This is a genomic window from Bradyrhizobium sp. SZCCHNR1093 (assembly GCF_032381175.1).
Taxonomy (GTDB): Bacteria; Pseudomonadota; Alphaproteobacteria; order Rhizobiales; family Xanthobacteraceae; genus Bradyrhizobium.
In genome coordinates this window covers 224,954-336,143 of sequence record NZ_JAUHJJ010000001.1, presented here as the reverse complement: position 1 = coordinate 336,143, position 111,190 = coordinate 224,954, and the positions used below count along the sequence as shown (strand labels likewise).

Sequence of the window (111,190 nt, the reverse complement as noted above, 5' to 3'; positions counted from 1 at the left end):
AGCGAAGCGTGCCCACCGCGTTTCGCGCCAATCGAAAGATGGTGGGCACAGCATTCGCGCGATGCGCGACCGCCTTTGCCTACCCTACGGGACCGTTCGTGTCGGACCCGATTCGTCTTCAATACAACTTAAGCCGCAATCCTGACCGGCAATGCCTCATATCCCTTCACGAAGCTCGAATAGACCCGCTTTGGCTCCTCCATCACGTCGATATGATCGAATCGCTTCAGGATTTCCTCCCAGATGATCTTGAGTTGCAGTTCGGCCAATCGCAAGCCGACGCAGCGGTGGATGCCGAAGCCGAACGACAGATGCTGACGCGGTCTGATACGGTCGATGATGAAGTCGTAGGGGCGTTCGATGGCGGCCTCGTCGCGGTTGCCCGAGACATACCACATCACGACCTTGTCGCCTTTCTTGATCTGCTTGCCACGGAACTCGATGTCGAAAAGCGCGGTGCGGCGCATGTGGGCGAGCGGGGTCTGCCAGCGGATGACCTCGGGGACGAAGCTGTCGATCAGCGCGGGGTTATCCTTGAGCTTGCGGTACTGATCCGGGTTCTGGCTGAGCGCATAGATGCTGCCGGACATGGTGTTGCGCGTGGTGTCGTTGCCGCCGACAATCAGGAGCACGAGATTGCCGAGGAAGTTCTTCGGATCCATGTTCCGCGTCGCCTCGCTGTGGGCCATCATCGACAGCAGGTCGCTCTTCGGCGGCTGGTTGACGCGCTCCTGCCAGAGCCGCGCGAAATAGCGCGCGCAGTCCATCAGCTCGGCCTGCCTTTCATCCTCGGTCGCGACCAGCCCGTCCGGACCCGGGATGGTGGTCGCGATATCCGACCAGCGCGTCAGCTTGCGGCGGTCCTCCCAGGGGAAGTCGAACAGCACCGCCAGCATCTGCGTGGTCAGCTCGATCGAGACACGATCGACCCAGTCGAACACCTCGCCAACAGGCAGATTGTCCAGGCATTCGGCGGAGCGCTTGCGGATGTTGATCGCGAGCTCGTCGAGATGTGTCGGCGTGAACATCGGCGCCACGGTCTTGCGCTGCGCGGCATGGCGCGGCGGATCCATCGCGATGAAGCTCTCGCGGCGCAGGTCGGGGTCGACGTCGCGAATGGTGATGCCGCCGAGCGCGGACGCCGAGGAGAACACCGCGTGGTTGGTCTCGATCTCCATGATGTCGTCGTAGCGGGTGATCGACCAGTAGGGGCCGAACATCGACTCCTTGCAGTAGTGCACCGGATCCTCGCGACGCAGCCGGTCGAAATAGGGCCAGTGCGTGTCGGTACGGAACAACTCCGGATGACCGGGGTCGAATTCGGCGAGCGGCAACGATGCGGCGCGACTGGCGGCCGCGTCGTTGACGCGGTCGCCTGCTGCGGCGTGTCGCTGTGCCTCGGCCGTCGTGGTGGTCCCGTGCATGGACGTCTCCCTGATGGCCGGATTCTAGCTGTCCGGCGATGTCGGGCGCGATTACATCCTGCCCGGGAGCGCGGGGCAAGCGCGGAGTTTGGGCCGCCGGGCCGGTCTTGCGTCGCAACGCTGGTATTTGTCCGGACGTCGGGCGTGACAAGCGCCACGTCACGGAATATGGCTTTGAGCGATTGTTGCAAAGCAGAAGACTAGCAGGAGGCCGCCCCATGATCGCCAACGCGCAGCGCATGTTCAATTTCGATCTCGGCGAGACTGCGGACGCAATCCGCGAGACGGTGGCGAGCTTTTCGCAGGAGCAGATCGCGCCGCGCGCCGCCGAGATCGACCGCTCCAACCAGTTTCCGCGCGACCTCTGGCCCCGGATCGGCGAGCTCGGCCTGCACGGCATCACCGTCGAGGAGGAGTATGGCGGGGCGGGTCTCGGCTATCTCGAGCACTGCATCGCCATGGAGGAGATCTCGCGCGCCTCGGCCTCGGTCGGCCTGTCCTACGGCGCCCACTCCAATCTCTGCGTCAACCAGATCCGCCGCAACGGCAACGAGGCGCAGAAGCGCAAATATCTGCCGAAGCTGATCTCGGGCGAGCATGTCGGGTCGCTGGCGATGTCCGAGCCGCAGGCCGGCTCCGACGTGGTGTCGATGAAGACGCGCGCCGACAAAAAGGGTGATCGCTTCGTCCTCAACGGCAACAAGATGTGGATCACCAACGGTCCGATCGCGGAAACGCTGGTGGTCTACGCCAAGACCGATCCGCAGGGCGGCCCGCGCGGCATCACTGCCTTCATCATCGAGAAGGGGATGAAGGGCTTCTCGACCGCGCAGAAGCTCGACAAGCTCGGCATGCGCGGCTCGGACACCTGCGAGCTGGTGTTCGAGGATTGCGAGGTGCCGGAGGAGAACGTGTTGGGGCAGGTCGGCCGCGGCGTCAACGTGCTGATGAGTGGCCTCGACTACGAGCGCGCGGTGCTCGCCGCAGGTCCGCTCGGCATCATGCAGGCCTGCATGGACGCTGTGCTGCCTTACGTGCATGAGCGCAAGCAGTTCGGCCAGCCGATCGGCACCTTCCAGCTCGTGCAGGGCAAGGTCGCCGACATGTACACGACGATGAACGCCGCGCGCGCCTATGTCTATGCGGTGGCCAAGGCCTGCGATCGCGGCGAGACCACGCGCGAGGACGCGGCGGGCGCGATTCTGTTCGCCGCCGAAAAGGCGACGCAATGTGCGCTCGATGCGATCCAGCTGCTCGGCGGCAACGGCTACATCAACGACTATGCGACCGGGCGGCTGCTGCGCGACGCCAAGCTCTACGAGATCGGCGCCGGCACCAGCGAGATCCGGCGCATGCTGATCGGGCGGGAATTGTTCGACAAGACGTCTTGAGGTGCCGACCAAGCGGTTGGCGCATGCGGGACATGCGTTCGCCAACCGGCCGGATGCAGATATTTTAGTCATCCTCGTCGAGGCCGGTGTTTTTTTCCGGCCGACTTGCGTAGAAAATACGTCGAACCTCGGAGTCGTCCCGGCGACGAACAATCGAGGTATATTGTAGATCTTTTGCGTGTGTCGGAGGCCCTGAGCCGTGAACCAGATGAGTTACGTTCCGGAGCAGCTGCCGCCGCTTCCGCCTCTCACCGCCACCTTCTCAGGTGCGCGTGGCGAGTTCTTCCGGCTGGTCAGCCGCGGGGCGGCCATCGAACTGATCACACTGGGCTTCTACCGGTTCTGGCTCGCGACCGACATCCGCCGGCATCTCTGGGTCAACACGGCTGTCGACGGTGATGCCGCAGAATATACCGGGCGCGGCAAGGAGCTCCTGATCGGCTTCCTGTTCGCGATGGCGATCCTGGTCCCGATCTATCTCGCCTATTTCCTCATCGGCGTCGAGGCCGAGCGCTACCAGGGCTTCGCCAGCGTGCCGCTGGTGATCGCCTTCTACGCCTTCGGCCAGTTCGCCATCTTCCGCGCGCGCCGCTACCGGCTGACGCGCACGGTCTGGCGCGGCATCCGGTTCTGGATGACGGGTTCGGGCTGGGCCTATGCCGGGCGCGCCATGTTGTGGACCTTGTTGACGGTGGTCACGCTGGGGCTGGCCTGGCCGTGGCGCGCCGCCGCGCTCGAGCGCTACAAGATGCGACATTCGCACTATGGCGATCTCAGCGGCGACTTCGAGGGACGCGGCTGGGAGTTCTTCAAGCGCGCCTGGTATCTGTGGGTCATCGCGCCGTTTGCGCTGCTGCTGTTTCCGTTGTTTCCGTTCGTCTATGCGCAGTTCAAAGCGATCGAGTGGCGCTGGTGGCTGTCGGGCATTCGCTTCGGCGGCGTGCGTCTGGAATCGGACCTGCCCGGCAATGCGTTCTATGGTCTCTATTGGAAGGTGATCGGCTGGTGGTTTCTGCTGTCGATCGCCTCCAGCGCCTATTTCGGCGGTGTCGCCGCACTGATGCTCAGATTGCTGGGGCCGGGGAGTGACGGCCGGCCTCAGGCGCAGGCGCTGTCCGACAACGTGCCGATGCTGGTGCTGGTCGGATTGGGCTACATCGCCTGGATCCTGGCGCTCAACGTCGTGATGCGGCTCTATCTGGTGCGCGACATGTGGGCGACCGTGCTGCAGTCGGTTCAAGTGCATGGCATCGAGGCCATGGCCAATGTCGCCGCCAAGGGCGATCTGGCCAGCGCGCTCGGCGAAGGATTTGCCGATGGACTCGACGTCGCCGGATTCTGATCCCGGGCAGGTGGCCGCTGCTGCGCCGGCCGCCGCCACGCCGGTCGAGCCGGCCGCTCCGCTCGGCGGCCCTGCGGTCTATTTCGACGGCCTGTCCAACCGGCGGCAGACGGTCACGATCGGCTTCGCCAATCAGCTCGTGATGCGCAGCGCGGACAATTTCGTCTCCTGGCCCTATGCCGACATCCGCCGCGTCGACGGCCCGAGCGGCACGCTGCGCGTGAGCTGCCTGTCGGCGTCGCCGCTGGCACGGCTGGAGATCCGCGACGCGGCGTTGTCGGCCGAGCTGATCGCGCGCTGCAGCCATATCGACCAGAACAGGATGACCCGCGGCGCCATCGCGCGCATCGTCGGCTGGTCGCTGGCCGCCGTCGCCTCGATCGTCGCCGTCGTGCTGGTGGTGATTCCGTTCGCATCCGATCGGCTGACGCCCTTGGTGCCGCCGACCATGGAGCGGCATCTCGGCGAGGCCGCCGTGGTGCAGATCCAGACCGTGTTCGGCGACAAGCTTTGCAGCGAGGCGGCCGGGCAGGCCGCGTTCGCCAAGCTGGTCACGGCGCTGCGCCGCCCCGCCGGCCTCGACGACAGCATCGCGTCGCAGGTGCTGGACACGCCGATCCCCAACGCCTTCGCGCTGCCGGGCGGGCAATTCTTCCTGTTCAGGGGGCTGCTCGACAAGGCCAATGACCCCGACGAGGTCGCCGGCGTGCTGGCGCATGAGCTCGGCCACCTCAAGCACCGCGACAACCTGCGGCAGCTGATCCACAATGGCGGCAGCTCATTCCTGATCGGTCTGCTGTTCGGCGACGTCACCGGCGCGGGCGCGGCGATCTTCGCCTCGCGGGCCATGATCAATGCGTCCTATTCGCGCGAGGCGGAGGCGGCGGCGGACGGTTTCGCGATCGACGTGATGCACAAGCTCGGACGGCCGACGCGCCCGATGGGCGAATTGCTGTTTCGCATCACCGGCAAGGAGGATGGCAAGCGCCCGTCGCTGTGGGCCAGCCATCCGCTCAGCGAGGACCGTCTCGCCCGCATGCGCGCCGAGGACCGGCCGCCGAGCGGCCCGCCGCTGCTGAGTGCGGACGAGTGGCGGGCGTTGAAGGGAATTTGCAAGTAGCCGCCGGCGATCCGGCGCCTCACGCACGGCTCGTCGGGACGATCGACCCTCTCTCATCCGTCATTGCGAGCGCAGCGCGCAGCGAAGCAATCCAGATGTCCTCGGCGGCAAGATTCTGGATTGCTTCGCTGCGCTCGCAATGACGGGGTGAGAGCGGTGCGCGTCTGCTTCGACGCGGGTTGAGCGACGGCACTGCTGGTGAGATGGCAGCGCCGACACCTATTCCGCCAGATTGTTCGTCTTCTTCACCCAGGCCCGCACATCGGCCAGCACGTCCGGCAGCACCGCCTTGACCTCGGCGAGCGTCATGCCGGCCTTGACGCGCGGATCGTACAGCAGGTTGAGGATGTACTGGTCGTAGACGTCGAAATAGCCCATCGAGACGTTGTCGTTGAACATGGTCCAGGGCACGCTCGAAGTGTCGTTGATCGGCCCGAGCGACTGCAGGAGCTCCTCATAGGCGCAGTCGAGAAAGACGAAATCGCCGTTGTCGACGGTGAGGATGACGTCGGAATGCTCGATCTCGAACGCCTCGTTCTTGCGGAAGCCGGACAGGCATTGCGGATCCAGCGAGGTCTTGATCTCGCGCGCGCGCTCGCTGCCATAGGACTGGCTGATGGTGTGGTAGAGATCGCGGTCGCGTACCAGCTTGACGCGGACATTGGCGTCGCCGTCGGTGTCGGTCATCGCAATGTCGAGGTTGCGGATGCGCGCGGCGATGTCGCTGACGACCTTGGCGAGCTGCGCCTTGCGATCGGCGCGGCGGCCATCGGCGAACACCCGCACCGGTGCGCTGTACTTCCGGATGCGGTCGACCCGGCCCGCCAGGTGATACTCGGCGCCGAACGCGGTCTTGAAGAAGCCGTCGGTGATCTCGGCGTCGGTGAAGCTCTTCTTCTCGATGCGCTGGCGGGCGGCGATCGCCGGAATTTCGGTGGTCGACGCCGGCAGCGGGACCATCGCGGTCACAAGCGCAGCCAGCGCGGCCGCCACCGCGCTCCGCAGGGGGCGCCAGGAGCACGGATGCTCGTGGCGAGGATGCGCGCTGTGACATTGCCTCATCGTCGTGGTCGAGTGCGGCTCTAGTTCTTGACGATCACGGTCGTGCCAACCGAGACGCGGTCGTAGAGGTCGGCGACGTCGTCATTGGTCATGCGGAAGCAGCCCGACGATACCGCCTGGCCGATCGTCTCGGGCTCGTTCGAGCCGTGGATTCGGTACAGCGTTGAACCGAGATACATTGCGCGCGCGCCGAGCGGGTTCTCGATGCCGCCGGCCATGTGGCGCGGCAGGTCGGGCCGGCGCCGCAGCATCTGCGACGGCGGGGTCCAGGCCGGCCATTCCTTCTTGGCGGAGATGCGGTGCACGCCGCTCCAGCGGAACCCGTCACGGCCGACGCCGATGCCGTAGCGCAGCGCCTGGCCGCCCGGCAGGACCAGATAGAGCCGGCGCTCACTGGTGCTCACGACGATGGTGCCTGGCGCATACTGGCTCTGGAACATCACGGTCTGGCGCGGAATCGGGCTGACACCGCTCTGATAGAAGTTCGGCCCGCCGCCGAAGAGGTCCCTGGTGTCGAACATTTCCGCCCGCGCCATCCCGGCGCTTGCCACCGACGCGACCGCAGCAATTCCCAAAGCCAAACAGCGCTTCATTTCCGTCCCCTGGCAAACATCAAATTCCGTTCGCAGACAGGCCATAAACGGTTGCACTTCGCAACCCACGGCGGCGTGAGGCCGGTATGTGGCGACGGTCCGTGACCCAAATCCCACGGACAATCGCGCGCGTCCTGGACCAACATCCTGTTAGCCAAGCCCGCGCATGAGCACCGTGGCGATGGCAGCAATGCGGCCAGCCCCTTTGACGCCGCGGGCGAACAATGATTGATCTGCCCGGCATTGCAAATAGTGCGCGGAATCAGCAGGAGAACATGATGAACGGTGCGGAAAGCCTGGTACGGACCCTGGTCGCAGGGGGCGTTGACGTCTGCTTTACCAATCCGGGCACCTCCGAAATGCACTTCGTCGCCGCGCTCGACCGCGTCGAGGGCATGCGCTGCGTGCTCGGCCTGTTCGAGGGCGTGGTGACCGGCGCCGCAGATGGCTATTTCCGCATGAAGGGCACGCCGGCCTCGACGCTTCTCCATCTCGGTCCTGGCCTGGCCAACGGCCTCGCCAACCTGCACAACGCCAAGAAGGCGCGCTCGGGCATCGTCAACATCGTCGGCCAGCACGCGACCTACCACATCGGCTTCAATGCGCCGCTGACCTCGGACATCGAGGGCCTGGCGCGGCCGATGTCCGATTGGGTGCGGACCTCGCCGAGCGCCAAGGCCGTGGCTGCCGACGGCGCCGCCGCGATCGCCGCCGCCAAGAGCGCGCCGCCGCAGATCGCCACCCTGATCCTGCCCGCTGACACCGCCTGGAACGAGGTCGACGGCATTGCCCAGGTTCCGGGAGAGGCGCAGCGCCCGAGCTATTCGGCTGACGCGGTCGAGAAGGCCGCGAAGATCCTGCACGCCCACGGCCCCGAGACGCTGGTGCTGATGACAGCGGGCGCATTGACCGAGCAGGCTCTGACCTTCGCCCAGCAGATCGCCGGCAAGACCGGCTGCCGCGTGATGGGCCAGACCTATCACCCGCGCATGGCGCGCGGCGCCGGACGGTTCTCGATCGACCGCATCCCTTACGTGATCGAGCAGGCGCTGCCGATCCTGAAGAACTACAAGCATATCGTGCTGGTCGAGGCCAACGACCCCGTCGCCTTCTTCGCCTATCCGAACAAGCCGAGCATGCTCAAGGCCGAGGGCACCGAGGTGCACCGCATGACCGCCTGGGGCGAGAACTCGGCCGCCGCCCTCGAGGCGCTCGCCGGCCATCTCGGCGCCAAGGCCGCCGACGTTAAGCCGCAGCCGCTCGCCGAGCTGATCAAGCCCACCGGCGCGTTGAACCACACCACCATCGCCCAGGCGATCGCCTATGCGATCCCGGAGAACGCGATCATCGTCGACGAATCCATCACCACGGGCCGCGGCTTCTTCCCGCCGACGGCGGCCGCCAAGCCGCATGACTGGCTGCAGAACATGGGCGGCTCGATCGGCTTCTCGACCCCCGTCGCGACCGGCGCCGCGGTGGCCTGCCCGGACCGCAAGGTCATGTGCCTCGTGGGCGACGGCAGCGCGATGTACACGATCCAGTCGCTGTGGACCCAGGCGCGCGAGAACCTCAACGTCGTCACGGTGGTGTTCGCCAACAGGATCTACCAGATCCTGCGCGGCGAGTTCGACGGCGTCGGCGCCGGCGAGCCGGGCCAGCGCGCCCAGGACATGCTCAAGATCGACCGCCCGACGCTCGACTTCGTCGCCATGGCGAAGGGCATGGGCGTCCCCGGCCGCGCCGTCACCTCGGCTGACGAGTTCAATGCCGCGCTGGCCGAGGCCAATGCCGAATATGGCCCGCGCCTGATCGAAGTGCAGATGTAAATCCGCAACGCTGGCGGCCGCAAAACGGCCGCCGGCCGAGGGAAGGCGCATCGCCTCATTTATGGGGTTGGCGACTCACGCCGATCGCGTGTTGATGGTGAGGTGTCCTTCTCTCCTGTATCTGAGCGGCATGCACAGTGAATTGAACCGGCTGATCTCTGCGCTGCAGGAGTTCTATGCGCGCGAGCGCTTCATCCTCGACCGTGATCTCGGCGAGCGCGCCTTGACGCATCGGCTGGCGGTGCATCTCGAACGCAACTTCCTGGGGTGGGATGTCGATTGCGATTACAATCGGCTCGGCGACCGCGCCATGCTGCTGCCGCGTGGCACCATCGTCTCGACCGACGATGAGCTGGGCAAATCGGTCTACCCGGACATCGTCGTGCACAAGCGTGCCGTGCCCGACAATCTGCTGGCGATCGAGGTCCGCAAGGCCGGCAACCACCAGCCGCTGGCGCATGACCGCCACAAGCTGATGGCGCTGACCGATCCGCATCTGTGGTTCGCCTATTGGATCGGCGTGCTGGTGATTCTCGACCGCCGCAGCGTGATCACGCCGGAGGTCTATGTCGGCGCCCGGATCGATCCGGGACTGTCGGCCTGGTTCGCGGGGCGATTGCAGCAGATGGGACTCGCCGCCGGCTGAGACATCTCGCAGAAGAGGTGCGCGATCGCGGTCGACGCGAATGAACAAGGGCCGCCCCTGAGAGGAGCGGCCCGATCTCGTCGCGCATGTGGAGCCTGCGGACAGGCGCGCCCACGCCCTACTTCGACATGGCGTCGCCGGACGACTTCTTCGCCGACTTCTTCTTCGTCTTGCTCATCTTCATGTCGTCGCCCCCGCCCATGGCGTCGCCGCTCTTCGCCGACTGGCCGGTGGTCGTCATCGGCTTCTCGGTGGACTGGGCAAGAGCGGCCGACGAGACGAACGCGAGGGCGGCGGTGGCGATGATCAGTTTACGCATGCGGAAAACCTCCGTGGGTTGGAAACGCCCCGGACCATAGGCGGATTCGAGTCGCGGCGTTCTGACGCAGGAATCAGGAAAACGTGAGAGCGCCGCCCCGCAAAAGCCGCCTTGCGCCGGCCCCGCGGAGGTAGCAGGTGCATTCTGTGACTGATGTGCTGGGTGCAGGGCGCCCATGCGGGGACGAGCGAGGTCAAAATGGCCGGGTGCGGCGATCCAAATGCCTCGATGCACATTCGATGCGTAGCCGCGGCCGTTGCTGCGACGTCGGCCTCTGGTCCAAATGGAATAGCTTCGGGCTTCATGGGGAAGAACGGAAAGTCGAACAACCTGAGCGCGGTCCGCTCTTCCGAGGAGATCGAGACGCTCGCGCGCGATGCAGTCGCCGACGCTCGGGCGGAGCGTCGCGAGCAGGCGTTGCAGAAGCTCGCGCCGTTGCGGAAGGCGTAGACCTGTCAGCGCGAAGCGGCCATGGCGCCGCTGTGGATGGTCGATCATATCTGCCTGCCGCCGGACGTCGCGGCCGGGATTCTCATGGAGATCGCGCGATCTCACGACGAGGACGCCGACATTCTCGCCAGGGAAGCAGCTCGGACTACCGGTCGACATCGGCCGCTTCGGCCTGCCGGAATGTGAACTCGGCCAATGCAAGGTCAAGCTCGCCGAGCGTCCGCTGGCGGTGCCCCGATCGTCATCATGCGATGGCGGTATGGGCCCCAGATGGACGGTAGTAAACACGGAACGGCCGCGCAAATTCAGAGGTCAATGGTGGGCGCACAAGGGATCGAACCTTGGACCTCTCCCGTGTGAAGGTATCTTGCTGCTATTATCAACTTATTGATAGGGATCACTTTTTTGCCATTTCGAGCAGGCGGTGGGCGGATTTTGGGCCAGCATTTCCCTGCGTCACGACAAAGGTCGCGACGTGGTAGAATCAGGAGGTGAGTTGCCAAGGTTGTGATTTTTTACGGCGAGGTGCTGCTGCAATGACCGGTTGGGGGGAATTTTCATTGTGGCTCCCGCAGGTGGCGACGTGGGTCCTGCAAACAACACTCGCTGCTCTTCTCGCAGCGGCGTCGTTTATCACGCTATTGCCTACAAAGTTTGGGGAAAGGTATCTCGGCTTCCATTTTGACCGGAAACTTGCCGAATTGAAGGACGGCCATGCCCAGGAGATCGAGAAACTTAGGGAGCAGCTCGCACACCTTGGCGATCGCGGAAAACGATCGAATGAAATGGAATTCGCGGCGATTAAGCTGGTTTGGGAGGGGTTCGTCGAAGCATATCTAGCGACGACCACCTGCGCTCTTGGGCATGTCGAGCCTCCCGACTTCGCGAGGATGTCCGAAGCCGAGACAGAAGCATTCATTTCTGAGAGCGATTTCCCCGACCGCGAAAAAGACCGACTTCGCAGAGCGATCGATAAGCATACGGAATACGTTGCTATCGTAAACTGGCGACAAATAACGCGCGCGGGCCGCGAACAGCACCAAGCGAGATTGTTGCTCCGCAAGCAACGAATTTTTATGCCGAAAGAGTTGAGCGACCAGTTTATGGAAGCTATCAATAAGCTCGGGGCGGTATTCGTACAGCGGAAGATGGGTTCGCAGCGCCTTGGATCAACTGATGGTTTCGGTGGTCCGATCCCAGAATTTCTAAATAGCCACGACGAAATGTTTGAGCGGCTCGCGATGCTATCGAACAGTCGGCTGTTTCGCGATGAAATCCTGCCAAACTTGCAGTTTCAGAGAGGAAAAGGTCGCAAGTGAAACTATGTTAAGCGGGCCTTTCGAAGCAGCCAAAAGCGATCAGGACGGTTCCAAATCTCCTGCGCTTGCTCGACACCGCCGCCCTCTGCCTAGCTTTTGTGTAGAGCGTAAACATAGACACCGATCACTAAGACAAAGATGATCGGCGCTGCAATACCGGCTTCCCTAAGCGATATCCCCCATGTCCAAAAGGGAAGCGCAGCAAAGCCGCCGGCTATTATCGACGCTAGGACCGCGTGGGTCCATGCTGGGATTTTCTTTTCAGGCAGCATGCCGAGGGTTCTCCGGTCAGTGCCCGCGCGGTCGCGTCAGGCGGGGCTTTCATCGCTAGGGCGCCTCCTCGCGGCCGGCTTCATAGGCTTCGCGGAGCGCGCCGGCGATGCTGGCGGCGAGCGCGCCGCATGCCTCGGGCGAGAGCAGCGGCAAGCCTTGCGCCTGTTTCCAAGCTTCGACGATCGCCGCCGCCTGGTCGGTCGTCGTGCCGGTGGTGTCATCTTCGAACAACCCGGCCGCGATCGCCTCGTCAACGGCGCCGGGCGTCTTGGTTGGGCGCTTATCATCCGTCGAGGGGCTGACCGTGCGGGCGAAGGCTTGCGCCGCTGATCGCGCCGCTTTCGGGTCCGGCCGGCCGGTGATTGACCGCCGCCCCGCGTCGGCATCGAAATAGAAATATCGGCTGATCCGCACCTCGAAACTCTCATCGTGCGGAATCAGCCGCACCGTCGTTTGCTCCGTCGTCGTCTTCATGATGCCGTCCATTCTCGATTGATGACGCCGAACGACCGGCCTTCGCGCAGGCAGCGGCGATCGCGCTTATTCACGATGCCTTGCGCTTCTTCGCGCGCGGGCGCGGTGCGTCGTAAACCATTAACGAGGGCAATTAATCACGCCTGGAGCCGGCTGTCGCGCTACCGTAGCGATCGTGCTCGATTTGGCGCTTGTCTACTCGCCGTTTTTGACTCGCCTCCATTCCGTCTTGAGGATGGTTTGAGCCGTTGTAACTGCTTTTTCCATCAGCTCGTCGAAATCAGCTTCTTCGCCTCGACTGGCAGCTTGATTTAGCCTCGTCAGAAGATCAACGAGTGACTGACTGTCGCTTTCTAAAGGGTTTAGTCTGAGCCTGACCTTGTTCGTCAGCAAACGGATACGCGAACGCTTTTCTGCTTCATATCGTGCGCCTTCTTCTCCGGTCGATGTTCCGGGGCGTTGCAAAAGACGCCAAGTCAGCAACTCGAAAAGCTCGGCAAGCTCATCACGCAACTTGTCAATCCATGCCTGTCTGTTCACTGAGACTACGTTCGCACGGATTTGCAGTTTGGCAGTGCGATTCGCCATTGCAGGAGCGATGATCACGGCCGCGAGGGCCGTTAAGATCGCGGCAATAGCAGTAAGAGCAGGCATCTCTGTCATGACCATCACTTCCGCCTTTTTGCGCTCGGGCGCGGCGCATCTTCCTCGCTCGGCCCGTCCGGAACCAAACTATCGAGCGTCACTCTTAGCGCGTCCGCCAGCTTGCGCAGCGTTTGAACGTCGCCGCTTTTGCGCCCGACCTCGATCTCGGACAGATAGCCTTGCGTGATGCCCGCGCGTTTGGCGAGGTCATCTTGACTCAAGCCGCGCTTCTTACGGAAGAATGCGAGCGGCGTTTTCGCTGCAAGGAACGCGTCAACCTCGGCGCTCGAAAAGGTCTCTTCCTCGCCGCTCTCAACGCGGGCGATTGAGCGGCGTAGGGTTTCCGCGTCGGCGGCGTCTTCATTGGCTGCGGCGACCAGTTGATCGTATTCCTTGCGGGACAGGATCACGATGTCATCGCCTTGCGGGGTTTTGGTCATCACGGGCATGTCGGTTTGTCCTTAGTCGTAAATCCCGCCGCGCGGGCCGATGTCGTGAATGGTGATGGTGTCGGCAGTCTCAGTAAACAGGATGCGAAAGTCTTGAACGCGCAACCGCAAACGATCGCTTCCGATGAGCGCTTTGACGTTGCGGGCCTGCGCCGCCGGGTTGGCGGCATACTGCTCGATCTTAGCCCGGATCAGCCTAGCCCGGTTGGCGTGGCGCTTAAGGGCGACCATTGCGGTGAGGGTGTAAGCGATCGTCTTCATGACGAAAATATAGCTTATAGCGATATTTCAGTCAATTGCTATGAGCGATATTTTTCGTCCTTTGGCCGGCGCGTTTAACCGGCCTTCTTTGGGCTCGCTTGAACCGCAAGCACCATGCCAGCTTAAATCGAAATCGCGCCGACGAGCCCCACCTCAATCCACATGATCCGCTGCTTTGATTTCCATCGCGGCGAGTATTTGCAAGATGCGCTGATAACGATCCCAATTGGCAGGGGATTTATCTGGCACGGTTCCGTCGTTGTAGAGGTAAAGTTTAGTGCTACCATCTTCAAATTCGCGGACCGTCAACCCCATGCGTTCCGCGCGGGTGTTGGTAAGGCCTTTGATCCGAATCCTGCTTGGTTGAGATTCGTATTCGACCCATTGATCTGACATGATGCCTATCGGCTTATAGTAGCGATTGAGCGGCAAGAACTCGTCCGGCGCCAGCTTAGCGAGTGCATAAGGAAGGAAGGTTTGTCGGAACGTTGATCTATGTCTCATGTTGCATTCCTCTTTGCCAGCTTGACTGCCGATATCTTCCGCGCTTTCGCCTTGCTGCTACCAATTGATGGCATCTTGTTTATAGACGGCGCGGCGTGCTCGACGTTCACATGCGCGTAGCGCAGCACCATGGACAGACTCGACCAACCGCCGAGATGCATGAGCATGTTGAGATCGCGGTTTTCCTGATAGTGCCAGGTCGCCCAGGTGTGGCGGCAATCATGCGGGTGAAAGTCCGAAATCTTGGCGCGGTCGCACGCCGCCTTGAAACCTTTCTTGATGCGATCGCCGGCCGAAACGTCGCGATCGTCGTCGGGATCGAGAGGCCGATAGGGCTCGCCGAGCAGTTGGATTTTCTCGCGGCCGTTGCTGCCCTCTGGCACGATCCAGCGGCCGGGTTTGCGAAACACGCAACCGTGGCGGTGAGACAGATTGGCGAGAATGGCGACGAGATCCGGGTGCAGCGGCACGCCGCGATCGCGGCCGTTCTTTGTGTCGAGGAACTGCACTTGGCCGCGCTGCAAATCGACGTTACGCCAATCCAGCCAAAGCGCCTCACCAATGCGGGCGCCGGTGTAGAACAGGAAGGCGACGAGCGGCTTTAGGTGATCGGCGCATGCCTCGATGAGCGAGTGCGCCTCGCCGTGCGTAATCCAGCGTACGCGGCCCTTTGGCAGTTTGGGGCGCTTGAATTTGACGGGGGAACAAAGGCCGTGCTCGGCCGCCTTGTTCATGACAGCGGCGAGCGGCGTGTAAAGCTGGCGATTAAGTGTTGACGGAGCGAGGCCGGGGTAAATCTTCCTGGCGGCATCGTCGGCGCTCGCCTGATCTATCTTTGCAAGCGGTGTGGCGCCGTAATGGTCGATGAGCGGTTGAAGAAAGCGCCGCTCGCCGCCGTTCTCTAAGTAGGCTGCGACTCCGGCGAGGAACGTTCCCCCCGCTTTGATGCCATAGACACTACCTTGCAGGATTTCCCATTCCCGCTTCGCTTTGATTTCCTCGGCTGCTTTCCGGTCATCAGTGCCCGTACTCTCGCGAACTCGGACGCCTCGGAGCGTCCCGCGTAGATACCAGACTGGCGAGTCTGTTCGCCTTTCGAGTTTGAGGGGCATGCCATTGCCTCGTAAAGTTGTGCAATGTCTTGATCTGTAAACAGTTTTGCGCGTCCAATCACGCGGTAAAATGGCTTATCGGCTATAAACTCCGCGAAAACCCGCTTTGTCACGCGGAAGATCCCGGCGGCCTCGTCCATGGTGTAGAGCTTGACTGGCATGGATTCTGTGTTTTTGCCCAGTGATGATTGCTAGCGAGCCGCGGCACCGCGCAGCGTTGTGTCAGGTGACTTCCTCAAACGGGCATCGCCGGCGCAGTGCTGGCAGTCGCCCGGCGTGTTGGCTTGCAATGCCGTCTTGCGGCCGTAACCGCCGAGTCGTGGCTCGGCGGTTGGGCAATGGTGGTGACCGATGCAGTTAAGCGGCGACGGTTGAAAGCCGCGTCGCTGTCTCGCGGGCGTCGGCGACGTGGCGTTCGATCTGCTCGCGGGTCCAACCCGCTAAGGTGAGATCGTCGGCAGTGACGCCGCCGGTGCGCGTATTGATGACGCGCAAATCGTCGGCCATCTGTTCGACTGCGGCCGTGCCCTTGAGCGCCGGGCGCGGCATCGTGATCGCGGGCGCGACACCGGTCGTGATTAGGCGATTGTGTTGAGACAAGAGGCTGCTCCTTTGCTGGGTTGAAAAACGCCGTCAGGGCGTGGCAACATCCTCCGTGCAGAGGATGAAACGTGATGATTCAAAGGATATTGGCGGCCGTGCTTGCGTGCGTGCCGCTGTGTGCGGTTGCAACGGAGCAACTCATCGGCAATTGGCGTGTGAGCGTCGAAGTCGATCGATTCGGAAAAACCGTTGCCGGATTTCCGCCGCCAACTGATGTCTTTGTCACCACGGAGCAGGGCGGCCATACGCTGGCTGTCCGCTGCATCCATAACAAGCTGACAATCGCGCTCGTTGATGCCGTGCCGGATCGCTACAGCAGAGGGGAAGAAGTGCGTTATTTCTTTCGCGCGGATAGCGGCGACATCGTGCGCGGGTTCGCGAACGCGATCGAGGGCAACACAATCGAAATGGTCGCCAAAGACGGCATGGTTGTCGATATGACCAAAGCGAAAGAGGCCGCGTTCCGCATCATCCGTGGCAACGTTGAATTTGACCGCGTCTTCGCACTCAAGGGAGCGAAGAAGGCTTTTGCGGCTTTGGATGGTGGGTGTGTTCTCGAATGACATCGCAGGTAACTGACTGACGCTCGCAAACGTCTGCGCCGCGCAGCGGATTATGCACACAATGTATAATTTGCCAACGGTAAAAATACACGATGTGTATATTGACAGAAGCGATGATTGCCGCAATCCGAATCGGTCTGGACAAATTATACGATCGGCGAGTTCGCGTCAGAGATCGTCAACTTGGACCCGGCGAACGCGTCCAAGGACGCTAAAATAGCTGTGGTCGGGGTAAATCGTTTCGTGCTCGGGGTTGTATGAATACGGTTCAAGCCGCGTCGGATTTGCTCGGAAGCGCTTGAATGTGGTCTCGTGATCGGCAAGGAAAATAAAAAACTTCCGATCAATAGGCTCGCGCTCGGCGCGGTTGACTATAACGATAGAGCCGTCCGGCGCGATCTTGTTCATGGAGTCGCCCTTGACCCGAAGAGCAAAGAAATCGCCTGGGCCAAGGCCTGAAACGCCGATGCGCTCTACGTCGTCTCGTAAGGCTGCGTCGACGGATTGAGCCTGTAAGAGCTTGCCTGCCGACACCCACGAGAGCAACGGGACGCCGATTTGCCGGCCGTAAAGGAACTCGGCCTCCGTCTCTCCGGCAAGCTGGGCAAGCTTCTTCAAGCTTTCGCCCTTCGGTTTTACGATTCCCTTTTCCCAACGCGAAACACTTGCCTGAGTCGCCCCAATCAGGTGGGCGAGCGCTTCGCCCGTCAGCTCTTTTCGGGCGCGCAACGCACGGATTTTTTGAGCAAGGGAAGTATCTGACATCCCTCGATAATACGCTTTCCGTATAGGCGCATCTAACCGGGAAGTGCATAGGGTCCCTTGTCGATTATACGGTAACTGTATATTCGCGATCGGCATCGGCAGTTCGGTTGATTCGTATCGCTGCGGTTTGAGGGTGATGGCGTCTCGGCAAGCGTAGAGCGGCGACCACCTTAGACTGAGCTCGGTTCCAAGTCGAATGGGTTTTGGCACCTCGGAGCGGCGAACCCGCCGTTTCGGGGAACGGGGGAACTATGTCTCGCATCCAACCCGTCATCCACGACGGGCAAGACCACGCAATGCCGTGCGATCGCGCGGCACGCGGCGGATCGCGGCTTTTCTGCAGCAGGTCTCGCCGTGGCGTCGGCTGATCTTGGACTCGTTTTTGTGGCCGTCGGCGCGACGCTTGTCGTCGTGATCGGGGGATTGTGGGCGTGCGATGTGCTGGCGCGCCGGCGGCCTTGGGCGGACGCGTCCGACTATGTTGAGCTACCGCGCAACTACATGCTGCGGGCATCAAAGCCAGCAGTGCTTCCTTGCAACTGTGCGGCGCGCTCGGCCGCATGTGTTTGTGTTGTTGACGGCGTGCGCAATCCGCGCGGGGCCGGGCGTGCCCGCGCGGCGCGGAATCGCATGCCGCGCGGCTGCCCGTCCTGCTGCCATGAGCGCGATTGCTCAACCCTCGATGTCTGCCGCGCCGCTATGCGGCTCTATCCATCATCATCAAAGGGGCAGGGCCAATCCCTATGCGAGAGGCGAAAAAAGTCAAACTACGGCACGCTTACCTCGGGCCGCAATCGCGAGCGCAGATCGCCCGCGCGAATGCGGTCAGCGAAAGCACATTGCAGCGGCTTTGGGCCAAGGGCAAAGCCGCCGGGATTCTGCCGGACGTTCGTCCGCATTTTGCGGAGCAAACCACGTTGCCGGTGCCGCTGGCAGGGTTTGTTGGCGACGATCTCGACAATGAGCTTGACGACGAGTCTCTGACCTCGCTCGTCAAAGCGCAGAGCGCGCGCCTCCTCAACGCTCTGCACACGCACCACGCTGATGCCAGTCAATCGACGGCACATTGCGTGCCGGCGGCGTGGCTGCGCTTCGATCGCAAGGGCGCGCCGACGCCGACCCATGCAATGCTTATGGCCATGTGCCTCGCCCATGACGCGAAAGATAGTGTCGAGGCGCTAGCATGATGTGGCCGGCTGACGACTACCTGCGCGCGCTCGACGACGCGCTCGCCGCTGCTCGCGCCCAGGACGGCGCGGCGTTCATGCGTGCCCAGGTTAGGGCGCGTGAGGCTTCGCGCGAAATGCGCGAGGCGCACGATCAAGAGACACTTCGAAGGAACGCGGAATGAGTGGACTGAACAGGGCGATCATCCTCGGCAATGTCGGCGGTGATCCTGACATCAGGCGAACGCAGGACGGCAAGCCGATCGCGAGCTTTTCGATCGCCACGTCGGAGCAGTGGCGCGACAAGGATACGGGCGAGCGCAAAGAGCGCACGCAATGGCACCGCATCGTGTGTTTCAGCGAGGGCCTTTGCAAGGTCATCGAGCAATACGTCAAAAAGGGCTCGCGCGTTCTCGTCGAGGGGCAGATCGAAACCCGCAAGTGGACGGCGCAGGACGGCACCGATCGATACACGACGGAAATCGTTCTGCGCGGCTTCAATGCGTCGCTGTCGCTCGAAGGCGGCGGCCAACGCAACGGGCCGCCGGCGAACGACGACGCCGATCGAGCGGGCGCGCGATTGGTCCCGCCGCGCAATTCCGGCTCAATCAGCAGTGGCCGCTCGTCCGACATGGACGATGACATTCCGTTCTAAGGGCCGCGGCGATGCGTTTCCGCAACCGAGGCGCCGGCCTCGACAACAAGCTCAAGCGGTTCGACTCCGAAATGGATGCTCTCGCCGCGCTGCTCGACGGCCGCCGTCGTGAGGAACCAACCAAGCGCGAGTTGCGCGAGCAGATCGCCCAGGCGGTGCGCAACACCGCAGCGCTGCCAATCAACGGGGGCAACTGATGCAATCCTTTCTCGACAACAAGGTGACGCTGTACGGCGGCGATAACCGCGAGGTGTTGCGCGGCCTTGCCGACAACTCGATCGATAGCATCGTGACCGATCCGCCCTATGCGCTGGTCTCGATCGTCGAGCGGTTCGGCAGGGAAGGCGCGGCGCCGGCAAAGGGCGAAATGTATTCCGGCGCGTTCGCCGGCTTCATGGGCAAGCAATGGGACACGGGCGAGGTTGCCTTTGATCCTGAATTCTGGCGCGAGTGCCTGCGCGTGTTGAAGCCCGGCGGCCATATGATCGCGTTCTCGGGCACGCGCACATATCACCGCCTGGCGGTCGCGATCGAGGACGCCGGTTTCGAGGTGCGCGATCAACTCGCGTGGCTGTACGGCTCGGGCTTTCCAAAGTCGATCGACGCCGCGTTCGCGATCGAGAAAACGCTTTGCCGGCGCGAGGGCGAGGGCGAGGACGCGCGGTGGGTTTACAAGAGCGATGGCGCCGAGCTCGTGCGCGGCGAATGGCGGCACCCGGCGGCGGCTGAATGGGAGGGGTGGCAGACCGCGCTCAAGCCGGCTTGGGAGCCGATTTGCCTCGCGCGCAAGACGATCGGCAAATCGACCATCGTCGCCAATCTGCTCAAGTGGTGCGCCGGCGCGCTCAACATTGACGGGTGTCGCGTGCCGACTAGCGAGACGATCACAGCGACGCGCAATGTTGCCTTGGGCTCGTCGAGCAGCGGTATTTATGGCGCGGCCAATGCGCCCGGTGTCTACGAGCAGAAGGAAGGCGGGCGCTACCCGGCCAACATCGTGCATGATGGATCGCCCGAGATCCTCGCCATGTTTCCGCAGAGCAAGAGCTCTGGCGGGCAGGACACCAACGGCAACGCCGAGGCGCTGCGCATGGGCCGCACGTCGGGGCAGGGCGCCAACTCCGGCGGCCTGGGCGATGTCGGCTCGGCCGGCCGGTTCTTCTACAGCGGCAAGGCCGACGCGCACGATCGCATCGGCTCGAAGCATCCGACGGTAAAGCCCGTTGATCTCATGCAATGGTGCGTGCGCCTCGTGACGCCGAAGGGCGGCGTCACGCTCGATCCGTTCGCCGGCACGGGTACAACCGGCGAGGCCGCATTCCGCGAGGGATGTCGCGCCGTGCTGATCGAGCGCGAGCCTGAGTATCAGCAAGATATTGCGCGCCGCATGGCGCTGGCGCTCGCCGGCCCTGATGAGCGCAAACGTGAGTCCATCAAGGCAAAGGAAGGCGAGAAGCCTTTCGAGGCCGGTTCGCTGTTTGCAGGGCTGTGATGATCGCCCGAGCGCTGCCTGTCGTGATTGCCATCGGCCTCGTCACCGGCGGCGTCGCCGCTCTCGCTGTGATGATCCCGCACATCAAGCTCGCGATCGTCGCTTTCAATCATGCCTTTGGGGGAGGTTACTAACTATGAGGACTATCTATCTCGCCGGCCCTATGCGCGGCTTGCCTAACTTCAACAAGCCCGCGTTCATGGAGGCCGCCGAGGCGCTGCGCGCCAAGGGGTACCGGGTTTTCAACCCCGTCGAGGAGACGATCAGAATTTATGGCGAGGGCGTCTATGAGAACAACCCGGCCGGCAACGAAGGCTTGACGGCGATCGATCCGCGCAAGGTGTTTTTCAACGATGTGGCGTTCATCTGCCTGTACGCCGATGCGGTTGTGTATCTGCCCGGCTCGCAGCACTCAAAGGGCGCCTTTGCTGAAAAGGCGATCGCCGCTGCGCTCGGCATTCCCGTGCTCGCCATGTCCGACATCGACGTGATCTAGGCGGTGCATCGCATGAGCAACCGGGGGCAAGCCTTCGTCGTCGAGGTTAAGCCGTCGCGCAAGCCGCGCGCGGACTACCAATCAAAGCCGGGCGACGCGCGTCGCTCGGGTCGCGCCGGCGGCGATGCCGGCTCGGCGCCGGTGCGGCTGCAATTCCACGATCGCGCCCAGGCGCTCGAGGTGCGGCTCGGCGTCGTCGTTGTCGGCGCCGTGACGCATGACGCGGCGAACGGCTGGTTTTGGGCCGTCTATCTTCCGGGCATGCCGAACATGCCGAAACCCGCGCGCGATGTCGAGGCCGCGCGTGGCGCGATCTCGCACAAGGTTCGCGAGTGGTGCGAGGCTGCGAACCTGATCTCGGCGCGGGGGCGTTGATGCGGTTCGCCATGAGCGAAAACCCCGCACCCCGCGCGGAAGGGGCACCCCAAGAAAAGCCGGTGACATGGGCCGAAATGCTCGGCGCCCTGGCGGCTGAATCCGAGCGCGCGGATATCTCGCGGGCGCGGCTGGTTGCCGATCTCGCCGGCGAGCAGTTGACGCCGATAGAGCGCGCGACGCTGCGCTCGGCGATCGCGAGCCAAGCGCGGCGCGTCGAGGTGTTTAGCGCGGTATGGCGGGCGATCTGGGCACTTCGCAGCGACGACAAGCTCTTGCGGCGGCTGCGCGAGATCAGTGCCGCAGAGCGTGGCGGCGATCTCGATGCCGATCAAACCCGGTACGACTAATCATGATTTCAGATGATGCACTCGACGCGCTGAAAGCGCGCAACCCCGTGCCCGCTGTGGCCGGGCAATGGGTGAAGCTTCGCAAGGGTAGCAGCAAATACAAGCGCCACGGCTTCACCGGGCCGTGTCCGATCTGCTCGCGAAGCCTGCAATCGGCCTCGGCCGGCCGCTTCGAATGTAACGACGATGAGTGGATTTGCGCGGTTTGCCATGACAAGGGCGACGTTATCAAGCTCGTGCAGAAGCGCGAGGGGATTGGCTTTCGCGATGCGATCGAGCGCCTCGGCGGCGCCCGTGAGGAGAAGCCGACGCCGGCGCTCGCGCACCGCGCCGGCCTGCGGGCGCACGGCGCCGGCGAGCCGCTCGGCGACGTGCCGCCGCCCTACGGCGCCGATCCTGATTTGCGTCATGCATGGGTGAAGGGCTGGACAACCGGCGCCGAGCGCGATCGCGTCGCGGCGCAGATGCGCGAGCGCGAGCTCGGCTATCTGCGCGCGTTCTGGAAAGCCGGCGAGCGCTGGCCGGGAACGCCCGTTGAGGATTATCTCGCCTGCCGTGGCGTGGTGTTGCCGGCAAATGCGCGGCTCAAATATCACCCGGCGATGCCGTTGTTTGCCGATGGCAGGACGCGCGAGCCGCTGCTCGTGCATCGCGGCCCGGCGATGCTCGCGGCGTTTCGCGCCGGCGACGACAAGGGCACGTTTCGCGGCCTGCATATCACTTGGATTGATACGGCTGCGGAGAAATGCAAGGCGATCGTACGGCACCCGCACACGGGCGAGGTGCTGCCGTCCAAGAAAATGCGCGGCTCGAAATCGGGTTGTTACCTCGATCTCGGCGGGGCGCCGGATCCTCGCCGCATCATTGCCGGCGAGGGCATCGAGACGGTTGCGGCCGTCTATACGGCTTACATGCGTTGCGGCCTCGACATGTCGGCGACGGCGCTGCGCGCTGCCGGCGATCTCGGCAACCTCGCCGGCCGATCGCTGCAGCCGATCGCGCACCCGTACGCGAAAACCGAGAACGGCCGCGCCCAGCGCGTGCCCGGTCCCGAGCCTGATCTCGCATCGCCGGCGATGCCGGTGCCTGATTCCGTCGTCGAGCTCGTGCTCCTCGGCGACGGCGACTCCGATCCGTTCCTCACACGCAACGCGCTTGAGCGCGCTTCATACCGCCACGCGCGGCCCGGCCGGCTGATCCGCCGCCGCTTCGCGCCTGATGGGCTCGACTTCAACGACGTAATGCAAGGCAAAGACTGATGATGGACCACGACGACGACGTGCCGCCCCATGAGCGCATTGTGCGCCTGATCGAGGGCGACGACGACACCGACATTTCAGGCTTTGCCGCCTACGCCCCGCACCCCGCCGGTGGGGGCTTCCCCGAGGGGCAGGGTGAGGATGATGTCGAGCCGGCGGACAATGAGCGGCCCGCCGACGCCGCCGAGATCAGCCGCGACGTGTTGATCGCCTGCGCGGCCGAACCGCAAAACGACACGGGCAACGGGCAACGGCTGATCCACCATTTCGGCGCCGATCTCCTGCACGTGCGCAATGTAGGTTGGCACGCCTGGGCGGGCACGCATTGGGAGCGCGAAGGCGGCAACGAGCTCGCGACGCGGCTCGCGCACAAGACGGCGGCGCGGATCGTGCTTGAGGCCGATGTGATGTCGGCGACGCCGAATGAGCAAGCGGCGATCGATGCGGCAAACCAGGCGCGCGACCAACTCGCCGCGATCGAGCGCGAAAAGGGCGCCGACGCGCGCAAAGATCAGCGTTGGCAGATGTTGACGCGGCTCGTCGAGCGTGGCGCCGAGGCGCGCGGGGCGCTGCAGGCGCGCCAGATCGCGCGGCGCAAATACTCGGTTTCGAGCGGTAACGCCGGCAAGATTCGCGGGATGCTCGATCAGGCTTTGCCCTATCGCACCGTCACGGTTGACGAGCTCGACGCCGACGGGCTTGCGTTCAACGTGCTCAACGGCACGATTCGCTTTGTCTGCACCGAGGAGCCTGATCCCGACGCGCACGATCATGAGCACAAGACGGTGAAGCGCTGGCGCGTCGAGCTTACGCCGCACGAGCGCACCGATCACATTACCAAGGTTGCGCCCGTCGAGTATGTCGAGGGCGCGCGGTGCCCGCACTTCCTGGCGGCGGTCAATCGGTTTTTGCCGATCGAGCCGGTTCGCAACTTCGTGCAGCGTTACCACGGCTATGCCTTGACCGGCCTCACCGGCGAGCAATGCTTTGTGTTCTCCTATGGCACGGGCGCGAACTGGAAATCGACATTCGTCGAGATCGTCGCGCGCATCATGGGGCCATACTGCGCAACGATCGCGTTTGAATCGCTGTCGGGCGATCAGCAGCGATCAGGATCGCAGGCGACGCCTGATCTCGCCCGCCTGCCCGGTGCTCGCCTTGTGCGTGCCTCGGAGCCCGAGCGCGGCGTGCAGTTCAAGGAGGCGCTGATCAAGTCGCTCACGGGCGGCGAGCCGATGTTAGTTCGATCGCTCAACAAAGAGTTTTTCGAGTTTCGGCCGGCCTTTAAGATGGTACTATCAGGTAATCACAAGCCTGAGGTGAGCGGCGTCGATCATGGCATTTGGCGGCGTATCAAGTTCGTGCCGTGGCCGGTGACGATCGCAGATCACGAGCGGCGGCCGATGGATGAGGTGATGGGCGAGATTTGGCCCGAGCGATCCGGCATCTTGAATTGGCTGCTCGCCGGCGCGCTCGACTATCTCAACAGCGGCTTGCGTACGCCGGCCGAGGTGAATGACGCGACGGCGGAATATCGCGATGAGCAGGACCCTATCGGGATGTTTTGCGGGATGTGCATCGACAGTGTGCCCGCAAAGCCTGACGGCGAGCCGGCGTCGTTTGTTTCCGCGCGTGAGATGTACGACGCCTTTGCGGCCTGGGCGAGCGCCAACGCGGTTCGGCCCTGGAAGGAAAAGGCGTTCGGCGTGGTGATGGGGCAGAAGGGTTTCACCAAGAAACGCAATGAGGCCGGGCAGCGCTATTTGCACGTGCGGCTCAAGAATGTGCCCGCCGCGCAACGCCGGAACAACGGCGATCCGCCGCCGCACCCCGGCGATGACGACGTTGCTCCGATCTAAGCATGTAGGGATGTAGGGTCGCTGTAGGGTCGGCGGCAACCCTACATCCACGAAAAGCGAAGTGTTCTCAACGGGCTGGGCGGCGCGCTGTAGGGATGTAGGGTTTCGGGCAAATTTCCATCTCCAATCCTCTTTGGGGTGCGGGGCGAGGCCAAAAACCTTTTCTCATGTATGCGTCTAGTCTCAACCCTACATCCCTACATCCCTCGTTAGTAAGCATCTGAAATCAAACAACAAAGCAGCATGTAGTGTTGATCGGCAACCCTACATGCACCCTACATCCCTACATCCATCTTCAAATGAGGGCATTGGAACAATGAAACGCAAGCTCGGTATCGAAAAGCTGTTGCAATGGGCTGTTCGGGATGAGTTGCCGAAGGGGCGCGCCGTCGCCGCCGATGTCGGCTGCGCGATCGGCCGGCGCGAGGTGCGGCCGTTCGCGATCGCGCGCAGCATGGGCCGCGCGCGCGATAATGATTTCGATTCGATGGGCTACGTTCCAGGTGAGCCGCACGCCGACGCGCAGATCGTTGCCGACGCGATCGGCCGGCTTGCGACATCCGTCACGCTCGATAGCGCCGACGGCGCGCGCGCCCTGTTCGGCGACTTCGCGCCGATCGCCGAACACGTGATCCCGTCGCTGATGCTCGCGGTTTGGAATCCGCAAGCGATCGTGCTCGCTGGCGCGATGGGCAAGCGGCCGTCGTGGCAGTTCAAGTGCCCGACGCCTTACCAGATGTTCGCGCCGACGGCCGGCCGGCCGCGCCCGATCGTGCACGGACTCAACGCCGGCGGCGAGCTTGTCGAGCTCCGTCGCAACGAAGGCCGCGCGCGCAAGCGTGACGGCGAATACACGCTCGCGATGTCGCCGCGTTCGCCGCTCGATTGGCACGATCCGGCGCCGCTGCATATCGGCGAGTGCCGCGCCGAGTGGGTGACGTGGTGCAATGCGCTCGACGATCTCACGCGCGCGCTCGCCGGCAAGCTGGCAACGATCGAGGTGCAGCCGCGCACTGTTCGCTCGATGCCGTGGTGCGACGGATCCTCGGCGCCGCGCGTGCTCGCTGGCCGCAAGCTCACCCTGGCGGATGTCGAGCTCGCCGTCGCGCCCAGGCGCAACGCCGTCGCCGGCAAGCCGGTGGAGTCGCCGATCGAGGCCGCAACCGTCCAAAGCTACGCGCGGGCGAGCCGGGAAAAAATGCGCAAATCCGCTGCAAGCTAAGGGGTTTTCGCGCAATCCGTGACCGGGTGCATTGACCGGAAGGAAAGTGTCAGCCTATACCCGGATCGTTGATGTATGTTGGCACTACAAAGAAAACACCTCAACCGAGTAGCGGCAATGAAGTAGCACCTTCACAGCCCTGATTATGGACTGCCGCGCGTGATTTGAGATTGTAGCGCGCGGAGATCGGTGGAATACCGCGCCAAACGGGCGCACCGCATAGCAACCCTAGCCTTTACGGGCCTGTTGCATCCTACTGATGACGCAACGCCACGCATTGCCATTAGTTCGCCTATATGGCCGGCAAGCGCCGGATGATGGCGGGCCTTACGCATAGCGGGGCAAATCGATCGCCTGACGGCCGAGCAATCGCACGCTCGTTAAACACGGCGAGTAAGCCCGGCGCTTTGATCGGGACGCCTCGCACCGAGGGCGGCAAATCGGTGCACCAATTCAAACATCGTCGCCGCGCGACACCGCGCCACGCATACAAGCAAACACCGCGAGCATGATCGCGTGTGCGACGATTTACGTTCGGGGTGATGTCATGGGTTGCCGCTGCAACGAACGCAAGCAAGCGATCAGCAGCGGCGTTTCCGCCGTCGCGCGTGGTGACGTTAAAGGCGCTGCTAGTTCGGCCGCCTTTGTGTCGCGCACGTTGGTCGAGGATGCGCGCTCGGGCGCACTGCGCGCGGCGGCGGCTGCCAAGCTTGCGAGCTTGAAACAGAACATCAGAAGGCGTTAGCCCATGGTTGATGCGATCGTGTTTTGCGCGTCGCTGCCCGTCGCGCTGCCGCTGCTGATCTATTGCCTGCACGGCTTGATGAGGTGATGCGATGGCGTTCTCAAGCCTTGAGATCGACGCGCACGAGGTGCAGGGCCTCGCCGAAACGTTCAAGCGAGCCGAGCGCGAGGCGCCGCTCGCGATCGTGCGGGCGATCAAGCGCACGGGAGACATGTCCAAGGTGCGCGTTGTGCGCGCCCTCACCAAGCAAACCGGGCTTAAGCGCGATGTGATCGTGCGCGCCGTCAAGGCCAAGCCGGCGGGGATGAGCTACAGCCTGCATTCGCGCGGCGGCAACGTGCACTTGAAGTATTTCAAGGCGAGGCCAACCAAGAAAGGCGTATCGGCCGCGCCCTGGAACAAGCGCCGCATCTTCGCGGGAACGTTCATAGCGCACGCGAGCGGCGGCGGCTCGATGTTTGGCGGGCAGGTATTCAAGCGCACGGGCGCGAGCCGCCTGCCGATCGAGGCGCAACGCTCGGGCTTGCATATCCCGAAAGAAATGATCAGCGGCGCAACGGCGGCTGAGTTTCTGGCGGCGGTGCGCACCATCCTGCCCGTGCGTCTGCAGCACGAGCTAGCGCGCATCCTTGGCGGCGCCGGATAGCGCGAGCGCCTCGACGCGCGCCTGTTGCCTCGGCCCGGCGCCCGGCCGGGGGATGGTGGGGGCATAGGCCGGCGGGTCCTTCCCCGGCCCCTCCCCCCTACGGCACAAGCGCGCCCCGAAAAGTCGCTAGCCGCACATTTCCAATTTTGGGTTGACACGGTTGACAGGTTGACACGATGAGCGACGAGCCTCGCATCGATCTCGACGCCGGCTTGTGGCTGTCGGTGTCGGAAATCGCGCGCCAGCGCGGCAAATCACGGCAGGCGATCGCGAAGCGAGTCGCCGAGCTCGTCGAGGCCGGCAAGCTGGAAACGCGCCCAGGGCCGAACGGCACCAAGCTCGTGCACCTCGCGCAGTTCGATCGCGCCGTCGGCGAGACCGGCGACGCCTTCAAGGAAGCCGCCGCCGAGACGCGCGCCGAAATCGACGCAACCACGCCGGCGAGCTCGCCGGCGCTGCGCGATCATCAGGCGCGCAACGCGCAGTATTCGGCCGATCTGCGCTTTCTTGAGCTCGAAGAACGCTTAGGGCGCCTCGTGCCCGTCGCCGAGGTGAAAGAGGCCGGCCAGAAGGCCGCCGAGGCGATTGTGCGGACCGTCGATCGCCTGCCGACATACGCCGAGGCGATCGCAACCGCTACGGCAAAGGACGGCACGCAAGGCGCGCGCGCCAGTTTGAAGGACATCGCCCGCGAGCTCCGCGCGGCGATCGCCGACGCGATGGGCGCGATCCGGGCCGAGGCCGAGCCGTCAACGATCGAGCCGGGCAATGAGGGCGAGCCCGGCTAAAAGGCCGGTGCTCACATGCTGAAATTCAAAAACTCGGGTGTCGCGCTGTTTGCGGACGAGATCGAGACGCTCGCCCGGCCGCCGCGCAAGGTGCTGCCGGCCGAATGGGCGGCCGAAAACCTGATCGTTCCCGATGGGCCGCGCGCTAACGAGAAATGGTCGGCGACGCTTACGCCGTACGTCGTCGAGCCGCTCAACAATTCCGGCCCGGACTCGCCGGTGAACAAGTGGGCGATCCGCAAGAGCGCTCAAACCGGCTTCACGGTAATGGCGATCGCGATCGTCGGCTCGACGATCGACACCGATCCGAGCGGCGGAATCCTGCTCGTGCAGCCGACTGACGGCGCGCTCGCGGATTTCATCGCCGATAAGCTCAATCCGGCGATCGAGAGCACGCCGGCGCTCAAAGCCAAGGTGAAGCCGCAGGTTTCGCGCTCGGGCGAGGGCTCGACGACGTACCTCAAGCGCTATCCTGGCGGCTCGATGGCGCTCGCGATCGCCAACTCGACGGCCGATCTCCGCTCAAAGACGAAACGCAAGATCGTCAAGGATGAGGCTAGCGAATACCCGGCCGATCTCGACGGGCAGGGCTCGCCGCACACGATGATCGAGGCGCGTTACGAGTCGTTTCTGGCAACCGGCGACTGGAAAGAGGTCAATATCTCGACGCCGACGGTCAAGGGCGCTTGCTACATCGACGAGCAGTTTAACGCCGGCGATCAACGGCTCTGGCACGTGCCGTGCCCGCAATGTGACGGGAAATTCCCGTTCCGATTCGGGCCGCAGTTCAAATTCAAGGAGTCGTTTCCGTATCAGGCGCACTACATCGCGCCGTGCTGCGGCCGGCCGATCGAGGCGCACGAGAAAAACGCGCTCGTGCGCAAGGGCGAGTGGATCGCGACGGCGCCGGGGCCTGGAAAGTTTCCGAGCTACCACATCGACGCGATGTCGTCGCCGTTCGTGCCGTGGGACAAGATCGCAGAGCGTTGGATCGGCGCCCAGGGCGATCCGGCCAAGCTGAAAGCGTTCTACAACCTCACGCTCGGCGAGGCGTACGAGATCAAGGGCGACGCGCCCGATCATGTTCGCCTGATGGAGCGGCGCGAGGACTACCCGAAAGGGCGCATCCCGCCGCGCGGCCTGATGCTCACGGCCGCCGCCGACGTGCAGATGAACGGCATCTATGTTGAGGTTGTCGCCTGGGCGCCGAACCGCGAGTCATGGGTGATCTATGTTGACATGCTCGAAGGCGACACGACCGACGCCAACGCGGGCGCGTTTCTCAAGCTCGCCGAGCTCTATGATCGCGAGTGGCCGGATGCGTTCGGCGGGCGCCGCAAGGTCGATGGTTTCGCCGTCGACTCCGGCTTCCGCTCGCATGTCGTCTATCATTGGTGCACGTCGCGCCATAACGCTTACGCGGTAGACGGCCGCGACGGCTGGCATTTGCCGGCGATCGGCACGCCGAGCGTGAAGGATATCGATCTCGACGGCCGCAAGCTCGGGCACGTCAAGTTGTGGCCGGTTGGCACGTGGCCGCTCAAAGGTCACTGGTATGAGGACTTGCGCCGCGAGGGCAAGGCCGCCGGCCGCGAGACTGATCCGCCTGGTTACTGCCATTTCGGCAAGTGGCTTGATGAGGTGTATTTCAAGCAAGTGACGGCCGAATATCTCGCCGAGATCAAGTCGCGCGGACGTCTCACCAAGGGATGGCGCCCGCGCGGCGCCCAGGACAATCATTTGCTCGATTGCCGTGTCTACAACATGGCGGTTGCCGATCACCTCGGCCTTTCGACCATGACGGAAGACGAATGGAAGATCCTCGCGCGCGAGCGGGCGCCGACGATCAAGCAAGGTGACTTGTTCGCGCCTCGCCCGCTTGCCGTTCAAATTGCAGCCAGTCCCGCGTCTGCAGTGCCCGCGCTGATCGACGAGCTCGCCGAGGGCGAGATCGCCAATCTTCCGGGTGATCCGCCGCCGGCTGCGCCCTCGACGCCGCCCGCAAATGCCAGCGCCGAGGCGCCGGCGGCGCGATCGCAAGCCGAGCCGTCGGGCTCGGGATGGATCGGCCGCAACACGGGCGGCTGGTTGCGCCGCTAAGGGCGGTTTTGTTTCGTACGATACAACAGAAGGAAGGCGGCCATGACCAAGCCGGTTGTTTACATCGTCGGCGCCGACAAGGGCGGCGTCGGCAAGACCACGACGACGCGCACGCTGATCGACTATCTCGATCGGCACGGCATCGGAAACCGTGCGTTCGACACGCAAACCGACATCCCAGGCGGCACGCTCAAGCGGTTCTATCCGGATCGTACCGAGCTCGTCGATCTGCTCGACTCCGACGGGCAGATGCGCGTTTTCGATACGCTCAACGCGCAGATTGCGACGGTGATCGACATCCGCGCGAGCTTGCTGTCGCCGACGCTGCAAATCCTGTCGGACATCGGCTTTCTGGACTCGTCCAAGCTCGACATCCGCTTGCTGCACGTGCTCGGCAACAGTCAGGCGTCGATCGAGGAGGTTGCGCCGGTGGCGAGCAAGCTGGCCGGCATGCGGCACATTCTCGTCGGCAACCGCATCAATGCGACGAAGTTCGCGTTTCCGGCCGACGCGCTGGACATTCCGATGCTCGTTCCGGCGATGGCAGAGGCTGTGGACAAGTCGAATCAGCCGTTTTCGTTGTTCGCCAAGAGCAATCCGTCGGCGGTGATGCGCGGCACGGTGGGCACGTGGCTCGATCGCGTGTTCGCGCAGTATGCGCGGGTGCAGTTGCCCTAACTACCAAGAATCCGCGCGGTCCCGACGCGGCGCCGGCGCCGCCGTTGCGAAGCATCGGGCAATTCCTTTCATTGTGAGGTGTGGCGATGGCTTACACGCAAGACGACATCGACGCGCTCAAGGCCGCGCTCGCAACGGGCGCCCGGCGCGTCAAGTTCGGCTCGGGGCCTGATAGTCGCGATGTCGAATATCAAAGCCGGGCGGAAATGCTCGCGCAACTCAGCGACATGACTCGCGAGGTGACGGGCACCGCGCCGGCGCCGTTCGTTTCGTTCGTTCGGCATTGCCGCGACTGAGGGTGATCAAATGAACATGCTCGATCGCGTCGTCGACTATTTCTCACCGGAGTCCGGTTTGCGCCGCACCGCCGCGCGGATCAGCCTCAATCAAGTGCGGTCCTATGACGGCGCCAAGGGCGGCCGTCGCGCCGGCGATTGGCGCGCAACCAACGCCTCGGCGAACGTCGAGACAAAGGCGGCGCTGCCGCGCCTGCGCGCACGCTCGCGCGATCTCGTGCGCAATACGTGGTGGGGGCAGCGCATCGAGCAGGTGACGGTTTCGCATACCGTCGGCACGGGCATCATTCCCAAGCCGAGCACTGGCGACAAGGCGCTCGACAAGCGCGTTAAACGCGCCTGGAAAAAATGGGCGAAACAGTGCGACCGCGAGGGGCAACTCAATTTCGAGGGACTGCAGGCGCTCGCGGTTCGCTGCATCATGGAGTCCGGCGAGGTGCTCGGCCGCATGGTGCCGCTCTCGGCCGCCGAGGCGACGCGCGGCGTCGTGCCGCTCGAATTGCAGTTGCTTGAGCCGGATCACCTCGACCAATCGCGCGATCGCATCATGATGGTGGAGCGCAAGCCGCTGTCGGCGATCAACGCCGAGGGCGTCGTCGTCGATCAGGGCATCGAATACACGCTCGCCGGCAAGCGCAAGGCATATTGGATTTATCCCGTGCACCCTGGCGCGCGCGGGCTTGTCATGCCCTCGGCCTCGGTGCGGGTGCCGGCGGCCGATATGCTGCACGCTTACCGCAAGGATCGGATCGGACAGGGCCGGGGCGTGCCGTGGCTGGCGCCGGTGATGCTCACCGGGCGCGATTTTGCCGACTTGCAAGAGGCGATTGTCGTCAAGGCGCGCATCGAATCGTGCCTCGCGGCTTTCATCAAGACCAACTCGACGGCGCGCACGCTAGCCCAGGCGCAACAGGAATCGAATGGCGGCTCGGCCTCGCGGCGCATCGAGAGTTTCGCGCCGGGCATGGTCGCCTATTTGGAGCCCGGCGAGGAGCTCCAAACCGTTGCGCCGTCGGGCTCGATGCAATTCGAGGGCGTGCTCAAGAGCACGTTGCAGGCGATCGCCGCCGGCGCCGGCATCACTTACGATCAGCTCACCGGCGATCTGTCGCGGGCGAATTTCTCCTCGCTCAAGGCTGGCAAGATCGAGTTTCGCCGCGTCATTGAGCAGTTCCAGCATTTGACGCTGGTCCCGATGTTCCTTGAACCGCTTTGGGAGCGATGGTGTGAGCTCGCGGTGCTCAACGGCATCTTGCCCGAGCGCGAGGAAGGTTATCCGGTTGAATGGATCATGCCGGCATGGGAGCCGATTGATCCGATGAAGGAATTGCAAGCCGACATCCTCGCCGTGCGATCCGGCCGGATGACGTGGCCGCAATTCGTGCTCGCCTGGGGCTTCGATCCCGACACGCAACTCGACGAGATCGAGTCGTGGTTCGGCGAGCTCGATAAACGAAAGATCATTCTCGACACCGATCCGCGCGTCGCCCTCGCATCGACAAAGGGCGGAGCCGGCGCCGAGTCACAAACCGAGGTAAATACGAATGTCGCAAAGGACGGTGGCGGTAAGCCCGCCAAAAAGTGACGAGCCGGGCGCGCTGCCGATGCAAACGCGCTCGCTTCCGGTCAACAGCGTTGACGCCGACAAGCGCACCGTCGAGGTGACGTTCACCACGGGCGCCGCGGTGCGTCGTCGCGCCTGGGGCTACAACGGCTCGACGCTGTTCGACGAGGTGCTTGAGGTGTCGCGCTCGGCCGTGAACCTTGAACGCCTCAACGCCGGCGCGCCGGCGCTCGATAGCCATTCGACCTATGGCACGCGCTCGCAACTCGGTGTTGTCGAACGTGCCTGGATCGAGGGCAAGGAGGGCCGGGCGCTCATTCGATTCCCGACGAAGGGAGTCGACGACGCCGCCGATCGCATGTTCGCGATGGTGCAAGAGGGCATCATTCGAAACGTGTCTGTCGGTTACTCGCTCGACGAGGTTCGCGTCGAGGAGCCGCAGAAAAAGGGCGATGTCGAAAAGCGCATCGCTACCCGATGGACTCCTTTCGAGGTGTCTTTCGTCACCGTTCCCGCCGATGCCGGCGCGCAAGTGCGTGGCACCGAGGAAACCTTTCCTGTCACCATCCAACGGGCGATGCCCGCCAACAAGGAAACTTCCGCAATGGATGAGATCGAGACCAACACCAACGAGACCCGCACCGCGCCGGCCGTGACCGTGCCGCCTGCGCCGGCCGCCGATGCGAGCCGCGCCGCTCCGAACGCCGACGCCGTGCGCGCCGCCGTCGAGGGCGAGCGCGTTCGCGTCTCCGAGATTACCGCGCTCGGCCTGCGCCACGGCATGCCCGCCGATTTCGTCGCTAAGCACGTCAACGCGGGCTCGGCCGTCGCCGACGTGCGCGCCGCCGTGCTCGACGCGATCGCCGCGCGCGCCAACGAGACGCAGATCAGCGCGCGCGGCATCGACGCGCAGATCACCCGCGACGAAGGCGACACCATCCGCGCCGCCGTCGAGGCCGCCATTCTGCACCGTGCGAGCCCGTCGGCCGTCAAGCTCGACGACGCCGCGCGCCAGTGGCGCGGCATGTCGCTCATGGAAATGGGCCGCGCTTTCCACGAGCAGACCACGGGCGAGCGGCTGCGAGGCCTGGGCAAGATGGAGCTCGCAACCCGCCTGCTCGGCCTCGATACCGGCTTGCGCTCGGGCGGCATGCTGGCAACGTCGGATTTCCCGGCGATCCTGGCGAACGTCGTCTCGAAGCGGCTGCGCTCGGCCTATGAGGTCGCGCCGCAGAACTGGAAGAAGCTTTCGCGCCAGAACAACGCGCCCGATTTCAAGGCGCGCGCGATCGTGCAGCTTTCCAACATGCCGCACCTCAAGCCGGTGAGCGAAGGCGGCGAATATCAGCGCGCCGCGCTCGCCGACTCGAAGGAGTCGTATGCGCTGGCCACGTTCGGCCGCGTCGTCACGATCACCCGTCAGGCGCTGATCAACGACGATCTCGGCGCGTTCGATCGCCTGCCGATGCTGCTCGGCCGTGCGGCGGCCGAAACCGAGGCATCGCTGTTCTGGGCGATCATCACGAGCAATCCGCAGATGGGCGACGGCAAGGCGCTGTTCCACGCGGCGCATGGCAACCTCGGCACCGCCGGCGCGATCAACCTCACCACGCTCAACGAGGCGCGGGCGTCGATGCGCAAGCAGAAGGGACTCGCGCCCAAGGCTTCCGAGCCGGCCGATCCGCTCAACCTGACGCCGCGCTATATCGCGGTGTCGCCCGACAAGGAAACCGAGGTGCAGCAGTTCTTGCACACGGTCATGTACCCGCAGAATCCGGATCAGGTGAACGTGTTCGCCGGCTCGCTTGAGCCCGTCGTCGAGGCGCGTTTGCAGGGCAATGCGTGGTATCTGTTCGCCGATCCCGCGACGATCGACACCATCGAATACGCCTATCTCGAAGGCGAGGAGGGGCTCTACACGGAGTCTCGCCTGGGCTTCGAGGTGGACGGCATCGAGATCAAGGGCCGGCTCGACTTCGCAGCGAAGGCGATCGACCATCGCGGCATGTTCATGAACGGCGGCAACTAACAGCCGACGTTTCCGCGTTCGTATGACGGCCGGCGCCTTTCGCGTCGGCCGTTTTCGTTTCAACTTCTGCAAGCGAAAGAGTCAGCAGATGAAAAATTATCTCTCCAAGGGCGACACGCTCGACGTCACTCTCACCGGCGCCGTGACCGGCGGCGTTGCGGCGCTGGTTGGCGCGGAGTGTTTCGGTGTGCCGACGATCGACGGCATCGCCGGCGACGTGGTTGCGTTCGTGCGCGAGGGCGTGTTCTCGGATCAGCCGACGGATACCGGCGCGGCCTGGACGTTCGGTGATGCGCTCTATTGGGACAACACGAATCACGTGTTCACCAAGACTGCAACCAACAATCTGCGCGCCGGCTTCGCGGGCGCCGCCAAGGCGTCGGGCGACGCGACGGCAACCGTCGTCATCGATCGCCGCGTCGGCTAACCGAGGGGGCTCAAGTCATGGCATCACCGTTTGAGCGTGCTGTCGCCGCTGCGGCGGTGATGCATGACAAAATCCAGGGCGAACTATTCACGTTCGCCCCGATGAAATACGACACCGATCGCAACGCGCCGCTGATCCCCGATCTCTCGCGCGATGTCGTCGCGCACGTGCTTTGCCCATTCACCGAAACGGCTGCGCGCGCCGGCGCCGGGCCGTTCGCGCAAGTTGGCGTGCAGCCTGAGCGCGCCGCGCATTCAACGGCGCGGCCGACGGTTTCGCTCGATCTCTCGCGCCTGCCGTGGCGCCCGCGCGTTGGCGACATGGTGACGCAAGAGGGCACGGGGCGGCGCTTCAAAATCTTCGAGGTGCTGCCCTCGACGCCGGGCTTTGTCCGCATTTCATTGAACGGGTTGTGACATGCTCGCGCGAACCTTTTTCCGTCTCTGCGCGCTCGAAGCGTTGCGGCCCTCGCCGCTGCTCGCCGCCGGCGGCCCGTGGCCGACATTGGCCGGCCCGTATGTGTCCGACTCGCGGATCGATCCTTTCGACGACAACCTCACGAGCGACGAGCGCCGCGCGCTGATCGCCGTCTATACCGAGGGCACGCGGCTCGGCAAGATCGCGCAAGCCGGCCCGCTGTTGCACAAGGCCGATGTCGATCTCGTGTTCGAGATTTCCATCGTCGGCAATGCGGCGGCGGACGGCTCGACGCCAGATCCTCAATTCTATGTCACCGACGGGCAAACCGAGGCGATGCTCGACTCGCTCGAAGCGCAGATTTATGAGGTGCTGCACTTCGCGCCGAGCGGCGCCTTGTTTCGGCAGATGGGCAAGGGCATGGCCGAGTCCTGGCATTCCGAGCCGCACCGTTCGGGTGAGGAGGATGTGCGGCTCGCCCGGCGCAAGGTGACGGCGCTTTTCCGGCTCAAGGAAACCTATCTCGATCCCGCGCCGGCGACGGCGCCGGCCGATCTCGCCCGCCTGCCGGCGACGCTGCAGCCGATCGCGCAGGCGCTCGACGGCTCGACGTACCTCGCCGATCTCGTGCTTAGCGTCGCGCGCGTTGCCACGGCAATGCCGATGCGCGTCAATCTCAACACGGTGGGGCTCACGGCGTCACCGCAACCCGCCGTGTCCGCGCCGGTGCAGGGCACCGCGAACAATCTGCAAGGGTAAACCATGGCAACCAACATCTTTGTTAAGCCGGTGCTCGTCACGATCGACGGCATCACGCGGCCGGCGCCGGTGCGCGATCCGGTGTCCTTCAAGCGCCTCGATCCGGCCGGCGAGTGGAAACCTCGATCGCAATATTGGAACAGGCGCTTGCTGCAAGGTGACGTGATCGAGGTGTCGCCTGCCCAGGCGCCGAGCTCGCCGCCGCCCGTCGCCGTCAGTTAGCGGCCCGCGCTCTCCCTTTCTCGAAATTCCGAAAACCGCAACCCCGCCGGCGTGTGACACGCCGCGCGCATGAGGAGTCACGTCAACGATGGGTGTCCTTTTCAACAACATCCCCGGCAACCAGTTGGTGCCGTTCTGGTTCGCCGAGATCAATTCCGGCGGCACGCCGTACGCGAACAATCCGCGCGTGCTTCTGATCGGTCAGAAGCTCACCGCCGGCGTCGCCGCCGAAGGCGTCGTCTTTGGCCCGATCCAGAACGAGCGCGAGGCAATCGCGCAGTTCGGCGCCGGCTCGATGCTCGTCGATCAGTACCGCATGGCCCGCCGCGCGGCGCCGTTTCAGCCGATCTGGGCGTTGCCGCTCGCCGATCCCGCCGGCGCCTCGGCGGCGATGTCCTACACGTTCACTGCGCCCGGCGTGACCGGCGCGGCGATCCTGCTCGGCCTCGGCCGGCGCATTCCGTTCCAGATCAACGCGGCCGACACCGCCGCGAATATCGCAACCAATGCCGCCGCCGCGATCAATGCCATGGGCCTGCCGGTGACGGCCGCCGTCGACGGCACCACGCCGGCCAAAGTGAACGTCACCTCGACGCACAAGGGCGCGATTTTCAACGGTCAGGAAATGACCATCGCGAGCGACGAGTCCAACGTGCTCAAGAGCGGCAACGTCACCGTGACGGCGTTCGCCGGCGGCAGTGGCGTTCCCGATCTCGCCGGGCCGCTGGCGAGCCTGGGCGATCAGGAATATGATTTCATCGGCGCGCCGTATTCCGACACGGCCTCGCTCGACGCGATCCGCGATTTCCTCGACGATCAGGCGGGCCGCTGGTCTCCGAGTCAGCAGCTTTACGGCGGCTATTTCGGGATGCAGACCGGCAACCTGTCGGGCCTCGTGACGTTCGGCGATGGCCGCAACGATCAGCACGCCGTCGTGATCGGATCGCAGCGCCTACCGACTCCCGAGTGGGAAGTTTCGGCCTCGGCGGCGGCCATGGCGAGCGTTCACCTCGGCACCGCGCCGGAAGTGTCGCGCCCGCTGCAAACGCTGGTGTTGCCCGGCGTGCAGCCGCCGCGCGATCGCTCGTTGTGGTGGGATATCGCGGATCGTCAGGCGCTCTATGCGGACGGCATCGCGGCCCTGAAGGTGCGCAGCGACGGGCAGGTCGCAATCGATCGCCTGGTGACGACCTACCAGAAGAACGCCTCGGGCGTTCCCGATGGCACGTTCCGCGATGTCGAGACGATGTATCAGTTGATGTTCATTGTTCGCTATCTGCGCTCCGCGGTGTCGAACAAGCACGGCCGGCAAGCCCTGGCGGACGAGAATCCGTTCAACCTGCCGCAGATCGCGACGCCGAAGTCGATCCGCAACACGCTCATTCACGCCTACAACGATCTCGTTGCGCTCGGCGTGTGTGAAAAGGCCGATCTGTTCGCGCAGTATCTCGTCGTCGAGCGCGATCCGAACGACGCGAACCGCGTGAATGCGTATCTGCCGGTCGATGTCGTGAATCAGTTGCGCGTGTTCGCCGCGAACGTCACGGCCTTCCTCGAATATCAGACCGCATCCGGCGCGGCGGCCGTCTAAGCCTCGCCCAGGCGCCCGGCCTTGTGAGGCCGGGCGCTTTCCCTTTTTCGTTCTGGAGGTCAACCCATGTCCGATGATTCCAACAACTACAGTTTCGGCGGCCGGATGTCCGTCACCGGCGGCACCGACAATTACGCTCCGTCCGATGTCAATATCGAGCTCGATCCGACCAACATCAAGACGGATGCAACCGCCAACGGCGACGGCACCGCCTGCTACACCTCGACGCCGAAGCTCTACGGCGCCAAGATCAAGTTTCGCGATCGCTCGGGCATCGTGTGGAACGACGTTCTTCGCAAGACGATGGACTGGACCATCGTCGAGGAGGACAACAACGTGACGCACGTTTTCACCTCGGCGCGCATCGTCGGCGAGCCCGTCGTCGATCGCTCCAACGGCGAGGTGACGGGCTGCGAAATTCGCGGCTCGCAGTATCAGAAGCTCAACAACTAACGGGCTTTCGCGCCGGCGGGGTGAGCTCGCCGGCGCTTTCTCTCTCGACCAAACTGAGGAGGTGCCGCCATGGCGCGCGAGACCAAGGAAATCACTCTCAAAAAGCCGTTCGCCGATGGCAAGGGCGGCACGGTTACAAAGATCGTGCTGCAGGAGCCGAGCGCGCAGGACTTTTTCAAGTTCGGCCCGGTGCAAACCTGGGTGCGCGCCGCCGGCGGCATGGCGCTCGTTGACGAGGATGCGGCGATCGCGGCCTATACCGAGCGTGCGATCATCGAGCCAAATCCGCTGCTCGCCATGAGCCAAATGTCGCTGCTCGACGCGATCGCGGTGCGCGAGGCGCTTCTCGGTTTTTTTCGCGAATCGGCGCCGGCGCCGGCGCAGCGGGAGAATCCGCCGACATAGGCGCGATTTGGGATTACGTCGTTCTCGGTGCGCGCATCGCCGATGCCGACGCGGCCGATAATGCCGGGCTGTCGGACTTGGTGCGATGGGCCGATCGCGCAATCACGGTACAAAGGAAGCGGGGCGGTAAATGAGTCAGATCCTCGAAGCAACGGCGATCATCAAGGGCAAAGACGCGACGGGCGGCGCCTTCGATGCCGTGGCGAGCAAGATCGGCCGTATCGCCCGCGCCGCCAATGCGCTCAACCGCGATGTTCAAAAGCAAATGACCGTCGCCTCGACGGCCGCCGCCAACGCCGAGCGGCACATCGACCGCACGCAGCGCGCGCAAGCCTCGATCGCGCACGGCTATAAGATGGCGATCGGCGGCGCCGCCGTCTACAGCGGCGCGCATGCCATGAGGGCGATCGCCGAGCGCGCGGCCGAGGCGTCGGAAAACCGGGCGCACGAGCGCCAGCGCATGGACGCCGCCGGCATGTCGGCGCACGAGATCGAGGAGGCCGGCAAGCTCGCCGGCGATATCTCGAAAAAGTTTCCCTCGCTGTCGCAAACCGAAATGATGCACACGGCGCGCAACGTGCGCTCGATGGTTGGCACATTCGAGGAGGCAACGCACGTCTTGGAGCCGCTCGCCCGCCTGCGCGTCGTGGCGCTCGGTGCGCATCCTGAGAAGGCCGAGGAGCTCAACGAAGATTTTGACAAGCTCGCGAAGGGCATGGAAATCAAGGGCGTGACGCAGGATCGCGGCAAGTTCGAGCACTACATCGATAACATGGCGAAAGCCGTCAACGTGTTCGGCGATACGCTGCGGCCGACTGACTATTACGAAATGTTCAAGTATGGCCGCGCCGCGACCAACGCTGTGAGCGATGATTTCATGCTCAAGACGGCGCCGACGCTGGCGCAGGAGCTCGGCGGATCGTCGGCCGGTAAGGCGCTGTCGAGCTTCTACACGCAATTCGTTGGCGGCAAGATGTCGAACAAGGCTGTTGAGGCGCTCGGGCAATATGGGCTGATCGACAAGGATAAGGTGATCAAGACCAAAACCGGCAACGTCAAGGGCGTGAAGCCCGGCGGCATCGTCGGCGAGGAGTATCTCAAGCCCGGCCAAACCGATCCCTATATGTGGGTGAATAAGGTTCTGATCCCGGCGCTCGCGAAAAAGGGCGTGACCGATCCTTCGAAAATTCAGGAGATCATTGCGGCGATCTCCTCGCAGCAGACAACCGCGCAGATGATGGGGATTTTTGCCACTCAACAGGCGCGCATCGAAAAGGATAAGGAGCTCGTCGCCGGCGCAAAGGGCGGCTCGGCGGCCGAGGACTATCAGAAGAACGATCCCAAGGTGATCCGCAAGTCGATCGGCGCGCAGGCGGATAACCTGCTCGCCAACACGACCGAAACGGCGATGCCGGCGGTTAATCAGGGCATGAACTGGTTTGCGAGCGGGCTTTCCTGGGCGGCCGAGCACGCCAAGTCGCGGCCCGGCGACATCGCCGCCGGCGGCGGATGGCTTGCGGCCATGGGCGGCGCGCTGTCGCTCGACACCACGCTCGCCGGCCTGGAAAAGATCACCGGCAAGGGTGGTACATCGTTCATGGCGAGCAAGGTCGCGGCCTCGCTCGCGCCCGTGCTGGCGCTGCCGCAGATTGCCGACGCGGTGATGGACGATCACGACCTTGAGCGCTTGAAGCGTTACGAGGCCGGGCCGCGCTACCCGCTCGATCAAGAGGCCGCGCTCGGCGGCTCGGGATGGGGGCCGGCGCGCGACGAGCAGGGGCGCATGAAAAACCCGAGTTGGCTCGATCGGCACATCTGGCCCGAGGATGACGGCCGGGTGGCAGCGCGGGCGCGCCTCGAAAGGGAGCTTGAGGGCTTTGGCTACAATCGCAACGTGACCGAGGGGCGCTATCGCGGCGGCGATGCCGGCTGGACGATCGACGACATCCGCAAGGCGACGGGCATCGGCTCGGGCGAGCCCGTCAAGGCGCAGATCGAGGGCAACGCGACGCTCACGACGATGGTCACGGTTCAACCGGCGGCCGGCTTTTGGGCGCAAGTCGAGCAGAAGGTCGAGAACGCGATCAACGCCTTTCGGGCGAGCGGATCCTCGGCCAAGGGCTCGACGGGCTCGACCGGGCAATCGAGCCCCGACGCATCGCCGGCGCCCTGATCTTAAACAGCCGCTAGGCTTCGCAGCGGCGGCCCGTGGTGCGTTAAATCCGATCGGCCGGGACGAACTACCGGACAGCAGAGAACGGGCGGCCCTGGCGGGCCGCCTTTTTTGTTTCGTACGATACAAAGGGCAACCGGCATGGCGACGCAGCAGGGCCGCGACTGGCTCACGAGCCTTTGGCCGGCATCTTACAAAGGGGTGCCGTTCTACTTCGAGGAGGACAAGGAAGCCGGCGGCCGGGGCCTTGTCATCCACGAGTTCCCGAATCGCGATGATCCGTTCGTCGAGGATCTCGGCGAGGCGCCGCGCTTCTACAGCGGCGCGGCCTATGTGCACGGCGACGCGGCCGACGCGCTCGCCTCGGCCCTGAAAACCGCGCTCGCCTCGCGCGGCGCCGGCATTCTCGTGGTGCCGTATTTCGGCCCGGTGACGGTGCATTGCAAGGATTTCGAGCGGGCGACGCAGCGCGACAAAATGGGTTATGTCGCGTTCGATCTCAAATTCGTGCGCAAGGGCGCGAGCTCTGCGCTCGTCTCGATCCCGCTGCTCGCCAACATCGCGTTTCAGGCGGCCGACAATCTGGCGAGCGCGATCGCGCTGTCGCTGCCGGCGGCGATCTCGACCTATGGCAAGCCGGCGGCGGCCGTTGCCGCTGTCACCGACACGCTCGCCCAGGGCGCGGCGGCCGTTGATGTGTTGCGGCAATCCTACCCGGTTGATCCGGTGGTGTCGGGCGCGGTGCGCGATGCCGTCGGGCCGCTGATCGCGAGCATCCCGGCGGCGATCACCAACACCGCCGCGCCGGGCGGCGATGCCGTCGCGGCTGTCGCGAGCCTTGTCGGGCTCGTGCGCCAGACCATGGATGCGCTGCCGGCGGCCTCGGCGACGCGCGCGGCGCTGGAACTGGCGGCGTCGTTTCCCGACACCTCGGGCGCGGCGACGGTTGTCGGCACCGTCGAGCTCGCCGGCCCGGTCTATCGCACGCCGACGCAGAAGCTCGCCGCCGACAACGCCGCCGCCGCCGCGCGCGCGGTGCGGCTGGCCGCGCTCACGGCGTACGCCGAGTCGGTGTTGCGCACGACGTACACCTCGCGGCCCGAGGGCGTGACGGCGCGCGGCGAGCTCGCCGAGCGCTTCGAGAATGAGCTTTATCAAACCGACGGCGCCGAAAACGCGGCGCTGTTCCTGGCGATCGAGCAGCTACGCGACAAGGTAATCGCCTGGCTGTCGCAAGCGATCGCCAACCTCGCGCCGGTGATCACGGTCGAAAGCGCAAGGCTGCGGCCGTCGCTCGCGCTCGCCTGGATTCTGTACGCCGATCCGAACCGCGCCGACGAGCTCTCGGCGCGCAACGCCGTGCAAAACCCGTTCTTCATGCCGCGCACGATCGAGGCGCTGTCGAGGTAGTCGCGATGGATATTTCACTTGCATTTGCGCTCGGCTACGGCCTCGGCGGGCAAAACCCCGTCGTGACAGTGCTCGCCGGCGGCGCGCAGTGGACGGCATGGCGGCGCGTCTTGGTGCGCGCGGCGTTCAAGTCTGCGGCGCGTTCATTCCAGATCGAGGCGGCCGCCGAGCCCGGCGGCGCCGCAACGGCCTGGACGTTCAAGGCCGGCACGCAAATCGATATCCTGTTCGATGGTGCGCTCGCCTGCCGTGGTTACGTCGATCGCTATCAGCCGAAATTGAGCGAGCATAAGCGCGCCGAGATCACGATCTCGGGGCGCTCCAAGTCGCAAGATTTCATCGACTGCAGCGCGGTTCACGACACCAACCAATTCAAGAACAAGGATCCTCAACAGATCGCCGCCGAGCTCGACAAGTTCGGCGTCGGCATTTCGACGGATCAGCAACTCAAAAAGGTGCCGATTTATCGCGTCACGCCCGGCGAGACGGCGTTCCGGTGCCTGGAAAAGCTTTGCCGCGAGCAGGGCGTCTTTCCCGTCGGGCAGGCGGATGGCTCGATCAAGATCACCAAGGGCGGGCAGAAGCGCCACGCCGGCGGCCTGATCGAGGGCATCAACCTCAAAGAGATCGAGGCGGATCATAATTGGAGCGGCCGGCATTCCGACGTGATCGTGCGTGGGCAGAAGCCCTACGGGCACGGCGCCGACGCCTTGGAGATCGAGGGCCTCGCCCGCGACGCCGAGGTCGGGCGCTACCGCCCGGTGATCGTCTATCACGACGGCGACACCGACAACGACCGCGCCAAGAAACGCGCGACGACACGGCGCGATCGCGAGGCCGGCAACGCGCTCAAGGCCAATGTGACGGTGCAGGGATTCGCCGACGACGGCGGCGCGCTTTGGGAGCCGGGAAATCTCGTGTTCACCGATAGCGACTTTGCCGACGTGCATCAGGATATGGCGATTGAGACGGTGGAATGGTCGCAGGATCGCGACGACGGCTCGCTGTCGGTGCTGTCGCTGGTTGATCCGCGCGCGCTCGGCGGCAAGGGCACAAAGGGCGGCTCGGCAGGCGGCGCCTGGGGCACGGATGCGGGGGGCGATTGAGAAATGTGGATGTGGTTTCCCGAGGGGCAAGAGGGTTTGCTAGGGCATCTGCGGCGCGCGACGGTGCAGAAAACCGACGATAGCGGGACGCAGCAGATCCTCAAGAAAATGACCGGGCTCAAAACCGAGCATTTCGAGGACGTGTATCGGCCGCAGATGCACGGCTTTTCATCGCACGCGCCGAGCGGATCGGAGGGCGTGTTTCTCGCGCTCGGCGGCCGATCCGATCGGCTGCTCGCGCTCGGCTTCGAGCACAAGGATCATCGGCCGAAGAACACGCCCGAGGGCGGCACCATCCTTTACAACCACACGGGCGACGTGGTGCGCGTCTTCAAAGATCAGCTTGAGGTGTATCACACGAAAACGATCAAGCTCTCGATCGGCGCCGGCGTGAAGCAGAGCGACGATCAGAGCGTGACGATCACCATGTCGAAAGACGACGTGACGATTACCAAAAAGCAAGCCGTGGTGAAGCTGACCGATGGCGACATCGAGATCACGCACCCGACGCAAGTCGTCATCACCTCGCCGCACATCAAGCTCGGCTCGGTCAACGCCTCGACGCCTGTCGCGCTCTGCGGCGGTGCATGCGCAACCAAGGTTTTTGCGGAATAGCAAGCATGGCATCAGATGTTGTGATCCGCGTCGCCGAGGGCTGCGCGGAGGAGTTCAACCTGCTTTGGGATACGGTTTGGAATCCTAATCGCGGCGTTGGCGATTGGGCGCCGGCCAAGCCTGACGAGATCAACAATCGTGGCGGACTTCGCGCCAAGGCGGCAATCGAAACCGCCGTGATCCTGGCGCTGTTCACCGACAAGCGGATCGCGCCGGATCATCCGCTCTACTTTCTCGCCGACGGCGAACAGGGCGGCTATTGGGGCGACGGTGTGCCGCTTGAGGATGATCACCCCGGCTCGTGGCTTTGGCTCTTGGAGCGCGCGCCGCTCACCATTCTCGGCCTGCCCGCGTCCCACTATGCCGAGCAATTCGCGATCGAGGCGCTCGCGCCGTTGAAAGATCAAGGCGTGTGCGTGCGCATCGACGTGAGCGCGACGCAATACCCGATCGAGGGGCGGCTTGAGCTTTCCGTCGCGCTGTACGGCCGCGACGGCGCGCTCGTCTACAACCGCAATTTTGATGTTCTCTGGAATCAGGTGGCGCGCTGATGTTCGCAATTCCTACGCTTAACGACTCCGTTGAGCGGGCGCGCCGCGCGTTCCGCTCCTATCTTCCGAGCACGAATGCATGGATCAAGCCGAACAACATCAACCCGACGAGCAAGGTTTTTGGCGGTATCGAGCATCTGATTTTTCAGTTCGCCGACTACATCCAGAAACAGAAATTCGCGCTGACGGCCGACGGCGAGAACCTCGACAAGCACGGCGAGGAGCTCGGCCTGTCGCGGCGCCCGGCGCGGCCGGCGTCGGGCAAGGCGTCGATTGTGACAACCGACGCGCTCGCCGTCGATGCCGGCGCGGTGCTCACGCGGGACGACGGCGCGCGCTATCTCGCCACGGCCGCCGGTACGATCCCAGGCGCCGGCACGCTGATCGTGCCCGTGATTGCGGCGGTGAGCGGTGCGGATAGCAACGCCATTGCTAACACGCCGCTCGATCTCACCTCGGGCTTTAGCGGCCCAGGTCTCACCGACGCAACCGCGAGCGTTGATAGTGCGGGCATCGTCGGCGGGCTCAATGTGGAGGAAGACGGCGCGCCGTATACCGGCGATCTCGGCACGTTCCGGGGGCGCATCCTATTCCGCAAGCGCAACCCGCCGGCCGGCGGCTCGCCGGCGGATTATGTGACGTGGGCGAGCGAGGTTGTCGGCGTGACGCGCGTTTTCGTCGAGCGCAGGTTCAACGGTCCCGGAACGGTTCGCGTGTTTCCGTTGATGGATGATCTTTACGCCGATGGCATCCCGCAAGCGGCGGATATCGCCCGCGTCGCCGAGGCAATCGACTTGGTGGCGCCGGCGGCGGCATTGGTGACGGTCGCGGCGCCGGTGGCGCTGCCCGTGCCGATCTCGATCGGACGGCTCAACCCGTTTACGACGGATGTCGAGGAGGCGATCAGGGCCGAGCTCGCCGCGAGCTTTCGCACCAACTCGCGCGTTGCCGGAATCGATGTTCCGATTGCGCCGATGCCCTATATCGCGTCGCCGACATCGTTCTCGCGCTCGTGGATTTGGCAGGCGATGTCAAACGCCGCCGGCGAGGCGAGCGCGGCGGTGAGTCTGCCGGCCGACGACATCGCTCTCGCGCCTGGGCAGATTCCGACGCTCGGTAGCATGACGTTCGCGGCCAACTAAGCGAGGCACTCAGATGTCAGGATGTGAGCAGGCGCGCCCAGCGCCGCTGCAATGTCGCACGCCTAACGAGGTGCTCGAAGCGGTGTTGCAGCTATTGCCGCGCGGGCGCGCATGGCAGTCAAACGAGGGCGGGCCGTTGCCGGGGCTCGTGCGGGCTTTCGATCCCGGCGTGTTCGATGATCCGCCATTTCAGACTAGAAGCCGTGTGCCGAGCGGACTGCTCGGCTTCTGGCGATCGATCTCGACCGTCGTCGCCTTCATCCTGCAGCGTTATTGCGATCTGCGGCTTGAGTTTTGGTGCGCGACGCACAAGGAGACGCATGATCTGTGGATGATGGAATACGGCTTGCCGGACTCCTGCGATCCGTTCCCTGATCTCTGCACCAAGGTCGCCGCGCTCGGCGGCGCGACTTGCGAATACTACGCCGAGGTTGCGGCGCGGGCCGGTTGGTCGATCGCGTGCGAAAGCATCAACAACGATTGTGGCGGCATGGCCGGCACGTTCCAGGCGGGTTGCAGTTGGCCGGGCGGGCAGATCGGCGGCGCGCGGCTGCTGATCGTCGTCAATCTCAACGAAAGCCCGGCCTACACGGCGCCGGCGGAAGTGCTGCCCTATGCCGGGCACATGCAAGCCGGCGGCGGCCTCGCCTGCGATCCTGACATCACGCCATTGAAATGCATCCTCGATCGCGTCGTGCACGCGCACATCGAGGTCACTTATCAAACCATCGGGGGGTAATCCGAAATGACCGATATTCTCGGGCCGTCGAACGCGCGTTTCACGGTGACGCAGCGGCCGGCCGAAACGCGCGTGTTCGGCGCAAGTGATACGTGGTTTGCCGACTGCTCGTCCGAGCTCGCCAATGACGGCACTCGCGTCATGGCATCGTGGCTGAATGCGATCATTGCGCAGTTGCGCAACGGTGCGCGCATCAACGGAGCTCTTGCCGCCGGCGGCCCCGTCGTGACGGAGGACAACTCCGATCAGATGTTCGCGAATGCGATGATGTATCTCATTCAGCGCGGACAGACGAATTACGGCGACGACACGGGCACCGCCAACAATCTCGTGGTGAACCTGTCGCCGCAGCCGAAAGAGCTCAAGAAAGGGCAAATCGTCGTCGCTACGGTGAAGTTCACCAATAGCGGCCCAACGGTGCTCAATCTCAACGGCCTCGGCAACAAAGCGGTTGTCCGATCCGACGGCTCGGCGTTGCAGTTTGCCGATATCATCGGCGGATCGATGCAGGCTTTCGGATGGGACGGCAACCGCTGGCAATTGCTGTGGATGCAGCGCCAGCCGGGATCGCCGATCTATCTGCAGGCGGCACAAGACTACTACGTCTCGAATACCGGATCGGACACGAACGACGGACTCACGCCGGGCACCGCCTGGGCGACACTGCAATACGCAATGTCGTTTATCACGCGGTTCAATTTGAATGGGTTCAACATTCAAATTCACGTCGCGAACGGCAACTATGCGGCGCTTCGCTGTCAGATGATGTCGGGCTCTGGCTTCGTCTACTGGATCGGCAACCACGCCAACCCGCAAGCTTGCGTCGTGGCCGGCGTCAACATCAGTGCTATCTCGGTTGTGAACTGCGGGCAGGCGCATCAATTCGACGGCTTCTCGGTATCGGCCGGCGGAACGTTCGGCGCCTCTGGCTCCCAGGACGGAATGAACGGCGTACAGGTGTCGGGCGCCGGCACCTCGACGACGCTCACAAACTTCAATTGGGGCACTTGCAACGGCTCTCACCTCGCGGTGTCGCAAGCCGCCGTCGTCACCTATGCCGGCGCGATGAGTGTGAGCGGGTCGCCGCAAGGCGGCAACCCGCTCATGACGAGCGGATGGCACGTCTACTGCGCGAACGGCGCGATCATTCAGCAACCGAGCCTGACGAGCGTTTCGCTCACGATCCTTGCCTCGATCGTGTGCGGCAACGGCGGCGGCTGGGTCGAGTGCTCAACGATGTCGCTCGTGCAAATCGTCTATTCGTCGATCGTCAACGGCGCGGCCGTCACCGGGCAGAAGTTCTATGTCGCAAACTATGCGGTGATCTCCGTCGTCGGCTCCGGTGACAATCACTACCCCGGTTCAAGCGCAGGCGTGCGCGGCCCGAATGGTACTTACGGCTAAGGAGGCCGATTCATGACGTTTCGTTTCACCCCGGCGGATTGGTACTGGCTCGCGGACGACGGGCGGGTTTGGTCGAGCAGGGTCGCGGCGATCGTGCCGGCGAACGATCAGGCATATACGGCCTGGGTCGCGGCCGGCAATGGTCCGTCGCCCTGGCCTACCGATGCGAGCGGCGCGCAGACAACCGCGTCCCTGCAAGAGGTGCTCTCACCCTATGGGTTGTGGGCCGATCTCAAAGCCTACGCCAACGCCAAGCAATGGGCAAAAGCGAGTGGCGGTTATCTGGCGACGATCAGCGGCGCGCAAGTGCCAATCTCGACATCGACGGAAAGCCTCGGCCTGATCGCTGGCAAGGTGGCGCGGCTGCAGCAAGCCAACCCGCCCGCCTCGGTGCAGTGGCAGACCGCCGAGTCGACGTTCGTTACAATCGCCGCCGGCGACTTTATCGCCGCATCGATCGAGATCGCCGATTTCGTGCAAGCGACTTTCGACAAGCTTGCGGCGGTGATGGCGAAGATCGACGCCGGCGTGATCACCACATTTTCGCAGATCGACGCCGGCCTCGCCTAGCCTCTGCTGCGCATTCATTCAACTAACAGGGCCGCCCGCTTGGGCGGCCTTTTGCTTTTGAGACAAGGGCGGGCTTGCAATGACTATCAAGCACAAGAAAACTGTTTTCGCCGAGGATGGCACCGATCCGAATGCGGTGCATCCGTCGGATTGGAATGACGAGCACGTGCTCGACGGCCTGCTCGCCCTATGGGCCGGGCTCGCGCCTGTCGCCGGTACGCTGCCGATCGTCGCCGCCGACGGCTCGGGCGCGCTCGCGCCGATCTCGGCGCCGGCGCTTGCGATGCTGTCGAAACTGACGGCGGCGGCGATGCTGACGGCGATCGGCGGTGTCGGGCCGGACAGTCCGAATTTCACGGGAATGCCGACGGCGCCGACGGCGGCGCTCGGAACGAATACCGGGCAGATCGCCACCATGGCGGCGCTGCAGGCGATGCGCGCCGATCTCACCGGCGGCGCGCCGGCTCTGCTCGACACGCTCAAGGAATTGTCGGACGCGATCGGCGCCGATCCGAATTTCGCGGCGACGATCACGACGGCGCTCGGCAACCGCTTGCGCGTCGATGCCGCCCAGGCGCTCACCTCGGCGCAGAAGGCGCTGGCGATCGCAAACCTCGCGCTCGCAACGGTCGCCGTGTCGGGCGCCTATGCCGACTTGAGCGGAAAGCCGACGCTCGGCACCGCCGCCGCGCTCAACGTCGGCACCACGGCTAACAGCGTTGTGCAGCTTGACGGCAATGCGAAGTTGCCGGCGATCGACGGTTCGCAATTGCTCAACGTGTCGGGATATGTGAGCTATCTCGCCGCCCAGGCGCTGAGCGATGCGCAGCGACTTCAGGCGTTGGCTAACGCCGGCGTGCAGCCCGAGGCCGGCCGCTTCGTCTATTCGAGCGCGACGGCGTGCAAGTTCATGCCGCGAAATGGCGATCTCGTCAGGGTCAACGGCTCGGTTTATCGCCTGCCCTCTGGCGGCGTCACTTTCCCGAATACCGGAGTCAACATCGACGGCACGGGCACGGGAAACTTGGCGCCGAGCACGCTCTATTATGCCTATCTCATGAACGTCGGCGGGGTGCTGACTCCTTCTTTTTCAACGACGGGGCATGCTACCAGCGCGACGGCTGGTAACAGTGGCACCGAGATCAAGACTGGCGATGATACGCGAACGCTCGTCGGCATGGTGTACACCGACGCGAGCGGGCAGTTTTACACCAATTTGGTTGCGAGTTGGTTCAATCGCCGCACTCGCGTGTTGTCCGGCCCTCTCTTGAGTAGCATCGCCTCGCCGTCGGGCTATTTTCAAGAGATCGCGCCGGCAACCGGCCCGAGCGCGCCGGGCGCTCGTTGTTACTTCTTGGTATGGAGCGACGAGCCTGTCGTGCAGGGGTCAACGATGTTGAATTATTCGACATCGGCGACAACAAATATGGGCTGTCAAATGGGCTATGCCGCCGGCGGCAACGCTGCGGCTGCGGTCGGCCCGAGTACGGTGCAGTATACCAATACGGCCAACAATCAATGTGTGAGCGCCGTCGCCGCCTTGGTTTGCACCGAGGGGCTTTTCTACGGAACCGTGCTCGGCGGCAACAATGCCGGATCGGCGACGGTTTCCGGGCAAGTCACCGTGTCGGGCATCCGAGGTTAGGCGCGTGCGATCCTCTCTCGCGGCGCTCGCCCTGGCGCTGGTGCTGGCGGCCTCGCCGGCGCACGCGCGGCCGCATCACCATCGGCATCACCATCGCGCGGCCAACGTCAACGAGCCCGGTCAGCCGTCGGCCTGCGCCGGCATTCAATGGTGCGGGTGTTGGCTGCGGCTGCACCTCGGCATCGGCGATGCGCGGCTCAATCTGGCGCGGGCCTGGGCGTCGATCGGCGAGGCCGTGCGCGGCCCGGCGGCCGGCGTCGTCGCGGTGTGGCCGCACCATGTCGGGCTGATCACCGAAAACCTCGGCGGCGGCTTGATCCGCCTCCTATCCGGCAACGATGGCAACGCGGTGCGCGAGCGGGTGCGCTCGACGCGCGGGATCATCGCCTATCGAAAGGTCTAGGACATGTTCTCGCAATCCATCATTGACGCAATCACGGCCGCCGCCACCAAGGCCGGCATCGAGCGGCCGGCGCTGCTCGCGCTCGTCGAGGTCGAAACCTCGGGGCATCCTTTCGAGCAGGACGGCCGCACGCCGGCGCTCCTCTATGAGCGACATGTCGCCTGGCGGATGGCTGCGGCGGTGTCCAGGGCGCTGCAGTCCGCCTTCGCGCGCGCCGGCTTCGCCATTCCGAAATGGTCCAAGGCGACGCAATACAAGGATCAGGGCACGAGCGCCGGCCGGCTGGCGCTGATCGCCAAGGCGCGCGCCGTCAACGAGGAGGTTGCCAATCAATCGGCGTCCTGGGGCCTCGGGCAAACCATGGGCTTTCTGCACGCCGAGCTCGGCTTTGCCTCGGCCTGCGCCATGGTCGAGCACATGACCGGCAACGTCGCCGGGCAGATCGAGTGCATGATCGGCGAGCTCCGTCGCAAGGGGCTGATCGACGAGCTCAACGCGCACGCCTGGGCGCGCGTCGCGCTCGGCTACAACGGCAAGGGCTACCGCGCCAACAACTACGATGTGCGGCTCGCCGACGCCTATAAGCGGTGGGTGCGCAAGCTCGCCGGCGGCGCCGTGGTGGCGCCGGATGACGTGCCCGCCGACGACATCAGGGCGGTGCAAATCAAGCTCCGCAAGCTCGGCTATGCGGCCGTTGGCAATCCTGATGGCCGGTTCGGCGTCAAGACGGTGGGCGCGCTGTCGGCGTTCCAGGCGCATGAGGGTTTGCCCGTGACGGGCAAGCTCGACGCCGCGACGCGCGAGGCGCTGAAAACCGCCGAGCCGATCGAGGCGCCGCGCGATCGCAAGCTCGCCGATGCGCCCGAGCTCAAGGCGGCCGGCTCGCGCACCATCGCGGCGGCCGACAAGGGCTCGCTGATCGCCTGGGCGAAAGGCATCGCGGGCACCGTGCTCGTTGGCGGGGGCACGGCTGAAAAGGCCGGCTTGCTCGATCAGGCGCAAGACATGATCGACAAGGCGAACCAAGCCAAGGGCGTTGTTGACTCGGCTGGCGAGCTCGCCCGTGCGGTGTTTTCCGGCGGCGCGCCGATCGTCGTCGGGCTCGTGCTGATCGCTGGCGGTGTGGCGGCGTGGTTCCTGTTCGCCAAGATCAAGGCTTATCGCGTCGCGGATCACAACAGCGGGGCGCACGCCGGCCCGATCGTCGAGGACTGACACATGATCGCATCACTGTTCTGGACGCTCGCCGGCCTCGCCGGCGCCGGTGGCGGCCTGTGGATCGCCGCACTGTTCATGCCGACGGTTGCGGCGCTGCTCAAGGCTGCGCTCGACTTCCTCAAATCGCCGCTCGGCACCGTGGCCGGCCTGCTCGGGCTCGTCGCGGTGCTGTACGTCGCCGGCTGGATCGCTGGCGACGTGCACGGCTCGAATGCAGTGCGCTCGGCGTGGCGCGCCGATGTCGCGGCGAAATCCAAGGCGGCGGCGGTGCGCGAGCTCGCCTTGCGCGCCGACATGCAGAAGCTCGCCGATCAGGTGCTCGCCTATGACGGCGTTTTTTCCAAACACATCGACGATAAGGTTTCAACCTATGTTGCGAAAACTCCTGACGTTGCTTGTCGTCGCGCTACTGATGCCGACGTTGGGCGGCTGCTTTCTATCCGTTAATCCGCCGCCGCCGGCGCCGGCGGCGGCGCCGCAGATCATGCCGCGCCAGTGTCAGCGCGTGTTGCGTGAGGTGCCTGATCCCGGCGTCAAGGTCGGCGACGATCTCGGCAACGTCGCCGCCGGCTACCGTGCGGCCTATCTGAAAGCCAATCATCGCATCGTTGCGGGGCGGGCGTGCGACGATCAGCAAGCCGTCGCGATCGAGCGGGGGGCCAAGTGATGCCCGGCGCGCCGTTGGATCACGGCGCCCTCACGCAAGAGGTTTTGAACCTCAAAGAGGGACACGGCGAGTTGCGAAAAGAATTTCGCATGCTCGACGGCAAGGTCGATGCCGGCTTTTCTCTGCTCGCCTCGAAGATCGACGCGGGTCGGAAGATCGAATGGACTCCGATCAGCATCATTGTTTCGGCGCTGCTCGCGATCGGCGCCGCGCTCTACTACCCGGTGCGCGAGGCGATATCGGAAAGCAAGGCGCAAACCGAGATCGCGCGCCGCGAGAACGAAGCGCGGATCATCAAGCTTTGGGATGCGACTAACGCGACATCGCGCGAGCTCGAATTTCTCAAAGGGCAATTGCACCCGCTGCAGAAGCCTTAAGGGCGGCGCGGGCAAGGGGCACACTCACACATGACTGAATTGAGCGACGCCGAGCTCGCGAAAGCGGCTGCGGCATACAAAGAGCATGGTTCGGAGCGCAAGGCCGCGCGCGCGCTCGGCCTGTCGAAAACGGCGATGCATGAGCGGGTGAAGCGTGCCGCAGAAAAGGGCCTGCTCGGCTTCAAGCCGGTGTTGCCCGGCTATGAGCTCAAGCGATCCTCGGCGCAACTCGACAAGGCCGGCAACGTCGAGAAGGAATGGGTAACGCAGCACAAGGAAAGCGGCCCGGTGTTCCAGATGGCGCCGGGGCAGATCCTCAAAGGGGCCTCGGCGTTCGTCGATGCCGAGGGGCGCATCCGGCATCAATGGATCAAGACGAAGGCCGATAGCGCTGCGCCGAAACTGATCGAGGCGCTCAAGGCCGAGTTCAGCGCCTATGACGGCCGCGCGCCGATCATCCGCAAGCCGGCGAGCACCGATCGCGATTTGCTCAACGTGCTGCCGATCGCTGATCCGCATATCGGCATGTTGTCATGGGGCGAGCAGACCGGCGCCGACTATGATCTCAACATCGCCCGCAAGCGGGTGTTGAGCACGTCGGCCGAGGTGATGAACCGCGCGCCGCGCGCCCGCGAGTTGCTGATCGCGAACCTCGGCGACTGGTATCACGCCAACGATCAGCGCAATGTCACGCCAAAGAGCAAGCACCAACTCGACGTTGATGGGCGTTGGTTCAAGGTGCTGCGCACGGGCGTCCGGCTGTTCATTGACGTGATTGAGCTCGGCTTGCGCCGGCACGAGCTCGTCGAGGTCGTCAACATTCCCGGAAACCACGATCCCGAGGCCGCCGCCGCCCTGGCGCTGGCGCTGTCGTGCTTCTATTCGCGCAACAAGCGAGTCAAGATCGCGTTTCCTTCCGATATCTATTATCGGCAGTTCGGCGCGACGCTGCTCGGCTGCGCGCACGGCGACAAGGCGCCGCCCTCGCGCATGGCAATGGCGATGGCTGTCGATCAGCGCGAGGCATGGGGCCGCACGGCCTATCACTGGTTTCTGTACGGCCACATTCACAACGAGAAAGTTGACACTCACGGCGACGTGCGGGTCGAGTCGTTTTCGACGATCGCCGACAAGGACTCGCATGCGTTCGGCGGCGCGTGGCGCTCGTCGCAATCGCTGCAATTGATCACGCTGCACAAAAAGGACGGTCCCGAGGGCCGTGTAATCCGCAACATCCCGCCGCCCTCGATGAGGCGCGCGGCATGAGCGGGCGCCGAGACGGTTATCAGCAACTCCAAGACGGCGAGTGGGTGCGGCCGGTTCGGCGCGGGTTCGCCGATCAATGCTGCGATTGCGGCCTCGTGCACGTGATCGACTACGTGATCGAGGACGGTGTTTTGTATTTCAGGGCGCGACGCGATCGCCGGCTCACCGCCGCCGCTCGCCGCGCCAAACGCAAAGGTAAGCGCAATGGCAAAGTGTGACCATGACGATTTGGGCGACAAGTCGGGCGATCCGCCGCGCAACGTGATCGAGCAGGGCGCCGAGGCGATGCGCCAATTGCAGGCGGCCGCCCAGGCGGCGAGCTCGCCGGCGCCGGCGGCTGCGAAGGCGAACAATCCGAAAGATGCGTTCGGCACGCTTAAGGCGTGTCTGTCGTGGCTTCCGATGGAAGTCGTTTTCGAGGTGGCGCTCGCTCTCGCCGAGGGCGGGTTCAAGTATGGCGGCCACAACTACCTTGAGGCCGCACCGCGCGCGAGTGTGTACGTCGATGCCTGCGATCGTCATCAATTCCAGTTCTGGAATCTCGGCGAGGAAGTGGACGCGGAAAGCAAGGCGGGCTTGCATCATATCTCGAAGGCAATCGCCTCGTTGATGGTGCTGCGCGCCGCGCAAATTCACGGGCGATGGATCGACGACCGGCCGCCGAGGGCGCCGGCCGGCTTTCTCGACGAGCTCAACGGCAAAATGAAGATGCTCGCCGAGGCGTTCCCTGATCCGGTCGCGCGCTATCTCGCCGACGGCAAGCGCGGCCCTGGCCGCATCGTCGAGGGAGTGTGAGAGTGGCAACTCGACGGTGCGAGCGTCCGGATTTGCGTCGTTCTGGGGGTGGGTACGGATTTTAAAGTCAAGCGGCTCGCGAGAATATCTCAGAAAGTGGCTTCAAAGCATTGCCGTTATCAGAGAATTTTGCTCCATCAAACGCCAGAACGTAAACATCACTAAAGACGCTTGGCCGAACGGATGAGCGTGTGACAAGAATTGAAACAACAAGAACGTTGTGCTCGTGCCGTTCTTCAAGATAGCTCTTGTAGGAGTTTGTGATCTTCCTTAAGGCGACTAGAGAGCTGCGCGTCAAGAAGCTCTTGCTGGCACTAACCTCGATGATCGCGTGTACATTTTTGTATTTGTATAGAATATCGACCACGAAGGTCTCGCCCAACTTCGCGTTTGTCAGGGCGATATTGCGATACGTAAAGCCTGTTAACTCGAAAGGCGGTACACCGCCCGCGATGGCTTGTCCGACGATGAGTTCAAACGTCTCCTCCTCTAGGACGAGGCTCGCTCCGCGTGGGATTTTGGTGGGGCTAGCGCTGTCGGGCAGGGGATGGTCGGGTATATCGCCATCTTTTGGGGGCGGCTCCACGGCTTCCGACTCTTTTTTCTGTGCCACCTGCTGCACGGATGCCGGCGCAGTGTTCCAGCGAAAATAAGAGTCGTTTCGCAGAAAGATAGCGAATATTCGCTCTATGAACGACAGCTCGGTTACGAGTGTTGCTACTATCATCATGCCGAGCGCATATGTCCCGGGGTGATTAGCGGCGAAAGTGAGGGCCAGGATAAAAACGCTGCCAGCGATCTTGGTGCTTCGCTCGGCGTTTGTGAACGACGCGAGTACGAATAAGCCAGTCAGAAGGCATATTCCCGCGAGGTGCTGCGGCGTCAGCTTGTCCAAGAATTGGATGGTGTCTGGCATGCTATGTCACTACCACAGATTTAGTGTGCTGTGCCACAGCGACCGGACTGGCCAAATCAGAATTGGACGTTTCGGCTCGCGGTTGTCAATCGAAGCCTCTAGGCTGGCCGAGGAGAGGCGCGCTCTCCTCTCATTGGTCGTGTATCAGGCCGCTAACGCTTTCTTCGCGGCGTGGGCCAGAAAGCCCGATCGGGTGAAGCCTTGCTGTTCGGCGTAGCTGTCGATTTCGCTTAGAATGTCAGCTGGGAGTGTGATGTTGACGCGTACACTCTTAACCTGCTCGGCGGGAGCGGGCACTAGGACGGCAACGCCGTCCCTGTTTTCCGGGGCTGACATAATCGCTTCCAGGGTTGAGGGCTCCGGAACGGCTTCCCCGTCTTCGGCCAAGCCTTCGAGATGAAGGGCCAAAGCCTCTGCGGCCATATCTCGCGCTTCGTCGAGGCTGCTACCAGCAGTGATCACGCCGGGAAGATCAGGAAATGAAACCCCGTAATCGCTGTCGGCGTCCTTATGGATTAGGGCGATATAGTAACGCATTCTACGTTTCCTCTGTGGTGGGAGAGGCAAGCCATCCGGCTATTGTAAGCGTCCGCTCTCCAGCGGTGCGCTGATAGTTATTTCAGCTTTAATGCTGCCTGCTTTTCGATACTCCTCAGTGTCCCAATTGGGATGTCCTTCTTGGGATGAGGGACGGTCACTCGGCCCTTCTTCGTCGGGTGCTTGAATTGAACGTGGCTGCCCTTCTGGGCGACCTGTTCCCAACCATCGGCTTTCAAGGCTGAAATGATGTCCGTCGATCTCATGTGTGTATTTGTACACACAAGGGCGTGCGGCGTCAAGTGTATAAATACACACTGCCCGCGCAGTTCCGTGGAGTGCGGTGCATTCTGGAAATGCGACGTTGACTATTGGTTCCGCTGAAGGTGATCTGGCAGTAACTTCAGGTTGTCGGAGCCAACGGTGTGTTTCGTCAATTCTTAATATATTGCGTCGCCTTTACTGGGTTCCCGCCCACGGCGATCGGCTCGGGCTATGGGCTTTTAGCCGCAGCGGACAAAGCGGACTTTGATAAGCAGTTCCCGGGCGCGCACGAAAAATTAGTCAATTTTCTCAATTATATGATCTATGTCATGGTTGAGCATACGTTTCCGTATGTGATGCTGTGCGCTCTTGCGGCTTTCATTTGGGTACTTATAATTGCGGAACCAAAGGCCGTAGCCAAGCGTAACTTTAAGGAACGACGCCTGAAGGTGAGGAGCTGACAATGGACGAAGCGGCCATTCGTGGAGCTCTATATATCGTTGCGGTTGTGCTCGTTTATGCAGTGCTCTGTCGAGGTCTGCTGTACGCAACCGAACCCTTCCGTGCCAAGATGCTGGATTTATACCAGCAGATGATCGCATCGGATCGCATGGAGCCTGCACTGCGCGAGCTACTCGATGAGTATATGGACAAGGTTTATAGCAGTTGGGCTGCGTGGCAGCTCGCTGGTGTCATGATTTGCGCCGTGTTCGTTGTGCTGCCCACCCGCAAGATCGCTGAACTTTTTGTGGATTTGTCGCCGATTGACGCTCTGGAAGATGTCCCGGAGCCGCTCAAGAAGGATTTCGATAGATTCACGTCGTATGCAATGGCTGCTACCATCGCTAATAGTCCCCTAGCGCTTGCCATTTTTGCTCTCGCTGGGGTGATAGGGGTGGCGCTGTTTGTACAGTTGAAGGTCATCTCAAGGATCGTCGCCTCTCACCGGCACGGCACCGCGTTCCTTCACCGGGCGGCGCACTAATTCTGATGCGTTCGGCGGCAGACGCGGAGCCTATGCTTGCGCGGCAGCTTGCCCGCCTTGACGGGCTTATCGGCGAGCGTAACCTCCTCGTGGTCGCGCAGCCTGAGCCGGATGCAGGGCAGAGTTCTTGGGCGGGGGGCGCAAGTGGTGATGCGGCTCGTTAACGACCCGAAACGGTCTAAGTCCTTGCAGAAACGCTCTTCCAACGCTCGATTATTTCCTCGATGTGCTCTGTTGTGAGAATTACTCCACCAGATAGATCGCGCATGATGAAGTCCTGAAAGTGCGGGTTGGCCTTTGGGCCGTCCGGGCTTTTCAACCACTCTTGGGCAAATTGATAGCTTTCGGTCGCGATAAGGTCGGCCCCTTGGAGCGGCAACACCTCCGACACTGTCGCAAAGCCTATGCCCGCAATCTCAGGATACTTTTCGCGCTGCGACTTGTAGAAGCGACCCCATATTTCAAGCTGGCGACGGACACCTTGATCGAAGACGATAACGAGCGGTTGCCCCGGCTTCCGAAATCGGCACGTAGCAAGCACGGAGTCCACGCATTTAACGAAACATAGTGCTTCGGGCGGCGCGACTTCCTCCACCATAGGACCCACGACCAACTTGTTCCAAGCAATCCGGTCAACGGCAACGGCGAAAGTGACAAGGCCAATATCCAAGATGACATGTCGGAACAAATAGTTGAGGCGATCTCGTTCCGCCAAACTGTAGCCTTCAAATTCGCCTCGCTTGGCCCGAAGCGGCGCAAGATGAAACTGCTTGAGGGGTGGCTTCCCGGGAAGTGGATTTTCTAGAAGCGCCCTCCAAGCCGTCTCGAAGACGTTCCATTGCTCCTCCGTTCCCAGAAGGCCGCCAAAGGCCACCACGGGCGAGTCCGGATGTGTTCCGCTATCGTCGAAATAGGCAGCCAGCATCGCGTTCATTGCCTGAGGAAAGACCGCTAGCACGAGGCGCGATCAGACTGGGAACGAAGTCAAACACCTTGGGCGGACTGGGCGGATTTTGGGCGCATCTGTTCGTTATTTGGAGCGCAAGAACGACACGAAACGCAAGTTGGAACGTAGCGAGGAAATTAAAAAAGCCCTTGTCTTAAAGGGCTTTAGATGGTGGGCGCACAAGGGATCGAACCTTGGACCTCTCCCGTGTGAAGGGAACGCTCTCCCGCTGAGCTATGCGCCCGGATCCTGGTGGCTGCCGGCCGTGGGGCCGTAAGAGGCAGCTGCCGAAGCAGTCCGTCGGAGCCCGCGATTTACGAAGCGCGGGCAGGGGGTGTCAAGGATTTGCGGCGCCGCTGGCGAGGAAAACTGCCGGGGTGCGGTGGCCCGTCCTCGATAGGGGCCGAAACCGGCCCTCTCGCGGGCCGGCCTCCATACTGAAGCGAGGGGCAGATATCCGCCGCACTCGGCGCCGATCCGGCGGCCTCAGGCCCCGAGCTGCCGTGCTCGCGAGGCATGAGACTGCAGCGCGCGGATGCGGTCGGCCAGGGTGCCGCCTTGCGGACCGCCTGCGCCGGCTGCAGCGGCCGGAGCCGCGGCGACGCCATTGGCGTTGGCCGGCTTGGCGGGGGCCGGCTCGGCGGCCAGCATGGCTTCGATGGTCGAGTTCGGGCCCTCGATCTGCATTGCGAGCTTGGCCACTTCGGCGGCGATGTCGTTGATGCGCTCACGCAAGAGCGCGTTCTCCATCCGCTCCTGGGCCCAGGTGCTCTCGGCCTGCTGCTGGATCGCGTTCATCTCGCGCTGCAGCTTGGTGCGCTCGTCGCGGGCGGCCTGCAATTGCTCTTCGAGGGCGGCCTTCTCGGATTTGAGCCGCTCGAATGCGGCCGACTTGCCGCTGCCGAAGCCGGCCAGCTCCTCGCGCAGCTCCTTCAAGGCGCGGTCGGCGGCCACGTTGGCCTCGCGCAACTGGTTGTTCTCGAAATCACGTTCGGCAAGCAGCTTGCCCTGGGTCGACAGCCGGCCTTCGAGGTCGGCGACGCGGGTCGCCAGCATCTCGGCTTCCTTGACCTGGACGATCAGCTGGCGGTCGAGCTCGGTGACGCGCTGGCTGAGATTCTCGACCCGCGCGCGGGCGTCGTTGAGCGCCTTGGTCGCGGTGTCGGATTCGTCGCGCTCCAGCGCCAGCCGCGTCTGGGTCGCGGAGAATTCCTTCTCGGCGTCGGCCACGCGGCTGCGCAGCTCCTCGACCTGGGTCCTGACCGACACCAACTCGACCTGCCGGCTGTCCGCCAGCAGCGCCTTGTCGTTGAGCTCGGTGCTCAGCCGGACCAGCTCGGCCTGCTTCTCCTTCAGCGCCTGCTCGGCGGCGCGCAGCGCCTCGGTCTTGGCGGCGAACTCCTCTTCCGTGGCGCGGAGCTGGTCCTTGAGCGCCTTCTCGCGCGCCTCCAGCGCGAAGATCGCAGCGTTCTTCTCGCCGAGCTCGATCTTCATGCGGTTGATGGCGTCGGTCTTCTTGCCGAGGTCGGCGAGCTGGCCGGTGGCCTTGTTCTTGAGCGCGTCGACGCTCATCTCCAGCCGCCGCGCCGACATCGCGAACTCCGCGCGCAGCTGGTCCTTGTCGGCCTGGATCTCGGCCATCGACAGCGGCGTCGCCGCCTCGAGCCGGCGCGTCGTCAGCCGCACCGCACGATTGTGCACCAGCGGCACGATCATCAGCGCACAGAGCATGGCGATCAGAAAACCGATCGCAAAATACATGATCGGCTCGACCATGACGCACAACTCCCGGTCCAAAATGATTAACGGAATCACAATGCACGGCGGGCTGATTCAACGCCAGCCCAATGCCGTGTTAACCTTGATCCGTCGCGGGAGAACGTGTCCTAGCGGTACCAGCCGGCGACCTCAGAAAGGGTTCCAGGTCGCACTTGGGGTGAACTTGAGGTAGCCGACATTGGCGCCGAGCCGCAGGCCGATCCCGGATCGGATCGGCACCAGCACGATGTTGTTGGCGGTCAGCGCCGTCATGCCGAAGCCGCCGACGATATAGGCCGAGCCGTCGATGCCGACGAAGCGCTGATAGATCGCGCTGGTGGCCGGCAGGTTGTAGACCAGCGTCATGGTGCGGGCGCCGTCGCCGCCCCAGTCGAAGCCGAGCGAGGGGCCCTGCCAGTAGACGCGGAGGTCGCCGGCGTTCTTGGTGTAGAGCGTGCCCTCGCCGTAACGGAGACCGGCGACGAAAGCACCGGCGCCTTCCTCGCCCAGGATATAGCCGTTCGGCAGGCCCCATTGGCTGACGGCGCGCTCGATGACCGAGGCGAGGCCGCGCGAGACGTTGCCGAAGAAGCGGTGGCCGGCATTGACGAGCTCGTCCGGATTGAAGCTGTCCGGGCTCGGCGCAGGGCGCGGCGGCGGTGCGGGCTGCTGATACGGCTGCGCAGCCTGGTAGGGCGGCGCAGCAGGCGGGGGCGCCTGCTGCGCGGCGACCGACGCGGTCATGGCCAGCACGGCCGCTAGCGTGGCGGCGGCAAGGCGTGATGCGAAACTCATCGATGGAAATCCCCTGCTATCGGCTGCCCGAGCCTCGCCTTAACCTGACGCCAACCCCATCGGGCGATTGTCGGGCGAGGGGCGATGCCCCTGCGACTCCCATGTTATCGGCACCAACTATGACCGCACAACGGCAACAACCGAACCAGACCGGATCAAAGTCGCTGTTTCGCCTTGTAATTGCCTCTATCGCGCTCGCTGGGCTGCTGCTGCCGGTCGGCGCGCCGGCGGCCACGACGCAGCGCATCATCTCCGACCGCTTCAGCGGGCTGGCGATCGACGGCTTCGACCCCGTTTCCTATTTCGTGGATGGCAAGGCCCTGCTGGGACTGCCGGATTTCGAGGCGTCCCAGGGTGGGGTGGTCTGGCGGTTTCGCAACGAGGGCAATCGCGCCTCCTTCCTGGCCCATCCGGAGGTCTACGGCCCGCAATTCGGCGGCTACGACCCGACCGATGTGGCTCGCGGCGTGACGGTGGCCGGCAACCCGCGTTTTTTCGTCGTGGTCGAGGAACGGCTGTTCCTGTTCAACCGCGAGGAAAGCCGCGACGCCTTCGCGACCGACCCGAGCCGCTATCTGCCGCGGGCGGAAGCTCGTTGGCCGGCGCTGGAGGAGGATCTGCCGCAGTAGGGCGGCAGGGCTGTCTCAAACCTTCACCGCAGCCGGGTCACCCCAGGCGATGAAGGACGGCACGATGAAGCCGTCAGGGCGCTCGCCATAGCGCAACGGCGCGCCAGTCTCGCTGGTGACGGCGCCGCCGGCGGCTGCGACCACGGCATGGCCTGCCGCCACGTCCCATTCCGAGGTTGGGCCGAGCCGCGGATAGATGTCGGCCAGACCTTCGGCGAGCCGGCCGAACTTCACGGCCGAGCCGAGCGGCAGGCGCACCGCGCCCGGACGGGCCGCAATGAAGGCTTCGGTGCGGGCATCGCCATGCGACCGGCTGACCGCGGCGACCCATGCCGCGCCCTGCGGCGGCATCGGCCGGGTGCGGATCGGCTCGGCGGCCGCCAAACCCGCCTCCGTGAACGACAGCCGCTCGGCGCCACGGCCGACCAGGCCGCGCCAGATCTGGCCGATGGCCGGCGCGCAGACGATGCCGAGCAGCGGGCTGCCGCCGGTGACCAGCGCCAGATTGACCGTGAACTCGCCGCGCCCGGCGACGAACTCCTTGGTGCCGTCGAGCGGATCGATCAGGAAGAAGCTGCCATTGAACGGTCCTGCGCTCGCCCCGACCCGCTCCTCCGACAGCGCGGGAATCGCGGGCGCCAGCCGTGCCAGCCCTTCGGCAATGACCCTGTCGGCGGCAAGATCGGCCTCGGTGACCGGCGAGCCGTCGGATTTGTCGGTGACAGCCATGGCGCGGCGGTTGACGGCGAGGATCGCGTAGGCCGCCTCGACAACGAGCTCCGTCAGGGGCGTCATCAGCGCGGCGGCGGCCTCGACCTCGACGGTTCCTGCAGTCGGTGCCGTCGTCATTGCGCGGTGCTCCTTCCGGCCGTTCCGTACGCAGCTTGCATCATCGTATCCTTGTTCTGGCGCCGGCGCATCCGGGTACGGCCGTTCGCACGTTCATTGAGCTGCGGCTGCCGGGAAAACCGCTACGTACTTTCCCGTGTCCCGCCCTCAGTCCGGTGGCGGTCCATGCTTTCGCAGTGTATCAAGCGTTAACGCAAGCATGATTCGCCCAGGTTCGCGGATTTCAGGAACATCGAATGTCCGGCACGTCCTCTCCCGAGATCGCCAATCCGATTCCCGCTCCCGATACGCTCGAACTTGCCGCTCTGCTCTGCTCGAAGGTCTGCCACGACCTGATTAGTCCGGTCGGCGCCATCGTCAATGGGCTCGAGGTGCTCGACGACAATCCGAAGCCGGAGGATCGCGACTTCGCGCTGGAGCTGATCCGCAAGAGCGCCAAGACGGCGTCGGCGCGGCTGCAGTTCTGCCGCCTCGCCTTTGGTGCGGCCGGCTCTGCGGGCGCGCAGATCGATCTCGGCGACGCCCAGACCATGGCGCGCGGCCACATCGAGGACGCCAAGACCTCGATCACCTGGAATCTGCCGCGGCTGCTGTTGCCCAAGAACCGGGTCAAGCTGCTGCTCAACATGATGGTGGTGGCGCAGCAGACGATCCCGCGCGGCGGCATGCTGACCGTCGACCCGATCGGCGACGGCGAGTCCATGAGCTTCCGCGTCGCCGCCACCGGGCTCAATGCCCGGCTGCCGCAGAACATCGTCAATCTGCTTGGCGGCGAATTGCAATCGACCATCGATGCCCACGCGGTGCAGCCCTACTACACCCGTCTGCTCGCCGATGCCTGCGGCCTCAAGGTGACGCTCACCGCCGACGGCAACGCGATGGTCGTGCAGGCGGCCTGATCTGGCAGACGTCCTGCCGCGTCAGTCCTGCGACCTCGTGTCGTGGGACAGGCGCAACAATCCATTCACCATGGTTAATCAAGCCTTGCCGATGGGTCCGAATTTGTCCGGATGCATCTTATCTCTTTGTTGAGTCCGTTCATTTGCGCTTACTCAACTAATATTAAACGCTTTGCACCGAAACTGGCCACGGTTTGAAGGGCGCGTCATGTCGCGTTCCGTTGCGTGCGAAGGCCAGTTTCATGGATGACCTGTTGCGTGAGTTTCTGACGGAGACCAGCGAGAGCCTGGACACCGTCGATAATCAATTGGTGCGGTTCGAGCAGGAGCCGAACAACGCCAAGATCCTCGATAACATCTTCCGGCTGGTGCACACGATCAAGGGGACCTGCGGCTTCCTCGGCCTGCCGCGGCTCGAAGCGCTGGCGCATGCCGCCGAGACCCTGATGGGCAAGTTCCGCGACGGCATGCCGGTCACCGGCGAGGCCGTGACGCTGATCCTCACCACCATCGACCGCATCAAGGACATCCTCGGACAGCTCGAGGCCAACGAGGCCGAGCCCGAGGGCGAGGACCGCGACCTCATCAGCGAGCTCGAAGCCATGGTCGAGCGTGGCATGGCGGCAATGGCCGCGTCGGCGGAGCCGATCGCGATGGCCGGCGAGACCGCGCCACCGCTTGCGCCTGCAGCGCCGGCCGCGCCCGCGGTCACGCACGGCTCGCTGATCGACCAGACGCTGGAGCGTCCGCTGCGTCCGGGCGAAGTATCGCTCGACGAGCTCGAGCGGGCCTTCCGCGAGACCGCGATCGAGTTGCCGCCCGCGCATGAGAAGGCGCCTGAGCCCAAGGCCGCTGCCCCGGCGCCGGTCGCCAAGGCCGGGCCTGCCAAGGCGGAAGCAGAGGCCAGGGCCGAGGCGCCGAAGAAGGCGGCGCGCGCCAAGGCCAATGCCGATGGCGAGGTGCACGAGAACGACAAGGTCGCCAACCAGTCGATCCGCGTCAACGTCGACACGCTCGAACATCTGATGACGATGGTCTCGGAGCTGGTGCTGACGCGCAACCAGCTGCTCGAGATCGCCCGCCGCAACGAGGACACCGAGTTCAAGGTGCCGCTGCAGCGGCTGTCCAACGTCACCGCCGAGCTGCAGGAGGGCGTCATGAAGACGCGCATGCAGCCGATCGGCAATGCCTGGCAGAAGCTGCCGCGCATCGTCCGCGACCTCGCCACCGAGCTCGGCAAGCAGATCGAGCTCGAGATGCACGGCGCCGACACCGAACTCGACCGCCAGGTGCTCGACCTGATCAAGGACCCGCTCACCCACATGGTGCGCAACTCCGCCGATCACGGCCTGGAGACGATGGCCGAGCGCGCCGCGGCCGGCAAGGCCGAGCAGGGCACCATCCGGCTGTCCGCCTATCATGAAGGCGGCCATATCATCATCTGCATCGCCGACAACGGCCGCGGCCTCAACACCGAGCGCATCAAGGCCAAGGCCTTGGCGAACGGCCTCGTCACCGAGGCCGAGCTCGAGAAGATGACGGAAGCGCAGATCCACAAGTTCATCTTCGAGCCGGGCTTCTCGACCGCGGCCGCCGTCACCTCGGTCTCGGGCCGCGGCGTCGGCATGGACGTGGTGCGCACCAACATCGACCAGATCGGCGGCACCATCGACATCAAGTCGGTGCTCGGCGAGGGCACCTCGGTCACCATCAAGATCCCGCTGACGCTCGCGATCGTCTCGGCGCTGATCGTCGAAGCCGGTGGCGACCGCTTCGCGATCCCGCAATTGTCGGTCGTCGAGCTGGTGCGCGCGCGCGCCAACTCCGAGCACCGCATCGAGCGCATCAAGGACACCGCGGTGCTGCGCTTGCGCAACAAGCTGCTGCCGCTGATGCATCTGAAGAAGCTCTTGAAGATCGACGACGGCTCGTCGACCGATCCGGAGAACGGCTTCATCGTGGTGACGCAGGTCGGCAACCAGACCTTCGGCATCGTGGTCGACTGCGTGTTCCACACCGAGGAAATCGTGGTCAAGCCGATGTCGACCAAGCTGCGTCACATCGACATGTTCTCGGGCAACACCATCCTGGGCGACGGCGCCGTGATCATGATCATCGATCCGAACGGCATCGCGAAAGCGCTCGGCGCCGCCGGTTCGGCCTCGCAGGCGGTATCCGACGAGCACGCCGCGCATCACGCGATCGGCGGCGAGCAGCTCACCTCGCTGCTGGTGTTCCGCGCCGGCACGGCGCAGCCCAAGGCGGTGCCGCTGGCGCTGGTCACGCGCCTGGAGGAGATCGCGGCCGACAAGATCGAGATCTCCAACGGCCGCTACATGGTGCAGTACCGCGACCAGCTGATGCCCTTGGTGCAGATGGAAGGCGTGTCGGTGCAGACGTCGGGCTCGCAGCCGATCCTGGTGTTCGCCGACGAGACCCGGGCGATGGGCCTCGTGGTCGACGAGATCATCGACATCGTCGAGGAGCGGCTCAACATCCAGGTCTCCGGCGCCAAGGACGGCATCCTCGGCTCGGCGGTGATCAAGGGCCAGGCGACGGAAGTGATCGACGTCGGCCACTTCCTGCCGATGGCGTTCGCCGACTGGTTCATCCGCAAGGAGATGGCGACCGAGTCGCAGACGCAGTCGGTGCTCTTGGTCGACGACTCGCCGTTCTTCCGCAACATGCTGGCGCCGGTGTTGAAGTCGGCCGGCTACAAGGTGCGCACGGCGGCGTCGGCGATCGAGGGCCTCGCCACGCTGCGTTCCGGGCACAGCTTCGACATCGTCGTCACCGACATCGAGATGCCGGAGATGAACGGCTTCGAGTTCACCGAGGCGATCCGCGCCGACCAGAACCTGAACCAGATGCCGGTCATCGCGGTGTCGTCGCTGGTGTCGCCGGCGGCGATCGAGCGCGGCCGCCAGGCCGGGCTCTACGACTACATCGCCAAGTTCGACCGGCCCGGCCTGATCGCGGCGCTGAAGGAACAGATCGAGGAACGGGCGCGCGCCGAAGCCAACCGGCGGGCCGCGTGACAGCAAGCGGACAGGAGTAGCGTGCGATGAGCAGCAAGATCGAAACCACCGAGGGTGCCGCCGTCGAATACGTCACTGCGATGATCGGCGGTCAGCTGTTCGGCCTGCCCATCTCCCGGGTGCAGGACGTGTTCATGCCGGAGCGGGTGACGCGGGTGCCGCTGTCGTCGGCGGAGATCGCCGGCGTCCTCAACCTGCGCGGCCGCATCGTGACCGTCGTCGACATGCGGGCGCGGCTCGGCCTCGCCCGCGCCGAGGACGGCAAGCCGCCGATGGCGGTCGGCGTCGATCTGCGTGGCGAGTCCTATGGTCTCCTGATCGATCAGATCGGCGAGGTGCTGCGGCTGCCCGAGGAGAGCCGGGAGGAGAACCCGGTCAATCTCGACCCGCGCATGGCGAAGCTCGCCGGCGGCGTGCACCGCCTCGACGGTCAGCTGATGGTCATCCTCGATGTCGATCGCGTGCTCGAGCTCGCAGCAGACAAGATGGCGGCCTGAACACTGCAATTTGAGGGCGGCGGCGCATCAGGCGTCGTTGCATTGGATCCTGACCTCGTGAGGCTGATATGAGAACGTGTCTGGTAGTTGACGATTCCAGCGTCATTCGAAAGGTGGCGCGACGCATTCTGGAAGGTCTGGATTTCCAGATCGTGGAAGCGGAGGACGGCGAGCAGGCTCTGGAGATCTGCAAGCGGGGCCTTCCCGATGCGGTGTTGCTCGACTGGAACATGCCCGTCATGGACGGCTATGAGTTTCTCGGCAATCTCCGGCGCATGCCCGGCGGCGACGCGCCGAAGGTGGTGTTCTGCACGACCGAGAACGATGTCGCGCACATCGCGCGCGCGCTGCACGCCGGCGCCAACGAGTACATCATGAAGCCCTTCGACAAGGACATCGTGACCGCGAAGTTTCAGGAAGTCGGGCTGATCTGATCTCCGTTGCGTGCGGCGGTCCCGTGGTCGTCCGGGCTTGCCGTCACCCCGTGCCTCTGTCCTGTTGGTGAACTATGAGCGTCGCGTTGGCCAGTTCTTCGATCCCGAGTTCGATCAGGCAGGAACCTCTCCGGGTGATGGTCGTGGACGACTCCGTCGTCATCCGCGGCATGATCTCGCGTTGGATCGCGTCTGAGCCCGACATGGTCGTGGCGGCGTCGCTGCGCACCGGCCTGGAAGCCGTGAACCAGATCGATCGCGTCAATCCCGACGTCGCCGTGCTCGACATCGAGATGCCCGAGCTCGACGGCATTGCCGCCCTGCCGAAGCTGCTTGCCAAGAAGAAGAACCTCGCCGTCATCATGGCGTCGACGCTGACCCGCCGCAACGCGGAGATCAGCTTCAAGGCGCTGTCGCTCGGCGCGGCCGACTACATCCCGAAGCCCGAGAGCACGCGCGAGGCCTCGGCGGCCGACAATTTCCACTACGATTTGATTCAGAAGATCCGCAATCTTGGCGCCAAGGCGCGCCGCGCCGCTCCTGCTCCGCATGCGCCGGCCGCATCGCCGATCGTTCCGCAAGTCCAAGGGCTCCGGCCTGTGCTTGCATCGCGGCCGATGGTCGCCCCCGTGGCGCCCGCCGTGCCGACCCAGCTGGCGCGCCGCTCCTTCAGCACGCAGATGCCGAAGGTGCTGCTCATCGGATCGTCGACCGGCGGCCCGCAGGCGCTGATGTCGCTGGTGACCGAGCTCGGTCCCGTGATCGACCGCTTTCCGGTGCTGATCACCCAGCATATGCCGCCGACCTTCACCACCATCCTCGCCGAGCATCTGGCGCGCTCGAGCCGCCGACCGGCCCACGAGGCCGTCGACGGTGAGGTGGTGAGGCCGGGTCAGATCTACCTTGCCCCCGGCGGCCGCCACATGCGTGTGGCGCGCCATGGCGCCGATGTGGTGATCGCGCTCGACAACGGTCCTCCGATCAATTTCTGCAAGCCCGCCGTCGATCCCTTGTTCATGTCGGCGATCGAGGTCTGGCAGGGCTCGACCCTGGCCGTGATCCTGACGGGCATGGGTTCCGACGGCATGCGCGGCGGCAAGGACATCGTCGCCGCCGGTGGCAGCGTGATCGCGCAGGACGAGGCGACCAGCGTGGTCTGGGGCATGCCGGGCTCAGCCGCCAATGCCGGCATCTGCGCGGCCGTCCTTCCCTTAAACCAGATCGGACCGAAGCTGGTCCGTCTGTTTGCTGGAGACCGTTCGTGACACCCCTGGACTATGAGTTCTTGCGTAAGGTCCTGAAGGATCGCTCCGGCCTCGATCTGTCGGCCGACAAGCAGTACCTGGTCGAAAGCCGGTTGCTGCCGCTGGCCCGCCGCGCCAACCTGCCGGGCATCCCGGAGCTGGTGCAGAAGATCAGGAGCGGCGCGGAGCAGCTTACGACCCAGGTGGTCGAGGCGATGACCACCAACGAGACGTTCTTCTTCCGCGACAAGATTCCGTTCGATCATCTCCGTGAGGGCATCCTGCCGGCGCTGATCCAGTCGCGCGCCAATCGTCGTTCCCTGCGCATCTGGTCGGCCGCCTGCTCGACCGGACAGGAGCCGTATTCGATCGCGATGTGCCTGCGCGAATTCGGTCCCGCTCTGGCGGGCTGGCGCATCGAGATCATTGCCACCGACCTGTCGCAGGAGGTGCTGGAGAAATCGAAGGCCGGCCTCTACAGCCAGTTCGAGGTGCAGCGCGGATTGCCGATCCAGCTGCTGGTGAAATATTTCACACAGCTCGGCGAGCTCTGGCAGCTCAGCGCCGACATCCGCGGCATGGTCCAGCATCGCCAGCTCAATCTGCTGCAGGACTTCTCGCATCTCGGCAAGTTCGACATCATCTTCTGCCGCAACGTGCTGATCTATTTCGACCAGGAGACCAAGGCCTCGATCTTCGAGCGGATGGCCAAGGTGATGGAGCCGGACGGCACGCTGTTGCTGGGAGCCGCCGAATCGGTCGTCGGCATCACCGACGCGTTCAGGCCCAACCAGGAGCGGCGGGGTCTGTACCAGATCAATCCGGTGCGCAGTCCGCGCGGTGGCGCTGCGCTGCTGCCCGGCCTCAAGGTGGTCGCGGCTCGCTGACGTTTGCGCTTGGCGCGGAGACATCGTCGGAACATCGGCCGGCGTCGGCCGTGCGGCCGGACTGACCGGTGTGTGATGAAGGTCGGGCTCCGGTCGGTGCTTCCTCGTCCTCGCCGTATCGGCCCTCACGTCGAGCGCTGAACTCAGGCCCGTCGGCACCACACGTCGTAGTCCCTCTCCGTCGCCTCGCGTGCGGCGCGGGAAGCTCTGCGCAGCCAGCCCGAACCGCGTTTCCTGAGATCCGCCGCGATGGTGCTGCTGACGCGACCGTCAGCCGCATGGACGGAGGCGAGCTCCGCGCCCATGCCGCGCAGAAGGACGAGCTTGAGGTCGGCGCCGGCCTCCTTGCCGAGGTCGATCTTGCGCGCATCGGCCGACAATCGCCGAACGACGTAGTCCCCCTCGTCGGTCCGGTAAACGCGGAGGAATGGATCGGGCGCGCGATGGGCTCCATTCGAGAGTTCAATGAACCTGTGCTGAGGCGCCGGCTTCCGTTGCGGCTTGTCCTTCGCCCAGGTCCAGGCCGAAGGGACCAACGCCTTCGCTTCGCGCACGACGCGGCCGCCGCGCCATGTTGCGACGACGACGAAGCGTGGACGTCCCAGGCTGCCGCCGCCGGCGGCGCGGCGGAAGAATCTCGGCGTCTCGCCCGTCCCGGGAAGGCTGCCGAGGAGCAACTTATGGACGGCGGAAGGAATTGCATCCGCCGGCGTCAATCCGTCGATCTCGTCCCAGAATTTTCGCCGGCACTGATCCGAGCATTTGACGTAGGAGCGGATCCACATCTCATGGTCGTCGAGCAGCGCCGGCCCTGGCCTTTGAAGTCCGTGGCGATAGCCTTCCAGGATCGCGTCTGCCGCATCGCGGTTGCCGATCTCCATTTTCGGCGCGAGCTCGACGCTGGTCGTGAGTCGGACCAGATCGAGGACGTAGGGCATCACCGCGGCCTCGTCGAAATCATTGACGCCCCACACCCAGCGCCCGTCGGCGTCGCGCCACGTGCCGAAATTCTCCAGATGGATGTCGCCGACGCAGAGCGCAGCTGGTGCGTCGGTGAGCTCGGGGCTGGTCTCGGCGATGCGCCGCGCCCAGCGGTAGTACGTCGCCCGCAGGAAGATGAAGGGGCTCTTTCGCATCCGCTCGTGCTTGGTGAGGAGGTCGTCCTCGACCACTGCGCATTGGCTGCGAAGCCAGGCCTCGTAGGCCGCGGTATCTTCGATGATGGACACGCGATGCCTCCGGATGTGCCGGGCCCGAGCGAAGCCTTATGAGTTGCGTTGATGCCGAACGAACGTGGTCTCGCCCATCGCGCGCAGCGCGCGCTTGTCGAACGGCTTGTCGAACGGCTTGGCGAGCCGGGGCAGGCCGCGGATATCCGGCGGAAACAGCGTCGCATCGTCATGGCCCGAGGTAATGACGATCTTCAGATCGAGCGCGATCAGGCCCTCGTCCTCGGCGACCAGGATCCGCAGGCCTTCGAGTTCGGTATTGTCCGTCGCCATGCCTCATCCCGACTATGCGCGCCGATCCGGCAGGGAATTCCCCTCGGTCCTATCTAGTGCTCCGGAACCGCGTGTCGAGGCGCTTTCGCTGGCTGTCGTCAAGATCCTACAGGATTGCATGCGGCAAAAAGCGCGAGCGGTTGCCGGTGATCGGGCTCGTGTCCTCGCGGATCGACAGGCCGCATGGCTCGTGGTCGACGAGCCAGCTGCCGATCACCGGGAACGCGCCGCCGAAATCCGGCAGCGGCGCCACCGCCTGGCGGATGTAGCCCTCGGCGCCGTAGGGCCCGTCCTGCACGGAGACGGCGACGCCGTCGGACACCAGGCTGACATTGGCGCCCTCGCGCGAGTAGATCGGCTTGCGCACGAAGCTCGAGCCGAGGCTGGCGGCCTTCGGATCGTCCTCGAAATAGGCCGGCAGCAGGTTCGGATGGCCTTCGTGCATCTGCCAGAGTAGCGGCAGGATGCCCTTGTTGGACAGGATGGCCTTCCACGGCGGCTCGATCCATTGCGTCGGCGCTTGCGCGAGCTTGGCGCCGAACTCATCGCGGAACATCCATTCCCAGGGATAGAGCTTGAAGGCGAGCGCGATGTCGCCGTCGTCGAGATCGACGAAGCCGCCGCCGATCTCGCGCCAGCCGATGTCGGCGACATCAAGGATGGTTGTCGACAGGCCCGCTTGGGCTGCCGTGTCGGCCAGATAGGCCAGGGTCGCGGCGTCCTCGGCGTTGCCGGTGAGCCCGGCCAGATGCACGCGGCGCTGCCTGCCGAGGGCGCGCCAGCGCTCGATCAGGCGCTCATGGATCGAGTTGTACTGGTCCGCACGCCCCGGCAGGATGCGACGTTCGATCGCCTGCTCGAGCCAGGTCCATTGGAACACCGCAGCCTCGAAGATCGATGTCGGCGTATCGGCATTGTATTCGAGCAGCTTCGCCGGCGCGCGGCCGCCGTGATAGCTGAGGTCGAACCGTCCGTAGAGGCTGCCGTCCCTTCGCTTCCAGCTCTCCGCCAGCAGCGGCCAGATCGCCTGCGGGATCTTCAGGCGGCGGAGCAGCGCCTCGTCGCCGATGACGCGTGCGACCAGCGCGAGGCACATCTGCTCGATCTCGGCCGTCGGCTCCTCGATGCCGAGCTCGATCTCGGCAATCGTGAACGCGTAGTAGGCGCGCTCGTCCCAATAGCGCTCGCCGTCGAGCTCGTAGAAGTCGAAGCCGCATCGTGCCGCGGTCTCGCGCCAGTCGTCACGTTCGGGGCAGGGGATGCGCTGCATCGGTGTCAGCCTAACGCAGCGGCGATCATGCCGTGCCCGTGGCAACGGGGCGCAGCACAGCCGAGGCCCTCATCGCTGATGCGGCCATGACGTCGTCCGCGCGGTCCAGGCGCAAGCTCGCGCCCGGCTCCGTACGATTGTTTGCTACCAAAGCGCGGCGAGGTGGCGGCGGCCACCGCAGCCGTCATAGTCGTCGGCACCCCAGGGTGCGGACGTTGCATCGGATCGCTTCCGATGAGTCGGTAGGCCAGTTTTTTATGATTTTGAGTCTGTGTCAAAGATCCGAATCCAAGGAAACATCACAAACGCGGTGTTTTCACGGCGCCGGCGCGACGAAAATCAGCCGCCGCCTCCGAAGCCGTGTCCGAACGAGCCGAAGCCGCCGCGCGAGACATGTGCGGAGGACGCCTCGGCGACATGGCTCGAGCCGCTGCTTCTGGAATCGCTGTCGCCGCTGGAAAATCCCCAGCGGCCGGAGCCGCTGCCGCCGCCACCGCCGCTCGAGCGGCGCGTCGTGCATTCGCTCGTCTGCGGCTGGCCGGCCATCGTCGGCGTCTCGGTGCCCTGCTGCGGGCAGCTCTGCTGCCGCGGCATCAGCGCATAGGCGGTGCCGCCGACCGCGAGCGTGCCCATCAGCAGCAGCGCGACGTGGCCGGAGCGCTTCACCGGCGGCGTCGCGGGCGGGGGCGGCATCGGCCGGCGCTTGCCGAATTCGCGGCGTTGCTCGGCCATGGTCAGATGATCATCGAGGCGGCGTTGAGTGCGCCGGCGGAGAGCGACGCGAGGCCGAGCCAGATTGCGGAGGCCAGCTCGCCGGCGACGATGCGCTGGGCGAGATCCGGCACCGGGATGCGGACGAGGTAATAGACGATCACCTGGACGATCAGCGCGACCAGCGCCCAGATCAGGCAGTCAAGCACGTTGGCGGAATGGGCGATGGCGCTGACCAGCGGCAGGGTGAAGCCGAGCAGGCTGAGGCCGAGCGCGATCGCAGCCGACGGATGGTTGTCCCGGATCAGCTGGAATTCATTGTAGGGCGTGACGCGGGTGTAGATGAACAGGTAGGCCGTCACCGCGACCAGCGCGGTACAGAAGTACACCAGAAAGGCCGGCAGGCCGGCGAGCGATTGCAGGATCATGGATCAGGCCCGACGCGTGGAAGCTCTCATCTGTCGCGATGCCAGCATGCCCGGTTCGACGTGAACAAAGTCTATCCGCCTTTCGCCGGATCCAGCCTGGCCTGGTCCAGCATCTGCAGCACGGAATCCCCCGTCTTGCGGGTGTGCTCGGAGAGCGCCTGCGCGAAGCCGGATGCGTCCCGCGCCCGCAGCAGCGCCATGAACGCTTCGTGCTCGCCGATCGACTCGTCCCAGCGCCGCGCGTCGTAATTGGCGACCGCCCGCGCGCGAAACACGCTCGCGTGCAGGGTGCTCCACATGTTGAGCAGCACGGCGTTGCCGGCGAGCTTGGTGATCTCGGCATGGATTTGCTGGTTGAGCCGGAAATAGGCGGCGCGCTCGGCGGCGCGATGCAGCGCCACCAGCTCGGCATGCATGGCGTCGAGCCTGGCGAGGTCGTCCGCCGTTGCACGCGCGGCCGCAGCGCGGCCTGCGGCGGCATCGAGCGACACCATCACGTCGAAGATCTCGGCGATCTCGCGGGCGTCGATCGGCGTCACCACGGGCGTGCGATGCGGCCGCAGCTCGATCAGGCCCTCGGCGGCGAGGATCTTGAAGGCCTCGCGCAGCGGCGTGCGCGAGACGCCGAAGGTCTCGCACAGCATGCGCTCGGGCAAGGCAGCGCCGGCGGCGAGCTCGCCGTCCACGATCATCTCGCGCAGCCTGGCGACGAGCTGATCGTGCAGCGACAGCCGATCGAGCGGCCGCTTGGAGTGGTCGGACGACAGCTTCAGCCGCGCCGGCTTGAAGCGCGTCTTCAGTCTGGGCCGGGGTGCCGGTGGGGTCATGTCGGGCGCGGCTGCTCCGCTGCGAGATGCCTGAAATTCGGGCGATGCGCCCGCGGATCAGGCAGGTTCTCCAAGTTTGATATGCTATTTCATATTGATTTTGTTGTATAAAATCAACATTGCATATCGCATCCAGTTGGCATGTCGTTTGCTGATGAGAGGACAAGCCGTGACAATCCCGTGGATCGACCTGCCCTGGAGATGGATGTGAAACGTTTCGTGCTGCCCATTCTCGCCCTGCTCGCGCTCGCGCTGCCCTCGCTCAGCTTCGCCGACGACGCCGCCAAGATCAAACTCGGCTACGCCAAATGCGCGCATTGCACGCCGATGTCGCTGACGCCGCAATTCGCGGAGGGCGTCGCGATCGACGCCGTCAGCTTCAACACCGGCACCGATGCGCTGACCGCTTTGGTGTCGAAGAACATCGACGTCGCCCAGGTGACCTATCTGCACTACGCCATCGCGCTCGACAAAGGCTTCGATGTCGTCGCCATCTCCGGCCAGGTCAATGGCGGCTCGGCGATCCTGCTCGGCAACGATCTTGAGATCGCGCCGGGCGACTGGGCCGCGCTGAAGGCGCTGATCGCCAAATACAAGACCGACGGCAAGCCGTTCCGCGTCGCCGCCTCGCGCGGTAATGCGCAGGACATCCACATGCGCGGTGCCTTCGCCAAGCAGGGCATCGACATCAACAAGGACGTGCAGTTCATCAACATCCCGAACCCCTCGGATCATCTGCAGGCGCTGCGCCGCGGCGAGGTCGAACTGATCTGCACCGTCGAGCCGTTCGCGACCCAGATCATGCAGGCCAAGGCGGCGAAGTTCTTCGGCTTCCCCTATGACCAGGCCGCCGGCAAGCTGACCAATCTGATCCTGACCCGCTCCGACGTCATCGCCTCCAACCCGAAGGGGCTCGAAGGCGTGGTGCGTGCCGTCGTCAAGGTCGACGCGCACATCGCGGCCGACAAGCCGGCGCTGATCGAGGTCATCTCCAAGATCACCGGCCTCGACAAGGCGATCGCGACTGGCGCGGTGGAGAACCTCGATCCCGATCCGAAAATGTATCGTTCCTCCGCGCTCGCCATCGCCACGATGATGCGCGACCTCAAATACATCAACTCGGATGTCACGGCCGCGGTCGAGAAGAATCTCGACTACCGCTTCCTGGAAGCGGCGACCGGCAAGCCGAAGACCGAGCTCGGCTACTGAGATGGCCGCGCTCGCCCAGCTCAGGAAGCTCGACCGCACCATCGTGCCCGTGCTGGTGCTCGCGGGCTGGGAGGCGTTCTCGCGCTCCGGCGCGCTGCCGGCGGCGCTGCTGCCCGCGCCGTCGACGGTGCTGTGGGCGTGGGCGGACTGGCTGGTCGGCACCGACGGCAACACCCAGACCTACAGCGCGCATTGGCTCGCCGACATGCTGGCGAGCCTGTCGCGCGTCGCGGCGGGCTTTGCCATCGCCACTTTGCTCGGCGTCGGCCTCGGGGTCGCGATCGGCTGGTCGCGCAAGACCGAGATCGTGATCGAGCCGACCTTGCAGATGCTCAGGCCGATCCCGCCGGTGTCGTGGATCCCGCTCGCCATCATCTGGTTCGGCATCGCCAACAAGCCGGCGATCTTCCTGGTGTTTCTCGGCGCCTTCTTTCCGATCCTGCTCAACACCATCCACGGCGTGAAGACCTGCGACCGCAATCTCATTCGCGCCGGCGCCATGGTCGGCGGCAGCGAGCGCAAGCTGTTGCGCTACATCGTCGTGCCCGCGGCGATGCCGAGCATCTTTGCCGGGCTTCGCATCGGCATCGGATCGGCCTGGATGCTCACCGTGACGGCCGAGATGGTCGCGGTGAAGAGCGGGCTCGGCTACGTGCTGTGGGATTCCTACTACTTCCTGCGTTACGATCTGGTGCTGGCGGCGATGGCGAGCATCGGCCTGCTCGGCTTCTGCAGCGATCTCGCCATCCGCTTCGTGATGGCGCGCGTGCTGCACTGGCAGCGCAACACCACCTTGGGCGGCGGGGAATGAGCATGGTCGCGATCGAGATCGCCAGCGTCTCCAAGATCTTCACCGACAGGAAGCGCAACGCCGAGGTGACGGCGCTCGCCGACATCAGCCTCAGCATCGCGCGCAACGAGTTCGTCTGCCTGCTCGGCCCGTCCGGCTGCGGCAAGTCGACCCTTCTCAACATGATCGCCGGATTCGAGCAGCCGAGCGCGGGCCGCATCGCCGTCGACGGCGAGACGGTGACGGCGCCCGGCGCCGATCGCGGCGTCGTGTTCCAGCACGCCAATCTGATGCCGTGGATGCCGGTGTGGGAGAACGTCGCCTTTCATCTGCTGCTAGGCGGCGGCCAGAAGGCCGAGCGCCGCGCGCGGGCGCAGGTCTATATCGACATGGTCGGGCTCACCGGCTTCGAGAACCACTATCCGTCGGAGCTGTCGGGCGGCATGAACCAGCGCGTCGGCATCGCGCGGGCGCTGCTGATGAATCCTCAAGTGATTCTGATGGACGAGCCGTTCGGCGCGCTCGACGAGCAGACCCGCATGGACATGCAGACCGAGCTTGTCAGGATCTGGCAGCAGCACCAGGGCACGATCGTGTTCGTCACCCATGGCATCGACGAGGCGCTGACGCTCGGCACCCATGTCGCGGTGATGAGCGCACGTCCCGGCCGCATCGTCGAGATCATCCCGATCGACCTGCCGCGGCCACGGGATATTACCTCGCCGCAGTTCAACGCGCTGAAGCGCCACATCCTGGCGCTGCTGCGCGGCGAGCGGGCGGAGCAGGGGGAGCGGGTGTGAGGATGGCCCGCGCCCATCTGAACGCGAGTCGTTGGGCCCGAGCCATCGCCCCAACGGCAGTGCGCCCCCTCTCCCGCTTGCGGGGGAGGGCAGGGGTGGGGGCGCCACACGGCAGACTGCCCGTGAGGAGAGATGTCCCCCACCCGGATCGCATCTGCGATGCGATCCGACCTCCCCCGCAAGCGGGAGAGGTTTTCCCGCACGCCACGTGCGATCGCATCGCTTGGCATAAGGTGAGCCACTCATGACCAAACGCACTCTCCTCGGCATGCTGACGCCGTCGTCGAACACCGCCCTGGAGCCGATCACCTCGGCCATGGTCGCCGGGCTGCCCAGCGTCTCCGCGCATTTCTCGCGCTTCAAGGTCACTGAGATCGCGTTGTCGACCGACGCGCTGGCGCAGTTCGACACATCGAACATCCTGCGCGCGGCAGAATTGCTCGCGCATGCCAGGGTCGACGTCATCGGCTGGAACGGCACCTCGTCCGGCTGGCTCGGCTTCGAGGCCGACGTCAAGCTGTGCGAGCAGATCACCGCGGCGACCGGCATTCCCGCGACCACCTCGATGCTGGCGCTGAACGAGATTCTGACGAGATCCGGCGTGAAGCGGCTCGGCTATGTCACACCCTATCGCGACGACGTGCAGGCGCGGATCATTGCCAACTACGAGACGCTCGGCATCGGTTGCGGCGGCGACCGCCATCTCGGCCTGCAGGACAATTTCTCCTTCGCCGAGGTCACCGAGGCGCAGCTCGAGCGCATGATCCGCGAGGTCGCGGCCGAGAAGCCCGATGCGATCGCCGTCGTCTGCACCAACCTGCGCGCCGCGCCGCTGGTCGACAGGATGGAGCAGGAGACGGGCATTCCGATTCTCGACACCATCGCCACCGTGGTATGGAAGAGCCTGAAGGTCGCCGGCGTCGATCCGGCCGCCGTGACCGGCTGGGGCTCGCTGTTCAAGAACTTCGCCTGAGAAGGACGTCACATGGCTGCATTCGACACCGCCATCCGCAACGGCACCGTCGCCACCGCGAGCGATACGTTCAAGGCCGATGTCGCCATCAAGAGCGGCCGCATCGTCGCGATCGGCGAGGCCATCACCGACGCCGACGAGATCGTCGATGCCACGGGCCTGCTGGTGCTGCCGGGCGGCATCGACAGCCACGTCCATATCAGCCAGCCCTCCGGCCCCGGCATCGTCATGGCCGATGATTTCGAGAGTGCGACGCGCGCCGCGGCGTTCGGCGGCAACACCTTCGTGATGCCGTATTGCCTGCAGGAGAAGGGCCAGCCGCTGCGATCAGCGCTGAAGGACTATCATGCCCTCGCCGACAACGCTTGCTACGTCGACCACTCCTTCCACCTCATCATCGCCGACCCCTCCGACGCCGTGCTCGGCCAGGAGCTGCCGGCGCTGGTCGCCGACGGTTATTCGTCGCTGAAGATCTTCATGACCTATGAGGGCCTCGCGCTCAGCGACTACGAGATTTTGGGCGTGCTGCAGGTCGCGCGCGAACGCGGGGCCTTGGTGCAGATTCACGCCGAAAACTACGACGCCATCCGCTTCCTCACCGACCGCCTGGAGCGCGCCGGCAACATCGCGCCGTATTATCACGGCAAGTCGCGGCCGATTCCGGTCGAGCGCGAGGCGACCCATCGCGCGATCTCGCTGGCCGAGCTGATCGACGTGCCGATCGTCATCGTCCACGTCTCCAACCGCGAGGCGATGGAGGAGATCCGCCGCGCGCAGGCGCGCGGCCTGAAGATCCACGGCGAGACCTGCCCGCAATATCTGGTGCTGACCGAAGAGGACATGCAGGGCCTCAACATGGAAGGCGCCAAATATGTCTGCTCGCCGCCGCCGCGTGACAAGGCCAGCCAGGAGGCGTGCTGGGAGGGCCTGCAGCAGGGCGTGTTCTCGCTGTTTTCGTCGGATCACTGCCCGTTCCGCTATGACGACGAGGCCGGCAAGCTGACGCCGAAGGGCCGCACCAGCTTTCGCTGGGTGCCGAACGGCATCCCCGGCGTCGAGACGCGGCTGCCGATCCTGTTCTCCGAAGGCGTCAACAAGGGCCGCATCACCCTGAACCAGTTCGTCGCCTTCACCGCCACTAACCACGCCAAGACGTATGGGCTGAGGGCTAAGGGCTCCATCGCGATCGGCTACGATGCCGACATCGCGCTGTGGGACCCGACCAAGACGGCCAAGATCAGCCAGTCCGGCCTGCACCACGGCTCCGACTACACGCCCTATGAAGGCATCGAGATCACCGGCTGGCCGGTCGCGACGATGCTGCGCGGAAAATTTGTCGTGCGCGACGGCCAGCTGGTCGGCGCCAAGGGCGACGGCCGCTACGTTACGCGCGGCAAGCCGGGTGCAGTGGCCTGAGTGGCCTAAGCACGCTCTTCCCATCCGTCATTGCGAGCGCAGCGGCGCAGCGAAGCAATCCAAACTCGAGCTCGCGACTCTGGATTGCGTCGTCGCTTCGCCCTTCGCAATGACGGCCAATTGCGATATCGCTCCCGTGAACAACCGTCAGACAAGGAGTGCCGCTAGGTCCGCGGCTCTTCCGAGACCCTGATCATGATGTGGGTCCGCGGGATCGCATCATGATCTCGTCTCTTTGCTCGAAGCTGATCGTGGGTGAACGATCGTTCCAGTCCTCAGCGGACTGGAAGCGGGTTCAATAGGCCGTCCATCCGCCGTCCGTCGCGTAGAATGCGCCGGTCAGGTTCGACGCCCCGGGCGACAGCAGGAACAGTATCTCCGCGACTAGCTCCTACATGGCGTCCGCGCGTACGGTGCCGCCAGCGCGACCGGCCAGACTCATGGGCCCGCCGTTACAGAACAGCCGACATGAAATCGCTGTCGGTCAATGCAAGGACAGCTAGTTTTCGTGGACGTGAAAGCCCGGTGCGCGGAACGCTCCGGGCTCATCACGTGGTCGCAAGAAGCGACTAATGATGCACCCGCAGGGTCCCGTCCGCGTTGTAGTCACTCTTGGGATTGTAGCCGGAATCGCGGTGCGTTCTACGATGTAGGGCAGCGTTGCTGCCGCTTGCGCCCGGAGTTCCGCTGTCAACCCGCATGGTCCCGTCTGCATTGTAGTCACTCTTCGGCCTGTAGCCGGAATCGCGATGCGTTTTTGCATGTAGGTCAGCGTTGCTGCCGCTCAGGCCCGGAGTTCCGGGATTGACCTGCATATTTCCATATTGGTCGCGATCACTTTTGCCCGCCCCGACCTGCTGAGCCGCACTGGCTTTTGCATGAGTACCTCTTGCATGATGAGTACGATGTCCGGCCAAGGCCGCAGATGTAGAGACGGCGAGAATAACAAGACCAACAGCAATGCTTCTAGCCATAGTGAACTCCTCACGTTGAAGGACCATTGATGACGGATACGCCGTCAATGTTAGCCTGCCACGGAACTTGCTGACCGTCTTTGATGCAACTCAAGGTACTAAAAGCGGGTGCGACGTCACGGTCCGCACGACTTTTGGCATCATTTCTTCGGCTTTGGCGCGGTGCCCGGCGGAGCCGATGTCGCTCCGCAACATGCCTCTGACGACGGGTTTGACCGATGCCTTCACCGTACCGCTATCGACTTCGACTTGCGAAACGCCGGTCGTCATGTCGACCAGAAGCCGATCGCTGCTCAGCACGTTCTGGCAACTGGTCGACACCACCCCGCCGAGCGTGGTGATCGGAATTGGGACCGAGCTCTGCGCCGCATGGGCATCGCAGGTGACTTGCGCGAAGCCGCTCATGGCAGATCGCCGATCCGAAACAGGAGCGTTCGACAGGGTCTCGATCGGGAACGCAAGCCTTGGCGGTGACCGTTCGAACGCCTGAAAGGAATATGATTTCTGTTTATCGAAATTCTATTTTGTTTTTCCGAAAAATGTGCTCTACTGCGCGCCGTCCCGCCCCAACGAGGGGACGCTTCGCGGTCGTCACGGACGTCGGGTGTGGGATGCGATGGGCGCTGTGGGGTCGCAGCATGGCTTGGCCGTGCCGACGAACGATCCCCGGCGCACGGTGAAGTCGCGTGGTCCTGGCCTCCCGGTGCTGAGGTCAAGCTTGTGGGCGTTGCTGATGAGCTGCCTGCGGGTGATGGGGGCAAGACAGCCGGTCCCCAGGGAGATCGCGTATAAATCGTAAAACCATCGCGCAGGGAGGGCCGGGTGTTTCGGCCAGACCTGTGGCGACTGCCGCCTGCTTTCTTTTCTGCAGGCGGGCCACGGGCGCGGCCAGCGCCCGGCCTTCCCTGCGCCCTCAGTGAGAGGAGGGCGGTGAGATGGATGCATAGCTCGGGCGCTGGGCGCCGCGAGATCGCGAAAGCTTGGGATGACGGAAGGTTTGAAGCGCGGGGCGTGGATCGCGGTCGAGGCTCTATCGAGCTTCGTGCTCGCATTGCTGGAAGGCGAGGGTGGTCGTGTTTGGGAGTTCGGGGTTTGAGGCGCGTAGGCGCGGCAGAAGCGGTGGGCTCCCCTCCCCCTTGCGGGGAGGGGTTGGGGGTGGGGGTTTCTTGCTCCGAACGAAGTTTGTGGCGCATGCAGGCACGAGCGGCGTGTGCGCTATAGGGATGACTAACTAATCAGCTGTCGGTGGGGTGGCTTCCATGAAGTCCATTTCCGTGGACCCCCACCCCCGACCCCTCCCCGCAAGGGGGAGGGGAGCGCACCGATCGGGTCGCGAGAGTTTGGGTCGAGCGCCCCCAAGGCTCCGAGCAAACAAGCACCGGCCCCACAGCAATCACACCCCCCACAAACAAAAACCCCGCCATTTGCGGCGGGGCCCAGTCTGGGAGGAGCAAGCCGGTGAGGCCTGCCGGAGTACCCAGTGAAAGATCAGGCGGGGATGCGCTCGTCCATGTCGTGCGGCTCGCGCAGCACGTAGCCGCGGCCCCAGACGGTCTCGATGAAGTTGCGGCCTTCGGAGGCGTTGGCGAGCTTCTTGCGCAGCTTGCAGATGAAGACGTCGATGATCTTCAGCTCGGGCTCGTCCATGCCGCCGTAGAGATGGTTGAGGAACATCTCCTTGGTGAGCGTGGTGCCCTTGCGGAGCGAGAGCAGCTCCAGCATCTGGTATTCCTTGCCGGTCAGGTGCACGCGCTGGCCGCCGACCTCCACCGTCTTGGTGTCCAGGTTGACGACGAGGTCGCCGGTCTGGATGACCGACTGGGCGTGGCCCTTGGAACGGCGGACGATCGCGTGGATGCGGGCGATCAGCTCGTCCTTGTGGAACGGCTTGGTCATGTAGTCGTCGGCGCCGAAGCCGAGACCCTTGACCTTGTCCTCGATCCCGGCGAGGCCGGAGAGGATCAGGATCGGCGTCTTGATCTTCGAGACGCGCAGCTGCTTGAGCACGTCGTAACCGGACATGTCGGGCAGATTGAGGTCGAGAAGGATGATGTCGTAATCGTACAACTTGCCGAGGTCGACGCCTTCTTCGCCAAGGTCAGTCGTGTAGACGTTGAAGCTCTCAGACTTCAACATCAGCTCGATCGACTGCGCGACGGCGCTGTCATCCTCAATCAGCAAAACGCGCATGCCAGTTCCCCATAGTCGCCGCTCCGGGCGTCAGGTCGGCCGCCATCGCGGCACTCAAAACGCCTTTGAACAACTGATTCGGATCCTGACGAGAGATGGTTAACAAATCCTGATTCCCCTCCGCAAGCTCTATCCGTGCAATTTTTATCGAATCGCCGTAAGGTGTTGCGATAAGGCAGTTTTTCTTAGCCGTCCTCGTTCAAGCTCCATGTTAAGAGATGGACCTAACCGACTCTCAGATCTCACCGCTTTTCGAAGGCGGCAAAGCGAAGCACGTCAGTCACTCCAGACCATGACGTAATGATTAATGATGCGAGTAAACACAGAGTTAAGCCGACGACGCGAATCTGCCCCTACTTAAGGTTTTCGCAATGAAGGCTCTGGCGCAATGAACTTTCTCTCGCGATGAAGGCGCTTTGGCAATGAAGGCCCTGGCCGAGCAGATCAGCGACATCGACGCCGTGAACACCTATGGGCGTGTCGTCGGCGTGAAGGGACTCATGGTGGAGATCGCCGGGCCGATTCATGCGATGTCGGTCGGCGCGCGCATCGTGATCGAGACCGGCAACAATTACATCCCTGCCGAAGTGATCGGTTTCTCCGGCAAGAATGCCGTGGTGATGCCGTTCGCCGGGCTGGAGGGCGTGCGCCGCGGCTGCCGCGCCGTGATCGCCAATGCGGCCAACCAGGTGCGGCCGTCGCCGGCCTGGCTCGGCCGCGTCATCAATGCGATGGGCGAGCCGATCGACGGCAAGGGGCCGCTGCCGCAGGGCGCCTCGCCGGTTCCTTATCGGAACAATCCGCCGCCGGCGCATTCGCGCAGGCGCGTCGGCTCGCCGCTCGATCTCGGCGTCCGCGCATTGAACACCTTTCTCACCTGTTGCCGCGGTCAGCGGCTCGGCATCTTCGCCGGCTCGGGCGTCGGCAAATCGGTGCTGCTGTCGATGCTGGCGCGCAACGTCGATGCGGCGGTGTCGGTGATCGGACTGATCGGCGAGCGCGGCCGCGAGGTGCAGGAGTTCCTGCAGGACGATCTCGGCGATGAGGGTCTCGCGCGCTCGGTCGTCGTGGTCGCGACCTCCGACGAGCCGGCGCTGATGCGAAGGCAGGCGGCGTATCTGACGCTCGCGATCTCCGAATATTTCCGCGACGAGGGCAAGGATGTCCTTTGTCTAATGGACTCTGTGACGCGCTTTGCGATGGCGCAGCGCGAGATCGGGCTGTCGGCTGGCGAGCCGCCGACCGCCAAGGGCTACACGCCCACCGTGTTCACCGAGCTGCCGAAACTGCTGGAGAGGGCGGGGCCGGGCAGCGGCGACGGCACCATCACCGGGATCTTCACGGTGCTGGTCGATGGCGACGATCACAACGAGCCGGTGGCGGATGCGGTGCGCGGCATTCTCGACGGCCACGTCGTGATGCAACGTTCGATCGCCGAACGCGGCCGCTATCCGGCGATCAACGTCCTCAAATCCGTGTCGCGGACGATGCCGAAATCGGCCGACCCCGTATTCTTGCCGACCATCATGCGGGCGCGCCAGGTGATGGCGACCTACGCCGACATGGAGGAGCTGATCCGGCTCGGCGCCTACCGCGCCGGTTCCAGTCCGGAGGTCGACGAGGCGATCCGGCTGCACGAGCCGTTGGAGGCGTTCCTGCGCCAGCGCAAGGACGAGGTCTCGACGTTGCAAAGCGGGTATCGGGAACTGGAACAGATCCTGGGGCGCTTGGAAACGGAAAGCTAACTTTGTCGGGTAATCATCCCCTCCATGTAACGAGCCTAGTCGGCGAGCCCAGGGAGGGCGGCCGGCCCTGTCCCGCGCCGTACACGGGACTTCTGGGGAGTATGAGTCGATGAAGTCGCGCGAAACGCTGATCCGTCTGAAGAAGTTTCAGGTGGATGAGAAACGCCGCCGGGTGACGCAGATCGAGGGCATGATCGCTGACTTCCAGCGCATGTCGGCCGAGCTCGAGCGGGAGATCCAGACCGAGCAGGAGCGGGCCGGCATCAACGACCCGACCCATTTTGCCTATCCGACCTACGCCAAGGCCGCGATCCAGCGCCGGGAAAACCTGACGCGCTCGGCCGACGAGCTGCGCGCCCAGCTCGAGGACGCCAAGGCCGCGTTGTCCGAGGCGTTCGAGGAGATGAAGAAGGTCGAACTGCTCGACGAGCGTGACCAGGCCCGCGAAAAGGCCGAGGAGAGCGCCCGCGAGCAGGCCGACATGGACTCTATCGGCCTGATGCGCGCCCGGCTCGGCGTCATCGCCTGAGCCCCTGTCGCCGTCGCGGCTGTCGCTTTCGAAAACCCGGGCCGCGAGGTCCGGGTTTTTCGTCGCGCCCGCCCCGGTGGAGAGTTGCCCAGGACTTGTGCTACGGGAGGACGTAGGCTCGAACGAGGGAGTGGGGCGATTTTCGGGGACGCTGAATGCTGACGCCGGCAGAGCTGGTCTGGTTGCTTGCCGCTGTTGCCAAAGGGGACGAGGCCGCCTTCGAGCGCCTCTACGCGGCGACGCGCGCGAAACTCTATGGCGTCGTGCTCCGTATCTTGCACCGACAGGACCTCGCCGAGGAGGTCGTCCAGGAGACCTATGTGAAGGTCTGGAACAACGCCGCGCAGTTCAACCCGGCCGTTTCTTCCCCGATCACCTGGATGGCCGCCATCGCCCGCAACCGCGCCATCGACCTGGTGCGCAAGCGCGGTGAGTTGTCTTTGGAGGATGAGCCCTCCGCGCTCGAGGTTGCGGCCGAGACGCCGGATCCGCTGGCGCGGCGCGAGATGTCGGAGGAGCTCAAGCGTCTTTTGGAATGTGTCGGCCAGCTCGAGCCCGACCGCCAGAAGCTCGTGCTGCTTGCCTACTATAACGGCTGGAGCCGCGAGCAATTGGCGACCAAGTTCGAGGCGCCGGTGAACACGGTGAAGACCTGGTTGCGGCGGAGCATGATGGACATCCGCCAATGCCTCGGTCTCGGATGAGGTGCCGTTCGAGCCGGCGAGAGACCTTGTAGGACGTGACCTGGACCTGTGATGGCGTATAGCGAAGACCATATCGCGCTGGCGGCGGAATATGCGCTCGGGACGCTCGACGCCGCCGAACGGGCGCAGGTCGAGACCATGATGGCGGTCGACAAGGATTTTGTCGCGCTGGTCCAGGCGTGGGAATTTCGTCTCGGTCCGCTCAACCAGATGGTCGGGCTGGTCGAGCCGCGCCCCGAGCTGTGGGAGCGCATCAAGGCCGAGATCGCGCGGTTGCGCGCGTTCGCCGAGAGCGCGCCGCCGGCTGAACCGGTGGCGGTGGCCGAGGCTCCAGTCTTTGCTGTTCATCCTGACCCTGCGCCTCCCGAGGGTTCGCCTGTCGCGGCGGAAGCCCTGCCGATCGAAGCGGCCCCGGTCGAGGCGCCCGAGCCTGAGGTCGCGGCCGTCGCCGCGACGCGCAGCGCGTCTGCAGCGCATGAGATCGCGAACGATGATGCGAATGTGGTGCGGCTCTCGTCCAAGGTCCGGCAGTTGCGCGCGGTCGCCAACATCATGACCGCGCTCGCGGCCGTGCTGCTCGCGCTGGTCGGTGTCCAGGTTTACCGCCCCGATCTCTTGCCGCAGCCATTGCGGCCGAAGCCGCGGATCCAGACTGTGGAGGTCAAGGTGCCGGTCGCGCAACCCTCCGCCCAGTTCGTTGCTCTCCTGCAGAAGGACGCGGCGTCGCCGGCGTTCATCTTGACCGTCGATGCTGCCAGCAAAAGCTACACCGTGCGCCGGGTCGGCGCTGCGCCGGAGCCGGGCAAGAGCTTCGAGCTGTGGCTCGTATCCGACAAGCTGCAGAAGCCGCGCTCGCTCGGCGTGATCGGTGGCAGCGACTTCACCAGCCGTCCCGTTCTCTCGTCCTACGACGCCGACACCGTGAGTCGTGCGACCTACGCCGTCACTGTCGAGCCCGAGGGCGGGTCGCCGACTGGGCAGGCGACCGGGCCGATCGTGTTTACCGGCAAGCTGATCGAGACGGTGCCGCCGGCGCGGTGATTCAGGGCCCAAAAAAGAAAACGCCCGTGGGGAGCGGGCGTTTTCAGTAGTCGACTTGGGGTTGGGTCTACTACATATCCACGCGGCCAGTTGGGGGGCTGTGAGAACCGCGTGAATTCGGGAAATTCCTGTCAGCGAACCAGCGACGTCTCCGAACTCGTCACCACGACCGGCTTGCCGGCCTTGAGGACCTTTGCCGTCTGCGCGTAGTTCGGCTCCGCGTTGAGACGGGCGGAGATGCCGAAGCCGGCCACTGCGATGCCAGCCACGAGCGCCACCACCACGATCTTGAGGTGGGTGGTCCGATCCGCGCTGTAAATCGAGTGGTTCATGGAAGCCTCCTGCCGTCTTCCGTCCTTCGCTGATTCGTGTGAGCCGGGGGCTTTCCGGTTCATCGTCTCGCGTGAACTAACGTAGGAAACCTCAATTCTGTTTCGTAGACCACATCACAAGTGTGTGATAAGGCGTGATGCTTCGCGATCGAAAGTCGATGAAATATACATTTATATAGCTATATCAATAATTTGACTGCTTGTTCGATGTGCGGATGAAACTTCAGCTACTTAACGCAAATTTAAGAATTTGTTTGCATGTGGCGGTAAAGCAAGGGGTGGTCTGCCGGTAAAAACGGCAAAAGCCGGCGCCTGGCGCCGGCCCCGCTGATCAAACGCGCTCGGGATTCCGCGGTTCCGCAACGCCAGCCGTCACACGCTCCCCACCGTCTTCAGCCGCGCCCGCGGATGGATTTCTGCCTGCGACAGCACCGTGGTCTGGGCCCGGAAGCGCTCGACCAGCGAGCGCACGAAGGGTCGGATCGCCGCCGACGTCACCAGCACCGGCGACTCGCCTTCGCGTGCGGCGCGCTCGAACGCATCGCGCGTCGCGGTCATGAACTCCGACAGCTTCGACGGCTGCATCGCCAGGCTGCGCTCCTCGCCCTGGCCGATCAGCGATTCCGCAAACGCCTGCTCCCACCTCGCCGACAGCGCGATCAGCGGCAGGTAGCCCATCGGCGAGGTGTTCTGGGCGCAGATCTGGCGGGCGAGGCGGGCGCGCACGTGCTCGACGATCGTGGCCGGGTTGCGCGAGAACGCGAGCGCGTCGGCGATGCCTTCGAGGATGGTCGAGAGGTCGCGGATCGAGATGCGCTCCGACAACAGCAGCTGCAGCACGCGCTGGATGCCGGAAATCGTGATCTGCGTCGGCACGATGTCCTTGACCAGCTCGCTCTGCTCCTTCGGCAGCTCCTTCAGGAGCTTCTGCACCTCGCCGTAGGAGAGCAGGTCGCTCATATTGGCCTTGAGCAGCTCGGTCAGGTGCGTCGACAGCACGGTCGCCGCGTCGACGACCGTGTAGCCCTTGAGCGTCGCCTCTTCCTTCAGGCCGGCGTCGACCCAGGTGGCGGGCAGGCCGAAGGTCGGCTCCGTCGTGTGGATGCCGGGCACCGCAACCTGGTTGCCGCCGGGGTCCATGACCATGAACTGGCTCGGCCAGATCTTGCCGGAGCCGGCGTCGACCTCCTTGATCTTGATGATGTAGGTGTTGGCCTCGAGCTGAACGTTGTCGAGGATGCGCACCGACGGCATCACGAAACCCATCTCGATCGCGAGCGACCGGCGCAGCGCCTTGATCTGGTCGGTCAGGCGGTCGGTGCCGTCGGGTGCGTTCACGAGCGGCAGCAGCGCATAGCCGAGCTCGATCTTGAGGTCGTCGATCTTGAGCGCGGCCGAGATCGGCTCCTCGGCAGCCGCGGCGGTGGCAGCCGCCGCCGGTGCTGCAGCCGCGGCGACCTCCTCGGCCTTCGCGACCTCCTTCTGCTTGCGCGCCTTGAGGGCGAGCGCGGCGGCGCCGCCGCCGAGCGCCAGGAACGGAAGGGTCGGGATGCCCGGCAGCAGCGCCAGCACCAGCATCACGGCGGCCGACATGCCGAGCGCCTGCGGATAGCCCGAGAACTGCTTGATCAGCGCCTTGTCGGCGGCACCGCTGACGCCGGCCTTGGAGACCAGGAGGCCCGCGGCGGTCGAGACGATCAGCGCCGGCACCTGGGTGACGAGGCCGTCGCCGACGGTCAGCGTGGTGTAGGTGCGGGCGGCCTCGGCAAAGCCGAGACCCTGCTGGGCGACGCCGATGATGATGCCGCCGATGATGTTGATGAAGACGACGAGCAGGCCGGCGACGGCGTCGCCGCGGACGAATTTCGAGGCACCGTCCATGGCGCCGAAGAAGCCGCTTTCGTCCTCCAGCTCCTTGCGCCTGATCTTGGCGACCTTCTCGTCGATCAGGCCGGCGGAGAGGTCGGCGTCGATCGCCATCTGCTTGCCGGGCATGGAGTCCAGATGGAAGCGCGCCGCGACCTCGGCGATGCGGCCCGAACCCTTGGTGATGACGACGAAGTTCACCGTCACCAGGATGGCGAACACGATGATGCCGATGACGAAATTGCCGCTCATCACGAAGTTGCCGAATGCCTCGATGACGTGCCCGGCCGCATCGGTGCCCTCGTGGCCGCGCGACAGGATCAGCCGGGTCGAAGCCAGGTTGAGCGACAGCCGCAGCATCGTGGAGATCAGGAGGATGGTCGGGAAGGACGAGAATTCCAGCGGCGCCTGGATGAACAAAGCGGTCATCAGGATCAGGATCGACAGGGTGATCGAGATCGCCAGGAACAGATCGAGCACCAGCGAGGGCAGCGGCAGGATCAGCACCACCAGGATGGTAAGGATGCCGAGCGCCAGCGCGATGTCGCCGCGCAGGACTGCTGTCTTGAGGTCAGCGAATGAGAACCCGCCGGCCGGAGATCCGACCCCCTGACCCGCCGTGACGTCGACCATGGCTTTCGCCCCTTCCCGCCGGCCGCGTGTGCCGGCCCCAAACGACTGCGCGACGGCCGCAGGGCCGCCGTTCCGAAACTGAGGTACCGCGCCGGCGTCCACGGAAGGTCTCCTCCGTCAACTGCACCCAACCACGACACGCACATTCCACCCGGCAATTTTTGCCCGGTGGTTGGTTAGCGTTCGGTTAATGGCGGTTAACAAAGGGTTGTGGGGGAGACGGGATGCGCTCTCCTGCCGCATCTCCGTTACGCCGCCACGATCCGGGCCTCGCCCTTCGAGACGCCCGCCTACGGCGGGCTCCTCAGGGTGAGGAGCGAGGGTCGTCCCCGGACGATGAATTGTGCCGGCCATCGCGCTCCTCCCGATGAGCACACCGCTCACGGCCAAATGCAGCTCCGGTTTCGGCGCCAAACCCTCATGGTGAGGAGGCGCGCAGCGCCGTCTCGAACCATGAGGCCCCTGCCGGGTCTGACTGCGAACAAGCACGAATGAATTTCCTCTCGCAGACATGCGGCATCGTCTCCCGCGGCGCCGCGCGCCCGAGTTGTGCGTCAGGTCCGCCCTCGATCGGATGGAGGGCGCAGGGAAGGCCGGGCGCTGGCCGCGCCCGTGGCCCGCCTGCAGCAAAAAAAGCAGGCGGCAGTCACCACAGGTCTGGCCGAAACACCCGGCCTTCCCTGCGCGACGGTTGGAACGGCTTATACGTGGTCTCCCTGGTGCACCGGGCTTGTTGGCCACCATGCGCGACGGCGCGCTTGCGCACGCCAGCCGCGGGACACCAGCATCGGGGTGTCAGGACCGCACGATTTCGCCGTGCGCAACGAACCGTTCGTCCGCGCGACCAGAGGCCACGCTGCGATTCCCTGCGCCCATCGCATCCCACTCCCCACGTCTCGTGACGGTCGCGACACGCCCCTCCGGCGGAAGCAGGACGGGAGGACATATACATAATTTCGGAAAAAATGAAAGAAGAATCTTTGGGCGAGCCCAAAGTCCTCTAGTTATGTGTCTGGCTCGCCCAGCGAGGAGAAGATCAGCCTAGAATTCTCGGAGCCCCCCGGCGTCTATGCACCGAAATTCCGACGGCTCTCAGAGCGTACCCAACGTCCGATCTTTAATGCCCGGATTTCTTAGTTTGCGGCCGACTTGATGTTGTGTGCATGAACTTCGTGCGATCGAGCTGCATCGACGAGTTCGCCGAATTTGTATGGTGCAGCAATGCGTGGGGCGGATCTGGCCCGCGCTGCTGACAGCAGACTATTGACGGGCTAACCAGGCGATGTCGCGCACTTGGTCGCCCTTGTGCGAGATGAGTACGTCCCAAATTCGCTCAGTATTCGAAAGTCGAGCGTAGACTCTGCCCGCGTCATCCTGGCCGTCGCTCATATGGCGCTCCCACCATTCCCCCAAGCCCTTCAGCTTCTTCCAGGTCGGCGGTAGCCGGCCGCTTACATTCCGCAATTCCGCGAGACCGCGATAAAGCGCCCGCCGATTTGAGAATTCAGCAGCAATTACGATTAAGCTGTCCCGGATCAACCGCACGTCAGGAAGTAGAATTTCGAATACCACCTCAATTTCACTTTTCAATTTGCCGGGTGGGCTGACGGGGCGATCTGCTCGAGGCTCGTTTATCAGCTGCGCTGCCGCATACGCCGCTAGATCCGCCTCTTGACGCAAGCTTCGCTCGAACTCGATGGCAGCCCTGAGTTCGTCGATCTCTGCCTGTGTTTGGACGCCGGTGGTCCGTTCAAGCTTTAGCCGGGTGACCTCCGCCCGCAGCGCGGCCTCGCGCGCCTTAACCGCCGCCAGTTCTCCAGCAATCAACCGAGCACGGTGTTCAGCAGCAGTCTCCGGGCGATGTACGTTCAGAGTCTGACCCGCGAGGACGCCAGTGAGGAGGGACGAAAGCGAGTCCCCCGCATCCCTCGGCTTCGTGATGCGGATGAACCAATCGGCTTCCATGCCGTCGACGGGATCACCAAGATATCTTCCCATCCTGAGCACGTCATACCCGGAAGCTTTGAGCGCCGCAGCTGCAGTCTCGCACGCTAGGCTCGATCCAGAGAGCAGCAGATAGGCTTCTTCGACGCCCTCTATCACCGCGAAATTGGTTTGAGGCGCCTGGATGCTGGCATCCCCGTGCAGGCAGTCGGCTGGAGGGAACGCTTCACCGCCCATCTCGATGCGACCATCCGGACGTGCTATTGGATAGGCCAGTCCGCGCCAGATCGCTCCATCCCTTCCATCGGGTAGGCGGACAAGCGTGCACTCACGGGTCTCGAAGAGTTGGGTGCCAATAAAAATTGATATGATCATGATTGTACTGCTAAAATAACACACGTTTTTCGAACGTGTCAGCGTGCGTCACGCACGCTGCGTTGGGTTTTGTTTGGGTTGAATATCAATGGAAATGCAGGTTGTCGCCCACTTCATCACCCACCCCGAGACGGTTTTCGCCGTCGGCATAGTGCTGATGCTGTGGGCCATTGTATCCGGGGTCTCCTTTGCTCGTGGGGCAAATCGACTGATTGGAGCGCTTGGCCGTGCCAGAAGCATCATCGAAAAGACCGGAAGCCCCACCGAGTTCGCACGGAACTACGAGGTCATCTCGCCGAAAATTGCTGCCGACCCGGTTTTGGGTTCGCGCTGGCGCGAGTATACTGAATCCCTTGTCCTGCCTCAGGAAAGCAATCGGCCGATACGCGCTACCGCCCGGGCGGGGGCCTGGTTCGATACAAGTCTTCTGCGTGTTCCCGCCATTGGAGTTGATGCAAGATATCATGCAGCCCTTCCAAATCTCCTGGTTGGAGCCGGCCTGCTTTTCACCTTCCTCGGCTTGGCTGCCGCGTTAGGAAAGGCAGGCGGTATCATAGGAGGAGCGGATCCGGCTGGGCGGAACACCGCGCTCCAGGATCTACTGGCCACTGCATCGTTTAAGTTCATCACGTCGCTCATCGGACTGCTTCTCTCAATTATGTACGCGCTGTTCCGTAAGGCTTGTTTGAAGCGCATCGAACGAGCGCTCGATGGCTTTCTGACGGTTCTCGAAACGAGAGTGCCTCTCCTAACTCCTGCGGCCTTGCAACAAGAGGCCAACGAGCTCCTCAAACGCCAGTCGATCCAATTGGAGACGTTTTCGACTGACCTCGCGGTCAATCTTGGCGGAGTTTTTGACAACGCCTTCAATGACCGGCTGGGCGAGCACATCGCGCCACTGACGAGCGCGATGCAACGTCTCGCCGATGGCATCGGTTCAAGGAATGAAGATGCGCTGAAGGCTATGCTGGACACGTTCGTTCAACGGCTTCAAGGCGGTACGGGCGATCGGATGCAAGACGTCGCGCAGAGCCTTGCGGGTCTAAGTTCACGGCTCGAAGGACTCCAGTCAGGGCTTGGCGATGCCGCCGTGCGAATGGCGCAGTCCGCTGATGCGATGGCCAATCGCATGGGCGAAGGTGCCGAAGCTGCGCTTTCAAGAATCACGGACCAGATAGGTGGGCTAGCGACCGGACTAAGGACCATCGTCGATCAGACGAGCGCGGCTGGGACCAATGCCGGTCGTGATATGTCGGAGCGAATCGAGGCAGCTGCTAAGATGTTTGAGCAGGCTGCTCGAGACGTATCCGAGAGCCTCACCGTCGCTGCCGCCGGCATGGAGGCGCGGATCGGCGAACAGGCTACACAGAGTTCCGCGCGCCTCTCTAAGCAGCTCGAGGCGGTTGTGGAAGAACTACGCTTGCTCGCCGAGAACAGTCGAACGACAGGCACGGAGGCCTTGACCGCCCTGGCTGAGCGCGTAGGAGTCGCCGCGGCTACGTTCGAGTCGACCGCCTCAAGGGTCGCGAGCGAACTCGGCGATGCCGCGACCAACACAAGTAAGACGTGGGAGCGAGAGGCCGAACAGTCGGCTCTTTGTATTGCGAGTGCGTCGGAAGGGCTGGCGGGGCGTATCTCTGATATCAGTTTGGCCACCAACGAGATGGTCAGCAAGATGACCGATTTACAGCGCGCAACGCAAGAGGCCGTAACCCCTTTGGCCGCGACGGCAAATGAAATGCAACTCGCTGGACAAGCAGCGAGGACTGCGGTTGAGCCGCTGAATCAGGTCGCCCAAATAGTCGGTAGGTCTATGGATCAGATTGCTGGCGTAGCCCAACGGCTGGATGCCACCCACGCAGCCGCTGGACGCCTGATCGAAAGCCTGGCGGCCGCATCTCAGCGGTTTGAGGGCGTTGATCAAGAACTCTCGAAGACTCTGGTCGCCTTGCAAAATGGGCTTCAAGGTTTCACGCGCGAGGTCCATGTATTTGTCGCCGGAACTGATGAGAACCTTGCAAAGGCAGCAACTCAACTTGGAAATCTGGTGAAGGGCCTGCAGGATACCCTGGAAGATTTCACTACTCGCGTGCTCGAGCCCCAATGAGGGTCGACCCAACTTCCAAGCTCAGCGATGAAACGGCGGATTCCGGAGTAGGCTTGTGGCGCTGATGGACGCGACTGATGAAAGTGGCGGAGAAGGGTATTTCGCTTCGGTTAGCGATATGATGGTCGGTATCCTCTTCATTTTTCTGCTGTTGCTGACCGTGCTTGCCTTGAATTTTCGAGAGGCCGAGCAAGACCAGAAGGTTGAGTATGTCAAATATGTTGAAGCCCAAAAGAAAGCGACAGAGGCGACGCGGCGAGCTCGCGAATCCGAGGCAGACGCTAAGCGGGAGGCAGCGCGGGCAGCAGCTATTAATGCCGAAAATGCTAGATTTAGATCCCTATTGCTTGACGCTGCTGCGCAATTGCAGAAAGACATTGCGGATCGGGAAGCGGCTCGTGGCCAATTGTTGATCTCGCTGAAGCAATCCCTTAGTAATAAAGGAGTGTCAGTTTCGATCGACCCAACATCTGGCATCCTTCGTCTTCCCGAGGATCTCCTCTTTAAGATTGGCGACGCGACAATCGGAAAGAACAATCTGCCGAGGTTGCAGGCGCTCGCTGCGGTACTGGCAAGCACGTTGCCGTGCTACGTCAATGGCGGAGATGCAGCCGGATGCGGTGGTGTCGTGGCGCCAATCCTGGAAACCGTATTGGTGGAGGGGCACACCGATCGACAGGCTTACAGAAGCATCGCTCAACCTTCAGCTACGCCGGTCGCAACTGAGGGCTCCCTCCTAGCGAAGCCGGTGAGACGGTTGCCTGCGCGAGCTGTTGTTGCCAAGGACTCCGAACTTCGAAACGATCGTTTGTCGACGGACAGGGCCCTAAATGTTTTTAAGGAGCTTAGGCAGGCCCAGCCATCGTTGGACTCACTAAGAAATTCTGACCAACAGCCTCTGTTGGGCTTTTCGGGATATGGGCAGCGTCGTCCTCTTCCTGATGCGTTGGGGTCATCGCAGACAGAGTTCGATAAAAATCGCCGCATCGATCTTCGCTTTGTCCTGTCAGCCCGCACGTCCGACGAACTGATGAAATTGCGCGAACAAATCCAACAAGCGTTGGGTAAGAGCCAATGACCCATGCGTTGCTTGCAATCGATCGACTGAATGCTTTCGTGAAGCTTCTTCCGCATGCTTCGTCAAGGCTCCCGGTAAAGTCAGAAAGCGCTAAGGCGGTCGAGGCATTGAGGGCGTCTGATGCCGCCATAGCGCTGCCGGTCGAAGCAGTTTTGGACGCTGTTCGTAGTCGCCTCGTCAAGGTGTCTTCTGCAGGTACTGGTCAATACTTGCGAAGTGATTTGCGTGCTTCAGTGTGGCTTCTTTGGACTGAGAAGCAGCCTCTTGCAGATCTTCCGGGTCTGGTAGAGGCGGTCTGGGCGCAGGCTTACAAGTCAAATGCGACCGCGCGTGCTCTGATTGAAGCTTGGCTCAGGGCGTTTTCGCTTGAGAACCCTAGTGTCGGGCCCACCGGTATGGCCATACGACAGCTCTTGGTCATGCGGCCGAATCCGCGCTTGGAATCTTGGCGAGATGCCGATCGTAGAGTCGAACTATTTGACACCAAAGAGGGGCCGCGAAAGCTTGCTCGTCGGATAATGTTAGGTCCAGAAGCGCTCGATGCAGAGTTGTCCGCGGTCGGTTTTGACGATCCGTTGCGCGCCGCCGGAAATTATATGCGCGCGGTGCAGAAGGAGATCGTTGCGAAAGCTTCGGTTTCTTTGACGAGATCGGATGCAGACCGAACACTGAAGCGTATCCTGGCGTTTTTGGCACCCCAAGGTAGCCTCCGTTTTGCCGAGCCAAAGTCCCGCGGCGAAATGGCTCGGGGCCTGTTGAGGCCCTGGCTTGAGGCAGAAGATGAACCAGACGAATCAATTCGCTTTCAGATCCAAGACTTCTTGTTAGAGCATCTCGACGATCCTCGCTTGAAGCCGCAACGCTGGCAGGAAGCTGGCGTGCACGCGACCAATCTGATGCGTCGATGGCTAACTCGCGCGTCATTGAAGGCGTTCTTTGGCCTTATCTCTGATCACGCATTAGATGCCCATTGGCGATATCGAGAGGCATTTTGGTCAGCGTGTCTGGAGAAGGATGCGACCATTGAGGCCTGGCTTGCTCTGGGAAGCCGAATCTACGCCTCAGCTCGCGCTGTAGAGGATCTGAAAAGAGCCTTTGCCAGGCTTGATGGAGCGAGCGGCGATCAGGCCGTGCTGCTCCTGCGAGTAAAAGGCTTGGTATTTTGCGAATGGAGTCATAATGGAAAGCTCCGCGCTTGGCCGGCAGATTGGTCAAATGCGCCCCAACTCGGTCGCGCGAGATACACACGAGCCGAATTGACCGGAAAAGGCCTCCCCTTCCCACCTAGTGCCAGGTTTGGATCGAATGGGTCGTCTGATGGAATGGGTCTGAGCCATATCGGGTCTGACCGCAATCAATGGCAGGGAAGCGCGGCCGAACTCCTTGCCCGGCGAACGCAGATAGTGCTTGGGCCTAAGGATTGGTGGCCCCGATGAGGTACCGCTTCGACTATCAGGTAACACCCGAGGCGACTGAACTCCGCATGGCAGGCCCTCGCGGCAATATTCCCGCGGATTCATGGTCGATCGAGGCGCCAGCGTCTCTGCTTCCCGGTGTCGATCTCGCGCAGCGTCTCATCGCGGCTGGTGCTGCGATCTCGGAAGACGACACGATACTCATCGAGCATCGAGCGGTTGCATCTCTGTCGGCCAGCGAAGCCAAGAGTTTAGGGCTGCCACCGATCTCTGACGTCGTCTGTCATCTCGAAACGACGGGGATAATTGCTCGTCCGGATTTCAGCATAAGACAGAGTTGGCGGCGTGCTGCTGGGCAGCCGATAGTCGGCGCCAAACGAACGGGTGCTTGGCTGCGTGTCGGCAACGCTTGGCAGCGGTTGCCGGATGCGCTGTTTGAGATTGCTGAGGGAGTGGATCGCCTACATGCGCTGCCCGATGACGATTTGGCAGAGCGTCTCAAGGCCATCTCCTCGTTACGCGAGGTGCTTCCCGCGGCTATTTCGTCGGCTTCAGTTGAGACGACCGGACTCATTGGCGAAATAGCCATCGCGGTTGCGGACGCATTCTCATTGGATTTAGTCGGGGCCGGAAGCGACGCTAAGCTTGAGCCCATCCTTCATCGAGCCGGTGGAAATCCCGATGATTGGCTTCTGTCGGCTGACGAGCAAGTTGCCTTTGGTCGCGATCAGTTCAATCGTTTCGGGACAGCTCGGTCGGTATACGCGCTCGGAAAAGGAAAATACCTTGTTCTCTCGCCACCGCTACGGAAGGCGCTCGCGGAAGTCCGGAGAGTTCAATCCTCGCCCATTGCGACAAAGCGAGCTCTCCTAGCATCACCTAGGGCATTTTTGCGAGAGGCTTTGGGCGACGATACGGAGGAGACGGTTATTGAATCGGTATTCCGTGAGACCTCGAGCTATGCGGAAAGAGTGATTGGGCTAGGGCTTTGGCAACGACGAGTTCTTCCCTGGATAAGGCTAGGGACAACAAACTGGTTTGGTCCAGAAATTGGCGACGATACGCAAGGTCGGCGTGGCGCAGCTAGCGCAGCTGGCATCGTCATCGGCGCAGAGACCGTTCCACTATCCGATGAAGAAGCCGATCAACTAAGGGCGCGCATCGAGAATGCCATTGGAGCCAATCAAAAGACCGTATCGTTAGATGTTGCGGGACGAGTGATTGACGTCCCTGCATCATACGAAGCGCTTGCAGCGCTCGAAGCCCTGAAGGTGGCCCGGTCGCCGCTTGATCAGACGAAGGATTTTGCGTCACCGCCTGGAAAAGAGTCCAATGCAGCTTCGGAAAAAGAAGCGCTGGTTATTAAACCGAACGAGCAGGAGATCCAGGTCGAAGCGAACTTTTCCAAGCGATCTGCGCCGCCGCTCGGGCAGCCCACTGGCCTTGCCTCGCGACTCAAGCATCATCAGGTCGAAGGGCTGGATTGGCTTCAAAAGGCATGGGCAGGCGGTCGACCCGGAGTTCTTCTTGCGGACGACATGGGGCTCGGAAAGACATTCCAAAGTCTGGCATTTCTCGCTTGGTTGCGAGAGGGAATGGATTCACGAGCAATCGACCGCGCGCCGATATTGGTCGTGGCACCAACGGGCCTGCTTGAGAACTGGCGGGCGGAACACGATCGCCATCTTTCTGCGCCCGGCCTTGGATCCTGTGTTCCGGCTTATGGACGAGCCCTCGCGAATATCCGCAAGAGTGCGCCGGAGGGGCGACCCGGCATCGATGTTGAAAAGCTTCGCCGGGCTGATTGGGTACTGACGACCTACGAAACGCTGCGGGATTATGACCGGGATTTCGGCCAAGTCCGATTTTCGGCCCTGCTGTTTGATGAAGCCCAAAAGATTAAAACGCCCGGTGTGCGAGTAACGGATGCCTCGAAAGCGATGAACGCAGAGTTTCGGATTGCTTTGACGGGAACGCCCGTTGAGAACCGGCTGGCCGATCTTTGGTGTATTACGGACGCTGTTCATCCGGCTTGCTTGGGCGATTTGAAAAGTTTTAGCGCCACCTACGAGAAGGATCCCGACCTTGAGCGCCTTCAACGCCTAAAATCATCCCTTGATGTTTGGCATGGCGGACGGGCGCCCCTTCTGCTGCGTCGTCTCAAGGAAGACAAGCTTCCTGATTTGCCGCGACCCATACAGCGCGTTTCGAAAGCCGTAATGGCGGGCGCGCAACTGGCCCAATACAAGGCGGCTATCGATGATGCGCGCCAAATCAGCAAGCCTGGTGGAGTTCTTGAGATACTTCAGCGGATGAGAGCAGTATCTCTTCATCCTGGTGGAAGTCCGCTTATGTCGGATAGCGACTTTATCGAAGCCTCGGCGAGGATGCGGATCGCATTCGATGCGCTCGACTTGATCGCTCAGCGTCGCGAGCGGGTTCTGATATTCCTGGATGACCTTGATTTGCAGGCTCGATTGGCAGGAATTATTCAGCGCCGATACGGCATGACTGCCCCTCCGATGATCATCAACGGTAACGTTGGAGGCGCAGTCCGACAGGCGAGGGTTGATCGTTTCCAAGTTGGCCCTGATGAGTTTGACGCGATGATTCTCTCTCCTCGCGCGGGAGGAGTCGGATTGACGCTGACGCACGCCAATCACGTCATCCATCTTTCTCGCTGGTGGAATCCGGCGGTGGAAGATCAATGCACTGGCCGTGTCGTACGCATTGGCCAGACACGCGATGTGGAGGTACACATCCCCCTTGCGTTGCTTCCGGAGTCGACTGCTTCGTTCGATCAGAATTTGCACGCGCTCTTGGAGCGGAAGCGGCGCCTGATGCGAGACGCATTGCTTCCCCCCAACGCGACGGAAGCCGACCGGAACGAACTCTTTCAGGCCACCATCAGATAGTGATTTGACCGAGGCCAGTGAACGGCCGTCATTCCGGTAGGCTCTCTCATAACAAGACGGCCAGCATGGGAAGAAACATGACAAGCGCCTTGACTGTCCTCGGGACATTGATCGCTGCCTCTGCGCTCGCAGCAACCGACCGAACGCAAGCACAACAGTGGTTACAGTGACGCTGCACTAAATGCGCAAGGCCGGCCATCCTGAGATGGCGGCATCGGCAGCGCTGGCCGCCATGAGCCGATCCGCCCATGATCATGCCGGCCATTGCCCCTCGCCTACAGCTTCACAACGATCTTGCCGAAATGCGAGCCGGACCGGAGATGGGCAAACGCCTCGGGGGCCTCGTCGAAGCCAAACACCCGATCGACGATCGGGTGGATCGCATGGTCAATCAGGAAACGATTCATCGCGGTGAAATGGTCGACCGATCCGACGGTGACGCCGATGATGTCGGCATTTTCCCACTGCAGGCGCGCGAGGTCGGGCTTCGGGCCGAATCCGGTCAGGACGCCGATCTGGACGATCTTGCCACCGGAGGCCACCGATCGCATCGATCGGTCATAGGTGCCGGGGCCGCCGAGCTCGAGGATATGACTGGCGCCTTGGCCGTCGGTCGCCGTCATCAGTGCCACATCCCAATCAGGCGTGGTGCGGTAGTTGATCAGGATCGCAGCCCCGAGCGCCTTGGCACGGGCGAGCTTCTCATCCGAGGACGAGATCACGATCGCACGCGCGCCCAGCGCGGTGGCAAACTGAAGCCCGAACAGCGCGACGCCGCCGGTGCCCTGCACCAGCAGCGTGTCGCCTTGGCCCATCCCGCCGCGCGTGACGAGGCCATGCCAGGCCGTAACGGCCGCGCAGGGCAGGGTCGCGGCCTCGATCGACGTGAGGTGCTCCGGCACGGCGACCACCGCCGTGACCGGCAGCACGACATGTTCCGCCAGCATGCCATCCATCGTGCTGCCGCCCAGCGCTGACGCGACGTATTGGGCCTTGAACGGACCCGAGACCCAATCGCGAAAGAACGACGCGGCGACCCGGTCACCGACCTGCCATTGGACGACATCGGGGCCCACGGCATCGACGACGCCTGCGCCGTCGGAAAGCGGAATGCGGCCGTCCAGCCCGTCTTGGCCCGCGCGGTCGAGGATGATGAGGTCACGGTAGTTGAGGCTCGCCGCCTCGACGCGGATGCGGACCTCGCCATTGCCGGGTTCGGGCTTGCGGACGTCTACCCGCACGAGGCGACCGGCGCCGGCATGGCCATTCACATGATAGGCTTTCATGGTTGCTCCTTTCCAAGGGCATTCACCTGGATGAGCAGACTCTGTAAGGTCTGACAGCGCTGTCAGGGTCAAGAGGTTTTCAGGTGAAGATTGGCGAGCTCTCCCGGAGGACGCGGGTCAGCGTCCGGATGCTGCGTTACTACGAAGACCAGGGATTGCTGGCGCCGCGACGGACCGATGCCGGCTACCGCGACTATGGCCCGGCGGAAGAGGAAACCGTGCGGCGGATCAAATTGCTCGGCGCGGCCGGTATGACGCTGGAAACGATCCAGCAGTTGCTGCCATGCGTGAAGAGCGACCAGCCGGCCTTTACGCCATGCGACAATCTGCGACGCATCTTGGCCGAGCAGGTTGGCCTGATCGATCAACGGATCGAGACGCTGAGCCAGAGCCGGACAATCCTGGCCGGCTTCCTGTCGAGCGTGGACTGAGTTCTCTGTCGACGGCCGGACGGCATCGAAGCGTCATCACCAGGCCGCGGCGGTCGGCGTCCGGGAGTTGCCGCCATGGCCCGCAAGGCACCGCGGCGACGCGCTCCGCAAGCGGCGCATCGCATTGACCGCTCACCGACGCAGGGATGATCGAGCAACTCGGAAAAAAAGAAAGCAGATTGTTTCGATAAATCAAAAATTTCAGGGAGACCTGGAGGAGCTCTCGCGGTTTTGCTCAAGCTCGATCAACTCTGTCTCATCGCGCCTTGGCGCGGATCAGCAGGGTGATCCGCCGCTTCCATTCGCGGAGGTTGCAGGCGATTCCAGTTGGACCTGGAGGCGGCGCGGGCCGATGGTGCCCACGGCACCAGGCAATGTGTCCGTATCGTGCGCGTCGTGCGGCGGGCAACTTCAAGTTTTTCTGATCGCTGCGATCAGCGATTGCGATTGGCGATGCGGGACGTTGCTCTTTAGAAGGCTTCTAAATCTTTCTCAGGAGACCCGAAGATGCATCGACCGAAGCTCCGCCATGGTCTGCGGCTGATAGTGACGGCCGCTGGCCTTGCCGGGCTTGCATCGCTGATCGCGATCGCCGCGCCAAGGGCGGAGACGCCGACGCCCGCACCAGCACCGGCCTATCTGCCGACCGTCAGCGACCTGATGATCGCGACCATCCAGCCTCGCCATCTCAGGCTCTGGATCGCCGGCCATAGCGGCAATTGGGCGTTCAGCGCCTATGAGCTCGGCAATCTCAAGGGCGCGTTCAACCGTGTCAGCCGGGCGCAGCCGCTGGTTGAGGGCAATTCGTTCGCCGACATGACGACGGCCGTGACGCAGCAGCCGTTCGACGAGCTGGCGCAGGCCATCAAGCAGAAGGACATCGGCCGCTTCGAGCGCTCCTATGCCGACCTCACGGCCGCCTGCAATTCCTGCCACCAGGCGCTCAATCGCGCCGCCGTGGTCATCAAGGTGCCGCAGACCGCCGGCGTTGCCGACCAGGACTTCACGCCGGGCGCGGAGTGACGGGACGAGCCTCGGGCAAGACGATTCGGAAGCGGCGGGCGCCTTCATCGAAACGATATTGGTTGCTGAAATGCGATATTGAGGTGAAGGGGGACCCGCATGAAGCTCTATTCGTTCTGGCAGTCGCTTGCGAGCTTTCGCGTGCGCATCGCGCTCAACCTCAAGGGCATCGCCTATGAGCAGGTCGCGGTCGATGTCGACCGGCAGCAGCAGCGGGACGAGGCCTATGCCGCGCTCAATCCGCAGATGGCGCTGCCGGCGCTGGTGCTCGACGACGGCACCGTGCTGACGCAGTCGCTGGCGATCCTCGATTATCTCGACGAGGCCTGTCCGGGCGCTGCGCTGCTGCCTGGTGATGCCAAGGGGCGCGCGCGGGTGAGGGCGCTGGCGGCGATGATCGCCTGCGATGCGCATCCGCTGACGACGCCGCGGGTGCAGCGCTATCTCACCGAGGTGCTGCACGTGGACGACGCGGCACGCGCGGCCTGGCTCAGGCACTGGACGGCGGAGATGCTGGTCGCGATCGAGGCCCAGCTTGCGGGCCATGTCGCGACCGGCCGGTTCTGCCATGGCGATGCGCCGACGATGGCCGACATCTGCCTCGCCGGCCACGCCGTCTACGCGCGCAATAAAGGCCTCGACCTCGCCGCGACGCCGACGGTGCAGCGCGTCGTCGAGGCCGCGATGGCACTGCCGGCCTTCGCGTCCGCCCATCCGCTGGCGCAGCCGGACACGCCGCCGGCGCTGCGCGCCAAGCCGGCTGCGCCGTAGCCTCATCTCTTTGTTGAGCATGATCTCCGCGCAAACGCCTTCGGCGTTTGTCGCGAGGGAATACCGGTTTCCACTTTTCCGGATCATGCTCTACGCCAGAACCATCGGCGCTACCGCGCCGGCTGGCCGCCGTCGCGCTTCATCCAGTCGCGGAACTGCTCGAACAGCACCCTTGTTTCGTCCTCGCTCATTCGCCGGCCGCCGGTCGGCGCCCTTGCGCTCATCCACTCGTCGAACTGCTGCTTGATGGCGGCGCCGTCGGCCTGCGGCGCGCGCGTGCTGGCCAAAAGCTCCTCCGCGGCGCGGAAGCGGGTCCAGCCGGGCAGCGAGGAGGAGAGGCTGATCTCGTTCCATTTGGGGTGGAACGGCGGCCGCTTGAACTGGTCGAACCGCTTGAACAGATAGTCGACGAAGCGCGCGACGCGGCGGTAGCGCTCGGTCTCCGGCGGCCAGTTGTAGACCGCCAGCACCTGCGGCACGCCGATGGTCTCGACGCTCTCGCCGGGCTTGAGCAGATTGGGGTAGTCCTGCGAGGTCAGCTTGGTCGGCACGTAGTAGTCCTGCAGGCTGCGCGCGAACGGAATCGGCAGGAAGTGGAAGCCCGGCTCGGGCTTGAACTTGGCGAACAGATCGGTCGGCTTGCCGGTGACGTGGACGACGCCGGCGATCTCGCCGCTGCGCATCTTCTCCAACGCCACCGAATTGTTGATGAACACCTTCTCCGCGCCGATCTTGAGCCGGTCGAACACGATGCCGCCGGTGAGGTTGGCGGCGCTGCCCACGGTGTTGAAGGAGACCTTCTTGCCGGCGAGATCCTCGAGCGTCCTGATCTCCGGGCGGACGTAGACATGCATCTCGTTGATGTAGAACGAGCAGATGTAGCGGATCCGGTTCTTGATGTTGGCGAGCGTGCCGTTGCGGACGAACTCATCGAGCACGTCGGCCGAAGTGATGGTGACGTCGACGCCGCGCAGATAGAGCAGGTCCTCGATGTTCCCGAGTGCGCCGTAGGTCACCATCGGCAGCACGCGCAGGTTCGGGCGGTCGTCGAGCACCTTGGCCATCTCGGCCGCAAAACGGATGTTGGTGCCTTCGAGCAGGCCGCCGGCGACGCCGACCGTCCATTCGTTGGACTCCTGCAGCTTGCCGCCTTCGCCGGCCGCGGCGGCCGTTGCCGCCGCCGGCCTTCCGGTCCGCGCCGTCTGTGCCATGGCCGGCAGCAACGGTGCCACCAGACTCAATCCCGCCGCAACGACGCAACTCAACAACGCGACCCGCATGCCCCAAATTCCTCCGTTGCCGGCCACACGGCGATCGTGAGGCGCGGCCGATTTTCGCGCATTATCTCCTTGGTTGAGGAATGAGGTCTACTACTCGCCGGTTGGGCGCAGCCGGGGCTGCTGCGAAGCGCATCCTCGCCACCAAAAAGCCATAGGCTTGATTGCGCCTCGGTCTGGACGGAGAAACGCCGCGATATCAGTCCGAGAGTCGTCGCCTCATCGCACGCGGCCACAATGGCTCGCTGGAAGCCGGTGCAGCTTGCGGTTGCAGGGAGCGGTCGAAGCCGGACCGTCGTGAGCGCGGCTCGTGCGCGCGCGGGACGTTCTTGCGGTCGGGCCTCTAGGCCTGCTGCGAGATGCTGACCTCGGCGATGCCGGCGCGATCAGGCGCCGGCCTTGCTTGCCTTGGCGCAATGGTCGCGCCAGAACTGCCGATAGCCGGCCTCGACGCAGCGCGTGTAGTTGGCGACGTCGCCGGCCGGCGAGCGTGCGACCATGCCGGGCAGCCCGGGCCGCAGCTTCGCCAGCAGCTCGGGCTGCGCGGCAAAGTTCTTGGCGATCCGGATATAGCCGTCATCATCGCCGGCGACCCAGTCGGCGAGGCCGGCCGCGGTCAGGATGCCGCCGGCGGCGCGCGAGGCCGCGCCGGCGCCGAGCTTGGCGACGACCGGCACGCCCATGTAGAGCGATTCGAACGTCGAGATGCCGCCGTTCTGCGGGAATGGATCGAGCGAGATGTCGATGCGCTCGTAGGACTTGAGATGCTCGACGCGCTCGCTGGCGCCGAGGCAGAGGATGCGCGCCTCGGGCACGCCCTGCGCAACGAAGCGGGCGAGCAGCCCGTCGCGCACCGCGGGATCGTTGAGCGCGAGATGCTTGACGACGAGCTTCGCGTCGGGGATCTCGGCGAGCAGCCGCGCCCACAGCGCGATCGCCGCGTCGGAGATCTTGTCGATGCGGTTGTAGACGCCGAAGGTGACGTGGCCGTTGGTGAGCATCGGCAGCGGTGCCGGCGGAACGTCGAGCACCGGATCGATCGTGATCACCGACGGCAGGTCGTGGACGTGCTCGGCGAACAGCGGCCGGACGCTCTCGGGCACCGTGACCGGATCGGCGAAGAAGTAGTCCATGGTGGCAAGGCCCGTGCCGGTGCCGCTGCCCCAGGCCGTGACCTGGATCGGCGCCGGCTTGCGCGCGAATACCGGCATGCGCGTGCCCGTGGTGTAGCCGGAGAGATCGACCAGGATGTCGACGCCGTCGGCATGGATGCGGTCGGCGAGCTCGTCGTCGGAAAGGCTCGAGGCCTCGACCCAGAGGTCGGCAATCGACTGGAACGTCGCGGTGTAGGAATCGTGCCGCGGCGAGGTCGAGTAGCAGTTGACCTGGACCTGCGTCTTGTCGTGGCCGCGCAGCACGGGCAGGAAGGCGAAGGCCGCAGAATGCATGCGGAAGTCGGCCGAGACGTAGCCGACGACGATGCGCCGGTCGGGATCGAGCGAACGCGGCGCAATCTTGCGGCGCGGGAATCTCGAGCCGACCGCCATCCACCAATATTGCCGCGCCGCCTGCTGGACCGCGAAGTCGGCGCCGGGCAGGAAGTCGAGATAGAATATCTTCTTGGTGATCGCCTCGTCATAGTCCGGCTGCACCGCGAGCGCCTGGTCGAACTGGGCGATGGCGCCTGCGACGTCGCCGAGCCGGCCGCGGCAGGCGCCGAGCAAGGTGAGCGCGACCTGCGCCTTCGGATTGGTGTCGAGCACGCGCTTGCAGGCGGCCATCGCCTGAGCGACGTTGCCGTTGAGGATGCAGATCTGCGCCTTGCCCTGCCATCCCAATTGCAGATGGGGATCGAGCGTCACGGCGGCGTCGAAATCGGCTTCGGCGTCCGCCGTGCGTCCGGAGATCATGTAGAGCCGGCCGCGATGCGCCCGCAGCTCGGCATGGGACGGGCGTGCGGCCAGCGCCGCATTGAAGGTCGCTTCCGCCAGCTCGAAATGGTGCAGCTCGAGATGCGCGAGACCCTTGTTGACCGTGGCCTCGAAATGGTTCGGGTTGAACGCCAGCGCGCGCTCGGCGCTGGCGGCAGCGGCGTCCCAGCGCCGCAGCATCAGCTCGGCGACGCTGCGATTGCACCAGGCATCGACGTCGTCCGGCTTGAGCTCGAGGGCCCGCGTCGCGGCCGCGAGCGAGGCCTCGCCCTGTCCGAGCCGCAGCAGCGCGATCGCGAGGTTGCGCAAGGTGATCGGCGCATTCGGGCGCAGCGCCAGCGATCGCTCCAGCGCGGCGCGCGCCTCCTCGTAGCGCTCGCAATTGACCAGCGCCCAGCCGAGATTGGACTGCGCGTCGGCGGAATTCGGCTCCATCGCCACGGCCTGCGCCAGGAAGGCGGTGGCCTCGGCGAAGCGTGCCGACGACACCAGGGACACGCCGAGCAGATGCATGGCATCGAAGCAGCCGGGGACCTCCTGCAGCAGCTTCGCACACAGCGCCTGCGTCTCCGCCTGGCGTCCGGCCTGGAAGGCCTTGAACGCCACCGCCAACTGCCCCTCGACGAGCTTCTTCTGTTTCTTTTCCTGTCGTGCCTTCTGGAAGGCGCGCGAACCGACGGTGCTCAAGGACTTGGGTCTCCGGACAGACAGGACGGCATGGCGTCGGACGCCGCAGCGATGCGCTGCGACCGGCAACCGGGGCGCCGCCATGCCCGGCGGCAGCAAAGCCCAGGATGTCCTGTGGTCGTCCGGTCGCCGGCCACGCGCAGCGCGACGCGGCAAAGCTTGCCCGCGCCATGGTTAGTAAATGGTTAACGGGATGACGGAAGGAGCTTGTCGCGCCCGCGAATGCCCAGGGACGCGATGGAAATGGTCGACAGGCACCAGCAGCTCAGCGGCTGCCCAACGAGCCTGGGGCTGGACTCGCTCGGGGCGGTGAAGCCTGTGGCGCCGGCACCGAGCCCATGCTGATCTCGCCATTGGGGCGTTTGAGCTGCCAGCCCAGCGCCGTGCGCGTCAGATCGGTCGATGCCTCCTTGCGGGCATCGTCTGATGCCTGCAGGCGCGCGCGATTGTCGCCGATCCACGTGTCGATCTCGTATTGCTCGAGGCCCTCCGGCTTGTAGCTCCACTCCAGTTTGGGGCTGTCGCCGTATGAAAACATGCCGATGCGATAGTCTATGCCGCAATTGCCGTCGTCGCGCGGATCGATGGTGATGAAGCGCTGGCCGTTTGGCGACAGGAAGGGGCCGCTGCCGATGTTGAGTTCGGCCCCGGTGCGCCGGTTGACCAGCATGACGTAGGAGCACTCGTAGGGCATGACCAGCACGATGTAGTGCCGGCCGCCGACGTGGCCGACAAGCCGGTAGCTGATGCAGGCGGCTTCAGGCCCCTCGGGCTCGCACTCCTTGGCGTCGGTGATGACCTTGGTCTTGCCGTTGGTGAGCGCCAGCGTCAGCTTGCGGCCGTCACGCCGGGCGATGGCCGGCTGCTCCTTCAGACAGGCGCTCTCCTCCGGCGCTCCGTTTCGGATCTCGAGCGGCTGGCACAGCGTGCGCACGTCGAAGAAGCCAGCGCCCGCGATCGCGGCACGGGGCATGAACGTAGGCAGTGCGGCGGTTACGCCGAGCCCCAGCACAGCGAGCGTCCGAAAAGAAGCAAGTTGCATCTGAGATATTTGGTGCACGCGGTGGCTGGTCTCGCCCTGCGACGGAGGAGCCATCCGTTGCACGCGCTCTCATATGGATCAAGTGCGAGGGGCAGGCGCGCAATGCGCGTTCACTCCGCGCACCCGTCGACCAGCACCAGCCGACTCGTCGTGGTGCGGTGCCGGATGGCGAACAGGTGCTGGATCTCGGGATCGACGAGAAAGTCGGTGGCGGTCTGGCGCGACGGGAATTCCAGGATCACCATCCGCTCGGGCGTCCAGCTGCCTTCGACCGGCGTGGGCACCGCGCCTTGGACGATGTAGCGGCCGCCATGCCTCGCGATGAAGGCGGGGATCGCATCGATATAGGCCTTGAACGAGGCGTGGTCGTGAATGGCGAGATCGAGGACGAGATAGGCCTTCATGGCGGGCTCCGCGCGACGCGGTGGATCATACGATCGGAACATCGGCGCAGCCATAAGCGGCCGATAGATCGGTGCGCGTTCCGTCGACGTGCGCTTCCGATGCATTCGCGGGGGAGGGCGGATGATACTGCTGCTCATCAGCCCATGCCTGCCCGTTCGGCGACCGTTGCGCGAGCGGCCGCGGCCCGCGGCTCACGTCGTCGCGCGATAGGCTTGCGGGATCACGAACACCTCATCGGCGCGGCCGTAGCCGCCGTCGGGCACCTCTTCGATCAGCACCATCGTGTGCGGTCGCGCGGCCTCGCTGAAATAGTCGACGAACATCGCGGTCACGCGATGCACGATCTCCTCCTTCTGCGCCTTGGTCAGCGCGGCCTGCGGCACCTTGATGTTGGCGAACGGCATGGGAACTCCTTTGGTGTTGGGCCGGCATCGGCCGGCGGGTGACAGCAGCGCGGCGTCAGATCACGCCGCCATTGACGCGCACAACCTGGCCGTTGACCCAGCCGGCCTCCGGGCTCGTCAGGAAGGCCACGACATCGGCAATCTCGCGCGGCTGTCCGAACCGGCCGAACGGGTTCGCTGCGGCCATCGCGCGCAGCTGCTCGTCGGTCTTGCCGTTGAGGAACATCTCGGTCTCAGTGGGGCCGGGCGCCACCGCGTTGACCGTGATGCTCCGCCGCGCCAGCTCCTTGGCGAGCACATGCGTCATGGCTTCCACCGCGGCCTTGGTGGCGGCGTAGGCGCCGTAGCGCGGCTGATACAGCCCGACCACGCTGGACGAGAAATTGACGATGCGGCCGCCGTCGCGGAGCCGCCGCGCCGCCTCGCGCAGGGTTCGGAACACGCCCGCGACATTCACCTCGAATTGGCGCGCGACATCTGCGTCGCTCAGCTCCGCGAAGGCGCCGAGCGCCATCGTGCCGGCATTATTGACCAGGATGTCGACGCCGCCGAAGGCCTGCTCGGCGGCATCAAACAGCGCCGCCGCGCTGGCGGGATCGGCAACGTCGGCCTGCACGGCGCGCGCGCGGCCGCCGGTCGCCTCGATCTGTTGCACCATGTGCGCCGCGGCCTGCTCGGCCCGGGCATAGTTGATGACGACCGCGACGCCATCAGCGGCGAGGCGTTCGGCGATGGCCGCGCCGATCCCGCGCGAGCCGCCGGTGATGATCGCGACCTGGGATGAAGAATTGGGCATGGTCAGTCTCCCTCTTTTCAATGCGAGCGGACATAGCTGATCGCCTCGTCCGTATAATCGGCCTTGGCTTGACATCAGATGTCGGCCTGGGCGAACAATCGCTATGGATCGCCTGGATGCCATGCGTCTGTTCATTCGCGTCGTCGAGCGCCGCAGCTTCACCGCCGCTGCCGCCGATCTCGGCCTGCCGCGCTCGACGGCGAGCGAGGTGCTGAAGGAGCTCGAGGCGCGGCTCGGCATCCGGCTGATCGAGCGCACCACGCGCCACGTCACCCCGACATTGGATGGCGAGGAGTACTACCGGCGCTGCGTCGGCATCCTCGCCGACATCGAGGAGGCCGAGACTGCACTGCGCGATTCGCGCCCGCGTGGCCTGCTGCGCATCGACGCGCACCCGCTGCTGACGCGGACGTTCGTGCTGCCGCATCTGCCCGCGTTTCTCGCCGCGCATCCGCAGCTCGATCTGCGCATCGGCCAGGGCGACCGCCTGGTCGATCTCGTGCGTGAGGGTGTCGATTGCGTGATCCGCTCCGGCGAGCCGGAGGCGAGCGGCATGATCCAGAGCCGACTCGGCACGATCGAGGAGATCACCGTCGCCAGCCCGGCCTATCTGCGCGAGCACGGAACGCCGGCTGGACCTGATGATCTCGACGGCCACCGCATGGTCGGCTTCATCTCGTCGCGTACCGGCGAGGTGCTGCCGCTCGAATTCACCTGCGGCGGCGCGCTGCGCCATCTGGTTCTGCCGAGCCGGGTCACGGTCAACAATTCCGACACGATGGTGGACCTCGCCCGGCTCGGCCTCGGCCTGGTGCAGGCGCCGCGCTATCGCTTCGCGCCGGATCTGGCGGATGGCAGCCTGGTCGAGATCCTCGCCGACACGCCGCCATCACCGACGCCGCTGCACGCGCTGTATCCGCAGAACCGGCAGATGACGCTGCGGCTGCGCGTGTTCCTCGACTGGATCACGGGGATATTCGCCCGGGCGAGGCTGTAGCGGTTGGGCAAAGCAGCCGGATGCCCGTTGCTACTTGCCCTTCTCGATCTTCGTCACCGTGTAGCCGGAGGCGTCCTCGACCGCCTCGAACTTCACCTTGTCGCCGGCCTTGAGGCCTTTCAGCAGCGCGGCGTCCTTGACACGGTAGACCATGGTCATGGCCTCGTCCATGCCAAGACTCTTGGCCGGGCCGTGGTGGAGCGTGATCTTGGCGTTGGCCTCATCGACCTTCTTGACGTCGCCGCTGATCGCCTCGGCGGCGAGGGCAGGGGTCGCGAGAGCGAGAACCAACGCGGCGGCGGTCGTGAGCTGAGAGAACGTCTTCATGATGTGTTTCCTTCTACTGGTGAACTCATAGCGAGGCGTAGGGCGGATGACGCGGCGATGATCCGCCCTACGCGTTGTCAAGACGGCTTCATCCGTCACTTCACGGCGACGTGGCCGGTCATGCCGAACTCGCGATGATCTGGGA

118 protein-coding genes and 1 tRNA gene (1 of these 119 only partly in view) are annotated in these 111,190 nt (G+C 64.0%); 78 read left to right on the top strand and 41 right to left on the bottom strand.

What is annotated here, in order from left to right; genetic code table 11:
* Positions 1-128: 128 nt before the first annotated feature.
* Positions 129-1,424, bottom strand: a complete 1,296-nt coding sequence (locus tag QX070_RS01700) for a cytochrome P450 (protein ID WP_315734245.1) — start codon at positions 1,422-1,424, stop codon at positions 129-131.
* 218 nt (positions 1,425-1,642) lie between these two features.
* Here QX070_RS01700 and QX070_RS01695 point away from each other — a divergent pair, with 218 nt between their 5' ends.
* The 3 genes from QX070_RS01695 to QX070_RS01685 all read left to right on the top strand — a co-directional run bounded on the left by QX070_RS01695 (position 1,643) and on the right by QX070_RS01685 (position 5,277).
* Positions 1,643-2,815, top strand: coding sequence for an isovaleryl-CoA dehydrogenase (locus tag QX070_RS01695; RefSeq protein ID WP_315734243.1), 1,173 nt, complete (start codon positions 1,643-1,645; stop codon positions 2,813-2,815).
* A 208-nt stretch (positions 2,816-3,023) separates the two neighbouring features.
* Positions 3,024-4,157 (top strand): DUF898 family protein, encoded by a 1,134-nt coding sequence (locus QX070_RS01690; RefSeq protein WP_315735672.1) that lies wholly within the window; start codon positions 3,024-3,026, stop codon positions 4,155-4,157.
* Positions 4,132-5,277: a M48 family metallopeptidase gene (locus QX070_RS01685; RefSeq protein WP_315734241.1), complete on the top strand. Its 1,146-nt coding sequence runs from the start codon at positions 4,132-4,134 to the stop codon at positions 5,275-5,277. Before QX070_RS01690 ends, QX070_RS01685 begins: the two co-directional genes overlap by 26 nt.
* Positions 5,278-5,496: 219 nt before the next feature.
* Here the strand turns inward: QX070_RS01685 and QX070_RS01680 are convergent, their stop codons facing one another.
* On the bottom strand, positions 5,497-6,237 hold the full coding sequence (locus QX070_RS01680; RefSeq protein ID WP_315735670.1) for a DUF2927 domain-containing protein: 741 nt from the start codon (positions 6,235-6,237) through the stop codon (positions 5,497-5,499).
* Between the two features lie 122 nt (positions 6,238-6,359).
* Positions 6,360-6,932, bottom strand: a complete 573-nt coding sequence (locus QX070_RS01675) for a L,D-transpeptidase (protein ID WP_315734239.1) — start codon at positions 6,930-6,932, stop codon at positions 6,360-6,362.
* A 278-nt stretch (positions 6,933-7,210) separates the two neighbouring features.
* Between QX070_RS01675 and QX070_RS01670 the strand changes: the two genes are divergently transcribed.
* Both QX070_RS01670 and QX070_RS01665 read left to right on the top strand, forming a co-directional pair.
* A complete protein-coding gene (locus QX070_RS01670) occupies positions 7,211-8,758 on the top strand; it encodes an acetolactate synthase large subunit (protein WP_315734237.1) in 1,548 nt (515 codons plus the stop codon).
* A 130-nt stretch (positions 8,759-8,888) separates the two neighbouring features.
* Positions 8,889-9,404: a hypothetical protein gene (locus QX070_RS01665; protein WP_315734235.1), complete on the top strand. Its 516-nt coding sequence runs from the start codon at positions 8,889-8,891 to the stop codon at positions 9,402-9,404.
* 118 nt (positions 9,405-9,522) lie between these two features.
* Here QX070_RS01665 and QX070_RS01660 read toward each other — a convergent pair whose 3' ends face one another.
* On the bottom strand, positions 9,523-9,723 hold the full coding sequence (locus tag QX070_RS01660; protein ID WP_315734232.1) for a hypothetical protein: 201 nt from the start codon (positions 9,721-9,723) through the stop codon (positions 9,523-9,525).
* A 303-nt stretch (positions 9,724-10,026) separates the two neighbouring features.
* Here QX070_RS01660 and QX070_RS01655 point away from each other — a divergent pair, with 303 nt between their 5' ends.
* The gene (locus tag QX070_RS01655; protein ID WP_315734230.1) at positions 10,027-10,173 is read left to right on the top strand and encodes a hypothetical protein; all 147 of its coding nucleotides are present in this window, start codon (positions 10,027-10,029) and stop codon (positions 10,171-10,173) included.
* A gap of 536 nt (positions 10,174-10,709) precedes the next feature.
* Positions 10,710-11,492, top strand: coding sequence for a hypothetical protein (locus QX070_RS01650; protein ID WP_315734228.1), 783 nt, complete (start codon positions 10,710-10,712; stop codon positions 11,490-11,492).
* A 327-nt stretch (positions 11,493-11,819) separates the two neighbouring features.
* On the opposite strand, the gene QX070_RS01645 is transcribed toward QX070_RS01650, so the two are convergent.
* The 7 genes from QX070_RS01645 to QX070_RS01615 form a co-directional block, all read right to left on the bottom strand.
* Positions 11,820-12,239, bottom strand: a complete 420-nt coding sequence (locus tag QX070_RS01645; RefSeq protein ID WP_315734226.1) for a hypothetical protein — start codon at positions 12,237-12,239, stop codon at positions 11,820-11,822.
* A 195-nt stretch (positions 12,240-12,434) separates the two neighbouring features.
* Positions 12,435-12,908 (bottom strand): hypothetical protein, encoded by a 474-nt coding sequence (locus tag QX070_RS01640; RefSeq protein ID WP_315734224.1) that lies wholly within the window; start codon positions 12,906-12,908, stop codon positions 12,435-12,437.
* Positions 12,908-13,333 carry a helix-turn-helix transcriptional regulator gene (locus QX070_RS01635; protein WP_315734222.1) on the bottom strand — a complete coding sequence of 142 codons (426 nt, stop codon included), beginning with the start codon at positions 13,331-13,333 and terminating at the stop codon, positions 12,908-12,910. The genes QX070_RS01640 and QX070_RS01635 overlap by 1 nt, the downstream gene beginning before the upstream one ends.
* Before the next feature lie 12 nt (positions 13,334-13,345).
* Entirely contained in the window at positions 13,346-13,594 is a 249-nt protein-coding gene (locus QX070_RS01630; protein WP_315734220.1) for a type II toxin-antitoxin system RelE/ParE family toxin, read from the bottom strand.
* A 153-nt stretch (positions 13,595-13,747) separates the two neighbouring features.
* Positions 13,748-14,098, bottom strand: coding sequence for a hypothetical protein (locus QX070_RS01625; protein ID WP_315734218.1), 351 nt, complete (start codon positions 14,096-14,098; stop codon positions 13,748-13,750).
* On the bottom strand, positions 14,095-15,210 hold the full coding sequence (locus QX070_RS01620) for a site-specific integrase (protein ID WP_315734216.1): 1,116 nt from the start codon (positions 15,208-15,210) through the stop codon (positions 14,095-14,097). Before QX070_RS01620 ends, QX070_RS01625 begins: the two co-directional genes overlap by 4 nt.
* 357 nt (positions 15,211-15,567) lie before the next feature.
* Positions 15,568-15,759 carry a hypothetical protein gene (locus QX070_RS01615; protein ID WP_315734214.1) on the bottom strand — a complete coding sequence of 64 codons (192 nt, stop codon included), beginning with the start codon at positions 15,757-15,759 and terminating at the stop codon, positions 15,568-15,570.
* A 125-nt stretch (positions 15,760-15,884) separates the two neighbouring features.
* Between QX070_RS01615 and QX070_RS01610 the strand changes: the two genes are divergently transcribed.
* Positions 15,885-16,376, top strand: a complete 492-nt coding sequence (locus QX070_RS01610; protein ID WP_315734212.1) for a hypothetical protein — start codon at positions 15,885-15,887, stop codon at positions 16,374-16,376.
* Positions 16,377-16,544: 168 nt separating this feature from the next.
* Here the strand turns inward: QX070_RS01610 and QX070_RS01605 are convergent, their stop codons facing one another.
* Complete coding sequence (locus QX070_RS01605) at positions 16,545-17,141, bottom strand: XRE family transcriptional regulator (RefSeq protein WP_315701319.1); 597 nt, start codon at positions 17,139-17,141, stop codon at positions 16,545-16,547.
* A 743-nt stretch (positions 17,142-17,884) separates the two neighbouring features.
* On the opposite strand from QX070_RS01605, the gene QX070_RS01600 reads away from it, so the two are divergent.
* The 44 genes from QX070_RS01600 to QX070_RS01385 all read left to right on the top strand — a co-directional run bounded on the left by QX070_RS01600 (position 17,885) and on the right by QX070_RS01385 (position 55,216).
* Positions 17,885-18,328 carry a hypothetical protein gene (locus QX070_RS01600; protein WP_315701317.1) on the top strand — a complete coding sequence of 148 codons (444 nt, stop codon included), beginning with the start codon at positions 17,885-17,887 and terminating at the stop codon, positions 18,326-18,328.
* Positions 18,325-18,492 carry a hypothetical protein gene (locus QX070_RS01595; protein ID WP_315734210.1) on the top strand — a complete coding sequence of 56 codons (168 nt, stop codon included), beginning with the start codon at positions 18,325-18,327 and terminating at the stop codon, positions 18,490-18,492. The genes QX070_RS01600 and QX070_RS01595 overlap by 4 nt, the downstream gene beginning before the upstream one ends.
* Entirely contained in the window at positions 18,489-18,962 is a 474-nt protein-coding gene (gene ssb / locus QX070_RS01590; RefSeq protein ID WP_315734208.1) for a single-stranded DNA-binding protein, read from the top strand. Before QX070_RS01595 ends, ssb begins: the two co-directional genes overlap by 4 nt.
* 11 nt (positions 18,963-18,973) lie before the next feature.
* Positions 18,974-19,159 (top strand): hypothetical protein, encoded by a 186-nt coding sequence (locus QX070_RS01585; protein ID WP_315734206.1) that lies wholly within the window; start codon positions 18,974-18,976, stop codon positions 19,157-19,159.
* Positions 19,159-20,454, top strand: a complete 1,296-nt coding sequence (locus QX070_RS01580) for a site-specific DNA-methyltransferase (RefSeq protein WP_315734204.1) — start codon at positions 19,159-19,161, stop codon at positions 20,452-20,454. Before QX070_RS01585 ends, QX070_RS01580 begins: the two co-directional genes overlap by 1 nt.
* A complete protein-coding gene (locus QX070_RS01575) occupies positions 20,454-20,588 on the top strand; it encodes a hypothetical protein (RefSeq protein ID WP_315734202.1) in 135 nt (44 codons plus the stop codon). Before QX070_RS01580 ends, QX070_RS01575 begins: the two co-directional genes overlap by 1 nt.
* 2 nt (positions 20,589-20,590) lie before the next feature.
* Entirely contained in the window at positions 20,591-20,950 is a 360-nt protein-coding gene (locus QX070_RS01570) for a DUF4406 domain-containing protein (RefSeq protein ID WP_315734200.1), read from the top strand.
* A 12-nt stretch (positions 20,951-20,962) separates the two neighbouring features.
* Positions 20,963-21,325: a hypothetical protein gene (locus tag QX070_RS01565; protein ID WP_315734198.1), complete on the top strand. Its 363-nt coding sequence runs from the start codon at positions 20,963-20,965 to the stop codon at positions 21,323-21,325.
* The gene (locus QX070_RS01560; protein ID WP_315734196.1) at positions 21,325-21,675 is read left to right on the top strand and encodes a hypothetical protein; all 351 of its coding nucleotides are present in this window, start codon (positions 21,325-21,327) and stop codon (positions 21,673-21,675) included. Before QX070_RS01565 ends, QX070_RS01560 begins: the two co-directional genes overlap by 1 nt.
* On the top strand, positions 21,561-22,934 hold the full coding sequence (locus QX070_RS01555) for a CHC2 zinc finger domain-containing protein (protein ID WP_315734194.1): 1,374 nt from the start codon (positions 21,561-21,563) through the stop codon (positions 22,932-22,934). Before QX070_RS01560 ends, QX070_RS01555 begins: the two co-directional genes overlap by 115 nt.
* 2 nt (positions 22,935-22,936) lie before the next feature.
* Positions 22,937-24,793 (top strand): phage/plasmid primase, P4 family, encoded by a 1,857-nt coding sequence (locus QX070_RS01550; RefSeq protein ID WP_315734192.1) that lies wholly within the window; start codon positions 22,937-22,939, stop codon positions 24,791-24,793.
* A 316-nt stretch (positions 24,794-25,109) separates the two neighbouring features.
* On the top strand, positions 25,110-26,015 hold the full coding sequence (locus QX070_RS01545; RefSeq protein ID WP_315734190.1) for a hypothetical protein: 906 nt from the start codon (positions 25,110-25,112) through the stop codon (positions 26,013-26,015).
* 836 nt (positions 26,016-26,851) lie between these two features.
* Positions 26,852-27,406, top strand: a complete 555-nt coding sequence (locus QX070_RS01540; protein ID WP_315734188.1) for a hypothetical protein — start codon at positions 26,852-26,854, stop codon at positions 27,404-27,406.
* Positions 27,407-27,618: 212 nt separating this feature from the next.
* The gene (locus tag QX070_RS01535) at positions 27,619-28,194 is read left to right on the top strand and encodes a hypothetical protein (protein ID WP_315734186.1); all 576 of its coding nucleotides are present in this window, start codon (positions 27,619-27,621) and stop codon (positions 28,192-28,194) included.
* A gap of 15 nt (positions 28,195-28,209) precedes the next feature.
* Complete coding sequence (locus QX070_RS01530; protein ID WP_315734184.1) at positions 28,210-30,294, top strand: phage terminase large subunit family protein; 2,085 nt, start codon at positions 28,210-28,212, stop codon at positions 30,292-30,294.
* Between the two features lie 42 nt (positions 30,295-30,336).
* Positions 30,337-30,972 carry a hypothetical protein gene (locus QX070_RS01525; RefSeq protein WP_315701301.1) on the top strand — a complete coding sequence of 212 codons (636 nt, stop codon included), beginning with the start codon at positions 30,337-30,339 and terminating at the stop codon, positions 30,970-30,972.
* An 86-nt stretch (positions 30,973-31,058) separates the two neighbouring features.
* The gene (locus QX070_RS01520) at positions 31,059-31,268 is read left to right on the top strand and encodes a phage head-tail joining protein (RefSeq protein ID WP_315734181.1); all 210 of its coding nucleotides are present in this window, start codon (positions 31,059-31,061) and stop codon (positions 31,266-31,268) included.
* A 58-nt stretch (positions 31,269-31,326) separates the two neighbouring features.
* On the top strand, positions 31,327-32,853 hold the full coding sequence (locus QX070_RS01515; RefSeq protein ID WP_315734179.1) for a phage portal protein: 1,527 nt from the start codon (positions 31,327-31,329) through the stop codon (positions 32,851-32,853).
* Between the two features lie 19 nt (positions 32,854-32,872).
* A complete protein-coding gene (locus QX070_RS01510) occupies positions 32,873-34,861 on the top strand; it encodes a prohead protease/major capsid protein fusion protein (RefSeq protein WP_315734177.1) in 1,989 nt (662 codons plus the stop codon).
* 88 nt (positions 34,862-34,949) lie between these two features.
* Complete coding sequence (locus QX070_RS01505; protein ID WP_315734175.1) at positions 34,950-35,288, top strand: DUF2190 family protein; 339 nt, start codon at positions 34,950-34,952, stop codon at positions 35,286-35,288.
* Between the two features lie 17 nt (positions 35,289-35,305).
* Positions 35,306-35,704 carry a hypothetical protein gene (locus QX070_RS01500; RefSeq protein ID WP_315734173.1) on the top strand — a complete coding sequence of 133 codons (399 nt, stop codon included), beginning with the start codon at positions 35,306-35,308 and terminating at the stop codon, positions 35,702-35,704.
* 1 nt (position 35,705) lies between these two features.
* Positions 35,706-36,464, top strand: a complete 759-nt coding sequence (locus QX070_RS01495; protein WP_315734171.1) for a hypothetical protein — start codon at positions 35,706-35,708, stop codon at positions 36,462-36,464.
* A gap of 3 nt (positions 36,465-36,467) precedes the next feature.
* A complete protein-coding gene (locus tag QX070_RS01490; protein WP_315734170.1) occupies positions 36,468-36,686 on the top strand; it encodes a DUF2635 domain-containing protein in 219 nt (72 codons plus the stop codon).
* Between the two features lie 88 nt (positions 36,687-36,774).
* A complete protein-coding gene (locus QX070_RS01485) occupies positions 36,775-38,277 on the top strand; it encodes a phage tail sheath subtilisin-like domain-containing protein (RefSeq protein ID WP_315734169.1) in 1,503 nt (500 codons plus the stop codon).
* A gap of 66 nt (positions 38,278-38,343) precedes the next feature.
* Positions 38,344-38,730 (top strand): hypothetical protein, encoded by a 387-nt coding sequence (locus tag QX070_RS01480; protein ID WP_315734167.1) that lies wholly within the window; start codon positions 38,344-38,346, stop codon positions 38,728-38,730.
* Between the two features lie 69 nt (positions 38,731-38,799).
* A complete protein-coding gene (locus QX070_RS01475; RefSeq protein WP_315734165.1) occupies positions 38,800-39,135 on the top strand; it encodes a hypothetical protein in 336 nt (111 codons plus the stop codon).
* 130 nt (positions 39,136-39,265) lie between these two features.
* Positions 39,266-41,308, top strand: coding sequence for a hypothetical protein (locus QX070_RS01470; protein WP_315734164.1), 2,043 nt, complete (start codon positions 39,266-39,268; stop codon positions 41,306-41,308).
* Positions 41,309-41,449: 141 nt separating this feature from the next.
* On the top strand, positions 41,450-42,718 hold the full coding sequence (locus QX070_RS01465; protein ID WP_315734163.1) for a DNA circularization N-terminal domain-containing protein: 1,269 nt from the start codon (positions 41,450-41,452) through the stop codon (positions 42,716-42,718).
* Positions 42,719-42,723: 5 nt separating this feature from the next.
* The gene (locus QX070_RS01460; RefSeq protein WP_315734162.1) at positions 42,724-43,824 is read left to right on the top strand and encodes a phage baseplate assembly protein; all 1,101 of its coding nucleotides are present in this window, start codon (positions 42,724-42,726) and stop codon (positions 43,822-43,824) included.
* Between the two features lie 9 nt (positions 43,825-43,833).
* Positions 43,834-44,439, top strand: a complete 606-nt coding sequence (locus QX070_RS01455) for a phage baseplate assembly protein (protein ID WP_315734160.1) — start codon at positions 43,834-43,836, stop codon at positions 44,437-44,439.
* Complete coding sequence (locus tag QX070_RS01450) at positions 44,412-44,990, top strand: phage GP46 family protein (protein ID WP_315734158.1); 579 nt, start codon at positions 44,412-44,414, stop codon at positions 44,988-44,990. Before QX070_RS01455 ends, QX070_RS01450 begins: the two co-directional genes overlap by 28 nt.
* The gene (locus QX070_RS01445; protein WP_315734156.1) at positions 44,990-46,132 is read left to right on the top strand and encodes a baseplate J/gp47 family protein; all 1,143 of its coding nucleotides are present in this window, start codon (positions 44,990-44,992) and stop codon (positions 46,130-46,132) included. The genes QX070_RS01450 and QX070_RS01445 overlap by 1 nt, the downstream gene beginning before the upstream one ends.
* Before the next feature lie 136 nt (positions 46,133-46,268).
* The gene (locus QX070_RS01440) at positions 46,269-46,871 is read left to right on the top strand and encodes a hypothetical protein (protein WP_315734154.1); all 603 of its coding nucleotides are present in this window, start codon (positions 46,269-46,271) and stop codon (positions 46,869-46,871) included.
* Positions 46,872-46,877: 6 nt separating this feature from the next.
* A complete protein-coding gene (locus QX070_RS01435) occupies positions 46,878-48,275 on the top strand; it encodes a hypothetical protein (RefSeq protein ID WP_315734152.1) in 1,398 nt (465 codons plus the stop codon).
* Positions 48,276-48,287: 12 nt separating this feature from the next.
* A complete protein-coding gene (locus tag QX070_RS01430; RefSeq protein ID WP_315734150.1) occupies positions 48,288-48,845 on the top strand; it encodes a DUF4376 domain-containing protein in 558 nt (185 codons plus the stop codon).
* A gap of 166 nt (positions 48,846-49,011) precedes the next feature.
* Positions 49,012-50,490, top strand: coding sequence for a hypothetical protein (locus tag QX070_RS01425; RefSeq protein WP_315734148.1), 1,479 nt, complete (start codon positions 49,012-49,014; stop codon positions 50,488-50,490).
* A 4-nt stretch (positions 50,491-50,494) separates the two neighbouring features.
* On the top strand, positions 50,495-50,893 hold the full coding sequence (locus QX070_RS01420) for a hypothetical protein (protein ID WP_315734146.1): 399 nt from the start codon (positions 50,495-50,497) through the stop codon (positions 50,891-50,893).
* 3 nt (positions 50,894-50,896) lie between these two features.
* On the top strand, positions 50,897-52,108 hold the full coding sequence (locus QX070_RS01415; RefSeq protein ID WP_315734144.1) for an N-acetylmuramidase domain-containing protein: 1,212 nt from the start codon (positions 50,897-50,899) through the stop codon (positions 52,106-52,108).
* Between the two features lie 3 nt (positions 52,109-52,111).
* Positions 52,112-52,558, top strand: a complete 447-nt coding sequence (locus QX070_RS01410; protein ID WP_315734142.1) for a hypothetical protein — start codon at positions 52,112-52,114, stop codon at positions 52,556-52,558.
* Positions 52,524-52,778, top strand: coding sequence for a hypothetical protein (locus tag QX070_RS01405; protein WP_315734140.1), 255 nt, complete (start codon positions 52,524-52,526; stop codon positions 52,776-52,778). The genes QX070_RS01410 and QX070_RS01405 overlap by 35 nt, the downstream gene beginning before the upstream one ends.
* Positions 52,778-53,155 carry a hypothetical protein gene (locus QX070_RS01400; protein WP_315734138.1) on the top strand — a complete coding sequence of 126 codons (378 nt, stop codon included), beginning with the start codon at positions 52,778-52,780 and terminating at the stop codon, positions 53,153-53,155. The genes QX070_RS01405 and QX070_RS01400 overlap by 1 nt, the downstream gene beginning before the upstream one ends.
* Before the next feature lie 30 nt (positions 53,156-53,185).
* Positions 53,186-54,421, top strand: a complete 1,236-nt coding sequence (locus QX070_RS01395; protein ID WP_315734136.1) for a hypothetical protein — start codon at positions 53,186-53,188, stop codon at positions 54,419-54,421.
* A complete protein-coding gene (locus QX070_RS01390) occupies positions 54,418-54,639 on the top strand; it encodes a hypothetical protein (protein ID WP_315734134.1) in 222 nt (73 codons plus the stop codon). Before QX070_RS01395 ends, QX070_RS01390 begins: the two co-directional genes overlap by 4 nt.
* A gap of 43 nt (positions 54,640-54,682) precedes the next feature.
* Positions 54,683-55,216 (top strand): dATP/dGTP diphosphohydrolase domain-containing protein, encoded by a 534-nt coding sequence (locus QX070_RS01385; RefSeq protein WP_315734132.1) that lies wholly within the window; start codon positions 54,683-54,685, stop codon positions 55,214-55,216.
* 67 nt (positions 55,217-55,283) lie between these two features.
* Here QX070_RS01385 and QX070_RS01380 read toward each other — a convergent pair whose 3' ends face one another.
* From QX070_RS01380 to QX070_RS01370, 3 genes are all read right to left on the bottom strand, one after another.
* On the bottom strand, positions 55,284-56,132 hold the full coding sequence (locus tag QX070_RS01380) for a hypothetical protein (protein WP_315734130.1): 849 nt from the start codon (positions 56,130-56,132) through the stop codon (positions 55,284-55,286).
* A gap of 144 nt (positions 56,133-56,276) precedes the next feature.
* Positions 56,277-56,669, bottom strand: a complete 393-nt coding sequence (locus tag QX070_RS01375; protein ID WP_315734128.1) for a type II toxin-antitoxin system HicB family antitoxin — start codon at positions 56,667-56,669, stop codon at positions 56,277-56,279.
* Between the two features lie 77 nt (positions 56,670-56,746).
* Complete coding sequence (locus tag QX070_RS01370) at positions 56,747-56,935, bottom strand: type II toxin-antitoxin system HicA family toxin (protein ID WP_315734126.1); 189 nt, start codon at positions 56,933-56,935, stop codon at positions 56,747-56,749.
* 159 nt (positions 56,936-57,094) lie between these two features.
* Between QX070_RS01370 and QX070_RS01365 the strand changes: the two genes are divergently transcribed.
* Both QX070_RS01365 and QX070_RS01360 read left to right on the top strand, forming a co-directional pair.
* A complete protein-coding gene (locus QX070_RS01365) occupies positions 57,095-57,394 on the top strand; it encodes a hypothetical protein (RefSeq protein ID WP_315734124.1) in 300 nt (99 codons plus the stop codon).
* Between the two features lie 2 nt (positions 57,395-57,396).
* Positions 57,397-57,918, top strand: a complete 522-nt coding sequence (locus QX070_RS01360; RefSeq protein WP_315734121.1) for a hypothetical protein — start codon at positions 57,397-57,399, stop codon at positions 57,916-57,918.
* 178 nt (positions 57,919-58,096) lie between these two features.
* Here QX070_RS01360 and QX070_RS01355 read toward each other — a convergent pair whose 3' ends face one another.
* The 4 genes from QX070_RS01355 to QX070_RS01340 form a co-directional block, all read right to left on the bottom strand.
* Positions 58,097-58,843 carry a hypothetical protein gene (locus QX070_RS01355; RefSeq protein ID WP_315734119.1) on the bottom strand — a complete coding sequence of 249 codons (747 nt, stop codon included), beginning with the start codon at positions 58,841-58,843 and terminating at the stop codon, positions 58,097-58,099.
* A 190-nt stretch (positions 58,844-59,033) separates the two neighbouring features.
* Positions 59,034-59,108 (bottom strand) — tRNA-Val (locus tag QX070_RS01350).
* Between the two features lie 242 nt (positions 59,109-59,350).
* Positions 59,351-60,640: a hypothetical protein gene (locus QX070_RS01345; protein ID WP_315734117.1), complete on the bottom strand. Its 1,290-nt coding sequence runs from the start codon at positions 60,638-60,640 to the stop codon at positions 59,351-59,353.
* Between the two features lie 132 nt (positions 60,641-60,772).
* Positions 60,773-61,417 (bottom strand): DUF1134 domain-containing protein, encoded by a 645-nt coding sequence (locus QX070_RS01340; RefSeq protein ID WP_315734113.1) that lies wholly within the window; start codon positions 61,415-61,417, stop codon positions 60,773-60,775.
* A 119-nt stretch (positions 61,418-61,536) separates the two neighbouring features.
* On the opposite strand from QX070_RS01340, the gene QX070_RS01335 reads away from it, so the two are divergent.
* Positions 61,537-62,046 (top strand): YHS domain-containing (seleno)protein, encoded by a 510-nt coding sequence (locus QX070_RS01335; protein ID WP_315734111.1) that lies wholly within the window; start codon positions 61,537-61,539, stop codon positions 62,044-62,046.
* 15 nt (positions 62,047-62,061) lie between these two features.
* Here QX070_RS01335 and cysQ read toward each other — a convergent pair whose 3' ends face one another.
* Positions 62,062-62,895 (bottom strand): 3'(2'),5'-bisphosphate nucleotidase CysQ, encoded by an 834-nt coding sequence (cysQ, locus tag QX070_RS01330; RefSeq protein ID WP_315734108.1) that lies wholly within the window; start codon positions 62,893-62,895, stop codon positions 62,062-62,064.
* A 236-nt stretch (positions 62,896-63,131) separates the two neighbouring features.
* Between cysQ and chpT the strand changes: the two genes are divergently transcribed.
* The 6 genes from chpT to QX070_RS01300 all read left to right on the top strand — a co-directional run bounded on the left by chpT (position 63,132) and on the right by QX070_RS01300 (position 69,894).
* Entirely contained in the window at positions 63,132-63,794 is a 663-nt protein-coding gene (chpT, locus tag QX070_RS01325) for a histidine phosphotransferase ChpT (protein WP_315734106.1), read from the top strand.
* 242 nt (positions 63,795-64,036) lie between these two features.
* Positions 64,037-66,832, top strand: coding sequence for a hybrid sensor histidine kinase/response regulator (locus QX070_RS01320; protein ID WP_315734104.1), 2,796 nt, complete (start codon positions 64,037-64,039; stop codon positions 66,830-66,832).
* A gap of 26 nt (positions 66,833-66,858) precedes the next feature.
* On the top strand, positions 66,859-67,329 hold the full coding sequence (locus QX070_RS01315; protein WP_172114528.1) for a chemotaxis protein CheW: 471 nt from the start codon (positions 66,859-66,861) through the stop codon (positions 67,327-67,329).
* 68 nt (positions 67,330-67,397) lie between these two features.
* Entirely contained in the window at positions 67,398-67,763 is a 366-nt protein-coding gene (locus tag QX070_RS01310) for a PleD family two-component system response regulator (protein WP_006613312.1), read from the top strand.
* A 74-nt stretch (positions 67,764-67,837) separates the two neighbouring features.
* Positions 67,838-69,028: a chemotaxis response regulator protein-glutamate methylesterase gene (locus QX070_RS01305; protein ID WP_315734101.1), complete on the top strand. Its 1,191-nt coding sequence runs from the start codon at positions 67,838-67,840 to the stop codon at positions 69,026-69,028.
* Entirely contained in the window at positions 69,025-69,894 is an 870-nt protein-coding gene (locus tag QX070_RS01300; RefSeq protein ID WP_315734099.1) for a protein-glutamate O-methyltransferase CheR, read from the top strand. Before QX070_RS01305 ends, QX070_RS01300 begins: the two co-directional genes overlap by 4 nt.
* Before the next feature lie 143 nt (positions 69,895-70,037).
* Here QX070_RS01300 and QX070_RS01295 read toward each other — a convergent pair whose 3' ends face one another.
* The 6 genes from QX070_RS01295 to QX070_RS01270 all read right to left on the bottom strand — a co-directional run bounded on the left by QX070_RS01295 (position 70,038) and on the right by QX070_RS01270 (position 74,632).
* The gene (locus tag QX070_RS01295; RefSeq protein ID WP_315734097.1) at positions 70,038-71,123 is read right to left on the bottom strand and encodes a DUF2252 family protein; all 1,086 of its coding nucleotides are present in this window, start codon (positions 71,121-71,123) and stop codon (positions 70,038-70,040) included.
* A 36-nt stretch (positions 71,124-71,159) separates the two neighbouring features.
* Positions 71,160-71,396 carry a hypothetical protein gene (locus QX070_RS01290; protein ID WP_315734095.1) on the bottom strand — a complete coding sequence of 79 codons (237 nt, stop codon included), beginning with the start codon at positions 71,394-71,396 and terminating at the stop codon, positions 71,160-71,162.
* Positions 71,397-71,502: 106 nt separating this feature from the next.
* Positions 71,503-72,666, bottom strand: coding sequence for a glutathionylspermidine synthase family protein (locus QX070_RS01285; protein ID WP_315734093.1), 1,164 nt, complete (start codon positions 72,664-72,666; stop codon positions 71,503-71,505).
* A 339-nt stretch (positions 72,667-73,005) separates the two neighbouring features.
* Complete coding sequence (locus tag QX070_RS01280) at positions 73,006-73,398, bottom strand: hypothetical protein (protein WP_315734091.1); 393 nt, start codon at positions 73,396-73,398, stop codon at positions 73,006-73,008.
* 2 nt (positions 73,399-73,400) lie between these two features.
* Positions 73,401-73,805 carry a DUF350 domain-containing protein gene (locus QX070_RS01275; protein ID WP_315734089.1) on the bottom strand — a complete coding sequence of 135 codons (405 nt, stop codon included), beginning with the start codon at positions 73,803-73,805 and terminating at the stop codon, positions 73,401-73,403.
* Positions 73,806-73,876: 71 nt separating this feature from the next.
* A complete protein-coding gene (locus tag QX070_RS01270) occupies positions 73,877-74,632 on the bottom strand; it encodes a GntR family transcriptional regulator (RefSeq protein WP_315734086.1) in 756 nt (251 codons plus the stop codon).
* Positions 74,633-74,833: 201 nt separating this feature from the next.
* On the opposite strand from QX070_RS01270, the gene QX070_RS01265 reads away from it, so the two are divergent.
* From QX070_RS01265 to hydA, 5 genes are all read left to right on the top strand, one after another.
* Entirely contained in the window at positions 74,834-75,841 is a 1,008-nt protein-coding gene (locus tag QX070_RS01265) for an ABC transporter substrate-binding protein (protein ID WP_315735668.1), read from the top strand.
* Position 75,842: 1 nt separating this feature from the next.
* The gene (locus QX070_RS01260) at positions 75,843-76,652 is read left to right on the top strand and encodes an ABC transporter permease (RefSeq protein ID WP_315734084.1); all 810 of its coding nucleotides are present in this window, start codon (positions 75,843-75,845) and stop codon (positions 76,650-76,652) included.
* A 2-nt stretch (positions 76,653-76,654) separates the two neighbouring features.
* The gene (locus QX070_RS01255) at positions 76,655-77,431 is read left to right on the top strand and encodes an ABC transporter ATP-binding protein (RefSeq protein WP_315735664.1); all 777 of its coding nucleotides are present in this window, start codon (positions 76,655-76,657) and stop codon (positions 77,429-77,431) included.
* Between the two features lie 244 nt (positions 77,432-77,675).
* Positions 77,676-78,404: an aspartate/glutamate racemase family protein gene (locus tag QX070_RS01250; RefSeq protein WP_315734082.1), complete on the top strand. Its 729-nt coding sequence runs from the start codon at positions 77,676-77,678 to the stop codon at positions 78,402-78,404.
* Between the two features lie 12 nt (positions 78,405-78,416).
* Entirely contained in the window at positions 78,417-79,820 is a 1,404-nt protein-coding gene (hydA, locus tag QX070_RS01245) for a dihydropyrimidinase (RefSeq protein ID WP_315734080.1), read from the top strand.
* 569 nt (positions 79,821-80,389) lie between these two features.
* Here hydA and QX070_RS01240 read toward each other — a convergent pair.
* From QX070_RS01240 to ctrA, 3 genes are all read right to left on the bottom strand, one after another.
* On the bottom strand, positions 80,390-80,794 hold the full coding sequence (locus QX070_RS01240; protein ID WP_315734077.1) for a hypothetical protein: 405 nt from the start codon (positions 80,792-80,794) through the stop codon (positions 80,390-80,392).
* A gap of 90 nt (positions 80,795-80,884) precedes the next feature.
* Positions 80,885-81,199: a hypothetical protein gene (locus QX070_RS01235; RefSeq protein ID WP_315734075.1), complete on the bottom strand. Its 315-nt coding sequence runs from the start codon at positions 81,197-81,199 to the stop codon at positions 80,885-80,887.
* A gap of 1,083 nt (positions 81,200-82,282) precedes the next feature.
* The gene (ctrA, locus tag QX070_RS01230; protein WP_012046382.1) at positions 82,283-82,984 is read right to left on the bottom strand and encodes a response regulator transcription factor CtrA; all 702 of its coding nucleotides are present in this window, start codon (positions 82,982-82,984) and stop codon (positions 82,283-82,285) included.
* 422 nt (positions 82,985-83,406) lie between these two features.
* Here ctrA and fliI point away from each other — a divergent pair, with 422 nt between their 5' ends.
* The 4 genes from fliI (at position 83,407) to QX070_RS01210 (ending at position 87,003) form a co-directional block, all read left to right on the top strand.
* Positions 83,407-84,729 carry a flagellar protein export ATPase FliI gene (fliI, locus tag QX070_RS01225; protein WP_315734073.1) on the top strand — a complete coding sequence of 441 codons (1,323 nt, stop codon included), beginning with the start codon at positions 83,407-83,409 and terminating at the stop codon, positions 84,727-84,729.
* A 109-nt stretch (positions 84,730-84,838) separates the two neighbouring features.
* A complete protein-coding gene (fliJ, locus tag QX070_RS01220; protein WP_008960735.1) occupies positions 84,839-85,258 on the top strand; it encodes a flagellar export protein FliJ in 420 nt (139 codons plus the stop codon).
* A gap of 155 nt (positions 85,259-85,413) precedes the next feature.
* Entirely contained in the window at positions 85,414-85,962 is a 549-nt protein-coding gene (locus QX070_RS01215; RefSeq protein WP_315714037.1) for a sigma-70 family RNA polymerase sigma factor, read from the top strand.
* Positions 85,963-86,013: 51 nt separating this feature from the next.
* Complete coding sequence (locus tag QX070_RS01210) at positions 86,014-87,003, top strand: anti-sigma factor domain-containing protein (RefSeq protein ID WP_315734071.1); 990 nt, start codon at positions 86,014-86,016, stop codon at positions 87,001-87,003.
* A 131-nt stretch (positions 87,004-87,134) separates the two neighbouring features.
* Here QX070_RS01210 and QX070_RS01205 read toward each other — a convergent pair whose 3' ends face one another.
* The 3 genes from QX070_RS01205 to QX070_RS01195 form a co-directional block, all read right to left on the bottom strand.
* Entirely contained in the window at positions 87,135-87,335 is a 201-nt protein-coding gene (locus QX070_RS01205; protein ID WP_315734069.1) for a hypothetical protein, read from the bottom strand.
* Between the two features lie 372 nt (positions 87,336-87,707).
* Complete coding sequence (gene flhA, locus QX070_RS01200) at positions 87,708-89,834, bottom strand: flagellar biosynthesis protein FlhA (protein ID WP_315714040.1); 2,127 nt, start codon at positions 89,832-89,834, stop codon at positions 87,708-87,710.
* A 1,260-nt stretch (positions 89,835-91,094) separates the two neighbouring features.
* Positions 91,095-92,153, bottom strand: a complete 1,059-nt coding sequence (locus QX070_RS01195; RefSeq protein ID WP_315734067.1) for a hypothetical protein — start codon at positions 92,151-92,153, stop codon at positions 91,095-91,097.
* Positions 92,154-92,241: 88 nt separating this feature from the next.
* On the opposite strand from QX070_RS01195, the gene zorA reads away from it, so the two are divergent.
* The 4 genes from zorA to QX070_RS01175 are packed head-to-tail and all read left to right on the top strand — an operon-like array spanning position 92,242 to position 99,668.
* Entirely contained in the window at positions 92,242-94,260 is a 2,019-nt protein-coding gene (gene zorA, locus QX070_RS01190) for an anti-phage ZorAB system protein ZorA (RefSeq protein ID WP_315734065.1), read from the top strand.
* 55 nt (positions 94,261-94,315) lie between these two features.
* Positions 94,316-95,338, top strand: a complete 1,023-nt coding sequence (locus QX070_RS01185) for a hypothetical protein (protein WP_315734063.1) — start codon at positions 94,316-94,318, stop codon at positions 95,336-95,338.
* Complete coding sequence (locus tag QX070_RS01180; protein WP_315734060.1) at positions 95,335-96,774, top strand: EH signature domain-containing protein; 1,440 nt, start codon at positions 95,335-95,337, stop codon at positions 96,772-96,774. The genes QX070_RS01185 and QX070_RS01180 overlap by 4 nt, the downstream gene beginning before the upstream one ends.
* Positions 96,771-99,668: a DEAD/DEAH box helicase gene (locus QX070_RS01175; RefSeq protein ID WP_315734058.1), complete on the top strand. Its 2,898-nt coding sequence runs from the start codon at positions 96,771-96,773 to the stop codon at positions 99,666-99,668. The genes QX070_RS01180 and QX070_RS01175 overlap by 4 nt, the downstream gene beginning before the upstream one ends.
* A 275-nt stretch (positions 99,669-99,943) precedes the next feature.
* On the opposite strand, the gene QX070_RS01170 is transcribed toward QX070_RS01175, so the two are convergent.
* Complete coding sequence (locus tag QX070_RS01170) at positions 99,944-100,954, bottom strand: NAD(P)-dependent alcohol dehydrogenase (protein ID WP_315734056.1); 1,011 nt, start codon at positions 100,952-100,954, stop codon at positions 99,944-99,946.
* Positions 100,955-101,037: 83 nt separating this feature from the next.
* Between QX070_RS01170 and QX070_RS01165 the strand changes: the two genes are divergently transcribed.
* The 3 genes from QX070_RS01165 to maiA all read left to right on the top strand — a co-directional run bounded on the left by QX070_RS01165 (position 101,038) and on the right by maiA (position 103,179).
* Complete coding sequence (locus QX070_RS01165) at positions 101,038-101,385, top strand: MerR family transcriptional regulator (protein WP_315734054.1); 348 nt, start codon at positions 101,038-101,040, stop codon at positions 101,383-101,385.
* A 507-nt stretch (positions 101,386-101,892) separates the two neighbouring features.
* Positions 101,893-102,408, top strand: a complete 516-nt coding sequence (locus tag QX070_RS01160; RefSeq protein WP_315734052.1) for a cytochrome family protein — start codon at positions 101,893-101,895, stop codon at positions 102,406-102,408.
* A 99-nt stretch (positions 102,409-102,507) separates the two neighbouring features.
* Positions 102,508-103,179 (top strand): maleylacetoacetate isomerase, encoded by a 672-nt coding sequence (gene maiA, locus QX070_RS01155; RefSeq protein WP_315734050.1) that lies wholly within the window; start codon positions 102,508-102,510, stop codon positions 103,177-103,179.
* 110 nt (positions 103,180-103,289) lie between these two features.
* Here maiA and QX070_RS01150 read toward each other — a convergent pair whose 3' ends face one another.
* The 6 genes from QX070_RS01150 to QX070_RS01125 all read right to left on the bottom strand — a co-directional run bounded on the left by QX070_RS01150 (position 103,290) and on the right by QX070_RS01125 (position 109,721).
* The gene (locus tag QX070_RS01150) at positions 103,290-104,459 is read right to left on the bottom strand and encodes a TAXI family TRAP transporter solute-binding subunit (RefSeq protein WP_315734048.1); all 1,170 of its coding nucleotides are present in this window, start codon (positions 104,457-104,459) and stop codon (positions 103,290-103,292) included.
* Between the two features lie 383 nt (positions 104,460-104,842).
* Positions 104,843-107,074, bottom strand: a complete 2,232-nt coding sequence (locus QX070_RS01145) for a tetratricopeptide repeat protein (protein ID WP_315734046.1) — start codon at positions 107,072-107,074, stop codon at positions 104,843-104,845.
* A gap of 265 nt (positions 107,075-107,339) precedes the next feature.
* Positions 107,340-108,116 carry a hypothetical protein gene (locus QX070_RS01140; RefSeq protein ID WP_315734044.1) on the bottom strand — a complete coding sequence of 259 codons (777 nt, stop codon included), beginning with the start codon at positions 108,114-108,116 and terminating at the stop codon, positions 107,340-107,342.
* A 110-nt stretch (positions 108,117-108,226) separates the two neighbouring features.
* Positions 108,227-108,520, bottom strand: a complete 294-nt coding sequence (locus QX070_RS01135) for a DUF1330 domain-containing protein (protein ID WP_315734042.1) — start codon at positions 108,518-108,520, stop codon at positions 108,227-108,229.
* A gap of 192 nt (positions 108,521-108,712) precedes the next feature.
* Positions 108,713-108,925 (bottom strand): 4-oxalocrotonate tautomerase family protein, encoded by a 213-nt coding sequence (locus tag QX070_RS01130; protein ID WP_315734040.1) that lies wholly within the window; start codon positions 108,923-108,925, stop codon positions 108,713-108,715.
* A gap of 55 nt (positions 108,926-108,980) precedes the next feature.
* Positions 108,981-109,721: an SDR family oxidoreductase gene (locus QX070_RS01125; protein ID WP_315734038.1), complete on the bottom strand. Its 741-nt coding sequence runs from the start codon at positions 109,719-109,721 to the stop codon at positions 108,981-108,983.
* A 103-nt stretch (positions 109,722-109,824) separates the two neighbouring features.
* Here QX070_RS01125 and QX070_RS01120 point away from each other — a divergent pair, with 103 nt between their 5' ends.
* Positions 109,825-110,718 (top strand): LysR family transcriptional regulator, encoded by an 894-nt coding sequence (locus QX070_RS01120; protein ID WP_315734036.1) that lies wholly within the window; start codon positions 109,825-109,827, stop codon positions 110,716-110,718.
* 30 nt (positions 110,719-110,748) lie between these two features.
* Here QX070_RS01120 and QX070_RS01115 read toward each other — a convergent pair whose 3' ends face one another.
* Both QX070_RS01115 and QX070_RS01110 read right to left on the bottom strand, forming a co-directional pair.
* Positions 110,749-111,045 (bottom strand): copper-binding protein, encoded by a 297-nt coding sequence (locus QX070_RS01115; protein ID WP_315734032.1) that lies wholly within the window; start codon positions 111,043-111,045, stop codon positions 110,749-110,751.
* A gap of 95 nt (positions 111,046-111,140) precedes the next feature.
* Positions 111,141-111,190, bottom strand: partial view of a cupredoxin family protein gene (locus QX070_RS01110; protein WP_315734030.1) — the final stretch only. It continues 409 nt past the right edge of the window; the window shows 50 of its 459 coding nt (coding positions 410-459); its start codon lies beyond the right edge, outside the window — the gene reads right to left on this strand; its stop codon occupies positions 111,141-111,143.

Excerpts from the sequence above, each read along its gene's own strand:
- QX070_RS01315 (WP_172114528.1), top strand. The coding sequence starts at position 66,859 with ATGAGCAGCAAGATCGAAACCACCGAGGGTGCCGCCGTCGAATACGTC.
- QX070_RS01630 (WP_315734220.1), bottom strand. The coding sequence starts at position 13,594 with ATGAAGACGATCGCTTACACCCTCACCGCAATGGTCGCCCTTAAGCGC.
- QX070_RS01615 (WP_315734214.1), bottom strand. The coding sequence starts at position 15,759 with ATGCCGCGCCCGGCGCTCAAGGGCACGGCCGCAGTCGAACAGATGGCC.
- flhA (WP_315714040.1), bottom strand. The coding sequence starts at position 89,834 with ATGGTCGACGTCACGGCGGGTCAGGGGGTCGGATCTCCGGCCGGCGGG.
- QX070_RS01120 (WP_315734036.1), top strand. The coding sequence starts at position 109,825 with ATGGATCGCCTGGATGCCATGCGTCTGTTCATTCGCGTCGTCGAGCGC.
- QX070_RS01270 (WP_315734086.1), bottom strand. The coding sequence starts at position 74,632 with ATGACCCCACCGGCACCCCGGCCCAGACTGAAGACGCGCTTCAAGCCG.
- QX070_RS01160 (WP_315734052.1), top strand. The coding sequence starts at position 101,893 with ATGCATCGACCGAAGCTCCGCCATGGTCTGCGGCTGATAGTGACGGCC.
- QX070_RS01480 (WP_315734167.1), top strand. The coding sequence starts at position 38,344 with ATGTCCGATGATTCCAACAACTACAGTTTCGGCGGCCGGATGTCCGTC.
- fliJ (WP_008960735.1), top strand. The coding sequence starts at position 84,839 with ATGAAGTCGCGCGAAACGCTGATCCGTCTGAAGAAGTTTCAGGTGGAT.
- QX070_RS01345 (WP_315734117.1), bottom strand. The coding sequence starts at position 60,640 with ATGGTCGAGCCGATCATGTATTTTGCGATCGGTTTTCTGATCGCCATG.
- zorA (WP_315734065.1), top strand. The coding sequence starts at position 92,242 with ATGGAAATGCAGGTTGTCGCCCACTTCATCACCCACCCCGAGACGGTT.
- QX070_RS01560 (WP_315734196.1), top strand. The coding sequence starts at position 21,325 with ATGCGGTTCGCCATGAGCGAAAACCCCGCACCCCGCGCGGAAGGGGCA.
- QX070_RS01625 (WP_315734218.1), bottom strand. The coding sequence starts at position 14,098 with ATGAGACATAGATCAACGTTCCGACAAACCTTCCTTCCTTATGCACTC.
- QX070_RS01195 (WP_315734067.1), bottom strand. The coding sequence starts at position 92,153 with ATGATCATATCAATTTTTATTGGCACCCAACTCTTCGAGACCCGTGAG.
- QX070_RS01605 (WP_315701319.1), bottom strand. The coding sequence starts at position 17,141 with ATGTCAGATACTTCCCTTGCTCAAAAAATCCGTGCGTTGCGCGCCCGA.
- QX070_RS01275 (WP_315734089.1), bottom strand. The coding sequence starts at position 73,805 with ATGATCCTGCAATCGCTCGCCGGCCTGCCGGCCTTTCTGGTGTACTTC.
- QX070_RS01135 (WP_315734042.1), bottom strand. The coding sequence starts at position 108,520 with ATGAAGGCCTATCTCGTCCTCGATCTCGCCATTCACGACCACGCCTCG.
- QX070_RS01530 (WP_315734184.1), top strand. The coding sequence starts at position 28,210 with ATGCTGAAATTCAAAAACTCGGGTGTCGCGCTGTTTGCGGACGAGATC.
- QX070_RS01695 (WP_315734243.1), top strand. The coding sequence starts at position 1,643 with ATGATCGCCAACGCGCAGCGCATGTTCAATTTCGATCTCGGCGAGACT.
- QX070_RS01565 (WP_315734198.1), top strand. The coding sequence starts at position 20,963 with ATGAGCAACCGGGGGCAAGCCTTCGTCGTCGAGGTTAAGCCGTCGCGC.
- QX070_RS01335 (WP_315734111.1), top strand. The coding sequence starts at position 61,537 with ATGACCGCACAACGGCAACAACCGAACCAGACCGGATCAAAGTCGCTG.
- QX070_RS01570 (WP_315734200.1), top strand. The coding sequence starts at position 20,591 with ATGAGGACTATCTATCTCGCCGGCCCTATGCGCGGCTTGCCTAACTTC.
- QX070_RS01305 (WP_315734101.1), top strand. The coding sequence starts at position 67,838 with ATGAGCGTCGCGTTGGCCAGTTCTTCGATCCCGAGTTCGATCAGGCAG.
- QX070_RS01680 (WP_315735670.1), bottom strand. The coding sequence starts at position 6,237 with ATGGTCCCGCTGCCGGCGTCGACCACCGAAATTCCGGCGATCGCCGCC.
- QX070_RS01415 (WP_315734144.1), top strand. The coding sequence starts at position 50,897 with ATGTTCTCGCAATCCATCATTGACGCAATCACGGCCGCCGCCACCAAG.
- QX070_RS01505 (WP_315734175.1), top strand. The coding sequence starts at position 34,950 with ATGAAAAATTATCTCTCCAAGGGCGACACGCTCGACGTCACTCTCACC.
- hydA (WP_315734080.1), top strand. The coding sequence starts at position 78,417 with ATGGCTGCATTCGACACCGCCATCCGCAACGGCACCGTCGCCACCGCG.
- QX070_RS01285 (WP_315734093.1), bottom strand. The coding sequence starts at position 72,666 with ATGCAGCGCATCCCCTGCCCCGAACGTGACGACTGGCGCGAGACCGCG.
- QX070_RS01210 (WP_315734071.1), top strand. The coding sequence starts at position 86,014 with ATGGCGTATAGCGAAGACCATATCGCGCTGGCGGCGGAATATGCGCTC.
- QX070_RS01340 (WP_315734113.1), bottom strand. The coding sequence starts at position 61,417 with ATGAGTTTCGCATCACGCCTTGCCGCCGCCACGCTAGCGGCCGTGCTG.
- chpT (WP_315734106.1), top strand. The coding sequence starts at position 63,132 with ATGTCCGGCACGTCCTCTCCCGAGATCGCCAATCCGATTCCCGCTCCC.
- QX070_RS01510 (WP_315734177.1), top strand. The coding sequence starts at position 32,873 with ATGCAAACGCGCTCGCTTCCGGTCAACAGCGTTGACGCCGACAAGCGC.
- QX070_RS01490 (WP_315734170.1), top strand. The coding sequence starts at position 36,468 with ATGGCAACCAACATCTTTGTTAAGCCGGTGCTCGTCACGATCGACGGC.
- QX070_RS01460 (WP_315734162.1), top strand. The coding sequence starts at position 42,724 with ATGGATATTTCACTTGCATTTGCGCTCGGCTACGGCCTCGGCGGGCAA.
- maiA (WP_315734050.1), top strand. The coding sequence starts at position 102,508 with ATGAAGCTCTATTCGTTCTGGCAGTCGCTTGCGAGCTTTCGCGTGCGC.
- QX070_RS01170 (WP_315734056.1), bottom strand. The coding sequence starts at position 100,954 with ATGAAAGCCTATCATGTGAATGGCCATGCCGGCGCCGGTCGCCTCGTG.
- QX070_RS01595 (WP_315734210.1), top strand. The coding sequence starts at position 18,325 with ATGATGTGGCCGGCTGACGACTACCTGCGCGCGCTCGACGACGCGCTC.
- QX070_RS01640 (WP_315734224.1), bottom strand. The coding sequence starts at position 12,908 with ATGGTCATGACAGAGATGCCTGCTCTTACTGCTATTGCCGCGATCTTA.
- QX070_RS01445 (WP_315734156.1), top strand. The coding sequence starts at position 44,990 with ATGTTCGCAATTCCTACGCTTAACGACTCCGTTGAGCGGGCGCGCCGC.
- QX070_RS01685 (WP_315734241.1), top strand. The coding sequence starts at position 4,132 with ATGGACTCGACGTCGCCGGATTCTGATCCCGGGCAGGTGGCCGCTGCT.
- QX070_RS01545 (WP_315734190.1), top strand. The coding sequence starts at position 25,110 with ATGAAACGCAAGCTCGGTATCGAAAAGCTGTTGCAATGGGCTGTTCGG.
- QX070_RS01250 (WP_315734082.1), top strand. The coding sequence starts at position 77,676 with ATGACCAAACGCACTCTCCTCGGCATGCTGACGCCGTCGTCGAACACC.
- QX070_RS01130 (WP_315734040.1), bottom strand. The coding sequence starts at position 108,925 with ATGCCGTTCGCCAACATCAAGGTGCCGCAGGCCGCGCTGACCAAGGCG.
- QX070_RS01665 (WP_315734235.1), top strand. The coding sequence starts at position 8,889 with ATGCACAGTGAATTGAACCGGCTGATCTCTGCGCTGCAGGAGTTCTAT.
- QX070_RS01610 (WP_315734212.1), top strand. The coding sequence starts at position 15,885 with ATGATTCAAAGGATATTGGCGGCCGTGCTTGCGTGCGTGCCGCTGTGT.
- QX070_RS01360 (WP_315734121.1), top strand. The coding sequence starts at position 57,397 with ATGGACGAAGCGGCCATTCGTGGAGCTCTATATATCGTTGCGGTTGTG.
- QX070_RS01205 (WP_315734069.1), bottom strand. The coding sequence starts at position 87,335 with ATGAACCACTCGATTTACAGCGCGGATCGGACCACCCACCTCAAGATC.
- QX070_RS01690 (WP_315735672.1), top strand. The coding sequence starts at position 3,024 with ATGAGTTACGTTCCGGAGCAGCTGCCGCCGCTTCCGCCTCTCACCGCC.
- QX070_RS01140 (WP_315734044.1), bottom strand. The coding sequence starts at position 108,116 with ATGCAACTTGCTTCTTTTCGGACGCTCGCTGTGCTGGGGCTCGGCGTA.
- QX070_RS01175 (WP_315734058.1), top strand. The coding sequence starts at position 96,771 with ATGAGGTACCGCTTCGACTATCAGGTAACACCCGAGGCGACTGAACTC.
- QX070_RS01580 (WP_315734204.1), top strand. The coding sequence starts at position 19,159 with ATGCAATCCTTTCTCGACAACAAGGTGACGCTGTACGGCGGCGATAAC.
- QX070_RS01320 (WP_315734104.1), top strand. The coding sequence starts at position 64,037 with ATGGATGACCTGTTGCGTGAGTTTCTGACGGAGACCAGCGAGAGCCTG.
- QX070_RS01355 (WP_315734119.1), bottom strand. The coding sequence starts at position 58,843 with ATGCTGGCTGCCTATTTCGACGATAGCGGAACACATCCGGACTCGCCC.
- QX070_RS01265 (WP_315735668.1), top strand. The coding sequence starts at position 74,834 with ATGGATGTGAAACGTTTCGTGCTGCCCATTCTCGCCCTGCTCGCGCTC.
- QX070_RS01240 (WP_315734077.1), bottom strand. The coding sequence starts at position 80,794 with ATGGCTAGAAGCATTGCTGTTGGTCTTGTTATTCTCGCCGTCTCTACA.
- QX070_RS01700 (WP_315734245.1), bottom strand. The coding sequence starts at position 1,424 with ATGCACGGGACCACCACGACGGCCGAGGCACAGCGACACGCCGCAGCA.
- QX070_RS01585 (WP_315734206.1), top strand. The coding sequence starts at position 18,974 with ATGCGTTTCCGCAACCGAGGCGCCGGCCTCGACAACAAGCTCAAGCGG.
- ctrA (WP_012046382.1), bottom strand. The coding sequence starts at position 82,984 with ATGCGCGTTTTGCTGATTGAGGATGACAGCGCCGTCGCGCAGTCGATC.
- QX070_RS01465 (WP_315734163.1), top strand. The coding sequence starts at position 41,450 with ATGGCGACGCAGCAGGGCCGCGACTGGCTCACGAGCCTTTGGCCGGCA.
- QX070_RS01390 (WP_315734134.1), top strand. The coding sequence starts at position 54,418 with ATGAGCGGGCGCCGAGACGGTTATCAGCAACTCCAAGACGGCGAGTGG.
- QX070_RS01215 (WP_315714037.1), top strand. The coding sequence starts at position 85,414 with ATGCTGACGCCGGCAGAGCTGGTCTGGTTGCTTGCCGCTGTTGCCAAA.
- QX070_RS01255 (WP_315735664.1), top strand. The coding sequence starts at position 76,655 with ATGGTCGCGATCGAGATCGCCAGCGTCTCCAAGATCTTCACCGACAGG.
- QX070_RS01115 (WP_315734032.1), bottom strand. The coding sequence starts at position 111,045 with ATGAAGACGTTCTCTCAGCTCACGACCGCCGCCGCGTTGGTTCTCGCT.
- QX070_RS01635 (WP_315734222.1), bottom strand. The coding sequence starts at position 13,333 with ATGCCCGTGATGACCAAAACCCCGCAAGGCGATGACATCGTGATCCTG.
- QX070_RS01400 (WP_315734138.1), top strand. The coding sequence starts at position 52,778 with ATGCCCGGCGCGCCGTTGGATCACGGCGCCCTCACGCAAGAGGTTTTG.
- QX070_RS01650 (WP_315734228.1), top strand. The coding sequence starts at position 10,710 with ATGACCGGTTGGGGGGAATTTTCATTGTGGCTCCCGCAGGTGGCGACG.
- QX070_RS01600 (WP_315701317.1), top strand. The coding sequence starts at position 17,885 with ATGCGAGAGGCGAAAAAAGTCAAACTACGGCACGCTTACCTCGGGCCG.
- QX070_RS01290 (WP_315734095.1), bottom strand. The coding sequence starts at position 71,396 with ATGGCGACGGACAATACCGAACTCGAAGGCCTGCGGATCCTGGTCGCC.
- QX070_RS01405 (WP_315734140.1), top strand. The coding sequence starts at position 52,524 with ATGCCGACGTTGGGCGGCTGCTTTCTATCCGTTAATCCGCCGCCGCCG.
- QX070_RS01395 (WP_315734136.1), top strand. The coding sequence starts at position 53,186 with ATGACTGAATTGAGCGACGCCGAGCTCGCGAAAGCGGCTGCGGCATAC.
- QX070_RS01370 (WP_315734126.1), bottom strand. The coding sequence starts at position 56,935 with ATGAGATCGACGGACATCATTTCAGCCTTGAAAGCCGATGGTTGGGAA.
- QX070_RS01655 (WP_315734230.1), top strand. The coding sequence starts at position 10,027 with ATGGGGAAGAACGGAAAGTCGAACAACCTGAGCGCGGTCCGCTCTTCC.
- QX070_RS01620 (WP_315734216.1), bottom strand. The coding sequence starts at position 15,210 with ATGCCCCTCAAACTCGAAAGGCGAACAGACTCGCCAGTCTGGTATCTA.
- QX070_RS01280 (WP_315734091.1), bottom strand. The coding sequence starts at position 73,398 with ATGGCCGAGCAACGCCGCGAATTCGGCAAGCGCCGGCCGATGCCGCCC.
- QX070_RS01645 (WP_315734226.1), bottom strand. The coding sequence starts at position 12,239 with ATGAAGACGACGACGGAGCAAACGACGGTGCGGCTGATTCCGCACGAT.
- QX070_RS01125 (WP_315734038.1), bottom strand. The coding sequence starts at position 109,721 with ATGCCCAATTCTTCATCCCAGGTCGCGATCATCACCGGCGGCTCGCGC.
- QX070_RS01260 (WP_315734084.1), top strand. The coding sequence starts at position 75,843 with ATGGCCGCGCTCGCCCAGCTCAGGAAGCTCGACCGCACCATCGTGCCC.
- ssb (WP_315734208.1), top strand. The coding sequence starts at position 18,489 with ATGAGTGGACTGAACAGGGCGATCATCCTCGGCAATGTCGGCGGTGAT.
- QX070_RS01430 (WP_315734150.1), top strand. The coding sequence starts at position 48,288 with ATGACGTTTCGTTTCACCCCGGCGGATTGGTACTGGCTCGCGGACGAC.
- cysQ (WP_315734108.1), bottom strand. The coding sequence starts at position 62,895 with ATGACGACGGCACCGACTGCAGGAACCGTCGAGGTCGAGGCCGCCGCC.
- QX070_RS01575 (WP_315734202.1), top strand. The coding sequence starts at position 20,454 with ATGATCGCCCGAGCGCTGCCTGTCGTGATTGCCATCGGCCTCGTCACC.
- QX070_RS01500 (WP_315734173.1), top strand. The coding sequence starts at position 35,306 with ATGGCATCACCGTTTGAGCGTGCTGTCGCCGCTGCGGCGGTGATGCAT.
- QX070_RS01475 (WP_315734165.1), top strand. The coding sequence starts at position 38,800 with ATGGCGCGCGAGACCAAGGAAATCACTCTCAAAAAGCCGTTCGCCGAT.
- QX070_RS01310 (WP_006613312.1), top strand. The coding sequence starts at position 67,398 with ATGAGAACGTGTCTGGTAGTTGACGATTCCAGCGTCATTCGAAAGGTG.
- QX070_RS01435 (WP_315734152.1), top strand. The coding sequence starts at position 46,878 with ATGACCGATATTCTCGGGCCGTCGAACGCGCGTTTCACGGTGACGCAG.
- fliI (WP_315734073.1), top strand. The coding sequence starts at position 83,407 with ATGAAGGCCCTGGCCGAGCAGATCAGCGACATCGACGCCGTGAACACC.
- QX070_RS01180 (WP_315734060.1), top strand. The coding sequence starts at position 95,335 with ATGACCCATGCGTTGCTTGCAATCGATCGACTGAATGCTTTCGTGAAG.
- QX070_RS01235 (WP_315734075.1), bottom strand. The coding sequence starts at position 81,199 with ATGAGCGGCTTCGCGCAAGTCACCTGCGATGCCCATGCGGCGCAGAGC.
- QX070_RS01485 (WP_315734169.1), top strand. The coding sequence starts at position 36,775 with ATGGGTGTCCTTTTCAACAACATCCCCGGCAACCAGTTGGTGCCGTTC.
- QX070_RS01455 (WP_315734160.1), top strand. The coding sequence starts at position 43,834 with ATGTGGTTTCCCGAGGGGCAAGAGGGTTTGCTAGGGCATCTGCGGCGC.
- QX070_RS01495 (WP_315734171.1), top strand. The coding sequence starts at position 35,706 with ATGCTCGCGCGAACCTTTTTCCGTCTCTGCGCGCTCGAAGCGTTGCGG.
- QX070_RS01525 (WP_315701301.1), top strand. The coding sequence starts at position 30,337 with ATGACCAAGCCGGTTGTTTACATCGTCGGCGCCGACAAGGGCGGCGTC.
- QX070_RS01470 (WP_315734164.1), top strand. The coding sequence starts at position 39,266 with ATGAGTCAGATCCTCGAAGCAACGGCGATCATCAAGGGCAAAGACGCG.
- QX070_RS01540 (WP_315734188.1), top strand. The coding sequence starts at position 26,852 with ATGGCGTTCTCAAGCCTTGAGATCGACGCGCACGAGGTGCAGGGCCTC.
- QX070_RS01150 (WP_315734048.1), bottom strand. The coding sequence starts at position 104,459 with ATGCGGGTCGCGTTGTTGAGTTGCGTCGTTGCGGCGGGATTGAGTCTG.
- QX070_RS01410 (WP_315734142.1), top strand. The coding sequence starts at position 52,112 with ATGATCGCATCACTGTTCTGGACGCTCGCCGGCCTCGCCGGCGCCGGT.
- QX070_RS01520 (WP_315734181.1), top strand. The coding sequence starts at position 31,059 with ATGGCTTACACGCAAGACGACATCGACGCGCTCAAGGCCGCGCTCGCA.
- QX070_RS01375 (WP_315734128.1), bottom strand. The coding sequence starts at position 56,669 with ATGCGTTACTATATCGCCCTAATCCATAAGGACGCCGACAGCGATTAC.
- QX070_RS01660 (WP_315734232.1), bottom strand. The coding sequence starts at position 9,723 with ATGCGTAAACTGATCATCGCCACCGCCGCCCTCGCGTTCGTCTCGTCG.
- QX070_RS01675 (WP_315734239.1), bottom strand. The coding sequence starts at position 6,932 with ATGAAGCGCTGTTTGGCTTTGGGAATTGCTGCGGTCGCGTCGGTGGCA.
- QX070_RS01450 (WP_315734158.1), top strand. The coding sequence starts at position 44,412 with ATGCGCAACCAAGGTTTTTGCGGAATAGCAAGCATGGCATCAGATGTT.
- QX070_RS01380 (WP_315734130.1), bottom strand. The coding sequence starts at position 56,132 with ATGCCAGACACCATCCAATTCTTGGACAAGCTGACGCCGCAGCACCTC.
- QX070_RS01670 (WP_315734237.1), top strand. The coding sequence starts at position 7,211 with ATGAACGGTGCGGAAAGCCTGGTACGGACCCTGGTCGCAGGGGGCGTT.
- QX070_RS01550 (WP_315734192.1), top strand. The coding sequence starts at position 22,937 with ATGGACCACGACGACGACGTGCCGCCCCATGAGCGCATTGTGCGCCTG.
- QX070_RS01555 (WP_315734194.1), top strand. The coding sequence starts at position 21,561 with ATGGCGGGCGATCTGGGCACTTCGCAGCGACGACAAGCTCTTGCGGCG.